Annotated in this window: 86 protein-coding genes, 1 other RNA gene and 2 pseudogenes; 44 read left to right on the top strand and 45 right to left on the bottom strand. The window is 35.3% G+C overall.

All coding sequences use genetic code 11. The features are described 5' to 3' along the window. Nucleotides 1–118: 118 nt before the first annotated feature. The gene (locus AN161_RS18840; protein WP_053595882.1) at nucleotides 119–928 is read right to left on the bottom strand and encodes an EcsC family protein; all 810 of its coding nucleotides are present in this window, start codon (nucleotides 926–928) and stop codon (nucleotides 119–121) included. Between the two features lie 253 nt (nucleotides 929–1,181). Between AN161_RS18840 and AN161_RS18835 the strand changes: the two genes are divergently transcribed. Together AN161_RS18835 and AN161_RS18830 are read left to right on the top strand one after the other, a co-directional pair. Further along, a complete protein-coding gene (locus tag AN161_RS18835; RefSeq protein ID WP_241774603.1) occupies nucleotides 1,182–1,403 on the top strand; it encodes a helix-turn-helix transcriptional regulator in 222 nt (73 codons plus the stop codon). 21 nt (nucleotides 1,404–1,424) lie between these two features. Beyond that, nucleotides 1,425–1,823, top strand: coding sequence for a hypothetical protein (locus AN161_RS18830; protein WP_053595880.1), 399 nt, complete (start codon nucleotides 1,425–1,427; stop codon nucleotides 1,821–1,823). 399 nt (nucleotides 1,824–2,222) lie between these two features. Here AN161_RS18830 and AN161_RS18825 read toward each other — a convergent pair whose 3' ends face one another. After that, complete coding sequence (locus AN161_RS18825) at nucleotides 2,223–3,599, bottom strand: PLP-dependent aminotransferase family protein (protein ID WP_053595879.1); 1,377 nt, start codon at nucleotides 3,597–3,599, stop codon at nucleotides 2,223–2,225. A gap of 95 nt (nucleotides 3,600–3,694) precedes the next feature. On the opposite strand from AN161_RS18825, the gene AN161_RS18820 reads away from it, so the two are divergent. The 3 genes from AN161_RS18820 (at nucleotide 3,695) to AN161_RS18810 (ending at nucleotide 5,809) form a co-directional block, all read left to right on the top strand. Continuing rightward, entirely contained in the window at nucleotides 3,695–4,288 is a 594-nt protein-coding gene (locus AN161_RS18820; RefSeq protein ID WP_053595878.1) for a GNAT family protein, read from the top strand. A gap of 161 nt (nucleotides 4,289–4,449) precedes the next feature. Further along, nucleotides 4,450–4,833: a hypothetical protein gene (locus AN161_RS18815; protein WP_053595877.1), complete on the top strand. Its 384-nt coding sequence runs from the start codon at nucleotides 4,450–4,452 to the stop codon at nucleotides 4,831–4,833. Between the two features lie 262 nt (nucleotides 4,834–5,095). Next, entirely contained in the window at nucleotides 5,096–5,809 is a 714-nt protein-coding gene (locus AN161_RS18810) for a UDP-N-acetylmuramyl pentapeptide phosphotransferase (protein WP_053595876.1), read from the top strand. Nucleotides 5,810–6,144: 335 nt separating this feature from the next. Here AN161_RS18810 and AN161_RS18805 read toward each other — a convergent pair whose 3' ends face one another. From AN161_RS18805 to AN161_RS18785, 5 genes are all read right to left on the bottom strand, one after another. After that, entirely contained in the window at nucleotides 6,145–6,852 is a 708-nt protein-coding gene (locus tag AN161_RS18805; RefSeq protein WP_053595875.1) for an ABC transporter permease, read from the bottom strand. Further along, on the bottom strand, nucleotides 6,849–7,697 hold the full coding sequence (locus AN161_RS18800) for an ABC transporter ATP-binding protein (protein ID WP_053595874.1): 849 nt from the start codon (nucleotides 7,695–7,697) through the stop codon (nucleotides 6,849–6,851). The genes AN161_RS18805 and AN161_RS18800 overlap by 4 nt, the downstream gene beginning before the upstream one ends. Before the next feature lie 148 nt (nucleotides 7,698–7,845). Beyond that, nucleotides 7,846–8,802 (bottom strand): LytTR family transcriptional regulator DNA-binding domain-containing protein, encoded by a 957-nt coding sequence (locus tag AN161_RS18795; RefSeq protein ID WP_053595873.1) that lies wholly within the window; start codon nucleotides 8,800–8,802, stop codon nucleotides 7,846–7,848. After that, a complete protein-coding gene (locus tag AN161_RS18790) occupies nucleotides 8,789–9,394 on the bottom strand; it encodes a dienelactone hydrolase family protein (protein ID WP_053595872.1) in 606 nt (201 codons plus the stop codon). Before AN161_RS18790 ends, AN161_RS18795 begins: the two co-directional genes overlap by 14 nt. 241 nt (nucleotides 9,395–9,635) lie before the next feature. Further along, complete coding sequence (locus AN161_RS18785) at nucleotides 9,636–10,460, bottom strand: methyl-accepting chemotaxis protein (RefSeq protein ID WP_053595871.1); 825 nt, start codon at nucleotides 10,458–10,460, stop codon at nucleotides 9,636–9,638. A gap of 421 nt (nucleotides 10,461–10,881) precedes the next feature. On the opposite strand from AN161_RS18785, the gene AN161_RS18775 reads away from it, so the two are divergent. The 4 genes from AN161_RS18775 to AN161_RS18760 all read left to right on the top strand — a co-directional run bounded on the left by AN161_RS18775 (nucleotide 10,882) and on the right by AN161_RS18760 (nucleotide 15,426). Further along, on the top strand, nucleotides 10,882–11,931 hold the full coding sequence (locus AN161_RS18775) for an NAD(P)/FAD-dependent oxidoreductase (protein WP_053595869.1): 1,050 nt from the start codon (nucleotides 10,882–10,884) through the stop codon (nucleotides 11,929–11,931). A gap of 44 nt (nucleotides 11,932–11,975) precedes the next feature. Next, a complete protein-coding gene (locus AN161_RS18770) occupies nucleotides 11,976–12,788 on the top strand; it encodes a helix-turn-helix domain-containing protein (RefSeq protein WP_053595868.1) in 813 nt (270 codons plus the stop codon). 332 nt (nucleotides 12,789–13,120) lie between these two features. Then, the gene (locus AN161_RS18765) at nucleotides 13,121–14,629 is read left to right on the top strand and encodes an SNF2-related protein (protein ID WP_198926914.1); all 1,509 of its coding nucleotides are present in this window, start codon (nucleotides 13,121–13,123) and stop codon (nucleotides 14,627–14,629) included. Between the two features lie 17 nt (nucleotides 14,630–14,646). Then, nucleotides 14,647–15,426: a YqhG family protein gene (locus tag AN161_RS18760; RefSeq protein WP_053595866.1), complete on the top strand. Its 780-nt coding sequence runs from the start codon at nucleotides 14,647–14,649 to the stop codon at nucleotides 15,424–15,426. Between the two features lie 238 nt (nucleotides 15,427–15,664). Here AN161_RS18760 and AN161_RS18755 read toward each other — a convergent pair whose 3' ends face one another. After that, nucleotides 15,665–15,982 (bottom strand): metalloregulator ArsR/SmtB family transcription factor, encoded by a 318-nt coding sequence (locus tag AN161_RS18755; RefSeq protein ID WP_053595865.1) that lies wholly within the window; start codon nucleotides 15,980–15,982, stop codon nucleotides 15,665–15,667. Beyond that, a complete protein-coding gene (locus AN161_RS18750) occupies nucleotides 15,979–16,404 on the bottom strand; it encodes an SRPBCC domain-containing protein (protein WP_053595864.1) in 426 nt (141 codons plus the stop codon). The genes AN161_RS18755 and AN161_RS18750 overlap by 4 nt, the downstream gene beginning before the upstream one ends. A 178-nt stretch (nucleotides 16,405–16,582) precedes the next feature. On the opposite strand from AN161_RS18750, the gene AN161_RS18745 reads away from it, so the two are divergent. Together AN161_RS18745 and AN161_RS18740 are read left to right on the top strand one after the other, a co-directional pair. Then, nucleotides 16,583–17,221 (top strand): LysE family translocator, encoded by a 639-nt coding sequence (locus tag AN161_RS18745; protein ID WP_053595863.1) that lies wholly within the window; start codon nucleotides 16,583–16,585, stop codon nucleotides 17,219–17,221. A gap of 249 nt (nucleotides 17,222–17,470) precedes the next feature. Then, on the top strand, nucleotides 17,471–17,776 hold the full coding sequence (locus AN161_RS18740; RefSeq protein ID WP_053595862.1) for a hypothetical protein: 306 nt from the start codon (nucleotides 17,471–17,473) through the stop codon (nucleotides 17,774–17,776). A 664-nt stretch (nucleotides 17,777–18,440) separates the two neighbouring features. Here AN161_RS18740 and AN161_RS18735 read toward each other — a convergent pair. Both AN161_RS18735 and AN161_RS18730 read right to left on the bottom strand, forming a co-directional pair. Then, nucleotides 18,441–19,208: a MerR family transcriptional regulator gene (locus AN161_RS18735; protein WP_053595861.1), complete on the bottom strand. Its 768-nt coding sequence runs from the start codon at nucleotides 19,206–19,208 to the stop codon at nucleotides 18,441–18,443. Nucleotides 19,209–19,565: 357 nt separating this feature from the next. Continuing rightward, a complete protein-coding gene (locus AN161_RS18730; RefSeq protein ID WP_053595860.1) occupies nucleotides 19,566–20,879 on the bottom strand; it encodes a short-chain fatty acid transporter in 1,314 nt (437 codons plus the stop codon). Between the two features lie 308 nt (nucleotides 20,880–21,187). Here AN161_RS18730 and AN161_RS18725 point away from each other — a divergent pair, with 308 nt between their 5' ends. From AN161_RS18725 to ytxJ, 5 genes are all read left to right on the top strand, one after another. Next, nucleotides 21,188–22,066 (top strand): LysR family transcriptional regulator, encoded by an 879-nt coding sequence (locus AN161_RS18725; protein WP_053595859.1) that lies wholly within the window; start codon nucleotides 21,188–21,190, stop codon nucleotides 22,064–22,066. A gap of 119 nt (nucleotides 22,067–22,185) precedes the next feature. Further along, nucleotides 22,186–22,893 (top strand): CoA transferase subunit A, encoded by a 708-nt coding sequence (locus AN161_RS18720; protein ID WP_053595858.1) that lies wholly within the window; start codon nucleotides 22,186–22,188, stop codon nucleotides 22,891–22,893. Next, nucleotides 22,893–23,534 (top strand): 3-oxoacid CoA-transferase subunit B, encoded by a 642-nt coding sequence (locus AN161_RS18715; RefSeq protein WP_053595857.1) that lies wholly within the window; start codon nucleotides 22,893–22,895, stop codon nucleotides 23,532–23,534. The genes AN161_RS18720 and AN161_RS18715 overlap by 1 nt, the downstream gene beginning before the upstream one ends. Nucleotides 23,535–23,815: 281 nt before the next feature. Further along, nucleotides 23,816–24,229, top strand: a complete 414-nt coding sequence (locus AN161_RS18710) for a VOC family protein (RefSeq protein ID WP_053595856.1) — start codon at nucleotides 23,816–23,818, stop codon at nucleotides 24,227–24,229. A gap of 109 nt (nucleotides 24,230–24,338) precedes the next feature. Beyond that, a complete protein-coding gene (gene ytxJ / locus AN161_RS18705) occupies nucleotides 24,339–24,665 on the top strand; it encodes a bacillithiol system redox-active protein YtxJ (RefSeq protein ID WP_053595855.1) in 327 nt (108 codons plus the stop codon). Between the two features lie 66 nt (nucleotides 24,666–24,731). Here the strand turns inward: ytxJ and AN161_RS18700 are convergent, their stop codons facing one another. Both AN161_RS18700 and AN161_RS18695 read right to left on the bottom strand, forming a co-directional pair. Further along, complete coding sequence (locus AN161_RS18700; RefSeq protein ID WP_053595854.1) at nucleotides 24,732–25,187, bottom strand: hypothetical protein; 456 nt, start codon at nucleotides 25,185–25,187, stop codon at nucleotides 24,732–24,734. An 81-nt stretch (nucleotides 25,188–25,268) separates the two neighbouring features. Then, on the bottom strand, nucleotides 25,269–25,814 hold the full coding sequence (locus AN161_RS18695) for a hypothetical protein (protein ID WP_053595853.1): 546 nt from the start codon (nucleotides 25,812–25,814) through the stop codon (nucleotides 25,269–25,271). Nucleotides 25,815–25,951: 137 nt separating this feature from the next. On the opposite strand from AN161_RS18695, the gene AN161_RS18690 reads away from it, so the two are divergent. Beyond that, nucleotides 25,952–26,725: a helix-turn-helix transcriptional regulator gene (locus AN161_RS18690; protein ID WP_053595852.1), complete on the top strand. Its 774-nt coding sequence runs from the start codon at nucleotides 25,952–25,954 to the stop codon at nucleotides 26,723–26,725. A 64-nt stretch (nucleotides 26,726–26,789) separates the two neighbouring features. After that, nucleotides 26,790–27,209 carry a glyoxalase/bleomycin resistance/extradiol dioxygenase family protein gene (locus tag AN161_RS18685; RefSeq protein ID WP_053595851.1) on the top strand — a complete coding sequence of 140 codons (420 nt, stop codon included), beginning with the start codon at nucleotides 26,790–26,792 and terminating at the stop codon, nucleotides 27,207–27,209. Nucleotides 27,210–27,465: 256 nt separating this feature from the next. On the opposite strand, the gene AN161_RS18680 is transcribed toward AN161_RS18685, so the two are convergent. Both AN161_RS18680 and AN161_RS18675 read right to left on the bottom strand, forming a co-directional pair. After that, entirely contained in the window at nucleotides 27,466–27,975 is a 510-nt protein-coding gene (locus AN161_RS18680) for a CamS family sex pheromone protein (protein ID WP_241774602.1), read from the bottom strand. A gap of 164 nt (nucleotides 27,976–28,139) precedes the next feature. Beyond that, complete coding sequence (locus AN161_RS18675) at nucleotides 28,140–28,751, bottom strand: hypothetical protein (RefSeq protein ID WP_053595850.1); 612 nt, start codon at nucleotides 28,749–28,751, stop codon at nucleotides 28,140–28,142. Nucleotides 28,752–29,170: 419 nt separating this feature from the next. On the opposite strand from AN161_RS18675, the gene AN161_RS18670 reads away from it, so the two are divergent. Then, entirely contained in the window at nucleotides 29,171–30,352 is a 1,182-nt protein-coding gene (locus AN161_RS18670; RefSeq protein WP_053595849.1) for a NupC/NupG family nucleoside CNT transporter, read from the top strand. A 219-nt stretch (nucleotides 30,353–30,571) separates the two neighbouring features. On the opposite strand, the gene AN161_RS18665 is transcribed toward AN161_RS18670, so the two are convergent. Further along, the gene (locus AN161_RS18665; RefSeq protein WP_053595887.1) at nucleotides 30,572–30,814 is read right to left on the bottom strand and encodes a DUF3923 family protein; all 243 of its coding nucleotides are present in this window, start codon (nucleotides 30,812–30,814) and stop codon (nucleotides 30,572–30,574) included. Between the two features lie 638 nt (nucleotides 30,815–31,452). On the opposite strand from AN161_RS18665, the gene AN161_RS18660 reads away from it, so the two are divergent. Continuing rightward, nucleotides 31,453–31,752 carry a hypothetical protein gene (locus tag AN161_RS18660; RefSeq protein ID WP_053595848.1) on the top strand — a complete coding sequence of 100 codons (300 nt, stop codon included), beginning with the start codon at nucleotides 31,453–31,455 and terminating at the stop codon, nucleotides 31,750–31,752. A 332-nt stretch (nucleotides 31,753–32,084) separates the two neighbouring features. Here the strand turns inward: AN161_RS18660 and AN161_RS30700 are convergent. Continuing rightward, a pseudogene (locus tag AN161_RS30700) lies at nucleotides 32,085–32,237 on the bottom strand (site-specific integrase); the annotation flags it as partial. Between the two features lie 300 nt (nucleotides 32,238–32,537). Between AN161_RS30700 and AN161_RS18655 the strand changes: the two are divergent. From AN161_RS18655 to istB, 3 genes are all read left to right on the top strand, one after another. Beyond that, nucleotides 32,538–33,035, top strand: coding sequence for a hypothetical protein (locus tag AN161_RS18655; RefSeq protein ID WP_053595847.1), 498 nt, complete (start codon nucleotides 32,538–32,540; stop codon nucleotides 33,033–33,035). Nucleotides 33,036–33,065: 30 nt separating this feature from the next. Then, nucleotides 33,066–33,272, top strand: coding sequence for a hypothetical protein (locus tag AN161_RS18650; RefSeq protein WP_053595846.1), 207 nt, complete (start codon nucleotides 33,066–33,068; stop codon nucleotides 33,270–33,272). A gap of 233 nt (nucleotides 33,273–33,505) precedes the next feature. Next, complete coding sequence (istB, locus tag AN161_RS18645; RefSeq protein ID WP_053595845.1) at nucleotides 33,506–34,171, top strand: IS21-like element helper ATPase IstB; 666 nt, start codon at nucleotides 33,506–33,508, stop codon at nucleotides 34,169–34,171. A gap of 2 nt (nucleotides 34,172–34,173) precedes the next feature. Here the strand turns inward: istB and AN161_RS18640 are convergent, their stop codons facing one another. Next, entirely contained in the window at nucleotides 34,174–34,494 is a 321-nt protein-coding gene (locus tag AN161_RS18640) for a hypothetical protein (protein ID WP_053595844.1), read from the bottom strand. A 236-nt stretch (nucleotides 34,495–34,730) separates the two neighbouring features. Further along, nucleotides 34,731–34,923, bottom strand: a non-coding RNA gene (gene ssrS / locus AN161_RS27725) — 6S RNA. A gap of 247 nt (nucleotides 34,924–35,170) precedes the next feature. Between ssrS and AN161_RS18635 the strand changes: the two genes are divergently transcribed. The 3 genes from AN161_RS18635 (at nucleotide 35,171) to AN161_RS18625 (ending at nucleotide 37,419) form a co-directional block, all read left to right on the top strand. Beyond that, a complete protein-coding gene (locus AN161_RS18635) occupies nucleotides 35,171–35,509 on the top strand; it encodes a zinc ribbon domain-containing protein YjdM (RefSeq protein WP_053595843.1) in 339 nt (112 codons plus the stop codon). A 382-nt stretch (nucleotides 35,510–35,891) separates the two neighbouring features. Then, entirely contained in the window at nucleotides 35,892–36,422 is a 531-nt protein-coding gene (locus AN161_RS18630; protein ID WP_053595886.1) for a sigma-70 family RNA polymerase sigma factor, read from the top strand. Further along, on the top strand, nucleotides 36,415–37,419 hold the full coding sequence (locus AN161_RS18625) for an anti-sigma factor (RefSeq protein WP_053595842.1): 1,005 nt from the start codon (nucleotides 36,415–36,417) through the stop codon (nucleotides 37,417–37,419). Before AN161_RS18630 ends, AN161_RS18625 begins: the two co-directional genes overlap by 8 nt. Before the next feature lie 53 nt (nucleotides 37,420–37,472). On the opposite strand, the gene AN161_RS18620 is transcribed toward AN161_RS18625, so the two are convergent. The 3 genes from AN161_RS18620 to AN161_RS18610 form a co-directional block, all read right to left on the bottom strand. After that, nucleotides 37,473–37,985, bottom strand: coding sequence for a zf-HC2 domain-containing protein (locus AN161_RS18620; RefSeq protein WP_053595841.1), 513 nt, complete (start codon nucleotides 37,983–37,985; stop codon nucleotides 37,473–37,475). 104 nt (nucleotides 37,986–38,089) lie between these two features. Beyond that, entirely contained in the window at nucleotides 38,090–38,728 is a 639-nt protein-coding gene (locus tag AN161_RS18615) for a YfbR-like 5'-deoxynucleotidase (protein WP_082340220.1), read from the bottom strand. 128 nt (nucleotides 38,729–38,856) lie between these two features. Continuing rightward, nucleotides 38,857–39,168: a tyrosine-type recombinase/integrase gene (locus AN161_RS18610; protein WP_053595840.1), complete on the bottom strand. Its 312-nt coding sequence runs from the start codon at nucleotides 39,166–39,168 to the stop codon at nucleotides 38,857–38,859. A gap of 250 nt (nucleotides 39,169–39,418) precedes the next feature. On the opposite strand from AN161_RS18610, the gene AN161_RS18605 reads away from it, so the two are divergent. From AN161_RS18605 to AN161_RS18595, 3 genes are all read left to right on the top strand, one after another. Beyond that, nucleotides 39,419–39,805: a phage holin family protein gene (locus AN161_RS18605; RefSeq protein WP_053595839.1), complete on the top strand. Its 387-nt coding sequence runs from the start codon at nucleotides 39,419–39,421 to the stop codon at nucleotides 39,803–39,805. Further along, nucleotides 39,802–40,494 (top strand): N-acetylmuramoyl-L-alanine amidase, encoded by a 693-nt coding sequence (locus tag AN161_RS18600; RefSeq protein ID WP_053595838.1) that lies wholly within the window; start codon nucleotides 39,802–39,804, stop codon nucleotides 40,492–40,494. The genes AN161_RS18605 and AN161_RS18600 overlap by 4 nt, the downstream gene beginning before the upstream one ends. A 531-nt stretch (nucleotides 40,495–41,025) precedes the next feature. Continuing rightward, complete coding sequence (locus AN161_RS18595; RefSeq protein WP_053595837.1) at nucleotides 41,026–41,373, top strand: hypothetical protein; 348 nt, start codon at nucleotides 41,026–41,028, stop codon at nucleotides 41,371–41,373. Nucleotides 41,374–41,659: 286 nt separating this feature from the next. On the opposite strand, the gene AN161_RS30205 is transcribed toward AN161_RS18595, so the two are convergent. From AN161_RS30205 to AN161_RS18585, 3 genes are all read right to left on the bottom strand, one after another. Next, complete coding sequence (locus tag AN161_RS30205) at nucleotides 41,660–41,797, bottom strand: hypothetical protein (protein ID WP_198926913.1); 138 nt, start codon at nucleotides 41,795–41,797, stop codon at nucleotides 41,660–41,662. A gap of 76 nt (nucleotides 41,798–41,873) precedes the next feature. Next, nucleotides 41,874–42,089, bottom strand: coding sequence for a hypothetical protein (locus AN161_RS18590; protein ID WP_053595836.1), 216 nt, complete (start codon nucleotides 42,087–42,089; stop codon nucleotides 41,874–41,876). Nucleotides 42,090–42,185: 96 nt separating this feature from the next. Next, a complete protein-coding gene (locus AN161_RS18585) occupies nucleotides 42,186–42,989 on the bottom strand; it encodes a hypothetical protein (RefSeq protein WP_053595835.1) in 804 nt (267 codons plus the stop codon). A 608-nt stretch (nucleotides 42,990–43,597) separates the two neighbouring features. On the opposite strand from AN161_RS18585, the pseudogene AN161_RS18580 reads away from it, so the two are divergent. Next, a pseudogene (locus AN161_RS18580) lies at nucleotides 43,598–44,037 on the top strand (hypothetical protein). Nucleotides 44,038–44,480: 443 nt separating this feature from the next. Here the strand turns inward: AN161_RS18580 and AN161_RS18575 are convergent. The 6 genes from AN161_RS18575 to AN161_RS18555 all read right to left on the bottom strand — a co-directional run bounded on the left by AN161_RS18575 (nucleotide 44,481) and on the right by AN161_RS18555 (nucleotide 52,437). Next, nucleotides 44,481–46,325 carry an FtsX-like permease family protein gene (locus AN161_RS18575; RefSeq protein ID WP_053595834.1) on the bottom strand — a complete coding sequence of 615 codons (1,845 nt, stop codon included), beginning with the start codon at nucleotides 46,323–46,325 and terminating at the stop codon, nucleotides 44,481–44,483. Continuing rightward, entirely contained in the window at nucleotides 46,315–47,076 is a 762-nt protein-coding gene (locus AN161_RS18570) for an ABC transporter ATP-binding protein (protein WP_053595833.1), read from the bottom strand. The genes AN161_RS18575 and AN161_RS18570 overlap by 11 nt, the downstream gene beginning before the upstream one ends. A gap of 111 nt (nucleotides 47,077–47,187) precedes the next feature. Then, entirely contained in the window at nucleotides 47,188–48,168 is a 981-nt protein-coding gene (locus AN161_RS18565) for a HAMP domain-containing sensor histidine kinase (protein ID WP_053595832.1), read from the bottom strand. Next, on the bottom strand, nucleotides 48,165–48,854 hold the full coding sequence (locus AN161_RS18560) for a response regulator transcription factor (protein WP_053595831.1): 690 nt from the start codon (nucleotides 48,852–48,854) through the stop codon (nucleotides 48,165–48,167). Before AN161_RS18560 ends, AN161_RS18565 begins: the two co-directional genes overlap by 4 nt. 70 nt (nucleotides 48,855–48,924) lie before the next feature. After that, the gene (locus AN161_RS29860) at nucleotides 48,925–49,068 is read right to left on the bottom strand and encodes a hypothetical protein (RefSeq protein WP_158003066.1); all 144 of its coding nucleotides are present in this window, start codon (nucleotides 49,066–49,068) and stop codon (nucleotides 48,925–48,927) included. A 327-nt stretch (nucleotides 49,069–49,395) separates the two neighbouring features. Then, nucleotides 49,396–52,437: an ATP-binding protein gene (locus AN161_RS18555; protein WP_053595830.1), complete on the bottom strand. Its 3,042-nt coding sequence runs from the start codon at nucleotides 52,435–52,437 to the stop codon at nucleotides 49,396–49,398. Between the two features lie 555 nt (nucleotides 52,438–52,992). On the opposite strand from AN161_RS18555, the gene AN161_RS18550 reads away from it, so the two are divergent. After that, nucleotides 52,993–54,015 (top strand): GGDEF domain-containing protein, encoded by a 1,023-nt coding sequence (locus AN161_RS18550; RefSeq protein ID WP_053595829.1) that lies wholly within the window; start codon nucleotides 52,993–52,995, stop codon nucleotides 54,013–54,015. A 57-nt stretch (nucleotides 54,016–54,072) separates the two neighbouring features. On the opposite strand, the gene AN161_RS29855 is transcribed toward AN161_RS18550, so the two are convergent. From AN161_RS29855 to AN161_RS18540, 3 genes are all read right to left on the bottom strand, one after another. After that, the gene (locus tag AN161_RS29855) at nucleotides 54,073–54,231 is read right to left on the bottom strand and encodes a hypothetical protein (RefSeq protein WP_206743146.1); all 159 of its coding nucleotides are present in this window, start codon (nucleotides 54,229–54,231) and stop codon (nucleotides 54,073–54,075) included. A 338-nt stretch (nucleotides 54,232–54,569) separates the two neighbouring features. After that, on the bottom strand, nucleotides 54,570–55,682 hold the full coding sequence (locus AN161_RS18545) for a response regulator (protein ID WP_241774601.1): 1,113 nt from the start codon (nucleotides 55,680–55,682) through the stop codon (nucleotides 54,570–54,572). Nucleotides 55,683–55,760: 78 nt separating this feature from the next. Then, complete coding sequence (locus tag AN161_RS18540) at nucleotides 55,761–55,943, bottom strand: putative motility protein (RefSeq protein WP_053595827.1); 183 nt, start codon at nucleotides 55,941–55,943, stop codon at nucleotides 55,761–55,763. A gap of 282 nt (nucleotides 55,944–56,225) precedes the next feature. On the opposite strand from AN161_RS18540, the gene AN161_RS18535 reads away from it, so the two are divergent. Both AN161_RS18535 and AN161_RS18530 read left to right on the top strand, forming a co-directional pair. Continuing rightward, nucleotides 56,226–57,041 (top strand): 3D domain-containing protein, encoded by an 816-nt coding sequence (locus AN161_RS18535; protein ID WP_053595826.1) that lies wholly within the window; start codon nucleotides 56,226–56,228, stop codon nucleotides 57,039–57,041. A 186-nt stretch (nucleotides 57,042–57,227) separates the two neighbouring features. After that, nucleotides 57,228–57,779 (top strand): superoxide dismutase family protein, encoded by a 552-nt coding sequence (locus AN161_RS18530; RefSeq protein WP_053595825.1) that lies wholly within the window; start codon nucleotides 57,228–57,230, stop codon nucleotides 57,777–57,779. A gap of 136 nt (nucleotides 57,780–57,915) precedes the next feature. Here the strand turns inward: AN161_RS18530 and AN161_RS18525 are convergent, their stop codons facing one another. Then, nucleotides 57,916–58,194: a hypothetical protein gene (locus tag AN161_RS18525; RefSeq protein WP_143114922.1), complete on the bottom strand. Its 279-nt coding sequence runs from the start codon at nucleotides 58,192–58,194 to the stop codon at nucleotides 57,916–57,918. Nucleotides 58,195–58,561: 367 nt separating this feature from the next. Between AN161_RS18525 and AN161_RS18520 the strand changes: the two genes are divergently transcribed. The 5 genes from AN161_RS18520 (at nucleotide 58,562) to AN161_RS30200 (ending at nucleotide 66,278) form a co-directional block, all read left to right on the top strand. Beyond that, entirely contained in the window at nucleotides 58,562–59,554 is a 993-nt protein-coding gene (locus tag AN161_RS18520; protein WP_075807293.1) for a TAXI family TRAP transporter solute-binding subunit, read from the top strand. 170 nt (nucleotides 59,555–59,724) lie between these two features. Beyond that, the gene (locus tag AN161_RS18515; protein WP_053595823.1) at nucleotides 59,725–60,240 is read left to right on the top strand and encodes a DUF1850 domain-containing protein; all 516 of its coding nucleotides are present in this window, start codon (nucleotides 59,725–59,727) and stop codon (nucleotides 60,238–60,240) included. Continuing rightward, nucleotides 60,237–62,279: a TRAP transporter permease gene (locus AN161_RS18510; protein ID WP_053595822.1), complete on the top strand. Its 2,043-nt coding sequence runs from the start codon at nucleotides 60,237–60,239 to the stop codon at nucleotides 62,277–62,279. Before AN161_RS18515 ends, AN161_RS18510 begins: the two co-directional genes overlap by 4 nt. Nucleotides 62,280–62,927: 648 nt before the next feature. Next, entirely contained in the window at nucleotides 62,928–65,951 is a 3,024-nt protein-coding gene (locus tag AN161_RS18505; RefSeq protein WP_053595821.1) for a leucine-rich repeat protein, read from the top strand. 183 nt (nucleotides 65,952–66,134) lie between these two features. Further along, a complete protein-coding gene (locus AN161_RS30200; RefSeq protein ID WP_198926912.1) occupies nucleotides 66,135–66,278 on the top strand; it encodes a hypothetical protein in 144 nt (47 codons plus the stop codon). Here the strand turns inward: AN161_RS30200 and AN161_RS18500 are convergent. Beyond that, a complete protein-coding gene (locus AN161_RS18500; RefSeq protein ID WP_053595820.1) occupies nucleotides 66,265–66,522 on the bottom strand; it encodes a hypothetical protein in 258 nt (85 codons plus the stop codon). The two genes, AN161_RS30200 and AN161_RS18500, sit on opposite strands and share 14 nt — an antisense overlap. Before the next feature lie 334 nt (nucleotides 66,523–66,856). Here AN161_RS18500 and AN161_RS18495 point away from each other — a divergent pair, with 334 nt between their 5' ends. Together AN161_RS18495 and nhaC are read left to right on the top strand one after the other, a co-directional pair. Further along, entirely contained in the window at nucleotides 66,857–67,966 is a 1,110-nt protein-coding gene (locus tag AN161_RS18495) for an amidohydrolase (protein ID WP_053595819.1), read from the top strand. Between the two features lie 263 nt (nucleotides 67,967–68,229). Next, on the top strand, nucleotides 68,230–69,675 hold the full coding sequence (gene nhaC, locus AN161_RS18490; RefSeq protein ID WP_053595818.1) for a Na+/H+ antiporter NhaC: 1,446 nt from the start codon (nucleotides 68,230–68,232) through the stop codon (nucleotides 69,673–69,675). 78 nt (nucleotides 69,676–69,753) lie between these two features. Here the strand turns inward: nhaC and AN161_RS18485 are convergent, their stop codons facing one another. Next, entirely contained in the window at nucleotides 69,754–70,995 is a 1,242-nt protein-coding gene (locus AN161_RS18485; RefSeq protein ID WP_053595817.1) for a hypothetical protein, read from the bottom strand. A gap of 79 nt (nucleotides 70,996–71,074) precedes the next feature. Here AN161_RS18485 and AN161_RS18480 point away from each other — a divergent pair, with 79 nt between their 5' ends. Next, complete coding sequence (locus tag AN161_RS18480; protein ID WP_053595816.1) at nucleotides 71,075–72,187, top strand: dipeptide epimerase; 1,113 nt, start codon at nucleotides 71,075–71,077, stop codon at nucleotides 72,185–72,187. Nucleotides 72,188–72,199: 12 nt separating this feature from the next. Then, nucleotides 72,200–72,880: a hypothetical protein gene (locus AN161_RS18475; protein ID WP_053595815.1), complete on the top strand. Its 681-nt coding sequence runs from the start codon at nucleotides 72,200–72,202 to the stop codon at nucleotides 72,878–72,880. Between the two features lie 366 nt (nucleotides 72,881–73,246). On the opposite strand, the gene AN161_RS18470 is transcribed toward AN161_RS18475, so the two are convergent. The 4 genes from AN161_RS18470 to AN161_RS18455 all read right to left on the bottom strand — a co-directional run bounded on the left by AN161_RS18470 (nucleotide 73,247) and on the right by AN161_RS18455 (nucleotide 75,759). Further along, nucleotides 73,247–73,891 carry a hypothetical protein gene (locus AN161_RS18470; protein WP_053595883.1) on the bottom strand — a complete coding sequence of 215 codons (645 nt, stop codon included), beginning with the start codon at nucleotides 73,889–73,891 and terminating at the stop codon, nucleotides 73,247–73,249. 23 nt (nucleotides 73,892–73,914) lie between these two features. After that, the gene (locus tag AN161_RS18465) at nucleotides 73,915–74,400 is read right to left on the bottom strand and encodes a hypothetical protein (protein WP_053595814.1); all 486 of its coding nucleotides are present in this window, start codon (nucleotides 74,398–74,400) and stop codon (nucleotides 73,915–73,917) included. A 5-nt stretch (nucleotides 74,401–74,405) separates the two neighbouring features. Then, nucleotides 74,406–74,897: an RNA polymerase sigma factor gene (locus tag AN161_RS18460; RefSeq protein ID WP_053595813.1), complete on the bottom strand. Its 492-nt coding sequence runs from the start codon at nucleotides 74,895–74,897 to the stop codon at nucleotides 74,406–74,408. 154 nt (nucleotides 74,898–75,051) lie between these two features. Continuing rightward, nucleotides 75,052–75,759 (bottom strand): hypothetical protein, encoded by a 708-nt coding sequence (locus AN161_RS18455; RefSeq protein ID WP_053595812.1) that lies wholly within the window; start codon nucleotides 75,757–75,759, stop codon nucleotides 75,052–75,054. Between the two features lie 119 nt (nucleotides 75,760–75,878). Between AN161_RS18455 and AN161_RS18450 the strand changes: the two genes are divergently transcribed. After that, nucleotides 75,879–76,310: a DUF4395 domain-containing protein gene (locus tag AN161_RS18450; RefSeq protein WP_053595811.1), complete on the top strand. Its 432-nt coding sequence runs from the start codon at nucleotides 75,879–75,881 to the stop codon at nucleotides 76,308–76,310. 475 nt (nucleotides 76,311–76,785) lie between these two features. On the opposite strand, the gene AN161_RS18445 is transcribed toward AN161_RS18450, so the two are convergent. From AN161_RS18445 to AN161_RS18435, 3 genes are all read right to left on the bottom strand, one after another. Further along, nucleotides 76,786–77,748: a multidrug resistance efflux transporter family protein gene (locus AN161_RS18445; protein ID WP_053595810.1), complete on the bottom strand. Its 963-nt coding sequence runs from the start codon at nucleotides 77,746–77,748 to the stop codon at nucleotides 76,786–76,788. Between the two features lie 115 nt (nucleotides 77,749–77,863). Further along, nucleotides 77,864–79,093 (bottom strand): peptidase T, encoded by a 1,230-nt coding sequence (gene pepT / locus AN161_RS18440; protein ID WP_053595809.1) that lies wholly within the window; start codon nucleotides 79,091–79,093, stop codon nucleotides 77,864–77,866. Nucleotides 79,094–79,123: 30 nt separating this feature from the next. Continuing rightward, nucleotides 79,124–79,783: a lysoplasmalogenase gene (locus AN161_RS18435; RefSeq protein ID WP_241774600.1), complete on the bottom strand. Its 660-nt coding sequence runs from the start codon at nucleotides 79,781–79,783 to the stop codon at nucleotides 79,124–79,126. A 167-nt stretch (nucleotides 79,784–79,950) separates the two neighbouring features. Here AN161_RS18435 and AN161_RS18430 point away from each other — a divergent pair, with 167 nt between their 5' ends. Continuing rightward, a complete protein-coding gene (locus AN161_RS18430; RefSeq protein ID WP_053595807.1) occupies nucleotides 79,951–81,630 on the top strand; it encodes a hypothetical protein in 1,680 nt (559 codons plus the stop codon). A 52-nt stretch (nucleotides 81,631–81,682) separates the two neighbouring features. Here AN161_RS18430 and AN161_RS18425 read toward each other — a convergent pair whose 3' ends face one another. Beyond that, complete coding sequence (locus AN161_RS18425; protein ID WP_053595806.1) at nucleotides 81,683–82,108, bottom strand: hypothetical protein; 426 nt, start codon at nucleotides 82,106–82,108, stop codon at nucleotides 81,683–81,685. Nucleotides 82,109–82,692 lie beyond the last annotated feature (584 nt).

The raw sequence follows: 82,692 nt of genomic DNA, 5'->3' as shown, positions 1-82,692 counted from the left end.
TCCGGTGCAATACCGAACTCGTTTTACACAAGCTGCCTAATGAAATAACCGTGTCTAACTTTTAGGGGTCACTTCACAATCTGTATTGTCGGTGTCATCTTTTTCAATGTCGATAGTATTATTGTTTATTTAGTTCATTTATTTTTTCATATATACGGCGCTTACGATAGAGCATGATTCCTGCTTCAGCAACATCTTGAATCATGCCTTTATTTGCATAGGCACCGAAAATCATCCCAGCTATCGGAATCATTTGAAACAGTTTTTTCCACCCGAACTGATCGCGATACGTAAAAAATACTTCCTGCCAGCCTTGAAGCTGCGAAATCATATTTTCCGCTGCATTATTCGTATTATGCATGGAAGAAAGTTCCTTCAATATCGCTTCTTTGCCGACAATATCAGCAGAGGAGAATTGGAGACATTTAACGATGAAAATTCGTTCCATTTTATCGTTTGGATCATAGCCATGAATTATCGCAATCTCTTGCAATGTTTTTAAAGCCATTCCTAAAATAAAAGGAATATCAATAGCTAATGTGAAGATACCACCAAAGCCAGTAGAAGCACCTTGTACAATTGCTAATTTTACGCGTTCATTTTGTAGGTTATCACTTAGAGCAATCATATCCTCTAACGGAATTTGTCCAATATCGGATATAGCAAAAATATTATGAAACGAAGAATTGTTACGGATTTTCTGCAGCATAGCTTGTTCATTAATTAAGTATTGGCCACCTGATTGAATATAGCTCCCTAATTCATCAACTAGTAATGCTATCTTATTTTGAAGAAAAGCAGGCGTCATCTTATCTAAGATTTTAAACGGAATGCGACCTAATTTCTCCCAAAACCATAAATCCTTTTGATCTTTCTCCCATGCTTGAATTTCTCGTAAATGCTTTTCTAATTGCTCGAGATTCTCCATTGTGTCTTTTCCCCTTATAGTTGCATTTATTTTTAAATACGAGGAGATTTATAAAAAGGTTTCGTTAGTTTTTATATAATTTAAGAAGTAACCCATTAGCCTAAAAAGCAAGAGGGATATACGGTGGTGTGAGAGGTTCACTAGTCAATTAATTACTAGTATCCATTTCGATTATAATACCTCATTTATTTTCTGATTATTCAATAATGTATAGTTTACGATACATTTTGTATGTGATACTCTACATTCAGAGGTGGATAAATTGAAAAAAGGCAAAGTAAATAACAATGTACGCCAATATCGACGATTAATCGATCTAACACAAGAAGAATTTGCTCAAAAAATTGGTGTACACAGACAAACGATTATAGCAATTGAGAAACAGAAATATGAGCCGTCAATTGGTGTAGTATTAATGATTTCTTTAGTCTTGAAGGAACCAATTGAAAAATTATTTTTTTTTCATGAGGAATAAAGAAGTAAGGAGGAAATTAATATGCGTTCAAAAAAATGGATGGTCTTAATTTTTTACACATACTTATTCTTATCGGCTGGATATTTAAGCTATTCTGCGTATGATAGAGGTGATAATTTTTGGATTATTTGGGGGGTATTATCTATAGGTTTAGGTTATCAAGTTATCCGATTCTTAATTGATAAAAAGAAGGATGAATGGAACACTAGTTATGTAGTGGCGGATCAACGAATTTTAGGGAAAATTAAATTGTCGTTGGCTATATCTTATTTATTTATTATGGTTTTTTTGATAATCGGAGCGTATGGAATTCAACAAGGTTTTTTTATATTTGAAGCTTTTGATACGATAGTTGCGGCTATTATTTTTAGTTTTTTGGTATTTATGATTTCTCAAGTAGTGCAACAATTTATAGATTAACGATTCTAGGTTGTTAATTTTCATTTTAATTCTTCTATATATGGTGTACGTACTATAAAACACTATATAGGGAGGAATTTTTTTATGACAATTATGAATGCATTATCTTTAAACGCTTGAGAACAACAGATGGTAAGGCCATGGTCTGCAAAAAACTTCATCTTCGGTCTAACGCTTAACTAAAAAGAGGGGGATTTCAGAAAGCCATACTATAAATACCTTATATCAGGTTTTATAGTATGCTCTTATTATTGAATAAAATTTTATGAAAAGGTTGTTATTTTCGTATTGTTGAATCTCTTTATTATACCTAAAGAAAAGGAGATGTGTTTCAGGGAAGGTCGCTACTCCTGGTATAGAAGCAGCTCAAACTAATCAAGTAGAAGTAAAGTATCGGAATTAAGCTGTCGTGGATGATGACCAAACTGTTGCAAGTAACGCGATCCCTTCATTGATTTGCTCGAGGGTTAGCCCACCATAGCCCATTATGACCATAGCATGTTTAGAGCCTTGTTGATAGGAGGTTAAACATGGATAGACTTTGATTCCTACCTCCTGGGCCAACCTAATTGCATCCTGTTCAGCAAGCCTTTTTGGTAACTTCATAACAATATGTAGCCCAGATTTTTCACCAATAACTTCGAATTCCTTAGAAAAATTTACGTTAATCGCTGCTAGTAAAGCTTGTTGCTTTTTACGATAAATAGTCCGCATTTTGGCTAAATGCTTATCGAATAAACCTTGGGCAATAAAATCGGCTAACACAAACTGATCTATTTTTGAGACAACAGATTTTTGCTCCTGATTAAATAGCATAAATTCTTCGACTAACGATTTAGGCAAAATCATATAACTAATGCGCAGCGATGGAATAAGTGTTTTAGAAAATGTTCCGAAATAAATAACACGTTGCAGCTGATCCATTTTTGTTAAAGAGGGGATAGGGAGCCCCTTATAACGAAATTCTGAGTCATAATCATCCTCAATAATATATGCCTTCTCAGAAGTAGCCCATTGCAGAAGTTCTGCACGCCGTTCAACAGGCATGACCATGCCAAGCGGAAACTGGTGTGCGGGTGTTGTGTATAACATGTGGATGGATTCTTTCGGTATTGTTACCCCTAAGTTATCAACAGGAATAGCATGAGTTGTTAATCCACATTGTTGCAATGTTGCACGTACTCTTTTAAAGCCAGGCTCTTCTAAGCCAACATGTGTTTTTGGGCCAAAAAAGTGACATAGAGCTTGAAGCTGACTTTGTGTACCACTATAAACAAACACTTGTGATGCTTCACAAGCAACTCCTCTCGAACGTTCAACATAACGAGCGATTTCCGTCCGTAAAATAGTCTCTCCTTGCCAGGGACTTGTCGTTAAATTATCCACATTGAAATGCTTTTTCAACAGCTTATGCCAGATGGAAATAGGAAAAGCTTCCTTATCCACATGTCCATTATGAAAGTCAAATTTTATAGTATATGTAAGTGGTGTTGTAGCTGTGGATATTTGCTGCTTCAGCTGCTGTCCCCATTCGAATTCAAAGGGCGCTATAAAATAACCAGAGCGTTCCTTACTGTAGATATAACCTTCAGCTAGTAATTGCTCATACGCCTCTTTAATCGTATGGATACTAACATCAAGCGTTTTAGCAAGTGTTCGTTTAGAAGGTAATTGCTCATGGGCCAGTAGTTTTTTTCTTAAAATTGCTTGTTTAATTTCTTCGTAAATTTGTACGTATTTCGATGTATCTCCAGTAAATGAGATCGATAGCTCCAAAATATTGCACCTCCTGGTATGGTCCATTTTTTAAAATTTGGTTCTATCTATCATATCAAAATTGCCGTTAAATATTAAAAAAGGAGTGAAGCGAAATGAATTTTATAGCGTTGGAAAATGAAGTAATATTACTTAAGCCATTAGAACTACAGGATGTGCAAGGAATATTCGAAGCTGGTAGTTATCCAGAAATTTGGTCACACATGTCCACAGCAATAGAGAAAATGGGCGATGTGAATAACTTTGTGGACAAGGCATTAGAAGCAAAACGTGAAAAAACTGAATTTCCATTTGTGATTGTGGATAAAAAATCTGGACAAATCATCGGTTCGACTCGGTTTATGGATATTGATGAAACGCATAAACGGCTTGAAATAGGTACTACATGGATTACACCTGCTTTTTGGCGTACTACCATTAATACGAATTGCAAATATTTATTATTACAATACTGCTTTGAGGTACTCAATCTACAGCGTGTACAACTTAAGACAGACCATGAAAATTTACGTTCCCAAAAGGCGATAGAACGTTTAGGAGCAACAAAGGAGGGGATCTTACGTAATCATATGGTGCGTAAGGATGGCACAACTCGCCATACAGTGATGTACAGCATTACGCTACAAGAATGGCCACAAGTGAAAAAACATTTGCAGCAGCTGCTAGTTGATTCCACTAAAAAAGGATAATGGAGAAAGTATTATAGCTCATCACCGAAAGTTGTGGATGACATTTTGTTAAAACGTATGTCATGTGGATTTTGTTATAGTTTGAAACATTTGCCAATAGATATCGTCAAACTTACGTATGAATAATAGTGCGAATATTAAAAACTTCAGGAGGGATTGTGTTGAAACAGATTTTACTCTTGGTTACTTTAGTGCTATTAATGAGTGGCTGTGTGGATGGGGACAAATATAGTTTTTCAGAAAGTGGAGATAACTGGGAGATTCTTTATGAAGTAGTAGTTACAAACGATGTTGAGCAACAAACTGCTGGGAGTATTAAGTATATAGGAGATAACAAAGCTCCAGAAACGATAGACTATAAAATCCAATATAACAGTTTGGGGCAAGGAAGTAGCGATGAGGAAAGCCCATTGAAATTTGGAGCCGTTAAATTTAAAAATATAACTTGTGGAAACTGCGAAATTATCCAAAAGGATGATGAAATTGAAGTGGAAATAATGTGGGAGGGACAAACAGAAAAATTAATATTAACAACTGACAAATGACACCTCTTAAAGCGTTGTCATTTTTTTGCATAAAAAATCATTCCTTAGCGTTCCTAATGGATACGTATTTTCACTAACGGAGGCTTTACTTCAAAAGATGGGATTCCACAAAATCCTATCTTTTTCTTCTTCAACTAACGTAAGCACTTTAGTTCAATAAGCATCACTATTTTATTTGGTTATTTTTAAATCTTCTGTATAATTTTAGATAGCGATATTTAACTTTGAGTATTTCTAATGAATTATTTTGGGAGGGGAAAATTTGTTATATTTAGCTTTATTAATTGGCATCGTTTCAATTGTAATTACGGATAAGCTTACTCAAGCTTTTAAATTATCAAGCATTTGGGGGCTGATTGGTCAAATTTGTGCATCACTTGTAATAATAATGGTCGGCAAACTTGAGGTTAGTCATATTAATCTAGGTAATCACTTCGAATTAGGATATTTGACGATTCCATTTACTTTATTATTTCTTGTAGGTTTTACAAATGTAATGAATATAGAAAAAACGCAAAATCTTTCAATATTGTTGTTGCCATTCGTTTCTTTAGTGTGTTTATCAATAGCAGCTTTCTTCATAGGCTATTCATTTGTTTTAGTAATGGGAATTTGTTCGAGTTTAACGATTATGTTTATTCTGCTATACGGCTATTTTACTGGTAAAGTATTTGTAGGAAGAACGCTTACTACGTCAATAGGTTTCATAATAGCCGTGCTTTCAATAGCCCTCATTAAGACATCTATTGTAACAATTTATATTCCGTTATTTACTTTAGCACTACCGTTCACTTTATATTATTTTGTTAAAGATAAATTTACGAGTATACAATCAATTACAGTTAGCACTTTAACAGCTATATTATTTGGTGTATTAATGTTCATAGTTCCTTTTCATATAATGTGGTATCTCGTTGTTGGGTTAACGATTATTTTGGTTATTACGCAATTTTCACGTAAATATCGCTTTATTTAGAAATTAAAGTTCTTCGGGGGCTTTAGTCCAATAAGAATTAAACAACTTTAAAGAGCCTTACTGCACACTAAATTGTAGCAAGGCTCTTATATTTTTATAACAAAATTAAACAACTTTATTATCGTTTTACATCACTTTGTTTGTTATAAAAATTTCATAATCATTTTATCTTTCGGAAAGTATTTTTTAATATGCAAAAAACATCATTTTTCAGCAGAGTAAGATGTTTTTACTTTAGCCGCAGCTTCTTTTAAAACTTTATTATAATGTTAAACATCTTATAAAGTAGTTATTATAATTGGGTAAATTATTTAAAACTTGACTTTTAATAAAAATTAGTCGACCATTCTTTTTTTATAAATAAATCCTGCTACAATCCAAGTAACTACTGACCATACGATGATAGTAGCGATTGGAATAATGACATCCATTGTTGTGTATGTGCCTTCTAGAGCATCTGCTAATAGCGTCAACTGAGAACTTGGTAACCACTTTGCAATTTTTAAAATAGGAAAGGCAGACGATAATGCTAGGGCAGAAGAGCCAAACCCGAAAATAAGGATAACAGGTAGAATGATAAGAGAGCCTTCCATAACTGTTTTGGCGAATAATCCACATATTGTTCCTATTGCAATATAGAACACAGCCGAAAGTATTAAAGCAATAGCTAAGATGAAAAGATTAGCTGGGCTATAGCCAACAATGTAAATAGAAAATGCTACAACTGCCATTGTAAGGATAAAGACAAACAAGCTTTTACCAATTAGTATATCGCCAAGTGAAGCAGGGGAAAGCATGAGACTTCGAAGTGTGTTTTTCTCTTTCTCCTCTGCAATTAGACAGCATTGTACATAGGCAGTCACAACAGTAAACGCCATATTTATTGTAAGGAGACAGGTTGCGATAGTAGCATTGCCCGATTTATTAAGAAAAAATGCCATAACAAGTGGCATAAGTATCATAACGGATACCGCATAGTTACGTGAAAATTCCTTGAAATCCTTCATTAAAATGGCCTGAATACGTGTCATTGACATGTTCATACTAAATCACTCCCTGTTATTTGCATAAAAATATTACCTAGTGTTGGTTCGTTCGTATAAATGCGAGAAACTTCGTTCGATTGCATCCAATGAAACAGTTTTTCAGCATCTTGTTGTCCAGTTTGGATGACTTCACAAGCACCATTTTTTAATTCTACTGTAATAGATTCATCGCCAAACTCTTTTTTCAAATCCTTTGGCGCACCAATTGCTCGAATTTTACCTTTATGTAAGAAGGCGACACGATCACAAAGTATTTCGGCTTCACTCATATCATGTGTTGTTAAAAATATTGTCGTACCCATCTCATTTAATTTACGCAAGCCATTATAAATATGTTGTGTATTAACAGGATCGAGTGCAGAAGTTGGTTCATCTAAAAATAATAGTTCCGGTTTATGCATGATGGCACGTGCTAGCGTAACACGTTGCATCATTCCTTTAGAAAGCTGACTAATTTTCTTTTTACGATCAGCGTATAAGTTAACAAAATCCAACGCCTCTTTTACTGCTGATTTAGGTAATTGATATAAGTTACTAAAGAGTAATAAATTCTCCTCAATTGAAAGTCGTGTATATAGTCCGCTATTATCTGTTAAAATACCGAAGCGTTTACGATTGTTGCTTTGTTTCATCTCATTTGCTGGGCGGCCAAACAATAAAACATCGCCAGCAGTTTCTTCAGTTTGTGCCGTTAATATTTTAATAGTAGTAGTTTTTCCTGAGCCGCTAGGTCCAAGAAAGCCGAATATTTCTCCTTTTTGAATGGTAAAGGAAACATCCTGTAATGCTGCTTCCTTATTAAATGTTTTTTTCAAATGCTGAACATTGATTACTGCGTTCATTTGAAAACCTCCCTGTGTTGTTGTTGATGTCTCAACTATAAGGGACAATAGAGAGTTCAACATTAAATTACAGGTGAAAGGCAGTAAAATGACCATTAGTGGAGAAATATTTCAGCTGACAGGAGTCGTTTATTTCCTGGGAAATCTACTAAATTCCGAGTATTTCTTTTAAATCTGCGAGCTTGTTTTTCGACAAAGGTACTATTGCTTTTTCATTGCTATTTAAGGCTAGGCTGTAGCTATTGCGAGTCCACGTAATGATTTCCCGTACCTTTTGTAAGTTAACGATATAAGAGCGATGACTTCTAAAGAAGCCGAACGGTGTCAATTTTTGTTCCAGCTCATTTAATGATAATGTACATGGGTAGGCTTCACCCGCAACATACAGTGAAACAACACCCTCAACACTTTCGATATAATCGATTTCAGGGGGATTAAATAAAATGATCTTATCATTTTTCTTTGTAGGGATTTTATCAAGTCGAATCGGTGCATTTTCAAGAGGGGGAGAAACTGGTTCGGTTTCATCCTCTTTCATATCTAATGCGTGTAAGCCCATTGTATCTAGTCTATGTATTTCTGTACTCGAAATAATTAAATCCTCAAGATTATTAGACAGTAAAATGACTGTTTTATTCTGTTTTTGTAAGGCATCCAATAACTGAATGACTTTTTGCTTGGAAAACTCATCTAGATTTTGGAATGGTTCTTCTAAAACTTGTATCTGTGCTTGATGGAGATATGTATGAATTAATTTTAATCGTTGCTTTTCCCCATTGGAAAGCTTGCTGATTTTAATACTCTTTTGTTCCGTTAAAGCGAATAATTTCAATAATTCCTCCATCTTTTCAGAAGAAGTATGGAAAAGCTTTAAGCAAAATTGGATATATTCTCGAACCGTCAATCGCTCATACAAGGCACTTTCACGAAGGTGTGTATATGTATTGCTTTGCTTTGTAAACCATTGTATTAATGTATGGATTTTAGACACATCTGTGTAGATGCCGATAATACTGCCTGGCTGCAACGATAGGTGAAAGTTTGGATAAATGACATTTCCTCCTTCTATGTAAGGATCAATAATCATGTTTTCATTTTGGTTCATTACTTTGTCCTCCTTGACTGCGTTCAGTTTGCAAAAAGTGTAAAATTTCAGCGTGTGCGTGTACATAACTTTCACGACTATAGTGCAAATTATGGTAGTCCATAAAACCATGCTGACCTGTATATTGTCTCGTATGAACAGTCGGTAATATATCGAGTTTTTTCTTTAATTCATGGACATTAAAGCTTTTCTCATGACTTGGTAAAATAACAAGCGTCGGACAAGAGGGGATTACATCCAGATATTGGCGAATACGTGAACCATAAACGCAAACGATTCCCTGTAATGGGAGTGTTGATAGTCTCCAAGCTAATGTTGCCCCTACACTAAAGCCAATTAATAGCACTTCATCATAATGTGTCCTAGCTTCTAATAGTTTTTTGGTTAGTTTTTCGAGTGGAGCATCAAAGCCAACTTCGTTTATGAAATACTCATAGGCTTCTCGTTCTTGTTCATATGGAAACATTTTATTCTCTAAATATAAAGAAATGCACTCAACTGTAGTGCTGGCGTTACTGTATGCTTCAGCTTGCTTTTTTATAAAATCGTTCACTCCATAAATTTCATGTAAAATAAATATTTTTCTTTTCATGTCGACCTCATCTTTGCTTTTTCAATAGTGTACCAAAAAGTAATCATATCGTATATTTGGGGATTTTTAGGTTCTTTTTTATTATTTTAAAATAATACTTTTGGAATTATTGTTTTTGTCACAAATTTTGAAAGAAACAGATGCACTGATTAAAAAGAGGGGTTGTACCAAAAATAAAAAATCTGCTCAAAATTATGTGGCTAGGACCACAAAAAAGAGAACAGATTTTTTAAAGAATAGTTTATTTAATTACGTTGGACATAAAATCCTTCATTTCCACACTAAGCGTACTAAGTTCATCGATAATTTCACTAAAGTCATGAACAAGTTGTGCCTGTTCATTTGTGGCACTATTTACTTGAGTCATGTTTTGTTTTAAATTTTCGAGATTATGATTGATGCTTCGAAGCGAAGATTCAATATTATCAGTAGCAGTAGTTGTTTCAGTAGAAAGCTTGCGAACTTCTTGTGCTACTATATTAAACCCAGCACCGTGCTGACCTGCTCGTGCTGCCTCAATCGATGCATTTAATCCAAGTAAATTTGTTTGACGAGAAATACTTTTAATTAAATCGGTAACACCATTTGTTTTTTCAGCATCCTCTAAAGCGAATTGTGCCTGTTTGTTTATTTCCTCACTAGTTGCAGCTAATTCTTCCGAATGGGAGGCGATTGTATGTACTTTATCCTGTAAGTTTTGAATAATGTCATTCATAGTAATGATATATTTCTCCATTTGGAGAGAATGATCAATAGGTAGTCCAAAAGCTAGTGCACCAACGACAATTCCTTTTTCACGAATAGGAAAAGAATAGGCATTAAAATCCACTCCATATACTTCCTTCGGTACAGATAAATCATTACTTTGTCCCTTAAGCGGGAGATGTAAATTTGCATCGTCAGGGTGAATTTTTTGTCCAGTTTTATAACCAGCATCTAACCGTTTCCCAGGTAAATAAACAACGATGCTCTCACTTTCTTTATCCACTAATGCCATCATGGCCTCGCCTTTCATAGCTAAATGAATATAAGGCATGGCCATTGATAATGCTTCAATAATATTCATAGTACCCCCTTAATAGTAAGGCTCTGTTAGATTAACATTAACCTTCTGATAAAATCGTAATTTTTCGAAAGAAACACTTCTTTAATTGTATGAAAAAAGGAGGGAAATAAAAAGACTTACTTAAGACTATTTTCCTTTCAAAATTTACGAAAGAAGTTTCTATACTGCTTAGTTATAGAAGAAAATTAGGATTCTGAATGAATGGATTTAGATTTTTTACTATACATGGACAAAATAACACAAAAAAATAAACGGATAATTACATGTACTCAAAAAAAATGTTTTGCTATCATTTTATTTGATAATGATTATCATTATCGTATAATGGGGTTAAAGAAGATAATAGTGATGCTTGATGATTTTAGTTCAGCGCAATTCTATTGTGGAAGTGGTTAGTAACAAAATGAAAGGTGTGTAAGCATTGGTAGAAAAAGAACTATTTGATGTAACAATAATCGGTGGGGGACCAGCAGGTTTATATTCCAGTTTTTATAGTGGCTTACGTGAGATGAAAACAAAACTTATTGAATCACAGCCACAGCTTGGCGGAAAAATCCATGTCTATCCAGAAAAAATGATTTGGGATATTGGTGGTTTAACACCAATTACAGGAGGACAGTTAATTGACCAGTTAATTGAACAAGCCTTGACCTTCAATCCTTCTATTTACACAGATGAAAAGGTTACTTCTATTGCCAAAAATGAGGAAGGACATTTCGTTATTACAGCTGAATCCGGAAATATTCATTATTCAAAAACTGTGATTGTTGCTATCGGTGGTGGCATCTTAAATCCGCAAAAAATTGAGATTGAGGGTGCAGAGCGCTTTGAAGTGTCCAATTTAAATTATACGATTAAATCATATGAGAAATTTAAGGATAAAGCGGTCATTATTTCTGGAGGCGGGAATACAGCAGTAGACTGGGCGTTAGAATTAACGGAAATTGCATCAAAAGTATATTTAACTTATCGAAAAGAAGCGTTATCTGCGCACGAGGCTCAAATAACAGAACTATTAAATAGCACGATTGAATGTCACTTTAATTCTGAAATTACTAAGCTTATTGCAGACGATCAAGAAGGAATGATTAAAGCTGTTGCTTTAATGAATCATGAAACAGGAAACACAATAGAAATTCCTGTAGATGAGGTTGTCATTAGTCATGGCTATTTACGAGATAAAGAACTGTTGGATAATAGCCCGCTAGCAATTGAACGGATAAGAGATTATTTTATTGCTGGAACAGTTCATAGTGCATCTTCAATACCTGGACTTTATGCAGCCGGAGATATTTTGCATCATGAAGGTAAAATTCATCTAATAGCAGCCACTTTCCACGATGCCCTTCATGCGGTTAATAGTGCGAAGAAGTATATTCAACCAGACGCATCAGACGGTGGTATTGTGTCTTCACATAATGATATTTTCAAACAGCGTAATCGTAAGCTTTTAAAGGGAATTTTACAGTGAAAGCGAATGGATAAAACTTAGCATTGAAAAAGGGTATAACAACAATGGATATGCAAGATGTAATTGATTTATATACAATGGCGCCATTAACATTTGTTGATGTGATTACAGAGAAAATTACTTCTGAAACTCTATTAACTAGCTATAACACGATGCGAGACGCAGGTGGTCTAATATTTCCGGTAACAGGTACAGCGAAAATCCTTATTGACGGAACATATTACGTATTAGATAAAGGAAAAATTATTCATGTTGGTCCTAATTTAAATATACAGCGTATTGTTGCGAATAACACAAAATTTAACTACGCAGTTATTCATTTTAAGTTGCCAGATGAATCAATAGCTGAATACCCTCTATACAATAGTCATTTTGCTATTGAAGTAGAGGATAATATGAAGTTGATGAATATGTTACAGCAGTTGATACAAAATTACCTTATCCGAAGTAACTTATCATTTCTTCAATCGAAAGCGTTATTTTTGAATATTTTAGAGGAAATTATTTTATTAGTTAAAATGATGGATTACCAATATAAAAAAGAAAATATATCGGTAATCATGGAGTATATGCAAGAGAACTTTGCAAAAAACATTACGGTATTAGATATTGCTAGTCAATTCAATATAGAGCGCAGAAAGTTAACCTATATATTTGAAAAAAGAATTGGAGTAAGTCCTACTGCATATTTAACCGATTTGCGTATTCAAAAATCCAAGCTTTTATTAAGAACCTCGGGTTTAAGCATTAAAGAAATCGCCGAAAGAGTAGGGTATATGGATTATTTTTACTTTAGCCGTGTTTTCAAAAAAGAGACAGGCTTATCACCTACTCATTTTCGCAAACATATGAATTAAGCAGCACCTGATGGAAAAAATTCATCAGGTGTTTTTAGTGTTGAAAAACAAAATGGCTTAGGAAATCTTTGTGAATGTTGAGGTGCTCTAAATGATCAATGATAGCGTGTTAAGGTGTCATTTTAAAATGTATGTCATGTGAAGTGGTTGATTGGAGCGAAGTGAAGCGGCTCATCGGACGCCCTCAGGAAAGCGCCCAGTCAGAACGGAAATCAACCACTCGCTTTGCCGGAGCAAACTTTAATTATTTAATTTTTCTTTCGCAAAACCTTAACATAGCTTTCTCTTTTTTGGACAACCTAAACTAGAAATAATAGCATGAGGTGATGATCATGAAAATAGAAAGGTCGTCCGAATGGGAAGAAGGCTTTATAAATAAACTTAATCATCTTGATAAGTGGGATAGTTGGACATTGTACAAGATGAATTATGACATTGTGAAAATGAAATTAATTACTGATTTCACAGGTTTACAGGCGACAAAGTATTTACCAAATTTAAAGCCACTTAGACACCAGTTGGATGCAGCAGAAACAGTGATTGAACGTATGAATGGAAAAGCGATTCTGGCTGATGAGGTGGGACTTGGTAAAACAATTGAAGCGGGTTTAATTTTAAAGGAGTATCTTATCCGAGGACTTGTCAAAAGAGCATTAATATTAGCTCCAGCATCTCTTATTAATCAGTGGATTGAGGAATTAAATTTAAAATTCCATATTCCAGCAATAGCTTATAAAAAAAACGTTCCGATAGAGCGCTACGATGTCCTTATTATGAGTATGGATACTGCCAAAAAGAGTCCGCACAAAGAGCGTATTTATGAGCAGGATTACGACATGATTATTATCGATGAGGCTCATAAACTAAAAAATCATAAGACTCAAATTTATGAATTCGTACAAGGTTTAAAGAAAAAGTTTTGCTTATTATTAACGGCAACACCGATTCAAAACGATGTCTTTGAATTATTTTATCTTATTTCTTTACTTAAGCCTGGTCATCTTGGCAATTATGATACATTTCAATCTGCATTTTCAGCAAGTAAGCATGATTTAGAGCATGATGATTATTTAAAGGAATTAGTTAATCAGGTGATGGTGAGGAATAGGAGAGAGGACACAGGCATTGAATGGACAAATCGCCGCGTTCAAATTGTTCCTATCCAATTCACGGAGGAAGAAGAAGAAGTTTATGCTTTGCTCGGATCGCTTCAAAATACAGGCTCTTTTGCATTAATTACATTGCAGAAGGAAATGTGTAGTAGCAAAGAGGCAACAGCTTTAACATTATCTAAAATGCTTGAAGACAATCCACAATCGCAAGAAATTGAAGAAATACTAGCAAAATTAATGTCTTTAGAAGTGAACTCAAAGGCAGAAAAGACACTTGAAATAATTGAACAGGCAAAGGATAAAGTAATTATTTTTACAGAGTATAGAGCTACTCAAATTTATTTGCAATGGTATTTACATTCTAATGGTATAACGAGCGTTCTTTTTAACGGTAAATTTAATAAAAATAAACGTGATTATATGAAGCATTTATTTAAGGAAAAGGCACAGGTTCTAATCGCAACAGAGGCAGGTGGTGAGGGAATTAACCTTCAATTCTGTCATCATGTCATTAACTACGATTTGCCTTGGAACCCTATGAAGCTGGAGCAACGAATTGGTCGTGTACACCGTTTAGGACAAGAGCATGATGTTCATATTTATAATCTGGCTATTGCAAATACTATTGAAGAAAACATATTGGCATTACTTCATACGAAAATTGATGTTTTCGAAAAGGTAGTAGGCGACTTAGATGCGATTCTAACTAACTTCAAAGAATCTGTATAGTGTAGGGGAGAAGAACCATGTATCCACAGCAAGTTCATAGTTATTTACGACAATTTTTCACAGAAAATGATTGCTGTATTTTAGGAGAAGACCATCATTATCTTACAGTGCAATTAACGGTCGATATCGATAAAAAAATAATGAACCGACCATTTTATTGGCAATACGTAGAAGCTACAAATGGTGAGCCAAATCCAGCTCAAGTAACTTTCATTACAAATCAAACAGTATCAGCTGGGAGCCTTTATGGCGAAGTTATTCATTTCGGTTCGCCGAGAATGAATCAGCTTTTTCAAGCAACAAGGGAGCTAGGAGCTTATGTTCAGCTTTTTGAAAAGGTGGATAACGAAATAGGGCAAGTTATCCTTACTCCTTGGCTTGGTGTTAATTTTAAAGTGTCGTATTGCTGCGACCGAACGAAAGAAATGCTTTATTCATTTGGCATAAACTTGCTAACTGGGATCATAAAAGAGGATTTTCACGAGACGATATGTACATCTGAATTTGACACTGTTCTAGCAGACAATGCTTTTCATGTACAATATATCATTAAGCCTCTTAGAGCACTTGAAAGATTAAATGCTACTGTTGAAAAGATTATTGAACGAGATGACCATTCATGGGCTACTGAAGCAAAAAAACGATGGCAACGTGATCAGCGAGTACTCGATTATTTTTATGAAGAGGAAGAAGACAAGCCAGAATGCTATGACATCGAAAAGAAGGCATTAGAGGAACAATACGATACGAAAATTAAAATAGAAATTATTAATGGTGGATTATTTTATCTTTATTAAACGAGGAGCTGTCCTAATAGTAGGGACAGCTCCTTGCCATTTAACTTCTTTCAGCGGGTGTCAAAACACCCGCTGAAAGAAGTTAAGCCTCCGGCGGATGTCACAGAATCGGAAAGGAGTTCACATAGGATGTTAGCCTAAAATCATCGCATCCATGCGAAAACGGCTAACTGACCTGCGTCATGCAGGCCTAAGCACAAAGCCGATTCGGAACGCAATAATGCCGAGGCATTATTGATTATTCTTCAAAAATACTTTGTAGTTGTGCCAATTTATTATCCCAAAATAAATCAAAGTACTGTAGCCAATCTTCAATTTCTTTTAGTTTTTCGGCATGTAATGTATATATTTTTTCTCGCCCCTTTTTCTGAGCGGAAACTAGTTCAGCCTGTTCAAGAATTTTTAAATGCTTCACGACAGCAGTTCGGCTTATAGAAAAATTCTCAGAAATAAGTGAGATGGGTTTATCACTTGCAGCAAGTAGCTGTAGGACATGACGTCTTGTCGGATCTGCGATTGCTTGAAAAACATCATACTTAACAGCAAGCTGTGTCATTGTGATTCCACAACCGCTTTTAATTTTTGACCGACAAGCATTGTCCAGCCGCCATCCATATTTTTTCGAACAGCCTCAGTAGGCATTTTAGCTTTAGGAATGATATGTGAAGCTTCTTTCCACCCACCATGTGTTAACGTGAATTCTGTTTGCTCACCAATTTCTTTCAGTTCAAAAGTGATAAACCATCCATCTGTATCCCATGCAAAACGAACAAAGTTTGGAGCATCTATTTGTTCAACTCGACATGGTGAAGGGCCAAATGGTGATTGTATTGTAAATTCATGACCTTCAATTGGCTGAAAATCATTTGGCATAAGCCAAGAAGCAATCTTTTCAGCGTCCGTTACTGTTTCCCATACTTTTCCGATTGGTGCATTGAGTGTCACTGTTTTAACAATATTCTCTAGTTTTTCAGTCATTTAAAATGAACTCCTTTACAAAAAAAATATAACCCTAAGGTGTTACGATCATATAACACCTTAGGGTTATATGTCAATTATAAATAATTTGGGTAAATCTTCTTTCGCGTCTTTTAGTATAGCTATACATATGCTAATATTATTTTTATAATTTTCTGACGAAAAGGGGGGCGTTAAAATGGTGAACATATCAGTTTTTTTAGTAATGTGTATTTTATTAATTATTTTACCTGGCCCAGATACTGCCATCGCGACAAAAAATACACTTACCGTAAACAGAAAGGGAGGCCTACAGACTTTACTCGGTTCGTGCTGTGGATTATTGATTCATACGTTTGCAGCAGTTATTGGACTCTCCGCGATTATTGTAAAGTCAGCATATGTATTTGCCATTTTAAAATACGTCGGAGCGGTCTATTTATGTTATTTAGGTGTCAAAACATTATGGGCATTACGAGCAATGCGCACGCAGTCTCCTGTTGTGCAAGACGAGACTCAAATTGATCATAAGTATTCGCATCAATCATGCTTTAAGCAAGGTTTCTTAACGAACGTGACAAACCCAAAGGTGGCTGTATTTTTTCTAACATTCTTACCTCAGTTTGTAGATGGCACGAGCGGTACATTTATGCCGTTTCTTATAATGGGGTTAATATATACTGCGTTAACAGGATTTTGGTTTGTATTCTATGTTTACCTGTTGGATAAAATCAGCGCATTTATGAAAAAGCCAACGACGAAGGCTGTTGTCGAAGGATTGACAGGCGCAGTATTAATTGGCTTTGGTATTAAATTGGCATTAGAAAAAGCCCACTAAGATTTTATTAAAAGTCAACCTTTTAACTAAATTCGTTAAAATAATTGGACCTAAATAGAATGTTATACATTTTATTTAGATTTGAAACGGATTTAGTTTTATAAAAAAGATTGATCATTTATAATAAAGTTTGATTAAAAATCCTGTGTTGATATGCAGGATTTTTTTTGTTCAACAAACGGGCCATTTTGCTGAACAAATTATGCTAAAGTTGAAATAATAGTAAGGCAAAAGAAGGGAGATTCTAATATGGATTTAGCTTCGGAAATCGCTCGCACTTTACTACCTCTTGTAATAGTAGGTGGAATTGCGGTATTCGTAATTAAAAGACTGGAACATAAATATAAGAAAGGCTCCTTGGGTAAGAAAAAATCAAAAGGCGCTCAAAATTTATTAGATAGTTTAATACCATTGGGAATGTTGAGTGGTTGTGTTGTTGGTATACTCCTTAGCATATTTTCCCCAATCTCTTTACTTTCTGCAATTCCTTTAGGAGCTGGAATAGGTTTCTTATTTGGATACTTTACTTATGAAATTTATAGCAAAAAAGAATAAAGATTTATAAAGTATACAAAATAAACGTTAATAACGTTCCCAAATGAAAGTTAGGTAACCACTCCTCCCCATTCAATTGAATGGGGGGAGTTTGGGTTGTTTATAATCAGTATGTCCGCAAAAATTTGAAAGAGAAGGGAATGTTTCTTTATGCCGAGACAGAATAATCAAAAAAAAAAATAAAAGACAAAAGGCACCGAGAAAAGTAAAACTCGATGCCTTTTGTCGAAATCCGAGGGCAAATCCCCCTTTTTAACCACAACGTTTTTCACTTTAATTCGTTCTCAAAGCGCTTTCGTAATACTAATAATTTGTTAGCGGAAGAAATGGATTGTTATCTTTAAACACAAGTAGCTCATATTTACTTTCAATATAATTCGGACAAAACTCAAACCAATACAATTTCCAACCTCCTATAACAAGAATTTGTGTTCCCATCCTAATGTTTTTCTTAGTCATTGTAAAAGGTTTAATCTTTTAATAATTTCATTAGAAAAAGTTAACCACAATAAAAATGCACATTACTAAAAAATGAATTAGTAATGTGCATTCTTATTAAATGTGTAACATTGTAAACGAAATATTGTCTGATAAGATTTAATGTACAATTACTTGTACTTAATCTTACAGAGTAAGGCCTTTTTTTTACGAAATCTTTAGAAGTTTAACTATGATCATTGATATCTATCCCTTTTTCATTCCAATAAAATCGCATCGCATGTGCGAGCCACTCATCTTCCTCTGATGAAAGAGGGGACGGGAAGAGCTGGGCATTCTGCTCAAATTCAATATCTTGATCTTTAAGATTTTTCACCAGCTCAATAGTGCCGGGGTACAATTCAAGAGATAGCTCGAAGTACTGCTTTAACAATGATTGAATATGAGGATTACCTGGATCCTGACCATAAGCTGCTTTTAATTCACTGTAAACCTGTGCCATCTTTTTGTTTAGCTCCATATGCTTTTGCTCAGGTATATTAAACATTTCCTCAACCATATCTTTTGGAAAGTAACTTGATAGCCATTCTTTTTGTTCTTCTTCTTTGTGAATATTGTGGATAAGCGTCATAAAGATATTTGCGTTAATAGTGCCTTGCTCATCCATCATAAATAGGGCATGATCCAAAGTCCGAATTACACGATTAAGATGCTCTTTTTTTTGAAGCATCTCTTGCTTTTGAAATTCTAGTGATTCTTTTAAATCCCAATCCTTTAAATGGATTAATTCATGGATTTTTTCCAATGAATAGCCTAGAAATTTAAGTGACACGATCTTTTGTAACTGCATGATATTTTCATTTGAGTAAAACCTTTTGCCAGTTGAAGATGTAAAGGATGGCTTCAATAAATCAATTTCATCATAATAATGCAAAGTTCGTATGGTTAACCCTGTTTTTTTAGCAAACTCGCCAATCGAGTATTGTGTAGACATTGTATGACCTCCTCGTTACTTGTTATCTCCATTGTAAAAGCTAACGTAACGTGAGATGCAAGAGGAAAAATGTATTTTGTAATAAAACATATGCCATGTATATAAGTTGATTGGAGGGGGGGGTGGGCACGCCCAGGAAAGCGCTCAGTCGGAACGGAAATCGACTAACGTTATGGTGATAATCAAAAATTTTAAAAAAATTACCCTTTTGTAAAAATGTCATCTCTAACTTTTGGTGTGATGAACCAATATTTGTCTAAATGATTTAAAGGATCTTTTTAGCCTTTGAAGGGTACAAAAAAACTCCACGAAAATGTTTGTATTGCATTTCGTGAAGTTTAAATACTTTATATTCGGCTAGAAGAAAAGGAAGCCAATGCTAATAATAATGCCCGTAAAGATTAAAATGAATAAACAAAAGCCCATTATATCCCTAGCCTTTAAGCCAGCTATTGCAAGGGCTGGTAGTGCCCAGAACGGTTGAATCATATTCGTCCAAGCATCACCCCACGCGATAGCCATAGCAGTTTTAGCATAGTCGGCACCTAAAGTAGATGCAGCATCTAGCATAATAGGAGCTTGCACCGCCCATTGTCCACCGCCTGATGGAACAAAGAAGTTAACAAGTCCTGCTGAGAAAAATGTGAACAAATAGAAGGTATGTTCATTAGAAATATTAACGAACCATTCTGAGAATACAGCAGCTAAACCAGAAGCGGTCATCATGCCCATAATCCCTGCATAAAACGGAAATTGAAAAACAATGCCTGTTGTTGTTTTAATCGCATCTTGTGCAGCAGCAAGGAAACGCTGTGGTGTCCCGTGAAAAAGGATACCTAACACAATAAAAATCGTATTAATCACATTTAAATCAAGGACAAAACCTTTCGTAATAAAATGATGTAATAAATATACAAGTCCAATAATACCAATTAAAATTGTTAAAATATAACTCCGTTCAGAGCGGCTGGCAAAACTGTTTTCGGGCTTAGGCAACTCTGTTTTTTCTTCCACTAATAAAGCAGGGTCAACCTCAACCGTCTCCTCTTCCTTTGGCATCATCCAACGATTAAACAACGGCAAAGTTAAGACGATAACAATTACTATAAATAAGTTATATGTTGAAAATAGTGTAACATTTGTTGGTATGATACCCATAATGTCAGCAAACTTATGACCTTCAGTCGCAATAGATAATGGAATTGAGCCAGCTAATCCACCATGCCAAATAACAAAGCCTGAATAGGCACTGGCGATTAATAAGCGATAATCTACTTTTTTAACATGACGAGCAATTTCCTTTGCAAAGAGGGCACCAATGACAAGTCCAAATCCCCAGTTAATCCAGCAAGCAATTAATGATACGAATGTAACAATGATAATAGCCATACCTGGTGTTTTTATTTTACTTGCAATGGCTGATAATCCCTTTTTAAAGACAGGACTATTCGCCAAAATGTGACCTGCAGCTAAGACAATCACCATTTGCATTGTAAATTCTAATAAATTCCAAAAGCTACCTCCCCAAAATGTCACCATATCGAGTGGAGAAGAATCTGTTAATGTAACCCCTAATAATAATGTTAATACCGTGAGTATAGTGACAAAAATGTATGGATCAGGTAAATATTTTTCCATGATAGCGTTAGAAATTCTTGTTAGTGTTTTCATGTTAGAAATCCCCTTTCCTTTTCTGCCATCCCTTAATGCTAATTGTACATAGAAAAATGAATATTTAAAGATAAAAACGGAATTAAATACAATAATAGAAACTTAAAGTAGAAATAAAACTCATGGTCATTATTGCGAATATTGCATAATTAAATAGTATTGGAATCACCAGAAAGTCTTTCCGTTATTGTATTTCTCTTAGATATTTTTTAGAAGAAGGATTAGTAGAAAATGAGGAGAATTTATTACTAAATAGTAGTTTTGGGAATATTTTTTATAACAAATTAGAATAAATAGGGGGTATCTACATGGAGTTACGGGACTTAAAAGCATTTATGACTGTTGTTGAACATGGGAGTTTTACAAAGGCAGCTAGTGAATCCTTTGTGTCACAGCCTTCATTAAGCAAAAGTATTAAAAAGTTGGAAGATACTCTTCATGTGGAATTATTAAATCGATCTACACGTAATGTAGAGTTAACAGACGCAGGTAGTATTGTTTATAAACAAGGACAAAAAATAATACGTTCTGTACACGATTTACATATATTACTGGATGATTTATCGAACATCAAAACAGGCTCTATTAAATTAGGGATTCCACCGTTAATTGGCACACTGTTTTTCCCAGAAATTGCGCGAAAGTTTCATAAGCAGTATCCAAAGGTACATTTAGAGCTTGTGGAACGTGGAGCTAAAATGATTGGAACATTAGTAGAAAATGGCGATGTTGATATGGGGATTGTTGTGATACCTACAGATGAAAGGAAATTTTCTGTCCAATCATTTGTGGAAGACCAATTTTTTGTCTTTATTAATGAGTCCCATCCATTAGCTCAGCAAGAACATATTTTATTACAAGATTTAAAAAATGAAACATTCATTATCTTTACAGAGGAATTCACACTGCATGATTATGTGATTAAATCATGTAAAAGCGTAGGATTTACACCAATAATCGGCTATAAAAGCTCTCAATGGGATTTAATAGTGGAGCTAGTATCCTCGAATTTAGGGGTGACACTTTTACCATATTCAATTGCCGCAAAGCAGACGAATAAAAATGTGAAAATTATACCGTTACTTAACTTTGACATGCCATGGCGTTTAGGTGTTATTACGAAGAAGAATACATATCAATCCTTTGCATTAAAGCAGCTACTCAATACAATTCGTTCTGAAGAGTAAGGTAGAAATTGATTTATGCACTTTTAGAATAAATAGTATTCTAATTAATTCCTTTACTTATAAAATGATAGTAAGGTAGAATTTTTCTTAATAAACGAGAAATTTTAGGGGGTTTCGATATGGGGAAGGGGAAAGTGTGGAATTCGTTTGAGGAGGCCATTGCTGATATTAAAGATGGGGATACGTTAGCAGTAGGGGGCTTTGGGCTGTGTGGTATTCCTGAAAAATCAATTGCAGCGTTAGTTCAAAGGGGAACAAAGGACTTAACAGTTGTAAGCAATAACTGCGGTGTGGATGATTGGGGTTTAGGGCTTTTATTAGCAAATAAACAAATCAAAAAAATGATTGCATCCTATGTAGGTGAAAATAAAATTTTCGAGCAGCAATTTTTAAGTGGAGAGCTTGAAGTAGAATTGACACCACAAGGTACGTTGGCAGAGCGTATGCGAGCTGGCGGAGCTGGGATTCCAGGCTTTTACACAGCTACTGGAGTGGGAACACCCATTGCTGAGGGGAAGGAAGTAAAGGTCTTTGATGGGAAGGAATATATTTTAGAAAAAGGAATTGTCGCAGATTTTGCGCTTGTCAAGGCGTGGAAGGCAGACAAGCTAGGTAATTTAGTTTTCAGAAAAACATCACGTAACTTTAATCCACTAGCTGCAATGGCAGGGAAAATTACGATTGTAGAAGTAGAGGAAATCGTTGAAGTCGGAGAGCTAGATCCTGATTATGTTCATACACCTGGAGTGTTCGTGCAACGCGTTTTACTAGGTGGCAATTATGAGAAGCGTATTGAGCGTTTGACGGTAAAAAAGGGGGATGCGTGATGGCTGATACAAGACAAAGAATAGTGAACAGAGCAGTAAAAGAAATACAAAATGGTATGAACGTCAATTTAGGTATTGGTATCCCAACGCTAGTAGCCAATGCAATTCCTTCTGATTATGACGTCCTTTTACAATCAGAAAACGGACTCCTTGGTATTGGGCCATACCCAGCAAAAGACGCGGTCGATCCGGATTTAATTAATGCGGGTAAAGAAACGGTCACTGCAGTTCCGGGTGCCTCTTTCTTTGACAGTGCCGAATCATTTGCCATGATTCGCGGAGGTCATATCGATTTGGCTATTTTAGGTGGCATGGAAGTATCAGAAACGGGTGACCTTGCGAACTGGATGATACCAGGGAAAATGGTGAAAGGTATGGGAGGCGCCATGGACCTTGTAGTCGGAGCGAAAAGAGTAATTGTCGTGATGGAGCATGTCAATAAAAACGGTGAGTCAAAAATTAAAAAACAATGTGAGCTACCGTTAACAGGCAAAGGCGTTGTGCATAGATTAATTACAGACCTAGCTGTTTTCGACTTTACTGAGGAAGGTATGCAGTTAATAGAATTAGCAGAGGGTGTCACTTTAGAAGAAGTAACAGAGAAGACAGCTGCTTCATTTAGCGTAGCTTTAACAATATAAGTTTAATCTTCATTTTGCAAAGGCTTAGTGAAAGTGAAACGTCAGCTATCGATAGAATATGTGATTTTTTAAGGTAATATTGGCGCTTCGCGGGTATTTACGTGGGTTGCGCGGGTATTTGTCTCCAATTCGCGGGTATTCCGACCGACATCGCGGGTATTTTGCTCTCATTCACGGGTATTTCAATCATACATTCAGGGAGGCTAGTATTTTTCAGACCAAAGGCTGTTCTCGGGCTTTGTTTTTTAATTATATAATAATTAAAAAGGAGAAAAATAACTATGAGACAGCAATGGACAGATGAATTACAGGTGGCACAGGTACGTGTTGCTAGGCCAACTGATAGATTAAAGGAAATTGAAAAATTTTATTGTGAAGGTGTAGGGTTAGAAAAAATCGGTTCTTTTACAGGACATCGTGGCTACAATGGTATAATGATTGGCCTTCCAAACGCTAACTACCATTTAGAATTTACAGAGCATATTGAAGGAAGTCCTTGCCCAGCACCAACAAAGGACAATCTACTTGTACTGTATATTCCAAAGCAAGAAACTATACAACATATAGCCAATCGTCTATTGCAAATGGGTTATCCCGAAGTGGAGCCAGAAAATTTATATTGGGCTGAAAAAGGTGTCACAATTGAAGATCCAGATGGCTGGCGACTTGTTTTGATGAATACAGAGGGAATCTAAATATTGTGATTAAGGGTACGAGCTTGCATTATTGTAGGCTCGTATTTTTATGTTAATACCCTATATGGTATATAATAGATGAAAGGATTATAAGTTGGAGGTTCACGGTATGCAACGAATTAAAACGATTGAACAATGGAGAGAAGTTTTACAGCAATCTAAACACAAGCCTTGTCTAATATTAAAATTTAGTATGACATGTATTAGTAGCATTTCTGCATTAAAGGAATTTAAAGCACTAGAAACTAATTTACCTAAGTATTTAGTTATTGTGCAGAAGGATAGGGATATTTCAAATATCATTGAGAAGGAGCTAAAGGTGAAGCATGAATCACCACAGCTTTTAATTTTGAAGGACGAAAAAGGCATTTGGCAAGCAACACATTACAAAATAAAACAAGCGCTTTTGTCTGAAGCAATTAGTATGTATGTTTAGATTGTGGGCGATAAAAAAAGATACCCATTCGTAATACATGAAGGGGTATCTTGCTATTAAAGCTTTCTAATGTCCTATAGAAGCACTTTGATGATAATGAGTGGCAATGGATTCGATGTCTAATTGGGCATAGTTTGACCAGTCAACCTTTCTAAAATCTTCCTCACTAAAATAAATATTTAATAGCTCAGTCATAGTTTTGTCGCCACTTGGTTCCGTTAACGGAGCATACCAATTAATAGCTGGAGTTTTAACACTTTGTAGCTTAGACAGCTCTGCAAATATTTTAGTGGAATCTTTCAACATTTGACTTTTCATACCTTTGTTCACATCTGTATCCTGTATAGAGACTGATACGATACCATTCTTTTCTTCAACAGTGAATTTATTTTTGACGATAGCTCCTACTATATCTTCAACGGAAGTATTTTTATCGACGGCAACTTCCTTTGGAGCGGTATTTTTCCCGCAAGCTGATAATAATAATGTGACTAGTAAAAACAGATAAAATAACTTCTTCAATATAATGACCTCCCTTGTTACTACCATATATGCGCAAAATGGAGGTGAATTATACAAAAAGAAAGAAGGTTATAAATTAAATTAAAAGGTTTTTACAAAAACCTGTTTTTCCGTTGGATCCCAGAGGACAACCCCAGCATTTTCCATTTGTTTTAATAATTGAGTAACATTCTCTCCACCTTTTAGTTCAGGATAGCTTTCTAATGCTTGCTTAAATTCTATTACTGAATGTATTTGAATACTTTGATTGTTTCTTTCTTGAGCAATAGCTGTATGAGCTCCTTTTTCATGTTCTAGATAACCTTGGAAAATTAAATTTGCTTTTTTATACATGCGAATTCGTTTATTTGTAAATATATTGATATTACTTTTAATATTTTCAGCATTATTTTTAAAAAATTCTGTATATTTAATTTTATTAACTACATATTCAATTATAGTTACTATCGCTGCAAATAAAACTGATAATAAAGTGACTAGAGGATGAGTATATTCATCAGCAATCTCATTATATTCAGGTGATAAACTCATTGCGATAACATCGAATATTAAATTTAGTAATAAATAAACAGCTATAAATAGACCTATACTGATAAAAATTTGCTTAATTGTTGTTCTTTTTTCCATAAAAACATCCCTTTTTTATTATTTTAATCAGTTTAAATTATAATATAGATGTTTATTTAAGACTAGTTCAGTTTACATAACCTAAGATTATACCTAGTTGAATAAGCATGATATTATTAAATATAAAAGGGGAAAAAATGAAGACTAAAATGCCCGAAATTCTTTCTTTTATTTCAGAAGAAGCTGTTAATAGAAAAATGACAAGTGAAGAGATTGCAATTCACTTTGGTTACGATAAACATCACTTTAGTCGGAAATTTAAAGAAATAAATGGATTTAGTGTTGTTGAATTGCTTTCCAGTTTAAAAGTTGAAAGGGCAATTAATGAACTTGATGAAGAAAAAAAAATAATCGAATTACAAGAACACTCAGGTTTTGAAAGCAGCGGAAGCTTCACGAACATTTTTAAAAAATATACAGGTAGTTCACCTAAAGAGTATAAAACTGAAATGAATAAAATGTTTTATGATATTAAAAATTTTGAAAATGATGACAAGGGTAAATCGATAGCTTATTTTGAAGAAAAAAACGCATCTTTTTGCACAGTAAATATTGAAGTACCTGATGATTTAAAAAAGGGAATAGTATTTATCGGACTTTTCCATACACTTATACCTAATCATATGCCTATATCTGGGTTAGCTACTAAAAATTTAACAGGGAATATATTGAGAAACATTCCAAGTGGAGACTTTTATTTATTATCTTGTGCTATAAACAGTTCCAATAATATTCTATCTTATTTTAATTTAGGGAATAGTTTAAGAGGAAAAGAAGATGAGAAGCTATCTTTTCCAAAATCTTCTGGAAATAGTTATACTATCAAGCTGAGAGAAGCAATACCAGAAGACCCACCAATATTAGTTAATGTGGGGAAACTTTTAATCTCTCGTTTAAAGAACACAATCTAGAATAATATTATTTGAATAAAAGACTATAAAATAGTTATAAGATGATGAAATGGAGGATGAATAAATGATTAAAACAGGAACACCTTATCTATTCTTTTATGATGAATGTGGCGATGCATTAAATTATTATGTTGATATTTTTGGAGCTGAAATTATAGAAAAATCTACATTTGAAGATGTAGAGTATATGGAAGATGAAAGTCGTAAAGATTGTATTGCTTATGCTAGTTTTAAACTTGGAGAAAGTGTTATTCTTGCAAATGATTTTCTTGAAAAGAAAAATAAAGAGGAATGTTCTACAGGTTCACAGGTTAGCATATGGCTTGAACTTGAAAAGAATGCTGACATAAAACGTCTGGAAGAAAAGATGTTAGCGACTGGATCTAAGAGTATTACAAAACTTGAGGAGACTTTTTGGGACTCATTATATGCTAAAATCGAAGATAAATTTGGGATTATTTGGGAATTGAATGCTCAAAAGTAGAGAATTAGAAAATAGTTAAGTGATCTTATGATAGACATAAACTGATATTATACCAAGCTAAAAAGCTCTCAGAATCGTTCTGAGAGCTTTAAATATTTTATAAGGTAATTTCAGTATTTCTTGTTAAAAATCGTTAGAGTTAACATAAGTCCCATTATACGAAGCGAAGAAGACCTTCTTATTTTGCTATAATTATGAATAAAAAGGTTGTGATTAAGTGCAGATTAAAGTAATGGAATCAACTGAAAATATTAAGTTACTGGTCTTGATCTATAATAGTAATAGTAATAGGAATATAATCAAATAAAATAATATTCAATTTAGTACTAGCCAACTGTAAAAGACCAATCAATTCTGTATCATTTATTAAAGGTACATGAACATCTATTTTTAAATCGATTAAATTCCCGTTTTCATATCGAAGGTTACCAATTATTTTAGTATTTAAATGTTTAAAGCCTTCTTGAATATCTTCTTTGAAAATTAATAATTTACCATAAGTATCTTTGTCTAAACTATTAAGTGACTCGGAAGGGAATGTGTAATTTTTTATATCGATATCATTCCAATTATCTATTGTAACCTCTCCTTCAGGAATAAATGTTTCCGCTAAAAATATTCCTGGAATGATATCATTTTTATTGGACTCTTGATATAAAGTTAAATAGATAGGGACATAAGGCAAACAATAATTTGTTTTATGTGGACTTTGCCATGCAACATAAAGGAAAGTGCTTGTTAGAATTAGGGAGAATTGCTGAGGCACAACAATGTTTTAAAGAAGCATTGGAGTTAAGGGAACTTAAAGGTGATGTATCACTTATTGAATCTACCGAGCAAGCATTAAATTTAACTTCTTTCATCAGGCGTTCAAACACCTGACGAAAGAAGTTAGAGCCTCCGGTGGGAAAAATATACCCCATGCTTTATTTAAAAATCCGTACTCCATGCCTCAGTTTCATTATCATATAAAAAATTTACATATGCATGTTTAACATTCAATTCATGCTGTAAATAATCAATAAAAGATTGAAACATGTCTTCGTTTATTTCTTCTTTTTTGTTATTTAACCGAATATTAAGCGTAGGTGCAGCTTTTGTAGTATACGAAGGTGTAAAGGAAATACTTTCCGGTTCCCCAAATATTTTAGTTATATAACTATAAACTTTTGGTCTTAATTGTTCTATGAATTTTGCTTCTTCTTGAATTATTATATTATCTTCCATTTGTTTCGTATGTTTATTTTCATAAACCTTGAACGTTTTTTGTGTTTCTGTATTTAAAATTACTGCGGCATATTCAAAATCAGGATATTCCTTATCATTATCATAAAGGACATGGGAGATTTCGTATTTCATAGTCGGATATTTCTCTTGTATGTATTGTTCCGCTTGTGAAATTACTTTTTCTTCTTCTTTTCTATCTGGTATCATCGATGCCTTAAAACTAAATAATGAAAAGACTAGCCAGAATATTAGTATTATTACTATTCCTCCAATTGAAAAAATGAATATGCTCCAACTTTTTAGCCACTTATTCATTTTATCACCTCCTATGTTAAGTATATCCAATTATCTTATGGATTCAAATGAACACCAATAATGTAAAGATAATGTAATTTAAAGAAGAAATGATGCAGTATAGGTTAATTAAAATAGGAGAATTCTATTTAGAACTTGTAGTAAACGGAGACCATCATTTATGATGGTCTTTTTTATACGATAATCTTGTAAGCGTATACACTTTTCGCAGAGTTTTTTTCCTTTAACTATTGAATTGCTAGTGAAAACAATGTATAGTGAAGTGATTTGTCTGACGTCTGACCGTCTGCATATTTTCAGATTTAAGATCTATAGCTGTTATTCCAGTTCCAATAATGGAACATAATGAGTGGAAGAAGGATTTGTAGTTTCGGATATCGAACGCAAAAAAATTATCAATATTATTTATGGAGGAACTCATGAGATACTTAATATCCATTTGTGGATTGCTACTTGTTTTTGGTCTGGCTCTGTTGATGAGTAAAAACAAAAAAGAAATAAAATATAAAAACATACTTATTATGTTGATCATCCAATTTTTATTGGCAGCATTACTGCTAAATACGAAGTTTGGTTATGTTCTAATCAAAGGATTTACAAATGTATTTGATCATTTATTGTCTTACGCAAGTACGGGCATAACGTTTGTTTTTGGTGGTTTAGCGAATGAAGGGGAGTATTCCTTCTTCCTAAATGTGTTATTACCAATTGTATTTATATCTGCATTGATAGGGATCTTACAGCATTTTAAAATTCTTCCTTTCGTTATGAAATGGATAGGTTTACTTTTAAGTAAAGTAAATGGCATGGGGAAATTGGAATCATATAATGCTGTTGCTTCTGCAATGGTAGGTCAATCTGAAGTATTTATTACTGTAAAAAAACAATTAGATAAAATTAGTCCACAGCGAATGTATACATTATGCGCATCTGCAATGTCGACCGTTTCTATGTCAGTTGTTGGCGCATATATGACGATGATTGAACCAAAATATGTTGTAACGGCGATTGTGTTGAACTTGTTTGGTGGATTCATTATTGTTTCAATCATTAATCCGTATACAGTAGAAGAAAGCGAAGATATTTTAAAAATTGAAGATGAGCATAAGCAATCTTTCTTCCAAATGCTTGGAGAATATATCATGGATGGCTTTAAAGTAGCCATCATTGTTGGGGCTATGCTGATCGGTTTCGTAGCATTAATGGATTTAATCAATTCACTATTTGATATGATTTTGGGTGTATCCTTCCAAGATATTTTAGGTTATATCTTTGCGCCAATTGCTTTCCTAATGGGTGTACCGTGGGCAGATGCTATTACTGCTGGAGGAATTATGGCAACAAAATTAGTAACGAATGAATTTGTTGCAATGATAAGCCTTGGAGAAGTAGCTAAGTCTATGAGTGCGCATACACTGGCTATTATTTCAGTCTTTCTTGTATCCTTTGCAAACTTTTCATCGATCGGTATTATTGCCGGAGCAGTAAAAGGTTTGAATGAAAGACAAGGGAATGTAGTTGCTCGTTTTGGCTTAAAGTTATTGTATGGTGCCACACTTGTTAGTATCTTAACAGCTACAATTGTTGGTTTGGTTATTTAATTTATAAAAAGTTGATATGTTTTGAACTGCACTCCAATATCTATAGGGTGCAGTTTTTTTATGACTAAAGAGTGTGGTTTTTGCACTTCATGGAGCTAACGGCACAGTTTGGTTAAAGAATAGGAGGGGAGTTAGATAGAACATGGGCACTTTTACATTAGTACATATAAAAAAGTCACTTTATTTAAGTGACTTAGAAATCTACAAAGACCACCGTTGTTAAGATAGTCTTTTTGTTGAAGTATTGGTTGTACCTTTTTTAACAAAATGAATAAAAATGAGTAGTATTAGTTGAAACAGTGCAACAATCAAAAATACAATACCCAAAACAATGAATGAGACCATTCTAACTTCAGGAGTTTGAACTACCCCTGCATAATCAACTTCTCTTACTCCAATAAATATGGCCCCAGCAGCAAAAATGAATAACCATACAATATTTATAGCCCACCATATTTTCATACTCAAAATACATATCTCCTTTCTATTCATAATTGTATTTGGTTTACCACCATAACTTAGGGGAGATCTCTTTTTCAGCGAAGCTTCCAATGTGCCAGATGGGAAAACAGGATGTTGATCACGAAGGAGTCGCCCAGCAGGAACGAAGATCAATGAGCATTCTAAAATCACTACGCTCTTTAATAAATGTCATCTCGACTTTTGGTGATGAATCTTAATGCTCCGATTATTGTTTTTTAATTGTAACACTTTTCCTTTTTACTGGAAACAAACTTTAGACGGTGCTACTTCTCAGCCTTAAGACTGATTCCTATATAATTTACAAAAATAAATGACTAATTGAATAAACAAAAAAGCAGACAACCGATATTAGTAATCTGTTTTGCACGACCTAAAAAATGAGATAACTATTCGTTGGAAAACGGGTATTGTACCTTATCAAACAACGTGAAGTGTTTTTCTATCTGGACAAGAGTGAGTTATCAAGTAAAGTTTATATGAGGTAATATAGAATTAAGGGTGTAAGAAAAATTGGAGGGATAGTAAGTGGAAAAGAATACAGAATACGGTATTGTATCTTTAGCTAAAGATGAAAAGCTAATAATGAAAAGTTTAATTTTTTAGAACGTTATAATCGTATGTTTTCAAAAAATAAAAACAAAGATTTACTTAAAGCACAACTCCCGTTTATTTATAAACACTTTTATTTTAATTTAAATAAAGAAATGGGAGTTTATATGGAGCTATATCCTAATCAAGATAATGAAGGGAAATATAAATACTCAGAGAATAAAAATATTGGTTGGATATTAAAAATTCGTATTCTTAATCATTTACCTGGATATGAAAAAGGGAAAACTGAAGGTTATATAAAAACTATTTTAGATGTAATTGAATTAGATTTTGTAACTTTATATTCCACTGATGTTGATGATTAATAAAACAATTGATTGTGGATTATTTTTAATTGCAAAGAATATGAACCCCATTTTAACCCCAACGTCATTTTGATAAAAAAATCACCCTCCAATAATGGAGAGTGGTTCGTTCAAAAGCCTTGTGGCTGTATGATTAAATTAAAAAGCCGCGTATGCCGTAGTTATTATAGAAAGTTTTAAACCACCACTCCTCAAATGTGGTGATAGCACTGAAATGCAATTGAATGGATTGTAAGGAATATTGATGTATCAATGTTTATTGCGTTCTGTTTTTGTTCGCATATAATATTTTTTAATTGTTTTAAATGAATTTTTGCACACATTAGCACATGCTAGTTTGAATTACTTTTCGAAAACAGCATTTCAAACTTATCAGCTGCTGCACGATCTGCGGATTTTAATGCATGTCCATAAGTATTCATTGTGATTGAAATGTCTGAATGTCCTAAACGCTCGGAAATGATTTTTGCATGCACACCTGGGAGGGGATGCCCAGGTACTCAATTATTTTGAGCCTGAGTATTTTCGGTTTATATTTAAAGCTAAAATTGACATTTTGTGAAGAATATTATTTTAGAGAACGATCAATAAATGAAGATTTCAAGTGTTTAAACACAAAATTTACCAAAAAATTACTTTTGTATCATAAAAGAACCACAGGAGCGCCAAATATTGGCATTAAATTACCATTGAATTGGAAGTAATGGAAATGATAGGATGTATGTACTCGAGGGAAATATTTGCTATAGCAAACAGTAAGTATAAATAAAATGGAGGCGACCATCTTGCAACTAATAAAAAAATCAAATATGAAGTTAACAATTGTGGTAACAATGATAATAAGTTTATTTATTCTTCCGTTTGGATCAACAGCAATGGCTACTGAAGATTTTGAACAAAAGGGGACAATTATTGCGGAATCTGTTTATTACAATACACTAACAAAAAAATACGAATTTGATACTGAATTTGCTTTAAGTAATGGTTTGACAAAGAACGAGGTAAACAATGCTGAAGCCTATTTTGAAAGTTTATCAGTGACTGAAGTAGAGCAGATGAATAATGAGATTGGTTTTGACGAAAGCTTAGAAATGCAAAATGGTGAAATAACACCTAGTTTCATTCCTGCAATTTTAATTCCTATCGCAAAATATTTGATAGGAACGGCAGGTGCAGTTATTATTTATCATGTAATTACTTATGGTATTATTAAAGCGTGCAAAAATTTAAAAGGTGAATATTGGTTCTTTACAGATTTTTGTGAAACAAATGGATGGCTTTAATAAAAAATAATAACTGAGGAGGGTTTACTTATGAAATTTTTAGATAGTAATTTTTTTATTTTTATTTTGGCTTTTGTAATTGCTATTGCGTTTGTCAACCCACCTGTAATATATGATTTTAAAAGTATAATTTATTTTTCTATTTATTTAATGATTTTAATTTCAGCTGGATTTGTTACATTAAAGCTTTTATTTAAGATGTTTGATTTGGCTGTTTTGAAATTTAGTAAGAACTGAAAATTCTGTTTTACATGTCTATAAGTGAGAAGTCAACTCGTTAATGGGTTGACTTTTTTTGTGTGCCGGGCATGTCCACCAACTAGGTGATGAAAGTTCACTGTGGGCGTTGGGATATGCGAACCACTAGCCAAGTGCAAGGACAACCCCGAATGTGATTCGTGTACCTCGGACCAAGGTTTTGCCGCCAGCTTCCTTCAGATTCCGCGTCGCTACGGACATTATGCTTTACTATGGAATTAATAGCTTCCTTATTTAAGACACCAACAACAATAGCCAAGCCAAACTATGAAATCGATATACGTGAGCAAAATATGATGCATGCGATGGTCAAAGTAGGCGCATTTCCGCATCGAAAAGAAATTAAGGATTTTGATTTTGAATTTCAACCTTCAATCAACCCGCAGCAAATCCATGATTTTGCGACATTACGTTTTATTGAAAGCAACGAAAATATTGTATTCTTAGGTCCGAGCGGCGTTGGAAAAACGAATTTGGCATCAGCGATTGGTATAGCAGCTGCAAAGAAACGCACAAGCACGTATTTTGTGAAGTGCCATGATTTAATCCAGAATTTAAAAAAGGCTCGCCTAGAGAATCGTCTAGAAAGCCGTTTGAAGCATTACACCAAATATAAATTACTCATTATTGATGAGATTGGTTATTTACCGATTGATTCGGAGGATGCAAAATTATTCTTCCAGCTCATCGATATGCGTTATGAAAAACGCAGCACCATTTTCACAACAAACGTCAACTTCAAGTCCTGGGACGAGGTGTTCCAAGAGACAAAATTAGCAAATGCGATTTTAGATCGCATTTTGCATCACGCAACAGTTGTCACAATCGTTGGCAACTCCTATCGTTTGAAGAATCACCTAGCTCCAGAAGGTGAGTAATTTTATACACTATTAAGTGAGCGTTTTTGTACATAGTTTAGTTGACATTTGTAATTAACAAATAAATTCGATGTTTTAATTACATTTCCTATGAGTGTATAATCAGTATTGGATTTTTCGATTAGATTAAACTTAAAATAAGCTTCATATATGAATTCTTCCCCGTTTTCATCTTTTCTTAATTCTTTTTGAGTGTAGGTTGTATCCTCTTTAATATTTAAATACAGTTTTTTTAAAATTGCTTCACGTGCGCTTTTTTCCTCATAAACTTCTATAATGTGAGAATTAATATTGATTTTTGAAAAATACAGTGTAACAGACATACAATCTTTCTTGAAAATTACATAATATCCATTGTAATGATAAATCAAATAGATGAGAAATACTATAGACTGTTCTTGATTTGAATTTGTTCACTTATTACGTTTTACTAAGCTTTTTCATGCGATATTTTAAATTTTTGCACACGATTTGCACACGATAGAAAATTGCATAAAAAAATCACCCTCCATTATTGGAGGGTGATTCTCTCAAAAGCCATGTGGCTGTATGATTAAATTAAAAAGCCGCGTATGCCGTAGTTATTATAGAAAGTTTTAAACCACCACTCCTCAAAGTGGGTGTTCGCAGAAGCTTTCCTGCTTATCCTCATGCACCATGGTGTGAGGCCCGTCATTCCAACTCCAATAATAAAACTCCCTTTTACAGCTTAAAGGTTAAAACTTAATATTGTACGAACAATGCAGCCTTTAAGGATATAATAAGGCATGTTAAATAAACTTGCAAGTAAGATGGTTTGTACAAAAAAGTCAATGGGCAAGTGTCCCAATTCATACATTTCCAGAATGAAATATCTCCAAAAGCTTGAAACAGATTCAAATATTATTCACAAATGCGAACGAAAAATACGAACAACCTTTACTTAGTAGGGCTTAGTATGTAAGATAAAGGAGCATATATAGGGTTTACCTAGATAAAAAGTAAAAGGAGGAAGCAGAAATGGCAGCTTATCCAAATTGTCCAAAATGTAATTCTGAATACACATATGAGGATGGAACGAACTTCGTATGTCCAGAATGTGCGCATGAGTGGAGTACTGATGGAACGGAGCAGGAGGCAGATTCGCTAATCGTAAAGGATGCTAATGGCAATCTACTTGCGGACGGCGATTCTGTTACAGTTATTAAGGATTTAAAGGTTAAAGGTAGTTCTTCAACATTAAAAATTGGGACAAAGGTGAAAAGCATTCGTCTCGTTGAAGGCGATCACAATATTGATTGTAAAATCGATGGCTTTGGTGCAATGAAATTAAAGTCAGAGTTCGTAAAAAAAGCATAATTACTGTAAAAAGAGTCGTGAAATGAAGCTCCCCAACTTGATGTTGGAAGGCCATTCTAAATCGACTCTTTTTTATTTTTATTCAGTAGGTGTCTAAACACCTACTGAAATAGAGAAACACAGTCTAAGAACGCCACGTCCTGTGGCAACGACTGAGTGATCAACATCATGCTGTTGCTGACGCTTCGCTTTCGCACAGACAAAACCTTTTGCTGACGCTACGTTAGCACTACGCTATCGCGCAAAAAACATCTGTTGGCTCAAAGCCTCCGGACTCAATTATGCCAAGGTGAAATTGATTTTAATAAAAAATTTAGTAATTACTGTAACATTTAGCAAAGACATACGTTTTACTTGTGAAAAACGAAATGAGGGAGATGGCATGGACAGACAGCGGAAAAACGAGCTTGAGCAACTTTATGAAAAATACGCGAAATCGTTATATTATTTTCTGCTGAAGATGTCTGGTTCAGTGCATATAGCGGAGGATTTAGTGCAAGAAACATTTGTACGAGCTACGATATCGCTGTCATTTTATAAAGAGGAGGATGTGAGAGCATGGTTATTCAAAGTTGCACGGAACACGTATTTAGATGAATGGCGTAAGCAGAAAAGGCGAAGGACTATTCCATTCGCACACTTATTTTGGAAAGATGAAATGCTAAGTCCGTATGGGTTACCAGAAGAGGATTTTTTAACGCAGGAAGTGACAGAAGATGTACAGGCGTTGCTGAAATTTTTACCTGAAAATTACCGAACGATTTTATATTTACGTGAATATGAACAATTCACCTACTTAGAATTGCAGGAGGCCCTAGAGCTTTCTGAGGGGCAGGTGAAAATACTTTTGCATCGTGCCCGAAAAAGATTAGAAGAAATAGTGAAAAAGAATGGAGGTTTCCAACATGACTGAGTGGTCGCAGGGGAATGAAAAAAAGATTTTAAGAAAATACCGTTTTACGTTAACATTTCGAGTACTGCGTATATTGCTAATATGCTTCGTTATTTATGCTCTCTATATAGCAGGGGTGTCCATCGTTTTTGATAAAACGCGTCCTGATCTTAAACATGCTTATAACTCTTTAATGGTATTTGAATGGCTACATCCAAATATGAAAGGTCAATATTCTATGGATTCGCCTGCTGAAATAACACCATTCCTGACACAAAAATTTAGCTATCCTCTAGAGAAGCAGGTAGGAAAGGAAAAGGTTGTAGTCGGCGAAATGCATGTTGAAAAATCTATAATGAATTCTAATTCATCTCTGAGTATGGACTTACCGTCGACAAATACATCACAACAATTTAATTTTAATTTACCCGAAGATCCGGTAACGGGAAAAGCAACCTCATCTCAACTTAACAATAATATATGGAAGATATTAGAAGAATTACCTGATGGAACTGTAGCGGAAATGGCATTTTCAATTTCAACATTTAAAGAGCCTATAGAATTGGTAAAAATGCTTGCTCCGTACGACGTCCAAATCGTTTGGATGCCATTATATACAGGTGAGTTTAAATCCTTTGAACCAACTGCTTCTGGCCGCTCCAGTGGTACAATTACAATTTATGATAGAATCGGTCTATCAGGAGGCTTAACAGTTAGTGATGATTATTCACATATATCTGAAGCACAGGACTTATCAAGTAATGTGAAAGATAGCCAGCGTTGGATGGTAAGAAATATGGAAAAACTATTGAAAAATGAAAAGAAAAGCTATTATGAGGAGTTTCTCGGTTTACACCATTTGCAAGAACGCTATGATTATATAAAAAAGAATGGATTTCAAGCTTATGGTGCTGTTGTAACAGGACCGGCAAAAAAGTTATGGATGCTTCAAGATTTAGAAGGTATTTCTAATGAAATGCTAGGGGATGTTGAACTTATGAATGGGTATAATTGGTGATGAAAGAAGTTGTCTCAGATACTTAAGACAACTTCCTTCTGCAAGGTGGAACATTATTTTGTAAACCTACGAAATAAAATAGCAAAAGCGGCACCAAATAGTGCAAAAATAGTATGTAAAAGTGCTATGTAGCTAGCTCCAATCAACAGTGTACCAATTTCCGTTAAGGAGTAGTGGGTGACATAGAGTGAATTATTGATATTGTTAATAATGGCCCATACAAAAACAGGTACAGAGCTGATGACAAAAACAATCCAAATATTTTTGTAAAAGAAATAAGTAAGACAGCCAAAAATCGCGTATGATACAGCAAAGCTCGTTTGATTGCCAAGTAAGGAAGAGTTAATGGCAAACATAAAGGATAGTACGATAAAAACAAGGTGGAAAAATGTTACCGTTCTTTTCATTAGTAAATGATAGCCTTGTGTTTGCTTTGAAGTAGCAAGTTGCCGGCAATGCTCACAATTAGCTAAATGGTGTTCGACAAATTGTATAGTAGTTGCTTGGAGCGCTTGTTTCTTATACAAAAGTAATAAATCCTCTACAATTGAACATTCCTGTGACAAAAGCTTCCCTCCAATCGGTCTCCTTTCATTATACGACTTTTTTGAGGAAATAAAAAAAGCCTTCCGCGAGTTCATTCGTTCGGAAAACTTGTACATGCACTTTATTAATTTGATGTTAACACTTCATTTGTCAAAGCTTGAATATCAATATGTGTTTTTTCCTTCACAGCATCCTTCAGAATCTCAGTACGGAAATAGTGAACCGAAGCTTCAAGTGGAATAGCTAAAATCTTGGAAAGAGCTGATTGATACATATGCACAAATTCTTTATCTGTGTTTCCGCGTTTTAACTCAGCAAAGGCTTCATAAAATTGGTCAAGCTTATCAGCAAACTCAAGTAGGCGACCCTCTATAGTTTTATCCTTGCCTTCTTTCATGCGCTCAAAGAAGACAGCCTGAAACTCTTGAGGGATCTCATCAATAATAAATTTCTCCATCATTTTGTCTTCCACATGTGCAAGCATTTGCTTAAGCTCTGGGCTCGCATGCTTTACCGGAGTTTTAATATCGCCGATAAATACTTCAGCAAAGTCGTGGTTGATTGTTTTTTCATATAATGATTTCCAATTAATTGTAGCTCCATTCATTTCCTCAAGTGTGGCAAAGAACATCGCATACTGTGATACCTTCCAAGAGTGAGCAGCCACATTGTGCTCTTCAAATTTGAAGCGTCCAGGGCAACGAATAATACGCTCTAGGTCATTAAGACTTGTAAAAAATTGATGAATTCCTATAAAAATCACTCCTTTTCGTTCTATAAGTGCATATTACTATAATATGTTTCGAAGTGTCTAGGGATATAAATTTACAAAGGGTTAAAGGGCATTTTTTAATGTTGGTTCCCCAAAAAGTGCCCCAAACCCTAACGATTTTAAACAATTAACTTAGTGATGAGTTTCGCGGCCTCTTTTTCCTTTTCTTTTAAAGAGTGTGCATAATAATCTAAAACAGTATTAGGTGTATCGCCAAGCATTTTCGCAACTACTGTTATTGCAACTCCTTGAGCACATAATAAGGATGCAAAGGAATGCCTTAAACCATGAGCTGTTATTCTTTTAGAAATCGCTTTATTCTCATAGGCAGTGTTCAAAATACGATTAACAATATTTCTACCTACACAATTAAGAGTTCTCAAATTGATAAAGACATGATCACTTTCTTTATGTTTTATTCCATAACGCATTTTTTGTTCAATTTATTTTTAGTAGGTAAATTAAATTGGACCTACGTGTTTAAAAATATTAGATACAGTTATGATAATGATAAATGGCCACATACAGATAAGAATCTCTCGCTAGAAGTTAGAAACATCTATATTGATGGAATAAAAAAAGATTAATGTTATTAAGCACTCTTATATTTAGGGTACTTTTTAAAATGCCTTCCACAAAATTTGTGGAGGGCTTTTATTATGCAGAAAAGGACGGTGTCTTATGGACATTGCACAATTAATTCAATATCCGTTTTTATCATTAGTACCAACAACGATTTTATATATGCTACTTGCTTATTTCGCATTTAAAGTATTGGATTTTGCAACAGGCTTATTGAAAACATGGAAGAAGGTATCGCCTTATCAATCAAGGATTATGCGCGATGGTATCATTCGATGGATTGGGGAGCTGGTTGCAATTACATTTGTTATCCTACTTGATTTAATTTTTGGCTTAGATTTCTATTTAACAGGCTTCACATTAGCTTTATTCCTATACAAAGAAGGTGGTTCAATCGCTGAGAACCTTCAAACATTAGGTGTAGATATGCCTGGAATTATTGGAGAAACAATTGAAAAACTTAACAAAGAAGGTGGGCGCAAATGACTTATGCTATCGAACAGCGATTGATGTCAGGCTTGCCAAACTATGCTTTGACAGCTGCTAAATACGTCATTGCCCATGAATCAGGAAATCCTAATAATTGTGGCTCAAATGCTTTGGAAAATGAAATTGCTTTTATGAATCGGAATAAAGCGAATGCATTCACCTCACATTGGGTAGGTGGTGGCGGTAAGATTGTACAAGTTGCACCAGTTAATCGTGTGCAGTACGGTTGTGGCCCTAAAGGTAATCCATATTGTTATGCACAAGTAGAATTGGCACGTACAAATGATACGGAGCAATTTAAAAAGGATTACGCGGCTTATATTTGGTTATTGCGCGAACTTGCTAAAGGTGCTGGATGTAACGGAATTAAGTCACACCGTTGGATTACGGACAATTTAAAAGGTACGACACATAGAGATCCATTTTCGTATCTGCAGAGCATGGGGATTTCAGAGGAACAATTCAAGTTAGACATTAAAAACGGCTTAGATAAACCAAAGGAAAAGGGTGATGATACAATGCAATTCACAAACGAGACAACTAAAGCTGCAGTGTGTGACCATATTAAACAAGCAGTTGATAAAAAGCTGATTGATAAAATGTGGTTAGATAAATTTGATAATGGAACTATGACAAATGGTGATTATGAAGGTTTGAAACTTATCATTGCACAGCGTATTAAATAAGTAAGTGCAATAAGGCTTAATTACACAGGCTGTTAAATATTATTCAGAATTCAGACTTGAAGGATGTACAAAGTGGAGCAATGACAACTGATCGTTTAGTAGGCTTGTATATTACGATTCAGCAACGTCGTAGTAAATAAGTAATAAAGGCTAGCAAAGCTAATTTAGCTGAGCTGGTCTGGTCTTATTACCTGTTAAATGATACTAAAGTGACAATTTTGTGAAAATTATTATCTTAGTAAATGAACTAAACTGAATGAAAATATCAAGTGTTTTAGTGGGAAATTCACTAAAATGTTACCTAAGTTATATGAAAAAATAATAGAACGTCAAATAATGGCGGTATAATTGGCGTGATTTGGCGTGTTTTATAAAATAGATAGCTGAATGCCGTCAGAAAATGGCGGTCATAACGCCGGATATTGGCGTGGAAATTCAATTGAATTACTACTTTTGGGAATGGTAGGATAATAGTAACTCGAGGGTATTGATATGCTATAGCAAAAAAAATTAGAAAAAGGATGAAAAAACATGAAATTCAAAAAAATAGTTCTTGCTTCTGCGCTTGCACTTTCTACTTTAACAGTTATGCCTGTTTCAGAAACGCAAAAAGCTTCTGCTGCTGGTCTTGATTGGTGGGAATTTTGCAAAAGCGATGACTTGTGCCAAGGTGTGACTAATTCGAATATGATGGTAGGAACAGAAAATAGATGGGGCGCTACTAAACTAGAAATAAAATCAGGTGCAGGTGTAGTTACTTTAACTTCTCGTAATACAATTAAAGCAATGAAACCTGGCGAAGCTATTGTTTATCACTATGATAGAACTGGTGCTACTGAAACTGGAAAATACTATATTTACAAAATTCTTGTTAAATAGGTTATATAAATTTTTTTAATTAAAGAACCAGGCGCTCATAAAATGTGAATACCTGGTCTTTTTTTGTTTATTCATTTAAGAAGTTCCTCAGTTGATCCGAACGCGTATTTATTTTTCTCTTGTTGATTTTTTGACAAGTTCATCACGTTCCTTCAATAAACTTTTTTGCTTACGGTTTAAAAAGTAACCTCGTACATATAACGCAAGCAAAGCAACAAGTGAAGCAATGAGTAGGATACTTAAAATTTTCATATGCTTGTAGTATACTTAGTGATGAGGGAGGGGATTAACCCCCTCTTCTCATTTTTCTAATTTCTAGCTCTAGCTTCTTGTTTTCTAACTTCTTCTTCCGGTTGTCCAGCCATTTTGAATGAAGTTGTAAAACAATGAATGCTAGGGCTATTATTGTTCCTAAGTATTCCACAAACTCACCTCCTTTCTATACTTTAATTATAAGTCATTTGATATATAAATTAAGTGATTTATAAAAGTTTTTTTATTTATTTTGCAAGATGATTATCATAGTATTCACCAAGCTTTTCAGCTACGCCTAATCCCATACGACTGATGTCACTTACTCCATCTACATAGCGTTTAATCGCCCCTTGTGTAAGCCCACACTCTTTAAAGATTCTATATGATGTATGCTCGCTCTCGCCATTTTTAGCAGCTTGTGCAGCATTGATAACTGCCTCTACTTTTTCTGTAAGTTTCATACCTAACACTCCTTTTTAAAATCTAATTATAAATCATTTGAATTATATATCAAATGATATTTATATCAAAAGAAAAAAGTCACTCATTTGAGTGACTTATTTTAGTTTAGCTTGCAATATTGCAGAATCATTTTCAATGCTACTGTGGTATGTGTACATAACATCATTGAGAGTATATGTTTCAGTGTGGTCAACCAATTTTCCGTCACCTGTAAAGCCTAGTTTATCCAGAATAGCTGATTGTTGCTGAATACTTAAAGTTTTATCTGCACTTTGTAATAATGCTTCGAATGCAATTTTTACTTCTTTATTTTGTGTTGCAAGCGCATTTGATGAAACTGCAGTACTAATTTTTTCAATGTTATTTTCTTTATTAACATCTATAAAGATAAAAATATCACTTTTTAATTCAATGCTATATCTTCCAGCTTCGATTAATCCCTTATCTTTCATATTGATATTAGAATTACTCTTAGTCTTGGCAATAATTTGTTTTAATGTAGATTCGTATTCATCAATCGCACCCGTAGAAGCTTTATTCATTGAATTTGATACGTCTTCGAAAATTTTTTCTTTTTGTTCCTTAGTCAACTCAACTTTCTCCGTCATTAATCCATCTTCTATAATAGAATTTAATTTTCCATCTTTGAAAATAAGCGATACAGAAGATTCTTTATCTACTCCATTTTCTCCATCATAGTCTAATTCCAATAATAAATTGTCATTTTCTTTGGCATCTGGATTTTTCGGTTGGCCACCTACAACTTCTTTTACCTCATCAGGACTCATACCGTTTTCCAACTTTTTAAACTCATCTGGCGTAATTGTAGCAGTCTCTTCTTCACCACATGCAGCAAGTAATAATATAGACATGGCTCCTACGTAAAATAATTTTTTCATTTACAAAATCCTCCCTTTACATTCCCATTTTAGGAAAACTGGAGATGAATGTACATATAAAAAAACAGACAACCAATTTAGTTGTCTGTTAAACCAGTACCTGCCCATAGATTTATTTAATTATAAAAACGTTCCCCACAAAGTTCCCCAAATGAATTCTTTAGTTTTCTTACTTATATATTAATACAAATTTAAAGAATAGCTGAAACATTAGTTTTATAAAGGGTTTCAAAAAATCAATTCTGTAGTTTTTCGAGCCTATCCATATTACTATAATCCTTACCCTCTTTGTGTATATTTCAAACAATTTTACAATGATTCATTTTGCGTTTACAAAGCATTCACAATTGGCGATAAAGCGCGCTTATGTTAAGTGCTATAATGAGGGGGGACTGAATCAATTATGCCTTGGCATAATTGCGTCCGGAATCGGCTTTGTGCTTGCACAAAGAACTCCTTTCCGATTCCGTGACATCCGCCGGAGGCTTTAACTTCTTTCAGCAGGTGTTTGGACACCCAATGAAAAAGTAACTTAAACCCGCATTCATCTCACCATCTATAGAGGCGGGAGACTTCTGCTGAAAAAAGTTAAAAGGGGAGGACGCACCATGATTTCAATTTATACAATTCTTCTTTACATACATATTTTAAGTGCTGTTCTTTCGATTGGGCCTTTGTTCGTTGTTCTAACAATTGTTAAGAAAATGCGTACAGCGTCTCATGTTGAAATGTCACCTTATATTGAGGCATTTAAAGGAGCGATTACGATCGTCAAGCATTCGGGGCATGTTCTTGTTGCATCCGGTATTTTATTAATGTGGCATGCGGGCTATCATTGGAGTACCTCGTGGATTGTTCTTACATTTCTTGTGATCTGGCCTCCATTGTTTTTTTAGCAAGAGCGTTCAAACCGACTTTACAGACATTTAATACACCTGTCTATGATCAGCAAAAATTTACTTCATTGCTACATCGCAAAGCATGGATGTACATTTTGCTATTGCTAATTATGTTATGGCTAATGGTAGCAAAGCCTGTGCTTTGGTAAAGAATAAAAAAATCGCACTCTAAGTTTTGTGAATGTTGTGCCACTCCGCTTTCGCACAAAAACATCTGTTGCTGAAGTTTAATTTTATCACTATAAATTAGAGTGACATGCCAGAAGATACATGCTATGTGAAGTGGTTGAATGGAGTGGAGGCTGGGCGACTCCTCGGGGATTAGCAATAGAGGAACGAAGGCTAAAAGCATCACGTCCTGTGATAACGCCTTCGTGACCAACCTCGTGTTGCCCCGACGCCCCCAGGAAGCTTTGCTCTGTGCGAAAGCGTAGCGACAGCAACAACAAAGCGCCCAGCCGGAACGGAAATCAACCCCCTTGTTTTGCCGAAGAGCCATACTTTATTTAATGTGATACCTTATTTCATTGATACAATTATTTTCAACAATATGAAAACATCGCACCCCGAGAGGAGTGCGATGTTTTTTTCATCAATTGCTAAGCAAGCGTTTGAAATAGCTTTTGCGAATAAATATAAAACTAACGAAGAACAGGGCAAAGAAGCATAAAGAGCTCACCATTGAGACTTGGAAAAATGATGTTGAAATCATTTTTCGCATAGCCAATAATGTAGCAAATAACATTGTAGTGGCTATCGTGAATGGTACAAATATAAGGATCGCCAGCTCCTTAGAAACAACTGTGAATAACTCTTTTTTAGATAGCCCAAGCTTCCGTATGCCTGAATACTTTTCTTTTTCCTGAAGAAGTGTCGTTTGTAAATAGAAGTAGAGTATACTCATTGCTGCACTTAAGAAAATTAAGCTCAACATAGAGCCGATAAAGAACATAATACTTTTCGTTAACATCTCTGAGTCATACAATTCGATTTTTGAAGTTACATAACGTTCCTCATATATATGCGGCATATCCCCAATAATTTTTTTCGCAAGTTCTGTATGTGCTGTCCAATTTTCTAACTCAAATAAATAAGCTTTATAAACAGGGTAATCGATACTGTTATAAAGATGATCAGGTACAATAAAATACGTTTTCCTGAAGCCGGAAGGTAAAAAATTTCGCTCATCTACAGAAGCTAGCTTAAAGTTCTTAAGATAATGATCTTCTACTGTATTTGTTATTGGCGATATTTTACGTTGGCCAGCAACAGCTATAAATTCATTGTCATTTAATCTAACCCTCTGATTTTTTAACAGATTATAGTCGGAAACTGACATATAACCAAGTCGTGTATCTTCATTCGATTTAAATTCAATGAAATATTTTTCTGAATCCAATGTGGATAATTGTTTTTCAATATTTTCAATATCAGCTTCTACCATACTTGGATCAGCCTTAGGAGTGGCAATGTACTGAAAACTGTATGGAAAATTTGCCTCACTATCTTTTTCAACATTATAGTAAGAGCTAAATAAAATGCTTGTACTTAAAAATACACCGCTTAATAAGACCGTGATTAAAAATAGTATATTTGCGTGCGATTTCATTTTCGCATTGAGATTGGAAGCTAGTAACATATTCGTTTTCCGCATATAGGCTGGTGATCTCTCGAAAATTTTAAGCAGGAAGCGCATACCTTGTGAGATGACTAGATAAATGGTAGAAAGAATACTTACGAAAAACGCTGTGTAGTAAAGAACACCAAAGCTATATATAATCTCATGATCAATTTTTAATAAATAGGCTAAAGTAGCGGAAATAATAATACTAATGAATAATAAAAGATAGTGTGGTTTTATCGATTTTTCAATAACAGCATCACTTTTTAATAGTTGAATGGACGCTTCTTTATTTATAAATCTTGTCATTATTTTTGAAATTACAACGAATAATACAAGGAATAAACCAATAGTTAAAACAATTGCTTTAATAGGCATATACATACCGAAAGTTTCTGCCTTTAACACAACCTTGGCACCCATTAAGAAGAGAGGTGCAATGACAAGCCCAAGAATAATGGCTGTAATAATCGCCATAGCACCGATTAGAATATTTTCACGAAAGACTAACGTACGAATCTGTTTCATCGATGCACCAGTAATCATAAAAATACCTAGTGTTTTTGTTTTTTTCTTTAAAAAGGCCATGATGGAATAGGCAATATAGATAAATGAAAACAAATAAACGAGCAAACTCGCTAACATTAATGCAAGGCCAAGTGATGAGTGGGGATCTATAATTGCAAGACCCGGATGAAACACAATGACTGTAAATAGAAAGAAAATAATGATAGAGAACATACTGCTAAGGAAATACGAAACATAGGTCCATTTATCACGTAAAATGTTTTGAACAACGATATGATTAAAGCTCATGCTGTCCACCACCTAAAAAAGCAAGTGTGTCCATGATTTCCTGGTAAAATTGTTTACGATTATGACCACGATGAACTTCGTTGTATAATTTACCATCCTTAATGAATATAATACGATTGGCGAAGCTTGCTACATAAGGATCATGTGTCACCATTAAAATGGAAGTTTTTAGCTCAGTATTAATAGAACTAAATAAGTTCATGACATCATTTACTGCTTTGGAATCGAGATTTCCTGTAGGCTCATCTGCCAGCAATAAACTCGGTTCATGAATAACCGCACGAGCAATAGCAACACGTTGTTTTTGTCCACCAGAAATTTCATAAATTCGTTTTGATAGAAGCTCTTCAATTCCGAGAAATTGAGATACATGTTTAAGTCGTTGCTGCATTTTATCAGCAGGTAAACTATCTAACGTTAACGGTAATAAAATATTTTCTTTCACCGTTAATGTGTGGACAAGATTAAAATCTTGAAAGACAAAGCCTAATTCTGAACGTCGGAACTTAGCAAGTTCCTCATCATCTAAAGAATAAGGATTTCTTTCATTTATAAGAATTTCGCCAGCGGTAGGGCGGTCGATTGTTGACACGCTATTTAAAAATGTAGTTTTCCCACTTCCTGAAGGTCCCATTACGGCTACGAATTCGTTCTCACCAAGCTGAAAATCTATGCCGTTCAAAGCCTTGTATGTGATTTCGCCGATATATTCTTTCTGCAAATTAGTCACTTGTAGGATTGAGTTTCCCATCTTTAACAACTCCCTTACTTCGATTGATAGCTTAAGTATAAAGAAGGAGCAGCATTTTACCTATTTGGCTATATGACGTCAATATGACAAAGTTGTCATATTACCTTACAATCATGGTTTTTTCACGCTATTTGAAAAGTCTATGGAAAAGGTCGTGACGCGCTCATGGGACTGTAAAGTAAAAGGGTGCTCTAATACCGTTAAAATCTTTTTCACTAAATACAAGCCTATACCTGTTGCTTCACCGCTCGTTCTTCCTTTCATGCCTGTATAAAATAAATCAAAGACACGTGAAATTTCACTCTCGGGAATCGTTTCTCCGTAGTTTTGAATGCGTAAAGTAGCTTCATCATAACTGATTTGAATAGAACTTTCAGACTCACCATATTTAATGGCGTTATTGATGACTTGATAAAGTACGACTTTTAACCATTTACGATCTGAATAAATAATCGTATTTTCAACAATCGTCACTTTTGGAAAAACTTCTTTAGCGATGAAATAATCTTTTAAATCATTAACAACTTCCTTCATAAGCTCTTTTAATGAAAGTGCTTCTATTTTTAAATCAGCGACTAGATTGGACGTGCGTTCATAAGTTAGTAGCTGATTGAGGGTAAACGTCAGCTTATCACATTCCTGATTAATTATTTGCAAGGGCTCTAATTGGTTAGTTGCGTTAGATTGGATCATCAGTTGAATAACCGATAATGGCGTTTTCATTTGATGGACAAAATGTGAAAGTACAAGCTGTTTTTCTTTCCCTTGCTCCTCTAAATATTGCTGCTGTGTTAAGTATAGATATTGCATTTGTCGTAGTTTTTGGCTATAGGCTTGCTCAATCATAGCCTGTGGTTCATACAGATAGAGGTTATCGCTTGTTAGTGTGTTCTTCTGTAAATGAGCATAGAGCTTTCTTCTGCGATAATAACGTCCAATCAGCCAAATGGTAAATAGGAAGCTAACGAGAAAGATAAAATAAAAATAGTGTGAAGATAAATCATCCAATGAATGAATGATCCAGGGTAATAATAGAAAGCTTACACAATAAAGAATGATTACACTTACATGATCTCGCAAGAAAAGCTTCATTCTTCTGCCTCCACTAATTGATAACCAAGTCCACGAATTGTTTTAATTTCGAGTCTAGATTGAATCGCCTCGAATTTTTTGCGTAATCGGCCAATATTAACAGATAAAGTGTTTTCTTCTACGAAGGATTCATCATCCCAAATGGCACTTAACAATTTTTGACGAGGAACAACATTAGGATAAGCTTCAAATAGTAATTTGCTAAGCTGCATCTCCTTTAACGTTAACAGGCTCTCGTGTTTCTCGGTGTAAAGACGAACTGTATTAGAATTTAATGTTGTATTAGCAATGGAGATCGAATTAGAATCGGAGGAAGCATATTCTCCATATGTACGACGAATAAGACCATTCACCTTTGCCATAAGTACATCTAGCGAGAAGGGCTTCGTGATAAAATCATCGGCCCCGTTTTCAATACCATACACTTGATCGATATCATTCACACGCGCAGATACAATGATAATAGGGCAGTTGGATAGCTGACGGATTTTACGCGACCAAAAGTACCCATCGTAGGTTGGCAGGTTAATGTCCATAACAACGAGATGAGGTTGAATTGCTTGAAATTCTTCTACTATATGATTAAATTGTTGGACGGTATAGCATTCAAATTGATATTTTGATAAATGCTCCTCAATAATATTTGAAATATTGATATCGTCCTCTATTATGTAAATTTTGTGCATATTATCGACCTTTCTTTATTAACATACTATTAATGTACCCTGATTTCTAAAAATCCATAAATTTAGCTTATCACCATAACGTGGGGTTGATTTCCGTTCCGACTGGGCGCTTTGTTGTTGCTGTCGCTACGCTTTCGCACAGATAAAACATTTGCCGCTGTCGCTTCGCTTTCGCACAGATAAAACAATTGTTGCTGCCGCTTCGCTTTCGCACAGAGCAGAGCTTCCTGGGGGCGTCCGATGAGCCGCTTCACTCGCTTCACTCGCTTTGCTCGCTGCAGGGTCTCGGGCCAACACGATGTTGGTCACGAAGGCGTTATCACAGGACGTGATGGTTTTAGCCTTCGTTCCTCTATTGCTAATCCCCGAGGAGTCGCCCAGTCGTAACGAAGATCAACTTATCTATATAGCGTACCTTTAAAAATATTATCCCCGGCTTTTGGCGATGGGTTATAAATAATCATTAATATAGTAATTGTAACTTGAAAGTATAAAAAAGAGCCACCACCAACTCAATTGAGAAGGTGATGACCTCTTTCATTTATTTTTTAGGAATATGGAAGGTGACAGTTGTTCCTTCATTTAGTGTGCTTGTAATTTGTAATCTCTGGCCGTAAATCCTTTTAAGACGTAAATCCGTATTACGTAGCCCTACGCCAGTGTTTGGTGAATGGCCACCGGATTGTAGTTCATCTAATATACTTGGATCTATCCCAACGCCATCATCGATAACACTTACTGCTACATGATCCGGAAAATCTTTTATACGGATACAAATTGTACCGCCTTCTTCCTGTTTCAATACACCATGACGAATCGCATTTTCTATTAAAGTTTGTAAGGAGATAGGGGGGATTTCAATGTTTATATTTTCATCAACATCCCATTCAATGTTTAGTAATTCCCCAAAACGCTGCTCTTTGATATAGAGATATGAGCGCACTAGCTCGAGCTCTTCCTGAAGAGGCACCACTCGCTGTAGATTCCGCACATCAAAGCTTGCATGTAAATATTCACCAAAATGATGCATTAAGTCAATCATTCGATCAGTATCGATCGTACTAAGTGATGCAATTGTATTTAATGTATTAAATAAAAAATGAGGCTGTATTTGGGCCTGAAGCCAAGCTGTTTCAAAATGTAGTTGTTGATTGATGCTATATTTTAAATCGATTAAGGCTCTGCTCCTTACCTTTAACTCTAAAGAATTAATAGGCTTCGTAACATAATCATTTGCACCATGAACGAAACCAGTATAAACATCCTCGGGATAATTCCGTGCTGTTAGTATTAAGACAGGTAATTCAAGCAATGAGTAGTGCTCTCGAATATTTTCAATTAATGTATAGCCAGATATATAAGGTAGCATCGCATCAATAATGACTAAATCCCACTCTTCTTGCTGTAATACTTCTAATGCCTTTTCACTGCTAGTAATAGTAGTAACAGCATATTCTGTTGTTGCAAATAAACTACGCATAATCGTTAAGTTTACAGGATCGTCATCGACCATTAAAATATGAAATTGTTTTTCCATTGTAGGGGATGAATTATTCCCTTCAATAGGTAGATCCATAACCTCTTGTTCAATATATGATTGGTCTTCACTCAACCCTTCCTCTGCTAATGGTAATGTGAAATAGACATCCGATCCTTTGTTAGGAACAGAATGTATTTGCAAAGTTCCACCATGTAATTCGATGAGTTTCTTTGAAATTAATAACCCGAGGCCAATTCCATCATCGTTGTCCTTTCCTTGTTCGTAAGGGGAAAATAGACGACTTTGGATATCATCATCCATTCCTAACCCAGTATCACGAATATGGATAACAGCCATATTATTTTCTATATGGGCACTGATTTCTATAGATCCTACACTTGTATATTTAATGGCATTGTGTAGGAGATTAAAAAGAATCTGGATCAATCGATTTTCATCGGCCACCACATTAGGGAATGACCTAGGAATTGTTGAATTCATTTGAATCTGTTTGCCAATTGTTATAAAGCGCAATAAGTCAAAAACACCATAAACTGTACCTTGAATACTGACGTTCTTTTTATGGAGATGCAAATTACCTTCTTTTAAACGAGTAAAGTCTAGGATGTCATTTAATGAAAATGACATGCTTCTCCCAATATCAATTAGATGCTTTAGGTTTTGTTTGTCATCATCCATAAGCTTATTGTTTGGGTTATCATAAATGGACTGTCCTAATGTCATCATTTTATTCATGGGATCCCATAGCTTTTGTGAGCTACTGGATAAAAATTCATCCTTTAATGCATCGTCTTTTTGTAATTTAGCAATCAATTGATTAATTTGCTCTTTATTTTCAAAAAAGCGTTTAAACCAATAGCCAGAAAAACCGAGCATGACAAATAAATAATCGAATGGATACATTGGTATATCAAAAACATAGATGGATTTGATATATGCCCATATGATGCCATTCATTGTACCGAGAGCCGTCAGTGCAATAAAAGCTGTGCTCTGTTTTTGATTTTCAAGATACTCTCTTAAAGCGAGTACCACTACAAATAAAAATGAAACGACATAAAGTATAAAGTAAAGAGAATTTATTGCGAATAACCAATTAATCGGTAAAACGACAGTGAAAAATGCTGAAAGGCCGTAGAAAGCAAAGAGCCACTGAAAGCTTTTAGCATTATGATATTTGACGAGTAAAACACGCATAAATTGAACAAAGAAAAAAGAAGCCCCGAGATAAATGATAGTAGATAGCTTAAATGACCATACATAATCGAGATGTAACCAAGTGATGATAGATTGGTCATATGAAATTAATTCATCTGCTAAAGGCAAAAGAAACCCTACTGTGAACAGTAAAACAATTGGCTTTGGGTTAATAAACAAGAACACAAGGGTGCTAAAAAGTGCGAATAATAAGAGCATTATTGAAATTGTCGCAAGAGATAGATCATTAATCATTTGGTGATGTGCCATAGCTGAAGCAGAGCCAAATAAAACTCTTTTATCAATGCTAGGACTTACTGATGTATCAAAATTAGATACATGTAGAATCAAGTCTATTTCAGGCTGCTCACTTGTAAAGAAAACAGTATAAGGAGCGGCATGCCCTTTATGATTATTTGAATCAGTAGCTACTTTTCCTGACTGTTCAATCAACTTCCCGTTAATATATAATGCTGAGGCGGTTGGTACTGCAGGAATTCGAACGGCATAACGATCATCTTTGGGAGCACTGTGATTGAGTAAGATTTTTAAACGGTATGTACCATATCGTTGTGTCGTTGCCTCTGAACCTCGCATGGGAATCGTTCTGGTAGCTTGTTCAAATGATTGAGGAGACTTGTTATTATCAATGTTTAACGGATCTATTAATGATCCGGGATAGTAGAGCCATTCACCATTTAAGTTAAGAACTTCTTCATCGGATAGCTGTTGATCTCGTATATCAAATATACCTTCCTGGGCAATCGGTTGATCACTGGAAGGGAGAAAGTATGCTAGCCATAGTAAACGAAGTGTAGTAAGACCTATAAAAATTAAAATAATGAAAAGCGAATGTCGTATAGTCGCTTTTTTTAACGGTGACATAAGGACCTCCATGATATTCTAGTTGTATTAAAAGACCTACATTTACCATGCCATGAAATTCGGAAAATGGGAATAAGAAATAAGGAATTTTTTAAAAAAATATCAGGCGTGTTGATTAGGAAAAAATAGGTTTATATTGAGCGATAAGGATTTTTTTATTACTATTTTGCTATTATATTTCCATTTTAACTGATTGTAGTGTAGGGTTACTCGACTCGGGAGGGAAAGCGAGACAGACGAGACCCTGCACGGAGCGCAGCGGCTCGACGCTCGCCCGCAGGAAGGTGAGTAGCCAGCAGCGGAAATCAGCCTCTTCGAATTAATTCGAATGTATAAAAATGGTTAATCAACACACCTGAAAGAATATATTAAGAGTAATCAAAAAGAACTACAGTAAGGTTTGGTTCTTTTTGTTTATATGGATTAGCTATATTTAATCGGTTTTTAAGTTTTTTTTAAGAGATATGACGTATGATGGTGGAATAAATAATTTGTGGGTTGAAACATTGATAAAATTTAACGAAAAAATCATCTCAATGGGAGAAATGATCTATTGTGGGTAAATTCAAGTTAAAGTTATCGTTTGTTATTGTTAGTATGACGGTAATTGTTGTACTTGCGACTTCTAGTGTGAGTATTTGGAGCAGCTATCGAAAATTTAATGACATTCTTATGCAAAATAAAATAGCCATGCAGGAAAATTATGTGAAGGAAGTTTCAGCAATCACTGAAAGCTACGTACAAGAAAAACTGAGAGAACCAAATCAGGATAAGTCTATCGAACCTTATATGTCGCAAGTGGTTGACAAATTACTTGATGAAAGAGTAGTTTCATTTAGCGTGTTGATAAAAAGTATAATCGTGCCTTTACTATTATTGTTAACTACAGTATTGGCATTGGCTGTATGGCTAGCTTTAAAAATTACACGACCTTTAAAAAAGCTTTCTACAAGCTTAGAGAAAGAAGAAATAGAGAAGCTTGAAGAAATTAATGACTGGTATTACGAAGCGCATTCGTTAAAAGAAGTAGTACAAAACATGGTCATTTGCTCAGAAAGCAAAATATTTGATTTAACTGATCAACTGAATTTAGACTCCTTAACGGGAATTCCTAACCGTAGAAGGATGGATCAAATTTTAAATGAATTAATCATTAATAAAGTGCCACATGCAATGGTTTTAATAGATTTAGATGACTTTAAAAGTATAAATGATACATATGGACATACTGTAGGAGATGAAGTTTTAAAAGCCTTTGCAAATCATATGCAGGAGAACATTGATAAACAGGGAATGTGCTTTCGATATGGTGGGGAAGAGTTCATGGTTATATTACCATCCGCTACAATAGATGTAGCTTTAGATTTAGCGGAGAATTTACGTATAAAGCAGGCCTTGTTAGAGACTGCGTGTGGAAGGCCTGTTACAATGTCTGCCGGCATTACAGCTTTTACAACAAATATTAAAACTTCTAATCAAATAATTGCAATTGCAGATCAGGCATTATACAAGGCGAAGCAGTCAGGTAGAAATTGTATCTGTGTCGTTAGAGGGTTGTCTGAAAAAATAATTAAATAAATTATCAGACTGTAGCCAAACTCAAAAAAAAAATTTCTTTAATTAATAGGTTTATCATCATAGCGTGGGGTTGATTTCCGTTCCGACTGGTCGCTTTGTAGCTGGCGCTTTGCTTTCGCTACAGAAAACATTTGCCGCTGACGCTTCGCTTTCGCGCAGAGCTTCCTGGGGGCGTCCGATGAGCCGCTTCACTCCAGCAGCACCGATGTTGGTCACGAAGGCGTTATCACAGGACGTGATGGTTTTAGCCTTCGTTCCTCTATTGCTGATCCTCAAGGAGTCGCCCAGCCGGAACGAAGATCAACTTATATACAGAGCATACGTTTTAACAAATGTCATTCCCGTTTGATGATAGGCCAATTAATAGATAAATAAGACAGTTGATTTCCATTACTGGCGGGATGAATACAAGGTAGAAAAAAGATAAAAGGCATCGAGAGTGACTTCTCGATGCCTTTTATCGGTGGCCTGAGTATGCTTTAAGGTGAAATCCTTGCACAATGATTCGTTCTGCTTAAAGCAAAATATGCATTTAGGAGAATCTTTATTGTAATTTAAAGTTCCACTGATATTGCATTAAATAACTCAGTTGTTTCGTGCTCTGGCAAAATACCAAGATCAGCTATCAAAGTACGTTTGAAGTTATTGTAAATCTTTACTGCATTTGCTCGATTATCCACGTCGATATAGTGCTTTATTAGCTGTTGAATGGTTTTATCGGAATATGGATTATGTTCTATCGTTAACAGTAAGATATGCTCTCGTTTTTTTACATCATTTATTGCTGTATAATGCTCTACTAAATCATGAAGTAAAAGAGTAAATTGGTTATTCATGAAATTGGCTTTACTAGTAATCCAGGGATAATCTAATGTGGCCATATATTCACCTTGATAGTTTTGTATTAGTGCCTCAGCCGTCTCTATATCAAGCTTTCCGGTCTCCATTTTTCTATTTAAAATATGCTCTAAGTCATGGGCATCACATTGAAAATCCTCTAGCTGCAAAATATAGCAGCCATTTGCATGCTGTATAACTTCTAAATAGCCCAATGCTGAAAGGGTAGTACGTAGATAAGAAACTGTTGTATGTAGCTGCACTCTTGCCTTTTTATATTCTGTCTCTGACCATAAAGCATCGATGATTGAATCGCGAGGTACAAGGCTATTAAGATTGGAAAAAAGAAAGGAAAATAATTCTTTTGTTTTAACCGTTCTCCAATGGACGGCTTTGTCATCGTGTAAGACAACGAATCCTCCGAAACATTGTATCGTAAGCGCAGGTTTATTTCGTATTAGAGTAGGAGTCGAGTTTTTTTCTAGGTGGAGGAGTTCTTGGATTCTATTAATTGTTGTCTCTAGACGAGCTTTTGAAATAGGCTTTAATAAATAGTCAAGGGAATGAATTTCAAATGCTTGGACAGCATAGTCTCGATACGCGGTGACAAATACGATATAGACATTTTTGTTCCATTCTTTTAATAACCGTGCAATTTCTAAACCGTTCATGCCAGGCATTTCAACATCTAAAAATGCTACTTGAAAATCCAAGCTTGGCCCCTCTGCAAGCAAATCTTTCGCAGTTGTAAAAGATTTAATGACCTCTATTGAATTAAATTCCTTTAACTTTTTCTCCATGTTTATAAGAGCTAATGGCTCATCATCCATTATTATCACTCGAATCAAAAAGGGCACCAACTTTCAAATATTAATTAACCTGAAGTAAGAAATTTAAAGTGAGATAGGTTAAATTGAAATATCAATAACTGACCCTTTATACGGATGTATAGCCACTTGCTGCTGTGGTAGATCTTCTAATAATTCGACAGCAGCAGCCGTATTTAGATTGAGTGCACTTTGCATAACACTCATTTGTACAGTATGTTGTAGCTCCATAATCTGAGAAGACATTATTGTATTAATTTCCACCCTACATTCCTCCTTTACCATATTATCGGCTTAAAATATTGATTTTCCAACGTATAAAAGTTGCAAATAAAGTTTCAGTAGTTTTTCCATAAAAATATTTGACCTGCTAAAAATATGATTGATGTTGTATATTTTTCCGTTTTTATAGTAATAATTCGTAATATCAGGTCCATTGTCCTGAATTATTAATTGCATTCTCTAGCATTGCTTGCATAAAAGAGCCTAACTCTAGTGTGCTAGCAGCAGAATGCAAAATTATAAATTATGGAGGTATTACAAATTATGAAGAAACAAGCATTAGCTTTAGCTGTAGCATTGACCTTGGGATTAAGTTCGTTTGCCAGTTCGTCATCTGCTGAGGACAAACTCGCTGTTATGCCATTCGACGCATTGTGGGGAATCTCGAAGATTTACAATTTAGCTATAGGCGAATTTGAATCGCTAAGCGAAATAGATCCGAAATGGTTTTATCCAGAGCAAAATTTAAATGCAGACGAAGCGAAAAATGAAAAATCGTTGAAAGACGAACATTTCGTTGAACACGGGGATACATTATTTGCAATTGCACGTGAAAATGATGTGGCAGTGGATGAATTAAAAGAATGGAATAACCTTACATCTGATTTAATTTATGTGGGCGAATCATTAGCCATCAAAGCATCGGCGGCAAAGCCTAAAACTTCCGTGAGCAAAACTAATAAGCTAGCAACAACTTCAAATACAAAAAAAGCAACAACATCAAGCACAACAACATCAAGTACAACAGCATCAAGTACAACAACAACAAGTGCTCCGGCAAATGATACAGGCAAAACGTTAACAATGCGAGCAACGGCCTATACAGCGTATTGTGAAGGGTGTTCGGGGATTACAGCAAATGGAACAGATATAAGATCTAATCCAAACTTAAAAGTAATTGCTGTAGATCCACGTGTAATTCCTCTTGGAACAAGAGTTTGGGTTGAAGGTTATGGTGAAGCAATCGCAGCAGATACTGGTGGAGCAATAAAAGGTAATAAAATTGACGTATTTATTCCTACCGAAGGACAAGCTCGTCAGTGGGGCGTCAAAAGTGTAACTGTAAAAATTTTAAATTAATGTGATTAGAAGGGTGTCTCCTTAAGTTGGAGATATCCTTTTATTTTGCATTGTTTTTAAGAATCAACATGGACTAAAAGCCAAGTCTACGAAGTTTACTCCATAACCAATAATTCGCAAAATTCTAATGAAATTGCATAAGTGGAAGGATTGTTGGCAACCATCTGAAATAGAGGAGGAATTTTTATGAAAAAAATGAGCTTAATAATTATTTCTTTATTAGTATTTGTCGGCGGTTGTGGTTTCTTTGAAAAGAAGGAGCAAAAAGTGGCAGTTAACGCAAATTCAGCACCAACTGCAACCGCGAAAGTAATTGGTAAAAATAATGAAAGCTATGGAAATGCATATTTTGAGGAAGAGGATAATGGGGTTAAGATGACACTCGCATTATCAGGATTGCCAGCAGGAAAACACGGCATTCATATTCATTCCGTTGGGAAGTGTGAACCACCAACGTTTGAATCGGCAGGTCCACATTTTAATCCAACGAGTAAAGAGCATGGGAAGGATAATCCTAAGGGATATCATTTAGGAGATCTTCCGAATTTAGAAGTTGGTGAAGATGGTAATGTGGATTTGAATTTCTTAGCTGAAGGGCTAACATTAGAAAAAGATGCTGCCAACTCATTGTTGCGTGAAGGAGGCACTACATTAATCATTCATGAGTCAGAGGACGATTATAAAACAGATCCTTCCGGTAACTCTGGTGCTAGAATTGCTTGTGGCATTATTCAATAAGGAAAATGAATCGACTGTATCTGAAGTAAGTCACTTTAGATATAGTTTTTTTATTTTGAGAGAGAAAATCGACAATAAATTAATTTTCCGAAATCATTCATTTTTGATTCATCCCTAAAAGTGGGGAGGATATTTGTTAAAACGTATGCCGTGTATATAAGTTGATTGGAGTTGAGGCTGGACGGACTTCCTGGAAATCAGCAGTAGAGGAACGAAGGCTAAAACCATCACGACCTGTGATAACGCCTTCGTGACCAACATCGGTGCTGTTGGTGCTGCCGCTACGCTTTCGCACAGACAAAACCTTTTGCTGTCGCTGCGCTTTCGCACAAACAAAACCCTCTACTGTTGCTGTCGCTGCGCTTTCGCACAAACAAAACCCTCTGCTGCCGCTACGCTTTCGCGCAAAAAACATCTGTTGGCCCCAGACCCTCGAGCGGAAGCGAAGTAGCTCATCGGACACCTTCAGGAAGGCGCCCAGTCGGAACGGAAATCGACCTCGCGCTATGGTGATGAACCAAGTAGAAGGTCTTTTTTATAATGAAACATGCATTTTTTATACATTTTGTAACGAAATTTATTTTCTTGAAAAAAGAATTTAATAGTCTAATGTAGATAAAATTAGGGTGAATAAGTAATTAATGAAATCCCTAAATAGTTGTTATTTAAGAGAAATAGTATAATTATAAAAGACTGAATTTACTATAAATAGATTGACATTATTATACTATATTTGATAATTTTAAATAGATTATTATTTTTAACCAAGGGGGAAGGTTACTGTGAAGAAAAAACAATTAAGGTTATTAATGCTATTAAGTGCCTTTGCGCTATTGATTTTAGCTGCGTGTGGGTCTGATAGTGGAACAAGTTCAAAGGACGCGGATAAGGGCGAATCGACAGCATCTGATAAGCCAAAGTTTTTAAACTTATTAACAGGTGGAACACAAGGTACTTACTATGCACTAGGTGGTACGTTTGCTGATCTAATTACTAAAGAAACAGACATTAAAACAACTGCTGAAGTATCTCAAGCTTCTGCTGCCAACATGACGGCTTTGCAAGAAGGTAAAGGTGAAATTGCTTTTGTACAATCAGATATTGCTTATTATGCAACTGAAGGAAAACTAATGTTTGATGGCAAAAAAATCGATAAAATTGCTGCGTTAGGTGCACTTTATCCAGAAACAGTACAATTAGTAACGACTGAAGCATCAGGTATTAAATCATATGCTGATTTAAAAGGGAAAAAGGTTTCTGTAGGTGCGCCAGGTTCTGGAACTTACGCAAATGCTGAACAGTTACTTGAAATTCATGGCTTAACAATGGATGACATTAAAGCACAAAATCTTGATTTTGGTGAGTCTACTGACGGTCTTCAATCAGGCCAAATTGATGCAGCGTTTATTACTGCAGGTACGCCAACAGGTGCTGTTGAGGCATTAAATGCAACAACTAAAGTAAATATTATCGGTGTAGATGCTGGTAAGGCAGATGAGTTAATCGCTAAATACCCTTACTATGCAAAAGATACAGTAAAAGCTGGTACTTATGGTATTGCAAACGATACTGAAACTGTTTCAGTACTTGCAATGCTAGCAGTGACAAAAGATCTTTCAGAAGATGTTGTTTATTCAATGACAAAAGCTATTTATGATAACACAGATAAAATTTCCCACGCTAAAGGAGAGTTTATCAAAGTGGAAACAGGTTTAGAGGGTATTAGTATTGATGTTCACCCAGGTGCTCAAAAATACTTTGATGAAAATAAATAACAGAACATTCGGAGTTTAAATTCAGCTTTTATCAAACTAAAGCTTATAACGAGTAAAAAGTTATTTTTTAAAAAATACGAAAGGGCTCGGTTGCGTAAAGCTTCGAGTCTCTTTTTTCCTTTAAGTCGTGAGTATTAGCGAATAGCTTTTTAAGTGGGGGAACAGATGTAATGCGAAAGAGGAAATTAATAATTGTTTTAACTTTTTTATTTATTTGCTTTAGTATAGTCATTTTTCTTCCTCTTCAAAAGGTATTCGCATTTACGGAAACACGTATAGATCATCCAATATTGCATTATATACCACTTACAGCTGAGGATACATTTCAAATCAGATACACTCATTCCATCCATAAATCGGATGTACTTGAACATTATAAACGCGTGGATGGAACACGTATTCAAATGTTAGGGATGGAGTATGAAGATTTAGCAATTGGCATGCCAAGCTTTGCAGAGAAAAATCAAACATTAACAAAACGAGATGGTAAATATTATTTGCAATTCGACAATGAGGTTATTGAAAATTTTACAATATACATTGGCGATTTAGATTTAGATCTTGTATTAAGATATGAGCAGTATGAATATGATTTAAAAAAAGATTTACAAAGGGGAAAATCCTATTTATTTGAGGTAAAGCGCTTATCCCTTTATGAACAATGGAAAGGAGTAAGGATGAAATGACGACACAGCAAAAATCAAACAACGAAGAAGTAAAAAAAGAAGAATTTGAGCAAATATCTGCTGAAGAGCAACAAGCAATACTAGAGAAATATGATATTGAATCGAATGTGCGAACGATATCAGGCATCATGAAGCATGTCATTTTCTTTGGGTTACTAGCATTTTCATTGTTCCAACTCTATACAGCAATTTACGGCCAATTCCCAGCGCAAATCCAGCGTACTATACATTTAGGTTTTGGTTTGACTCTTATTTTCTTACTATTCCCTGCTCGGAAAAAAGCAGCAAAGCATAAAATCGCATGGTTCGATTATATTTTAGCGGTATTATCCATTGTAGTAGGTTCGTATTGGACAATGAATTATACAGAGCTTGTTAATAGTAATGGTACCATTACACCAATAGACTTTATCATTGGTTTAATAGCCGTCGGATTGGTACTTGAGGCAGCTCGACGTGCAGTAGGTTTACCGATTACAATCATTGCTATATGTTTCTTAATTTACGCATACTTCGGGCCGTATTTCCCAGATTTTATGGCACACAGAGGGCAGGATTTAGAGAGCATTGTTAATCTCATGTATTTTACAACAGATGGGATTTTTGGAACACCGATTAGTGTTTCTGCCACATTTATTTTTGTGTTTTTACTCTTTGGTGCATTCCTTGTCAAAACAGGTGTTGGTCAATACTTTAATGATTTAGCAGTAGCTCTAGCAGGTAAATTAATTGGTGGTCCTGCAAAAGTAGCGGTATTTTCTAGTGCCCTTCAAGGGACGATTTCCGGAAGCTCCGTAGCGAATGTTGTAACATCTGGATCATATACGATTCCGATGATGAAAAAGCTTGGCTACCGTAAAGAGTTCGCGGGTGCAGTTGAGGCAGCAGCTTCTACTGGTGGGCAGTTAATGCCTCCGATTATGGGTGCTGCAGCGTTTCTAATGGTTGAGTTTATTGGACGCGGCATTACGTATTGGGATATTGCCAAGGCAGCAGCGATACCTGCGCTGCTGTATTTTACAGGTATTTGGATTATGACTCACTTCGAAGCGAAGCGCGTAGGTTTAAAAGGTTTACGTGATGATCAAATGCCAAATCGTCGAGAGGTATTTAAGAAAATCTACCTCCTATTACCGATTATTTCCATTATCGTTTTAATGTTAACAGGTACACCAGTAATGCATGCTGCACTATACGGTATTCTTATTTCTATTGGTGTAGCTATGTTCGATAAGAAAACACGTTTAAAACCAAAGGATATTATTGATGCATTGGTTGAAGGGGCTCGTACGGCACTTGGCGTCGTAGCGGCAACAGCTTGCGCGGGTATTATCGTAGGTGTTGTTGTGAAAACAGGTTTAGGCTTAAGTTTAGCTAATAGTTTAGTAGCTTTGGCTGGTGGTAGTATTATTTTAACGCTGATTTTTGTCATGATTGCTTCCTTAATTCTTGGAATGGGGGCTCCGACGACAGCAAACTATGTCATTACGTCAACAATTGCTGCTCCAGCAATCGTGGCATTATTATCGCCAAATACACCGCAGGAATTAGTACCTGTAGTTGTATTATTATCGGCACACTTCTTTGTATTCTACTTTGGTATTATTGCTGATATAACACCACCTGTTGCACTTGCAGCTTTTGCGGCTTCAGGAATCTCTGGTGGAGATCCGATTAAAACAGGTATAAACTCAGCGAAGCTTGCTATTGCAGCGTTTATTATTCCGTATATGATTGTATTTTCACCTGCATTGCTAATGATTGATACAACTATACCTGAAATTATATGGGTAGTCTTCACGGCCATTACAGGAATGGTAGCCATAGGTGCGGGAGTAATCGGTTACTGGTATCGCAAAATGCTTTGGTTTGAACGCATTATTGCGATTGCATCTGGTTTACTTCTGATCTATCCAGAAAAATTCTCGGATTGGGCAGGTTTAGCCATCTTTATTGCAATGTTTGTTATCCAATACGTAACACAGCGTAAAGGTAACGATGATGACAATCAAAATAGTAATACTAGTGTTACAGCTTAGGCCCGCCGTAATATTAACTAATAAGAATCTGCTCATTTTCTGAGTTAGTAAGTGCATGCCTTGTTTGTCTACAAGGAATTTGCTTAACTTACAAGCTGCGGAAACGAGTAGATTCTTTTTCTTTTGCGGTTGAAGACGAAAGTAGAATAAGAAGTACATACATAACTTAGCGCTAAATTTCAATAAAAATGATTATCATAATATGTTCAAAAGTGAACAAAGATTGATTTGCATCTTTTTCTGGAGATTTTTTTTGCTTAATAAGCAAGAATCATTAAGAGATAAAAGGGTGCCTACTTTTTTTAGAAATAGAATGGTTTGCCAATACTCATTGAAAATCATTCAAATCAAGTGTGAATTTTCAAACTCATTAATTTCAAATTCACTATTATCAAATCTTGCTAGAAAAGTAACAAAAGTTGATTTTTATTCTTTTGAAAAATGCTATAAAATAGGCTGTTGCAAGAGATGAAAAGTAAAAAAAGACTTAAAAGAGGGAAAATATGTTTAAAGAAGTTCAATTTGAGGTATAGGTTTAGTGTAAAAAGTAAATAATTTTGTATTTGTGGTAATAGTAGTGATACTTCTAAGTATTTCTTTTTCATCTATTGCTAAATCATAAATCTATATGTTGAAAGGAGTTTCTAAATGAAAAAAGCCTTTTTATTATTAGCTGCCACGCTTTTAGTGTTTTCTCAATTGTCATTGGGTAGTGTGTCTGTTTATGCGACAAGCAATGGTGAAAATAATATTGTAATGCCGAATGATCAGAAAAATGAGAACGAAGGATCAAACAACGAAGATGAAACGGCCACTTCAAGTGATAATGATTATATAACAAAGAGTGTGGACGGCGGTATTGCCATTACTGGGTATACCGGTGAATCAACGGATATAGTTATTCCCGATGTGATTAAAGGACAACGAGTTGTAGCAATTGAAGAAAAAGCATTTAATGAGAAGGGATTAACAAGTGTAAAGATTCCATCAACAGTTACATCGATTAAAAATAATGCATTCTCTAATAATTTATTAACAAGTGTAGAAATACCTTCAAGTGTTACAACGATGGAGGTCGGCGCATTTTATGAAAATCAATTAACAAGTGTAACGATTCCCGAAGATATTCCAGTGATAGAAGCAATGGTTTTTGCTAATAATCAATTAACAAGCGTAGAAATTCCATCGAGTGTTACATCGATTCAGAATTATGCATTTACGAATAACCGATTAACGCGCGTAGATATTTCATCAAACGTAACATCGATAGGGACTGGCGCGTTTTTTATCAATCAATTAACAACTGTAGAGATTCCATCAAGTGTTATTGCGATTGAAGCGGAGGCATTTGCTCGTAACGAATTGACACATGTTACTATTCCATCAAGTGTTCAAACGATTGGAGAACTGGCATTTTATCAAAACCGAATTATTAAGTTAGAGTTCGAGCAAGATCCCTCATCAAATCTTAAAACGATAGGTGAAAAGGCATTTAGGAAAAATCAAATACCTAGTGTAAAGATTCCGTCAAGTGTTGCAACGATAGAAGAAGCGGCCTTTTCTTATAATCAATTAACAAATGTTGAGTTTGACTACGGGGCTTCATCGAATCTAAAAGAGATAGGGAAATACGCATTTCATCAAAATTTGTTAACAAGCATTAAGATTCCTTCGAGCATTTCGACGATAGGGGACGCTGCCTTTTTATTTAATCAATTAACGAGTGTGGAGTTCGAAACCCCATTAAATATAACAACAACAGGAACACATGTATTCGCATATAATCGATTAACAAACATAGAAATCCCATCAACACTTACGGAAATAAAGAGAGGTGTATTTTCTAATAATCAGTTAACAAGTGTACAAATTCCATCAAGCATTACAATGATAGATGAAGGAGCATTTGAAAATAATCGATTAACAAGTGTTGAATTCGAGAACCCCTCCAATGTTAAAATAATAGATGGAGTTGTATTTAAAAATAACCAATTAACAAGTATTGAAATTCCATCAAGTGTTGAGACAATTCACTATGATGCTTTTATTGAAAACAACCTAGATTATGTAATATTTCATGGAAAGCCTCAGTTCTTGTCTGACCAAACTCCATTTGATCAGCAATACAAGAAAGGAAAAACATTCTATGGATGGTTCGAAGACGAGGACTATACTATAAAATGGTCTAACACTGTACCACAGCCAATGACAATATATGCGATGTGGGATTTACCTAACAATTGTACCGTCACCTTTGATACAAATGGAGGTAACATTGTTCCATCCGAAACAACTAAGTGTGGAAATCTGTTAATTGAACCGACTAATCCAAAGAAGACCGGCTATACATTTTCAGGGTGGTATAAAAATAAAGAACTGACAGAACCGTGGGACTTCCATCAAAATGTCGTAACAAAAGACATCACGCTATACGCCAAATGGTCGAAAGCAAGCTATATCGTTACGTTTGATGCCAATGGCGGAAGTGAAGTTCCATCCCAGTCAGTAGAATATGGTGAATTAATAAAAACCCCATCCACTTCAGTAAAAGCAGGATACACATTCGGAGGTTGGTATAAAGACAAAGGTTTAACAGAGGCGTGGGATTTTGCAAAAGACGTAGTGACAGAAAATGTTACGTTGTATGCGAAATGGACAAAGGATAACACGTCGGGTGGAGGATCTGGTGGCTCAGGAGGCTCTGGTGGAGGTTCATCGAACTATAAAATTACCTTTGACTCCAATGGTGGAAGTGAAGTGCCACCCCAAACAGTCGGCTATAACGACCTTGTGAAAACCCCTGCCACTCCAGTGAAAGACGGCTATCATTTTGACGGCTGGTATAAGGAAACGGCGCTTAACAATGCATGGGACTTTGCGAAAGATAAAGTAACCGCAGACATAACGTTGTATGCGAAATGGACAAAGGACTATATGGTTACATTTGATTCAAATGGAGGCAGTGAAATTCCATCGCAAACAGTGCCGTATAAAGCTTTAGTGAAAGCTCCTTCTAATCCGAAGAAGGAAGGCTACCTATTTATCGGCTGGTATAAAAATGAAAATTTCACAAAAGCATGGGATTTTGCAAAAGATGTTGTTACAGAAGACCTAACATTATATGCGCGATGGATGAAGGAAAGCCACGGTTGTGACATTACTTTCAAGGATGTTGATCAAAACTGGGCACAAGATATGATTAAAGAAGTTGCCGAGCGATGCATTATTATAGGTTTTCCAGATGGCACTTTCCGACCAAATGATATGATTCAACGTCAACACGTAGTGCTTATGATTGACCGTGCATTACAACCAGCACCAATTCGAGACGCTGTAGCCTTTTCAGATGTCCCTAAAAGTCATGTGAATTATGAACAAATTACACGACTACAACGAGCGGGTATCGTGGATGGTTCAAATGGAGCATTTCGACCAAATGCTTCTATAACACGTGCCGAAATGGCAAAAGTAATAGTGCTTGCATTTGGTTTAACGCCAGAAGGCGATAGTACATTCAAGGATGTCGATCCATCGCACTGGGCGAGTGAATATATTGCCGCTTTAGCAGACAATAACATTGCACTAGGCGATGAAAACGGTAATTTTAGACCTAATGAAAACCTAACACGTGCAGAATTTACGGCGATTATATATCGAGCACTCGGTTTATAAGTCTTACCATAAAGGGAGATGTATCATAATTTGATACATCTCTTTTTTGATAAAATTTTGATCTAAAAAGTAGATTGTTTTTATATTTTTTATGCATAATGAGCATCGTTTATTGCTTTTTTTACAAAGGTCATTGTATAATTCTTTTATCAGAAAATTCAATTAAATGGGAGGAGTGATTAAATGAAAAAGTTTTTTAACTCAAAATTTGAAACGTATTTAATGGATCAGGAGCTGGAATTTACTATGGAAGAGGAAAAAAATGAGGAGCAACTAACAATGATACATTATGAAGAATATCCAGAAGGTTTTTTTACAAGTTTATAATATTTATTTGAGGGACTGTGCTAAAGGTAGAAATTACTTTTAACACAGTCCTTTGTTTTTTATATATATTATTCATTTTTGGATCATCATCATAGCGTGTGGTTGATTTCCGTTCCGACTGGACTGGGCGCTTTGTTGCTGACGCTTCGCTTTCGCACAGAGCAAAGCTTCCAGGGGGCTTCCGATGAGCCGCTTTACTCGCGATGCTCGCTCCAGGGTCTCGGGCCAACACGATGTTGGTCACTCAGTCGTTACCCCAGGACGTGGCGTTCTTAGACTGATTTCCTCTATTTCAGTAGGCGTTTGGACACCCACTGAAAGGGAACCACATCCGTATTCATCTCACCACCTTAAGAGGTAGGAGTCTTCTACTGAATGAAGATAAGGGGCATACGTTTGAACAAATGTCATCCACAACTTTTGGTGATGAGCCTCATTTTTTCAATATTTGATTTCTTTGGCGCATTAATAAAATATACCTATTTATATATGTGTGTATATAAGTCTAAATGCTTATGTACTTTTATGAAATAGTTTCATGTATAATGAGAAACAAAAATACGTATAGAGGTGTAGTTATGTCAAATGCAGTAACATTAGAAGAAACGATTTATCAATGGTTTGAACATTTTCATAAATACCCAGAGGTAAGCTGGAAGGAGTATGAAACGACTAAAAAGATTGCGTCGATTTTAGATGAGTTAAACGTATCCTATCGTTTGTTAGGGGATGTTCCAGGGTTAATTGCTGAAATTGGTACAGGTGATGAAATTGTCGCTGTACGTGCAGATATAGATGCTTTATGGCAGGAAGTGGATGGAAAATGGCAAGCTAATCACTCATGTGGGCATGACGCAAATATAACAATGGTACTTGGTGCTTTATTACTGCTGAAAGATCGACCACTGCAACATCGTGTTCGTTTTATTTTCCAACCTGCTGAAGAACTTGGGAATGGTGCTTGTGCAGCCTTTGAGCGTGGAGCTGTTGATGGGGTATCGCATTTATTTGGTGTTCATTTAAGACCAATTGAAGAGCTACCACTTGGCAAGGTATCGCCTGCTATTCATCATGGCGCAGCCTATTTTTTAGAAGGGACAATTAGAGGCACTGATGCCCATGGTGCTAGGCCTCATCAAGGGAAAAATGCCATAGATGTTATTATGGCAGTGCAACAAATGCTAAATAGTATACATTTATCACCATTTGAACCTCATTCTGCAAAGTTAACAAAGATTGTTGCAGATGGTGGCAGTACGAATATTATTCCAGGTTCTGCGAGCTTCTCAATGGATATTAGAGCGCAGCGTAATAACCAACTGGAATTACTGCGTAGTCGTATTGAGTTTGGCTTAAAATCGATCCAACAGCAGTTTGAGATTGACATGGACTGGAAATGGTTAGATTTTACACCTGGAGCTGAGGTTTCTTCAGTTGCTGCACATATGGCTAAAAACGCAATTATTGAAACACTTGGTGAAGAGCATCTAGCTGAAGAAATTACAACGCCCGGAAGTGATGATTTCCATTTTTATACAGTAGAAAAACCTGAATTAAAAGCAACGATGGTTGGTATTGGAGCTAACTTAACTCCCGGATTACATCATCCAAAAATGACTTTTGAACGAAGTGCATTAATTGATGCTGCGAAAGTACTTGCTTGTGTGTTAGAAAAAAAAACTGAATAACGATAGCGAGCTATATCAAAAGTATAAAATTCTTTTGATATAGTTCTTTTTTTTGTTCAAACGTATGAATGGACGCGGTTTTGCATTGTCTGTAATCGCTATTTGAAAGCGTTTTTTTACGCTAAAATAGTCGAAATTGCTCGAGAAGCATAAAATTTTTGCGTTGACTTTTAATTTTTTGAATATTAAGCTAAAAATCGTAAAAAATTATTTGCGTCTTTGGCAACCCAGATTGGCAATTGGTGCAAAAAGGGGATGGGTTAATGAAAAAGGATATTAATGCTGGTTGGGCACTTTTGCCTTTTGCAATAATGATTATAGCTATGCTAATTACAGTAGTTGTGTTAGAGCAAAGCCCTCACGTACCACTTATTATTGGAACAGTTGTAGCATCCATCGTTGCCAAAATCCATGGATTTAAGTGGACAGAAATTGAGGAAATGATGTATAAGGGGATACGTCTAGCTTTACCTGCAATTGTCATTATTATTTTAGTAGGTTTGACAATTGGTGCATGGATTGGCGGTGGCGTCGTAGCCACAATGATTTTTTATGGTTTAAAATTAATTTCCCCAGCTTGGTTTTTAGTAACAATAATGCTGTTATGTGCTGTTGTGGCACTAGCGATTGGTAGCTCATGGTCGACGATGGCAACAATCGGTGTTGCTGGTATGGGTATTGGTTTAAGTATGGGCATTCCGGCAGCGATGATTGCTGGGGCAGTTATTTCGGGTGCATATTTCGGTGATAAGATGTCACCGTTATCTGATACAACCAATCTCGCAGCTGGTTTAACAGGCACAAATTTATTTGAGCATATTAAGCATATGCTTTATACAACAATTCCAGCTTTAGTTATTTCAGTCATTGCATTTGGAATAATGGGAAGAAGCTTTGCAGATATCTCGATGAAATCAGAAAATATTTTAACAACACTAAAAGTAATGGAGGAAAGCTTTGTTATTTCTCCTTGGTTATTGCTTGTACCAGTTGGTGTAATTGTATTGGTAGCGAAAAAAGTCCCTGCAATTCCAGCTTTAATTGTTGGAATTATCTCAGGATTCTTACTACAAATCTTTGTGCAAGGTGGCACACCTGCAATGGCCGTACATGCTTTACAAGAAGGATTTGTCATTTCAACTGGCAATGAAATGGTGGACGAGCTATTTAACCGTGGTGGCTTAGATTCAATGATGAATACGGTTTCAATGACAATTGTGGCCATGACATTCGGTGGGGTGTTAGAATATTCCGGCATGTTAAAGGCGCTTATGAATGTTGTTGTGAAGTTTGCTAAATCTACAGGAAGCCTAATTGCTGCAACGATTGCCGCATGTTTTACAACAAATGCTACATGTTCTGAGCAGTATATTTCAATTGTTGTACCATCACGTATGTTTGCGAATGTTTATCAAGAACGTGGTTTGCATTCGAAAAATCTATCTCGTGCGTTAGAAGATGGGGGAACACTAACTTCTGTATTCGTCCCATGGAATACTTGTGGAGTGTTTATTTTAGCGACATTAGGTGTAGGCGCAATGGAATATGCACCATATGCAATTCTTAACTTTACAGTACCTATTATTTCAATTATTTATGGATATATCGGATTTGCCATTGTTAAGCTAACACCAGAAGAAATAGAAGCAGCAGAGAAGCACAAAAAAGAGCAAGAAATGGATGAGGCTAATATGGTCATGGCTGACTAATTCCAGAGACAAAAATTTCGCTCTTCTGATAGCTAACTATAGTCTCGCGGATGCAAAAGCATCTGCGAGAACTATAATTTAATAGGTTGCAAAGTTCAATTCATATATTGTGCGTGGGCGACCTTGTTGGTGAGTCATTTCTTCACCAACTATTTTAGCATAGCCGTGATCTACTAATTTTTTAATAATGCGCTCTGTTGTTCGGCGTGTAACTTGCAGATATTCTGAAAGATTATGTGATGTAAATTGAGCGGATTGTCGCTCTCGGCTAAAATGAATAATTTTGGAAATGTTTAATGGACTTAAGCTTGTTTGCTTTGCCATTTGTAAAACGTAGGGATCGTCAGTTTTTAAAGCTAGCTTTACTTCCGAATTTGGGAAGGGACCAAGTAAGTTTTTATGTTCATCTAGAATATAAATTTCACAAGGCTTCGCAAATGTTAATGCATTCTTGGCATTTTGGTTAGCCTCAAAAATGGAGTGACCATAACCAAATGCTAACTTAAATGGCTTATCCGTTTGCTGTAATAAGTTCTGCAAGTCATCTTTTTCAAGTGCCTTTTGCAAATGCCCAGCTGTCGTATAAAGTTCAAAAGCGTATGGCGTAATTTGTTTATACGTTGAATGAGTAGCTGTAGTTATTTGCGTTAACATGTTAGAGTCTATAGGTTTATTTTCAGGAGCTTCTAATAGCCCAACAACAGCTTTAACAGATTCGGATTTTGTAAGAAGTGATTGGGATCTCGTTTCTTCTAAGCATTGAATAATGGAGTTAGCTGCATCTAACATGCGCATTGCAGGTATTTGAAGAGCCTGTAATTCATCAAACACACTATGAATACTTGTTATGACAAAATCAATGCTTTTAGCTTCCCATAAAGCTATATGATACTGCAATATAGATTGAGTAGGTTTAGTAATAGATATAGGCTGAATATACGGTTTTGGACCACGATACTCTATTTCTGTTAGAACATTTTCTACAATATCTGGATTCATAACATCAATGGAAATTCTATTTAAAGGTACAGCGTGATTTGCTATAAGCGATAATAAAGTAGTGGAAATTGCCGTCTCATCTTGTTTTATATAATTCCAAGGTATGGGCATCTCTGACAGTGCAGATTGGGCATGTAAATAGGGCAACGTTCCCCCGAACAAAAGTGCATCACATGGCTTAATTTCCTTTAACAAAACGGATGCCTCTGTAGGTTGCTTGTAAAGGTAAAAATCTATTTGAATATTCTCTATGTTTTGTGCGATACTATTTATACGCTTCATAAATGCTTTAGAGCAGATAACCGCTATTTTAGTAGACATAGGCAACGTTCCTTCTTTATTTTTTTAAATGATTAACGACGTATTAACGACAACTATATTATACAGGAGACTGATAAAAATGAAAATCCAACAAGTAGAAATTTTTGCAATTCATTTACCACTTATTGATCCATTTATCATCAGTTATGCTACATATGATACAATGCCTTCTATTATTTTGAAGGTGACGACAGACACAGGTATTGTAGGCTATGGTGAAGCAGTACCAGACGAGCACGTGACAGGGGAGACGTGGGAGAGCACGTATGCTGTATTAAAGAACCAGCTTGCTCCTGCGATCATTGGAGATAATCCAATGGCCTTTGAAAAACTTCACGATAAATTGAACAAAATCGTGAAGGATGTGCCAGCAGCGAAAGCAGCGATTGACATTGCTTGTTTCGATATTGCGGGGAAAGCGTTACAGGTTCCAGTGTACCAACTACTAGGTGGACGTTATCATGAGAAATTCCCGATTACACATGTACTGAGCATTGGAACACCTGAGGCGATGGCAGAAGAGGCGGCGAACCGTGTAGAGGTGGGCTATCGATCATTTAAAATGAAGGTAGGGACAGAGGTAGCGCGTGACGTTGCTCGTATCAAAGCGGTGCGTGAACGTGTTGGTGAAGACATCGCAATTCGTGTAGATGTAAACCAAGGATGGGGCAATGCGTCAACAACATTGCAGGGCTTACGTGCATTAAAGGATTTAAATATCGATTGGTTAGAGCAGCCAGTAGACAGTGAAGATATTGATGGAATGGTAGAAGTGAAGTCAAAATCGGATGTATCATTAATGATTGATGAAGGACTTCGCGGTGTACGTGAAATGCGCGAAATTATTGCAAAGCGTGCTGCAGATAAAGTAAATATTAAATTAATGAAATGCGGTGGAATTTATCCAGCTATGAAACTAGCAGTTATGGCTGAAATGGCAGGCATTGAATGTCAAATCGGTTCAATGGTAGAATCATCAGTTGGCTCAGCAGCTGGATTCCATGTAGCATTCTCTAAAAAAATAATGACAAGTGTAGAATTAACAGGTCCTCTAAAATTCTCTAAAGATGTCGGAAACTTATACTATGATGTTCCATTTATCTGTTTAAATGAAAAACCAGGTTTAGGTGTAGACGTAGATGAAGAAATCCTAAATGAATTATGTAAATTCTCAACAGTTGTAACAGCCTAAGGAGGCGGCGAAATGGAAAAGATTTATGAAGGTATGCTCGGTGAAACGCCGTTTTTTGTTACAACATTAAACCTTCAGCATTTGCAAGAAATTGAAAAATTACAGCTTGAGGTTTATGCATCCTTAGCAGACCAAAGTATATTACAGCCATTAAGCACGGAGGAATTTGATTATATTTTAAAGGGAAATGGCATGATGATAGGTGCTTACGTAGGGGATGAGTTAATTGCCTTTCGCGCACTTCTAAACCCACCTATCGATGATGAGCACCTTGGCTATGATTGTGGGATTACCGAGGATGAATTTCATCGAGTTTTATATCAAGAAATATCAAACGTCTCCCCAACATATCGTGGCTATGGATTACAAAAAACATTAGCCCGAGTTGTCATGGGCCATATTGATTTAGAAAAATATGATTATGTATGCTCAACAGTAAAGCCCTATAATATCCCGAGCTTAAAAGATAAATTTTCTCAAGGATTAATGATAAAGGGATTAAAGATTAAGTATGTAGATAAGCTACGATATATTTTCTATAAAGACTTGCGACAAGAGCTACCAATCTTTACAGAAAAGAAATCGATATCGATGGACGATACAGTCGGTCAACAACAACTTTTAAAACAGGGCTATACAGGTACATCTATGTTTGAGGATCAAAATGATTGGTTTGTCGTTTATGAAAAATAAATAAAAGAAAAAAGCTTTACCTTGTCGACAAAAGAATAATATATAAATGAAGGTGTATCAATAAACAATAGTTGATTTTCATTCCGAGTTGGCGCTTTCCGCTCAAGCTAATCCCGCAGGAGTCGCCACTCTCCGTGAAAAATCAACAGCTCCTCATCACTAGTATGAGTGACAAGCTGATCCAAAATAGTATTATAGCCATGATTAAAATAACAATAAAGTTAATTAATTTTAAAAGCTCAAACAAGCACAACCCCGTTCTAAGTTTAGGACGGGGTTAAAAATATAGTTGTTTAATTTTCGATGTAAGATATTTAACTACACTAACAATAGCGCCCGACCCGATTAATTACATTGAAGTAGTGTTTAGTTATTAAATTTAGAATTGATTATCTCTCCATCAGTTGTTTGGACCACTAGTGGCTCAACAATTTTTTCTAGACCTATCTTTATAAAGGGGAGTCCAGTTTCTTTTCCCTTATCGCCGACCTTAACTGTAATTTCGGTGTTCCCTAAGGTCTTTACATCTTTTACTTCCAGATGCTTTCCTTCATATTTCTCGCCTAATTGAATATGAATTTGTTTCATTCCTTCAGAAATTGTAGATACCTCGTAGTAGGAGGAAGTATCGTTACCTGCCGCTATAACGCCTTCTTCATTGATCCAATAACCTTTATCTAAAGTGATCGTCCAACCAATAATAGCAAAAATAAGGACTGGGACTATAAATAAGATTGATTTATCCACTTTATTAAATTCAGACTGTTTTATACCTTTCATGAAAGGAAGTAACGACGTCCCGCCTATGGCAGCTGTCAAAATGCCTACTCCAATAATTCCAAAACCCATCCCTTCAAAGCCTCCCACTTTGAACAATCCGTACAGGACAGTAAGCACAGCAATTAAAAATGTCACAATTGGAGCCAAGTAGAACTTTCCTGTTTTTTTCAAAGCTATTAAAGTAAAAAGGAAAATACATGCGCCTAAAATGAAACCAACTAAAACTATCATTCCCAATTCGTTCACCCCATGTATTAATATAAAATCGATATCAGTGTGTCTAAAAAAAATATAATCCCTAAATCAAAAAGAATCGAGAGTATAATCCATCTTTTGGCAAAAAAAACAATCGTGAATACTGATAAAAAAATAGCCGCTGGGAAATAGAACATGAAAGTGGCACTTTTGATATATTCAATGGCCGCATCAGCAGACAGTTCCCAGTTGTAAAAATGAAAAGAAGAATATAGGATATAAAATAAAATGAGAGCTCTAATGGAAATAAATAACCATTTAAGGCCGTGATTAAACTGAACTAATTTCTTCAATGGCTTTATTTCTACTTCTTCACTCAGTTCTAACATCGGATAATTCCCCTCAGCTAATTCATTAAATAATTGCCTACACTCACTACAGTTTTGAATATGTTCCAAAACCACTTCTTGTGTTTCCTGTTCTAGCTCATCAAATACAGAGATTAACTCCCGTGAAAGAATATGAATCTTTTCGGAATCTTCCATCTTTTTCACCTCTTTCTAGCCAACTGCTTTCTTATTCTAAATATCTTGGATTTTAATGTAGGGATAGGTATATCCAAAAGTGTACTTATTTCTTGGTAATCATAACCATAATGAAACTTAGCTAAAAAAATGGCCTTATCACTCGTCGATAAATAACCTAATGTAGTTATAATTTGGGAATTTATGATTGCCTTTGATTCGGGTGTTTGATTATCAATTAATAAGTTTTCAATTACACTTTCATCATGAAACAGCTCTGGTTTTCTTTTTTTGTAATGATCGAGAAGTGTATTTTTGGCTACCTTTACTAACCAACTTTTCATATAAGTAACTTCTTGAATTTTTGATGGATCTGTTAAGATTTTTGCAAATACCTTTTGAATGATGTCATCGGCTACGTCATAACTTTTAGTTAATCCAATTAAAAAATTCCGCAAATATGTGTAATGCTCCTCGTAAATCTCTTCAATCACCTCAAATGGATTTCGATTAATCATTTTTATCCTCCGTAAGATGTCGCGCACTAAAGAGACGACTCAATTTGGAAAAAGTTTTAACTTTTTTTAGTAATAGTAAAAAAATAAAAAGAATCCAGTTTGAATAGAAAATTGATCAAAATGGATTCTTTTTCATATGAGAGGTAAGGCTTTTTTATTTCATCGGGCAAAAGCCACAAGCCATTAAACCGGGTATATCTTTAGAAAAACAACATGATTTTCGTACAGGAACGTTCACTAAATCAGTTGGGCTTTGACCACCTGTATAATGTGCCCACCACGACTTGTTGGAGAAACGAGCCCATGTTTTAGGGTCTTCTAAAGCTTCAATGTCTTCCATCGCTTGATCGGCTAGACCAGGATTAGAAAGCAATATGTGATAGTGCCAAAGTAAATAGCCAAAGAAATTCTCCCAAATAGTGAGAGGGGAAATAGATGTTACTTTACGAAGCTGTTGAACGATAACATGCCCATCATAAAGAATCTTCTCAATAACTGCCTGACGTTCATCCTCATCTACATAACGCCAATCATTTGGGTTAACAAACATTGCGACTGTAAAGCTGTTGAATTCTTTTGCTGCATCAAAGCGAAGCTCGATCGGTTTACCGTTCCACACCTCGTCATAAGCAGCAAGCATGTAAAGTTGCATAGCGAAAAACATACCGTAGCGGCGTGCAAAATGAGAAATAGCGGCTGTTTCCGTTGCTGCATCTGTAATACCCATCATCAGATTTAAAAAATCAGGATGGTAAAAGTCTTTATGTATATCAGCTAATGTAAATAATGTACGCTTTGGTTCTGTCGTATAAATGCTATAGGAATTCAATTGACGAACTTGATCCATCGTTAATGCTGGCATTGTCATCACCTTTTCTTTCAATCATCTGTTACGTTTATTATAAATTAATAATTTTTGCTTCACAAATGGAATGCAATATAGTAAAATACATTAAACATATCTGAAAGGTAGGTTTTAAAATGTCACAGCCGCATGCAATTCCAAGGCCGCTCGTTCGACTCAATCAATGGACGATTCTTTTAAGCGTTATCCTAACGTGGGTAACAGGTGTCTTTTGGATTTTAGCCATTCCTTTAGTAGCAAATTTACTAGGCGTTTTATGCAATTTTAATCCCATTATTCGAGTAGGGAAGCTGTTTCTAAAAAAGGCTCCGTCTACATATATACCAGAGGATGCGCAACAGCAAAAATTTAATTCGAGTATTGCCAGCTTTTGTTTAGCGGGTGGATTTTTAGGTTATTTGCTTAAATGGCAGGTGGTAGGCTATGTCTTTACGGGAATGGTTGCTGTAGCTTCTTCGATAGCAATTGCAGGCTTTTGTATAGGTTGTTTTCTACATTTTCAACTAAAACAATGGCAGTATCGTCGTTCGCTGAAGAAGGCATTGTGACATAAATTCCTTTCAGAGGAAAGAAATTTTAAAAAAACTTTAAGAAATTTTCAGATTAATGTTGACTTTTTAATTGATAATGATTATCATTATCGTATAAAGATTATTCCTCGTCTACAATACAGTGTAGAGAGGATGAACTTTAGCTACTTTTCTCCAGAAGTTTGCTAGTTCATGATAACGCTCCTAAAACCCCCCTCATTTTTTGGGAACGTAAAATCTCTCGACGACTCACTCCATTGTGATTGAGTCGTCTTTTTTTGATAGAAACTGCAATTGTTGCCAAAGATATGATTTTTATTGGAAGTTGAATAAGTTTTCGATAAAAGCCCAAATAGTTTCGATAAAACGAGATTTTGTTTCGATAAATGCCTAAATAGTTTCGATAAAATGAGATTTTGTTTCGATAAAACGTAATTCTGTTTCGATAAACATATAAATTCCTCCAAAAAAGCAGCCCACTATGTGTGAACTGCTATGAAGAGGTGGTTTGTTGAACAGCACTTTTTTTCCCTAGTATCATCGTATAGTAGCTATGTAACAGCATACCAAAGATGATGACACCTAGACCCGCGAGAGCAATTGGATTTGGGAATGCAATGCCGAGTAATAATACTTCACCAATAATGACAAAGAGTATTTCAGTCGATTGTGTTGCTTCAACTGCTGCAAGCTTGCCCTGATGATTGCGAACACGGTCAGTCGCAATGAAAAATAAAGTTGTCGCGATGACACCAGAGCTTATACCTACAAGCAACGATTGCATCACTTGGCTGAGCGAAGGAAGCCCGACTGTTGCCATTGCATAAATGGCCATAATAATCCATGCGGGCATCGAGGCGATGGTCATTCCAAGAACTCGTTGATATGTATCGATGCGCCCTCCACAGATGTCCATCATTTTGCGGTTACCAAGAGGGTAGGCAAATGCAGCAATGACAACAGGTAAAATGCCAAGCATTAAATTTTTAAATGGAACTGATTGTGCCTGTGGTATTTGAATAAGTAAAATGCCGACTAAAATGACACATGAAATTAGTAATGAAATAAGCGGTACTTTTTGACGTACTGTTTTCCCAGCCACTACTGAAACAAATAGGGGAGCTAGTAATACGCCAGCGACAATAGTAAATTGCCACGTTCCAGAAACGAGCCAGCCAGGACCGAATGCTGCTGCAAATGTCAGTGGTGCATAGAACAATACGAACCCAACAAAGCTCCAAAGCAACCAAGCTACAGGCTGTGCTTTTATTTCACCTGATAGTTGGGAAAAGCCTTTTCGATAGAAGACGATAACAAGTAAAAATGGTAGCATGAAGAAATAGCGTAGGGATGCACTCCATAGCCAGCTACCTCCTTGCATCTCCATTGCATGATTCAAAATAAATGTAACGGCAAAAAAAAGTGAAGCTAAAATGCCCAATGCAATTTCTTTCATGGAAGTCACCTCAATTCGGGTTTATACCCCAAATCCCTTTATGTAATTTGAAAATTCAGTTATTATATTTGAAAAAATTACGAAGAAGGAGTGAAGCCTTCTTCGTAACTAAAAACTATTTTGCTTGTTGTTCAAATAGCTGCACAATTTCAATAATCACTTGTGTCGCTTTTTCCATTGTTTCTGCAGATACATATTCGAATTTACCGTGCATGTTTTCACCACCTGCAAAAATATTTGGTGTTGGTAAGCCCATGTAAGAAAGCTGTGAACCATCAGTACCGCCACGGATCGGTAGTGTATTTGGAGTAATATCTAATTTTTCCATTGCTGCTCGAGCAATGTCAACGATTCCTTTTACAGGCTCAATTTTTTCGCCCATATTATAGTATTGATCTTCAATTGTAATGCTTAAAGCATCCTCGCCGTATAGGGCTTTAATTTTTGCTGCAGCATCAAGCATTAATTGCTTTTTCGCCTCGAACTTTTGACGGTCATGGTCACGTACGATATAAGAAAGCTCAGTATGCTCGATAGCACCTTTGAAGCCCATTAAGTGGATAAAGCCCTCATAGCCTTCCGTTTTTTCTGGTACAGCATCAGTAGGCATTTCATTTTGGAAGGCGATTGCCATTGTGATGGCATTGACCATTTTATTTTTCGCAGAACCAGGGTGCACACTCGTACCTTTTGTCACAACCTTTACGCCTGCTGCATTAAAGCTTTCGTATTGTAGCTCGCCAAGTGGTCCGCCATCCATTGTATAAGCATAGTCGGCACCAAATGCAGCCACATCAAATTTATGAGGACCACGGCCAATTTCTTCATCAGGTGTAAACGCTACACGCAATTTACCATGTTTAATAGAAGGAGTGTTTACTAGGTATTCCATAGCCGTCATAATTTCTGCGATACCAGCTTTATCGTCAGCGCCTAATAATGTAGTACCATCTGTTGTAATTAACGTTTGACCTACATAATTTTTAAGTTCAGGAAAATCAGTTGGCGACATCACTAGACTTTCGTTGAGCTGAATAGCTCCACCATTATAGTTGTCAATACGCTGTGGATTAACGTTGGTGCCAGTATAATCTGTAGCAGTATCCACATGTGCTAAAAAACCAATCGTTGGAACTTCTTTATCAGTGTTTGCGTCGAGTGTCGCAAATAAATAACCATTTTCATCTAATGTAATGTCAGTTAAGCCTATTGCAGCAAGTTCATCTTTTAGTACATGCAATAAGTCAAATTGTTTTTGTGTTGAAGGAGTTGTTTCGCTTGTGAAATCAGATTGTGTATCAATTTTTGCATAACGAATTAAACGCTCGATTACTTGTTCTTTCATAAGTATGGCCTCCTAATGTGTATGTTTAAATTATTGTAACACTTTACTTCGGATTTCGGAATATTGAAAGATACTTAACGCAATAAGTATTTGGGCACTATAATATGTCAACATAATGACCTCGTGTGAAAATGATAAAGACATAACAAATTTATTAATAGCTAAATAGGAATCTGATACGATAAATAGCAGAGCTCCAATCGTTGCCAAGGTGGAACCTGTTCGAATCGCAGTCCAACCCATCGTTAATATGACCGAAATATAAGCAATTACCGCGAAGCCAAGTACGACCTCTCCTGAAGAAAACACTGTACCTGCAATCCACACAGCCATACTTGCCCCGTAAACGAGTAATGCAATCTTCGCCCAAGTCGGTACTTGACGTTCATTAGTGGAAGAGAAGGCAAGGATATAAAAAATATGTCCGATTAAGAAGCTTGTTAGCCCAAAGAGAAACCACTGTAGCGTATAGTCACCGATCATACAAAACACAAGTCCGATGACAATCAGTAGCTGATACTTTTTAATGCCCAAATTTTTAGGTGTAGCGGCTAAAATAATGATTAATAGCATTGGAATGACTTTAAAGATAAGTATCAGGCTTTCTGTAATATGGGAAAAGAAAAAAATATAATAAAGACCAAACAAAATAATAAACGTTAATAAAATTTTTTTAGACAAATTTCTCATCTCCTTTTCTTTGAAATTCTTTATCTATGTTAAAATTTCCTTTATTCAGATTTTCTTTTTTGACGAAAATACACAAAGGGGTTACTCTACTCATCATCTTATGTATGAAACTTTTTTAGTATGTAGCCGTAAATAAGTAGACAGTAAGCTAAGAGAGGGTGAATGAAATGACCAAGCTATTAATAGCTTCGGCAGTCATTGGACTAATTGCGAGTGTTTTATTAACACCGCTTATAACGAAAAAGCGAGAAGATGGAAAATCCAAAAAGGTAATTGGATACTTTTTCATAGGTATATTTGTACTAGGATTTTTAGCTACTGGTATAACGGTATATGTGACAAAAATGGATGTAAACTGGCTTGCTTTTTGGCCTGCTATTATTCTATTAACATTAGGCGGCGCGCTTCTTGCAAGTGGTATTGAAAGAAAAATAAAAGGTGTTTTATTTTTAGCTAGTTTAGGTGTTGCGGTATACGTATTATCAGCGCCTTTATGGAATGCGAACGAAAAATTCAAATCAGCTGAAATGAAGGAAGAGGTTGAAATAAAACCATTCGATGAAACACAAACACCAGCTAGTGTTCCTCCAAAATTTGCGCGCAATAAGATGAAAAAGGCGTTCGGGCAAGTACCAAATACAAGTTATTATGAGCTAGGCCGTTTACAAATTCAAAAAGTGAATGGTGAGTATGTATATATAGCACCAGTTGAGTTTTCCAGTTTCTTTAAATGGATGAATGGTAGTACGACTCCTGGTTATTTTATTATGAGTGCAACGGATTCAGCAGATAATCCTAAATTTGTTGAGCAAGAAATGAAGTATGTTCCTTCTGCTTACTTAAATGCAAATTTAGAGCGTCATATACGTTTACAACATCCACTCCTTATTTTTTATGGAGATGTACAGCTTGAAATAGATGATGAAGGCAAGCCATATTACATCCGTTCATATGGTGAATTTATTTCAGGACGTAACGGCTTCGATGTAAAAGGGATAGTGCTTGTAGATGCGCTGACAGGAAAATCAGAAGTTATCAAGCTAGAGGATATCCCAGAGTTTATTGATGGGGCTGTTTCTCCTGAGACAGTAAGCTTACAGAATAGCTATTTCGGTAATTATGTTCACGGATTTTGGAACAGTAAGTTTGGTAAAAAAGATGTAAAACTTCCTTCTGATGAGGGAACAGAGTCAAATGTCAGCCCGATTTTTGACGAGAAAGGTGATATGTATTATTTCACAGACTTTACGAGTCCTAAAGAGGGTGTGGATTCAATGCTTGGCTATTCTTTAACAAATGCTCGAACAGGTAAATCAACCTATTATACAGGGAATTTAGATTCTTCTTATATGGATTCACAAGGTAATTTGCAAATTATTGAGAAGAAATTTATAGAGAAAAAATGGACCGGAGAAATGCCAGTATTGTATAACTTTTACGGTGAAGCTAGTTGGCTAACAGCGGTACTTGATTCAAATGGTTTCTTGCAAAATTATTTCATCGTATCTGCGGCAAATCCTGAAATTTCCGTTTATGCGACAACTCCTAAAGAGGCATTAAAATTATATAAAACAGCCTTAAGTCGAGGCGGAACTACGGTTGAAGGCAGCTCACATGCAGAAGAAAAAAATGCTAGTGGAAAGGTGCTTCGCGTATACAAAGAACGTCTCGGTGACTTTACAGTTGTATCATTCTTATTAAATAACGGGGAAAACTATTTAGTAAGTGCAGAAACAGAACCACTTGCAATTTATTTACAAGAAGGCGATGATGTCATTCTTACTTATGGTGATACAGGTGAGCAGTTCTTGCCAGTTCGATCACTGATTATTAAAGGATTACAATAGAAGAAAAATAAAAAGACGATCTAGTAGTACTACGCTACGAAGATCGTCTTTTTTATGTTGGTTGAGACTCCATATAGTAAAGCATCTTTTCTTGGTGATTAGTATAAAGTGTCTTTGCATGATCATTTAACGCAAATATTTCATGCCTGTACCCTTGAAGTAATTTATGTTCATATTCAAAAGTATAAGAATCTTTGTTTTCTAATATATGCGCTAATAAAAGTGCATGTAACACAACGACCTCTAGATTTTGTGTATTTGTAATGAATTTTAAGTTGAGGATGGTAGTGTGGGAAACGAATTGATTAACATAATCAATAGCATCCTTATAAACAGCTAAGTCGATATGTGGTTCAAGTCTTTTTCTTAATAATGTACAATCATTGTTTAAGTCTTGAATTTTTAAAAATAAACCTCTTACACTTCGCTTATGTTGTTGTTCTAAGGTACGAGCAAGATGTTTATTAACATAGGACATTTTTATATAACTCCTTTCCGTATCGTGGTCATCTATTAGTATTAATGGAATTATATGAAAAGGAAAGAGTCTTTTTGTTTAATTTATACTTAAATTTAACAAAACGATAGGGCATTTCCCTCATTCAGTATAGTTTAGTTTGGACGCTGCCATTATACCGAATTTGGGGAGGTGCCTGTTCTTTATTGTTTTAGAACCCTTGATATTTAGGGGATTAATTTATGAAATTAACTCGGTTAATATATAGGAAGCTTTTCAATGAAATAAAAAGGTGTAAAATTTTATTAGAAAAAGTATTGACCTTTTTAAATTAAGAGTGTAGTATTATAAAAGTCGCTAAGACATCTACTGAAAACAATCAAATTAAATAAAATTAGTTGTTGACATAAAATGTGCGACATGATATTATATAAGAGTTGCTGCTGAGAAAACAGCGACGAAATGAACCTTGAAAACTGAACAAGCAAAACGTAATCAATAAAGTTTTTAGTAGCTAACCTTGAGTTAGTGAACGAAACAAAATTTTGGACATCAAACATGATGCCAGCAAAACAATTTGAGCTAATCAAATTTCTTTTTATGGA

The organism is Lysinibacillus sp. FJAT-14222 (assembly GCF_001278875.1).
GTDB classification, from domain to species: Bacteria; Bacillota; Bacilli; order Bacillales_A; family Planococcaceae; genus Lysinibacillus; species Lysinibacillus agricola.
Note: the sequence above shows the minus strand (reverse complement) of the source record. Positions and strands in the feature narration are given on the sequence as shown.

Coding starts and splice junctions, on each gene's coding strand:
- AN161_RS18640 (WP_053595844.1), bottom strand. CDS start 34,494: ATGTCTGTTACACTGTATTTTTCAAAAATCAATATTAATTCTCACATT.
- AN161_RS18535 (WP_053595826.1), top strand. CDS start 56,226: ATGAAGAAACAAGCATTAGCTTTAGCTGTAGCATTGACCTTGGGATTA.
- AN161_RS18585 (WP_053595835.1), bottom strand. CDS start 42,989: ATGAAAAAATTATTTTACGTAGGAGCCATGTCTATATTATTACTTGCT.
- AN161_RS18465 (WP_053595814.1), bottom strand. CDS start 74,400: ATGGAAGATTCCGAAAAGATTCATATTCTTTCACGGGAGTTAATCTCT.
- AN161_RS18600 (WP_053595838.1), top strand. CDS start 39,802: ATGACTTATGCTATCGAACAGCGATTGATGTCAGGCTTGCCAAACTAT.
- AN161_RS18695 (WP_053595853.1), bottom strand. CDS start 25,814: ATGGAAAAAAGAACAACAATTAAGCAAATTTTTATCAGTATAGGTCTA.
- AN161_RS18605 (WP_053595839.1), top strand. CDS start 39,419: ATGGACATTGCACAATTAATTCAATATCCGTTTTTATCATTAGTACCA.
- AN161_RS18665 (WP_053595887.1), bottom strand. CDS start 30,814: ATGAAAATATGGTGGGCTATAAATATTGTATGGTTATTCATTTTTGCT.
- AN161_RS18505 (WP_053595821.1), top strand. CDS start 62,928: ATGAAAAAAGCCTTTTTATTATTAGCTGCCACGCTTTTAGTGTTTTCT.
- AN161_RS18725 (WP_053595859.1), top strand. CDS start 21,188: ATGGAGTTACGGGACTTAAAAGCATTTATGACTGTTGTTGAACATGGG.
- AN161_RS18785 (WP_053595871.1), bottom strand. CDS start 10,460: ATGAATATTATTGAAGCATTATCAATGGCCATGCCTTATATTCATTTA.
- AN161_RS18765 (WP_198926914.1), top strand. CDS start 13,121: ATGAAAATAGAAAGGTCGTCCGAATGGGAAGAAGGCTTTATAAATAAA.
- AN161_RS18675 (WP_053595850.1), bottom strand. CDS start 28,751: ATGAATAAGTGGCTAAAAAGTTGGAGCATATTCATTTTTTCAATTGGA.
- AN161_RS18555 (WP_053595830.1), bottom strand. CDS start 52,437: ATGTCACCGTTAAAAAAAGCGACTATACGACATTCGCTTTTCATTATT.
- AN161_RS18735 (WP_053595861.1), bottom strand. CDS start 19,208: ATGTCTACACAATACTCGATTGGCGAGTTTGCTAAAAAAACAGGGTTA.
- AN161_RS18710 (WP_053595856.1), top strand. CDS start 23,816: ATGAGACAGCAATGGACAGATGAATTACAGGTGGCACAGGTACGTGTT.
- ytxJ (WP_053595855.1), top strand. CDS start 24,339: ATGCAACGAATTAAAACGATTGAACAATGGAGAGAAGTTTTACAGCAA.
- AN161_RS18425 (WP_053595806.1), bottom strand. CDS start 82,108: ATGTCCTATGTTAATAAACATCTTGCTCGTACCTTAGAACAACAACAT.
- AN161_RS30200 (WP_198926912.1), top strand. CDS start 66,135: ATGAAAAAGTTTTTTAACTCAAAATTTGAAACGTATTTAATGGATCAG.
- AN161_RS18790 (WP_053595872.1), bottom strand. CDS start 9,394: ATGAAAAGAAAAATATTTATTTTACATGAAATTTATGGAGTGAACGAT.
- AN161_RS18830 (WP_053595880.1), top strand. CDS start 1,425: ATGCGTTCAAAAAAATGGATGGTCTTAATTTTTTACACATACTTATTC.
- AN161_RS18800 (WP_053595874.1), bottom strand. CDS start 7,697: ATGAACGCAGTAATCAATGTTCAGCATTTGAAAAAAACATTTAATAAG.
- AN161_RS18630 (WP_053595886.1), top strand. CDS start 35,892: ATGGACAGACAGCGGAAAAACGAGCTTGAGCAACTTTATGAAAAATAC.
- AN161_RS18455 (WP_053595812.1), bottom strand. CDS start 75,759: ATGCCAGCATTAACGATGGATCAAGTTCGTCAATTGAATTCCTATAGC.
- AN161_RS18650 (WP_053595846.1), top strand. CDS start 33,066: ATGAAATTTTTAGATAGTAATTTTTTTATTTTTATTTTGGCTTTTGTA.
- AN161_RS18575 (WP_053595834.1), bottom strand. CDS start 46,325: ATGAGCTTTAATCATATCGTTGTTCAAAACATTTTACGTGATAAATGG.
- AN161_RS18760 (WP_053595866.1), top strand. CDS start 14,647: ATGTATCCACAGCAAGTTCATAGTTATTTACGACAATTTTTCACAGAA.
- AN161_RS18755 (WP_053595865.1), bottom strand. CDS start 15,982: ATGACACAGCTTGCTGTTAAGTATGATGTTTTTCAAGCAATCGCAGAT.
- AN161_RS18470 (WP_053595883.1), bottom strand. CDS start 73,891: ATGATAGTTTTAGTTGGTTTCATTTTAGGCGCATGTATTTTCCTTTTT.
- AN161_RS18475 (WP_053595815.1), top strand. CDS start 72,200: ATGGAAAAGATTTATGAAGGTATGCTCGGTGAAACGCCGTTTTTTGTT.
- AN161_RS18595 (WP_053595837.1), top strand. CDS start 41,026: ATGAAATTCAAAAAAATAGTTCTTGCTTCTGCGCTTGCACTTTCTACT.
- AN161_RS18510 (WP_053595822.1), top strand. CDS start 60,237: ATGACGACACAGCAAAAATCAAACAACGAAGAAGTAAAAAAAGAAGAA.
- AN161_RS18745 (WP_053595863.1), top strand. CDS start 16,583: ATGGTGAACATATCAGTTTTTTTAGTAATGTGTATTTTATTAATTATT.
- AN161_RS18430 (WP_053595807.1), top strand. CDS start 79,951: ATGACCAAGCTATTAATAGCTTCGGCAGTCATTGGACTAATTGCGAGT.
- AN161_RS18635 (WP_053595843.1), top strand. CDS start 35,171: ATGGCAGCTTATCCAAATTGTCCAAAATGTAATTCTGAATACACATAT.
- AN161_RS18485 (WP_053595817.1), bottom strand. CDS start 70,995: ATGTCTACTAAAATAGCGGTTATCTGCTCTAAAGCATTTATGAAGCGT.
- nhaC (WP_053595818.1), top strand. CDS start 68,230: ATGAAAAAGGATATTAATGCTGGTTGGGCACTTTTGCCTTTTGCAATA.
- AN161_RS18515 (WP_053595823.1), top strand. CDS start 59,725: ATGCGAAAGAGGAAATTAATAATTGTTTTAACTTTTTTATTTATTTGC.
- AN161_RS18610 (WP_053595840.1), bottom strand. CDS start 39,168: ATGCGTTATGGAATAAAACATAAAGAAAGTGATCATGTCTTTATCAAT.
- AN161_RS18690 (WP_053595852.1), top strand. CDS start 25,952: ATGAAGACTAAAATGCCCGAAATTCTTTCTTTTATTTCAGAAGAAGCT.
- AN161_RS18525 (WP_143114922.1), bottom strand. CDS start 58,194: ATGTTTTTTGCGCGAAAGCGTAGCGGCAGCAGAGGGTTTTGTTTGTGC.
- AN161_RS18805 (WP_053595875.1), bottom strand. CDS start 6,852: ATGAACATGTCAATGACACGTATTCAGGCCATTTTAATGAAGGATTTC.
- AN161_RS18625 (WP_053595842.1), top strand. CDS start 36,415: ATGACTGAGTGGTCGCAGGGGAATGAAAAAAAGATTTTAAGAAAATAC.
- AN161_RS18670 (WP_053595849.1), top strand. CDS start 29,171: ATGAGATACTTAATATCCATTTGTGGATTGCTACTTGTTTTTGGTCTG.
- AN161_RS18570 (WP_053595833.1), bottom strand. CDS start 47,076: ATGGGAAACTCAATCCTACAAGTGACTAATTTGCAGAAAGAATATATC.
- AN161_RS18565 (WP_053595832.1), bottom strand. CDS start 48,168: ATGAAGCTTTTCTTGCGAGATCATGTAAGTGTAATCATTCTTTATTGT.
- AN161_RS18750 (WP_053595864.1), bottom strand. CDS start 16,404: ATGACTGAAAAACTAGAGAATATTGTTAAAACAGTGACACTCAATGCA.
- AN161_RS18460 (WP_053595813.1), bottom strand. CDS start 74,897: ATGATTAATCGAAATCCATTTGAGGTGATTGAAGAGATTTACGAGGAG.
- AN161_RS18770 (WP_053595868.1), top strand. CDS start 11,976: ATGGATATGCAAGATGTAATTGATTTATATACAATGGCGCCATTAACA.
- AN161_RS18590 (WP_053595836.1), bottom strand. CDS start 42,089: ATGAAACTTACAGAAAAAGTAGAGGCAGTTATCAATGCTGCACAAGCT.
- AN161_RS18495 (WP_053595819.1), top strand. CDS start 66,857: ATGTCAAATGCAGTAACATTAGAAGAAACGATTTATCAATGGTTTGAA.
- AN161_RS18435 (WP_241774600.1), bottom strand. CDS start 79,783: ATGAGAAATTTGTCTAAAAAAATTTTATTAACGTTTATTATTTTGTTT.
- AN161_RS18660 (WP_053595848.1), top strand. CDS start 31,453: ATGTTTTCAAAAAATAAAAACAAAGATTTACTTAAAGCACAACTCCCG.
- AN161_RS18720 (WP_053595858.1), top strand. CDS start 22,186: ATGGGGAAGGGGAAAGTGTGGAATTCGTTTGAGGAGGCCATTGCTGAT.
- AN161_RS18840 (WP_053595882.1), bottom strand. CDS start 928: ATGGAGAATCTCGAGCAATTAGAAAAGCATTTACGAGAAATTCAAGCA.
- AN161_RS18730 (WP_053595860.1), bottom strand. CDS start 20,879: ATGAAAACACTAACAAGAATTTCTAACGCTATCATGGAAAAATATTTA.
- AN161_RS18685 (WP_053595851.1), top strand. CDS start 26,790: ATGATTAAAACAGGAACACCTTATCTATTCTTTTATGATGAATGTGGC.
- AN161_RS18480 (WP_053595816.1), top strand. CDS start 71,075: ATGAAAATCCAACAAGTAGAAATTTTTGCAATTCATTTACCACTTATT.
- istB (WP_053595845.1), top strand. CDS start 33,506: ATGGAATTAATAGCTTCCTTATTTAAGACACCAACAACAATAGCCAAG.
- AN161_RS18450 (WP_053595811.1), top strand. CDS start 75,879: ATGTCACAGCCGCATGCAATTCCAAGGCCGCTCGTTCGACTCAATCAA.
- AN161_RS18795 (WP_053595873.1), bottom strand. CDS start 8,802: ATGAACCAAAATGAAAACATGATTATTGATCCTTACATAGAAGGAGGA.
- pepT (WP_053595809.1), bottom strand. CDS start 79,093: ATGAAAGAACAAGTAATCGAGCGTTTAATTCGTTATGCAAAAATTGAT.
- AN161_RS18560 (WP_053595831.1), bottom strand. CDS start 48,854: ATGCACAAAATTTACATAATAGAGGACGATATCAATATTTCAAATATT.
- AN161_RS18740 (WP_053595862.1), top strand. CDS start 17,471: ATGGATTTAGCTTCGGAAATCGCTCGCACTTTACTACCTCTTGTAATA.
- AN161_RS18445 (WP_053595810.1), bottom strand. CDS start 77,748: ATGAAAGAAATTGCATTGGGCATTTTAGCTTCACTTTTTTTTGCCGTT.
- AN161_RS18545 (WP_241774601.1), bottom strand. CDS start 55,682: ATGGATGATGAGCCATTAGCTCTTATAAACATGGAGAAAAAGTTAAAG.
- AN161_RS18820 (WP_053595878.1), top strand. CDS start 3,695: ATGAATTTTATAGCGTTGGAAAATGAAGTAATATTACTTAAGCCATTA.
- AN161_RS18715 (WP_053595857.1), top strand. CDS start 22,893: ATGGCTGATACAAGACAAAGAATAGTGAACAGAGCAGTAAAAGAAATA.
- AN161_RS18530 (WP_053595825.1), top strand. CDS start 57,228: ATGAAAAAAATGAGCTTAATAATTATTTCTTTATTAGTATTTGTCGGC.